General features: G+C 72.7%; 84 protein-coding genes, 1 tRNA gene, 3 rRNA genes and 1 pseudogene (2 of these 89 cut by a window edge). 23 read left to right on the top strand and 66 right to left on the bottom strand.

The window, feature by feature from the left end:
* From LC193_RS24800 to LC193_RS24785, 4 genes are all read right to left on the bottom strand, one after another.
* Positions 1-286, bottom strand: partial view of a DUF3159 domain-containing protein gene (locus LC193_RS24800; RefSeq protein WP_404819560.1) — the start only. The gene continues 422 nt to the left of window position 1, outside the view; the window shows 286 of its 708 coding nt (coding positions 1-286); its start codon is at positions 284-286; the stop codon falls past the left edge of the window.
* A gap of 91 nt (positions 287-377) precedes the next feature.
* Positions 378-788 carry an OB-fold nucleic acid binding domain-containing protein gene (locus LC193_RS24795; RefSeq protein WP_226077552.1) on the bottom strand — a complete coding sequence of 137 codons (411 nt, stop codon included), beginning with the start codon at positions 786-788 and terminating at the stop codon, positions 378-380.
* Between the two features lie 40 nt (positions 789-828).
* On the bottom strand, positions 829-1,509 hold the full coding sequence (locus tag LC193_RS24790) for a response regulator (RefSeq protein ID WP_086157602.1): 681 nt from the start codon (positions 1,507-1,509) through the stop codon (positions 829-831).
* A complete protein-coding gene (locus tag LC193_RS24785) occupies positions 1,484-4,042 on the bottom strand; it encodes a sensor histidine kinase (RefSeq protein ID WP_226077551.1) in 2,559 nt (852 codons plus the stop codon). The genes LC193_RS24790 and LC193_RS24785 overlap by 26 nt, the downstream gene beginning before the upstream one ends.
* Before the next feature lie 200 nt (positions 4,043-4,242).
* Here LC193_RS24785 and LC193_RS24780 point away from each other — a divergent pair, with 200 nt between their 5' ends.
* Complete coding sequence (locus LC193_RS24780) at positions 4,243-6,615, top strand: helicase-associated domain-containing protein (protein ID WP_226077550.1); 2,373 nt, start codon at positions 4,243-4,245, stop codon at positions 6,613-6,615.
* On the opposite strand, the gene kdpC is transcribed toward LC193_RS24780, so the two are convergent.
* From kdpC to dut, 7 genes are all read right to left on the bottom strand, one after another.
* Entirely contained in the window at positions 6,602-7,210 is a 609-nt protein-coding gene (gene kdpC / locus LC193_RS24775; RefSeq protein WP_226077549.1) for a potassium-transporting ATPase subunit KdpC, read from the bottom strand. The two genes, LC193_RS24780 and kdpC, sit on opposite strands and share 14 nt — an antisense overlap.
* A 5-nt stretch (positions 7,211-7,215) precedes the next feature.
* Positions 7,216-9,366, bottom strand: a complete 2,151-nt coding sequence (gene kdpB, locus LC193_RS24770; protein WP_226077548.1) for a potassium-transporting ATPase subunit KdpB — start codon at positions 9,364-9,366, stop codon at positions 7,216-7,218.
* Positions 9,363-11,027, bottom strand: coding sequence for a potassium-transporting ATPase subunit KdpA (gene kdpA, locus LC193_RS24765; RefSeq protein WP_226077547.1), 1,665 nt, complete (start codon positions 11,025-11,027; stop codon positions 9,363-9,365). Before kdpA ends, kdpB begins: the two co-directional genes overlap by 4 nt.
* 8 nt (positions 11,028-11,035) lie before the next feature.
* Positions 11,036-11,125 (bottom strand): K(+)-transporting ATPase subunit F, encoded by a 90-nt coding sequence (kdpF, locus tag LC193_RS24760; protein ID WP_086157608.1) that lies wholly within the window; start codon positions 11,123-11,125, stop codon positions 11,036-11,038.
* 244 nt (positions 11,126-11,369) lie between these two features.
* Positions 11,370-11,648 carry a DUF6343 family protein gene (locus LC193_RS24755; protein WP_226077546.1) on the bottom strand — a complete coding sequence of 93 codons (279 nt, stop codon included), beginning with the start codon at positions 11,646-11,648 and terminating at the stop codon, positions 11,370-11,372.
* 102 nt (positions 11,649-11,750) lie between these two features.
* The gene (locus tag LC193_RS24750) at positions 11,751-12,533 is read right to left on the bottom strand and encodes a DUF3710 domain-containing protein (RefSeq protein ID WP_226077545.1); all 783 of its coding nucleotides are present in this window, start codon (positions 12,531-12,533) and stop codon (positions 11,751-11,753) included.
* Position 12,534: 1 nt separating this feature from the next.
* Positions 12,535-13,050, bottom strand: a complete 516-nt coding sequence (gene dut, locus LC193_RS24745) for a dUTP diphosphatase (protein ID WP_086157611.1) — start codon at positions 13,048-13,050, stop codon at positions 12,535-12,537.
* Positions 13,051-13,119: 69 nt separating this feature from the next.
* On the opposite strand from dut, the gene LC193_RS24740 reads away from it, so the two are divergent.
* Positions 13,120-13,572, top strand: a complete 453-nt coding sequence (locus tag LC193_RS24740; RefSeq protein WP_226077543.1) for a DUF3093 domain-containing protein — start codon at positions 13,120-13,122, stop codon at positions 13,570-13,572.
* Between the two features lie 22 nt (positions 13,573-13,594).
* Here the strand turns inward: LC193_RS24740 and LC193_RS24735 are convergent, their stop codons facing one another.
* The 3 genes from LC193_RS24735 to LC193_RS24725 form a co-directional block, all read right to left on the bottom strand.
* A complete protein-coding gene (locus LC193_RS24735; protein ID WP_077058429.1) occupies positions 13,595-13,894 on the bottom strand; it encodes a DUF4193 domain-containing protein in 300 nt (99 codons plus the stop codon).
* A 273-nt stretch (positions 13,895-14,167) separates the two neighbouring features.
* The gene (locus LC193_RS24730; protein ID WP_226077541.1) at positions 14,168-15,442 is read right to left on the bottom strand and encodes a sensor histidine kinase; all 1,275 of its coding nucleotides are present in this window, start codon (positions 15,440-15,442) and stop codon (positions 14,168-14,170) included.
* A 4-nt stretch (positions 15,443-15,446) separates the two neighbouring features.
* The gene (locus tag LC193_RS24725; protein ID WP_226077539.1) at positions 15,447-16,100 is read right to left on the bottom strand and encodes a response regulator transcription factor; all 654 of its coding nucleotides are present in this window, start codon (positions 16,098-16,100) and stop codon (positions 15,447-15,449) included.
* Between the two features lie 328 nt (positions 16,101-16,428).
* On the opposite strand from LC193_RS24725, the gene LC193_RS24720 reads away from it, so the two are divergent.
* Positions 16,429-16,590, top strand: a complete 162-nt coding sequence (locus tag LC193_RS24720; protein ID WP_226077537.1) for a hypothetical protein — start codon at positions 16,429-16,431, stop codon at positions 16,588-16,590.
* A gap of 73 nt (positions 16,591-16,663) precedes the next feature.
* Here the strand turns inward: LC193_RS24720 and LC193_RS24715 are convergent, their stop codons facing one another.
* Complete coding sequence (locus LC193_RS24715; protein WP_226078871.1) at positions 16,664-17,473, bottom strand: inositol monophosphatase family protein; 810 nt, start codon at positions 17,471-17,473, stop codon at positions 16,664-16,666.
* Positions 17,474-17,575: 102 nt separating this feature from the next.
* Complete coding sequence (locus LC193_RS24710; RefSeq protein ID WP_226077536.1) at positions 17,576-18,703, bottom strand: ferrochelatase; 1,128 nt, start codon at positions 18,701-18,703, stop codon at positions 17,576-17,578.
* Positions 18,704-19,229: 526 nt separating this feature from the next.
* Between LC193_RS24710 and sepH the strand changes: the two genes are divergently transcribed.
* On the top strand, positions 19,230-20,231 hold the full coding sequence (gene sepH, locus LC193_RS24705; RefSeq protein ID WP_086157616.1) for a septation protein SepH: 1,002 nt from the start codon (positions 19,230-19,232) through the stop codon (positions 20,229-20,231).
* Positions 20,232-20,261: 30 nt separating this feature from the next.
* On the opposite strand, the gene LC193_RS24700 is transcribed toward sepH, so the two are convergent.
* On the bottom strand, positions 20,262-21,101 hold the full coding sequence (locus LC193_RS24700) for a sulfurtransferase (protein ID WP_226077534.1): 840 nt from the start codon (positions 21,099-21,101) through the stop codon (positions 20,262-20,264).
* A gap of 138 nt (positions 21,102-21,239) precedes the next feature.
* On the opposite strand from LC193_RS24700, the gene LC193_RS24695 reads away from it, so the two are divergent.
* A complete protein-coding gene (locus LC193_RS24695; protein ID WP_226078870.1) occupies positions 21,240-21,968 on the top strand; it encodes a VOC family protein in 729 nt (242 codons plus the stop codon).
* A gap of 31 nt (positions 21,969-21,999) precedes the next feature.
* On the opposite strand, the gene LC193_RS24690 is transcribed toward LC193_RS24695, so the two are convergent.
* From LC193_RS24690 to LC193_RS24675, 4 genes are read right to left on the bottom strand one after another with little or no spacing between them, the layout of a single operon-like run.
* Positions 22,000-22,680 (bottom strand): thymidine kinase, encoded by a 681-nt coding sequence (locus LC193_RS24690; RefSeq protein ID WP_226077533.1) that lies wholly within the window; start codon positions 22,678-22,680, stop codon positions 22,000-22,002.
* 16 nt (positions 22,681-22,696) lie between these two features.
* Positions 22,697-23,890 (bottom strand): alkaline phosphatase family protein, encoded by a 1,194-nt coding sequence (locus LC193_RS24685; protein ID WP_226077532.1) that lies wholly within the window; start codon positions 23,888-23,890, stop codon positions 22,697-22,699.
* Entirely contained in the window at positions 23,887-24,474 is a 588-nt protein-coding gene (locus tag LC193_RS24680; RefSeq protein WP_086161984.1) for a DUF5998 family protein, read from the bottom strand. The genes LC193_RS24685 and LC193_RS24680 overlap by 4 nt, the downstream gene beginning before the upstream one ends.
* A gap of 58 nt (positions 24,475-24,532) precedes the next feature.
* A complete protein-coding gene (locus tag LC193_RS24675) occupies positions 24,533-27,247 on the bottom strand; it encodes a bifunctional acetate--CoA ligase family protein/GNAT family N-acetyltransferase (protein ID WP_226077531.1) in 2,715 nt (904 codons plus the stop codon).
* A gap of 99 nt (positions 27,248-27,346) precedes the next feature.
* On the opposite strand from LC193_RS24675, the gene LC193_RS24670 reads away from it, so the two are divergent.
* Positions 27,347-27,637, top strand: a complete 291-nt coding sequence (locus tag LC193_RS24670; RefSeq protein WP_226077530.1) for an HPr family phosphocarrier protein — start codon at positions 27,347-27,349, stop codon at positions 27,635-27,637.
* Positions 27,638-27,743: 106 nt separating this feature from the next.
* On the opposite strand, the gene LC193_RS24665 is transcribed toward LC193_RS24670, so the two are convergent.
* From LC193_RS24665 to LC193_RS24655, 3 genes are all read right to left on the bottom strand, one after another.
* On the bottom strand, positions 27,744-28,421 hold the full coding sequence (locus LC193_RS24665) for a GntR family transcriptional regulator (RefSeq protein WP_226077529.1): 678 nt from the start codon (positions 28,419-28,421) through the stop codon (positions 27,744-27,746).
* Positions 28,422-28,649: 228 nt separating this feature from the next.
* Positions 28,650-30,017: a M16 family metallopeptidase gene (locus tag LC193_RS24660; protein ID WP_404819559.1), complete on the bottom strand. Its 1,368-nt coding sequence runs from the start codon at positions 30,015-30,017 to the stop codon at positions 28,650-28,652.
* Between the two features lie 17 nt (positions 30,018-30,034).
* Positions 30,035-31,393 carry a M16 family metallopeptidase gene (locus LC193_RS24655; protein WP_226077525.1) on the bottom strand — a complete coding sequence of 453 codons (1,359 nt, stop codon included), beginning with the start codon at positions 31,391-31,393 and terminating at the stop codon, positions 30,035-30,037.
* Between the two features lie 142 nt (positions 31,394-31,535).
* Between LC193_RS24655 and LC193_RS24650 the strand changes: the two genes are divergently transcribed.
* Positions 31,536-33,989, top strand: a complete 2,454-nt coding sequence (locus LC193_RS24650) for a DNA gyrase/topoisomerase IV subunit A (RefSeq protein WP_226077523.1) — start codon at positions 31,536-31,538, stop codon at positions 33,987-33,989.
* Positions 33,990-34,004: 15 nt separating this feature from the next.
* Here LC193_RS24650 and LC193_RS24645 read toward each other — a convergent pair whose 3' ends face one another.
* Both LC193_RS24645 and LC193_RS24640 read right to left on the bottom strand, forming a co-directional pair.
* A complete protein-coding gene (locus LC193_RS24645; RefSeq protein ID WP_226077522.1) occupies positions 34,005-35,117 on the bottom strand; it encodes a CobW family GTP-binding protein in 1,113 nt (370 codons plus the stop codon).
* A 117-nt stretch (positions 35,118-35,234) separates the two neighbouring features.
* The gene (locus LC193_RS24640; protein WP_226077521.1) at positions 35,235-37,352 is read right to left on the bottom strand and encodes a DNA gyrase/topoisomerase IV subunit B; all 2,118 of its coding nucleotides are present in this window, start codon (positions 37,350-37,352) and stop codon (positions 35,235-35,237) included.
* 423 nt (positions 37,353-37,775) lie between these two features.
* Here LC193_RS24640 and LC193_RS24635 point away from each other — a divergent pair, with 423 nt between their 5' ends.
* A complete protein-coding gene (locus tag LC193_RS24635) occupies positions 37,776-38,006 on the top strand; it encodes a DUF7455 domain-containing protein (protein WP_086157629.1) in 231 nt (76 codons plus the stop codon).
* A 354-nt stretch (positions 38,007-38,360) separates the two neighbouring features.
* On the opposite strand, the gene LC193_RS24630 is transcribed toward LC193_RS24635, so the two are convergent.
* The 5 genes from LC193_RS24630 to LC193_RS24610 form a co-directional block, all read right to left on the bottom strand.
* Complete coding sequence (locus LC193_RS24630; protein WP_226077520.1) at positions 38,361-39,992, bottom strand: RNA polymerase sigma factor; 1,632 nt, start codon at positions 39,990-39,992, stop codon at positions 38,361-38,363.
* Positions 39,993-40,292: 300 nt separating this feature from the next.
* Positions 40,293-41,273, bottom strand: coding sequence for a FadR/GntR family transcriptional regulator (locus LC193_RS24625; protein ID WP_318842183.1), 981 nt, complete (start codon positions 41,271-41,273; stop codon positions 40,293-40,295).
* A gap of 144 nt (positions 41,274-41,417) precedes the next feature.
* Positions 41,418-43,208: an ABC transporter ATP-binding protein gene (locus tag LC193_RS24620; RefSeq protein ID WP_226077518.1), complete on the bottom strand. Its 1,791-nt coding sequence runs from the start codon at positions 43,206-43,208 to the stop codon at positions 41,418-41,420.
* 201 nt (positions 43,209-43,409) lie between these two features.
* Positions 43,410-44,147 carry an NUDIX hydrolase gene (locus LC193_RS24615; RefSeq protein ID WP_226077517.1) on the bottom strand — a complete coding sequence of 246 codons (738 nt, stop codon included), beginning with the start codon at positions 44,145-44,147 and terminating at the stop codon, positions 43,410-43,412.
* A 28-nt stretch (positions 44,148-44,175) separates the two neighbouring features.
* On the bottom strand, positions 44,176-45,327 hold the full coding sequence (locus LC193_RS24610; RefSeq protein WP_226077515.1) for a DUF4192 domain-containing protein: 1,152 nt from the start codon (positions 45,325-45,327) through the stop codon (positions 44,176-44,178).
* A 133-nt stretch (positions 45,328-45,460) separates the two neighbouring features.
* On the opposite strand from LC193_RS24610, the gene LC193_RS24605 reads away from it, so the two are divergent.
* Entirely contained in the window at positions 45,461-47,653 is a 2,193-nt protein-coding gene (locus LC193_RS24605; RefSeq protein ID WP_226077513.1) for a RecQ family ATP-dependent DNA helicase, read from the top strand.
* 49 nt (positions 47,654-47,702) lie between these two features.
* Here LC193_RS24605 and LC193_RS24600 read toward each other — a convergent pair whose 3' ends face one another.
* The 5 genes from LC193_RS24600 to nrdR form a co-directional block, all read right to left on the bottom strand.
* The gene (locus LC193_RS24600; protein WP_226077511.1) at positions 47,703-48,407 is read right to left on the bottom strand and encodes a ribonuclease HII; all 705 of its coding nucleotides are present in this window, start codon (positions 48,405-48,407) and stop codon (positions 47,703-47,705) included.
* Positions 48,408-48,420: 13 nt separating this feature from the next.
* Positions 48,421-49,086 carry a histidine phosphatase family protein gene (locus LC193_RS24595; RefSeq protein WP_086157637.1) on the bottom strand — a complete coding sequence of 222 codons (666 nt, stop codon included), beginning with the start codon at positions 49,084-49,086 and terminating at the stop codon, positions 48,421-48,423.
* Between the two features lie 48 nt (positions 49,087-49,134).
* Complete coding sequence (locus tag LC193_RS24590; RefSeq protein WP_226077509.1) at positions 49,135-49,743, bottom strand: YdbC family protein; 609 nt, start codon at positions 49,741-49,743, stop codon at positions 49,135-49,137.
* A gap of 199 nt (positions 49,744-49,942) precedes the next feature.
* Entirely contained in the window at positions 49,943-52,837 is a 2,895-nt protein-coding gene (locus tag LC193_RS24585) for a vitamin B12-dependent ribonucleotide reductase (protein ID WP_226077507.1), read from the bottom strand.
* A 123-nt stretch (positions 52,838-52,960) separates the two neighbouring features.
* Positions 52,961-53,491, bottom strand: coding sequence for a transcriptional regulator NrdR (gene nrdR, locus LC193_RS24580; RefSeq protein WP_107485735.1), 531 nt, complete (start codon positions 53,489-53,491; stop codon positions 52,961-52,963).
* A gap of 480 nt (positions 53,492-53,971) precedes the next feature.
* Between nrdR and lexA the strand changes: the two genes are divergently transcribed.
* Positions 53,972-54,721 (top strand): transcriptional repressor LexA, encoded by a 750-nt coding sequence (gene lexA, locus LC193_RS24575; protein WP_226077505.1) that lies wholly within the window; start codon positions 53,972-53,974, stop codon positions 54,719-54,721.
* A gap of 22 nt (positions 54,722-54,743) precedes the next feature.
* Here the strand turns inward: lexA and LC193_RS24570 are convergent, their stop codons facing one another.
* From LC193_RS24570 to LC193_RS24550, 4 genes are all read right to left on the bottom strand, one after another.
* Positions 54,744-56,744 (bottom strand): ATP-dependent DNA helicase, encoded by a 2,001-nt coding sequence (locus tag LC193_RS24570; protein ID WP_226077504.1) that lies wholly within the window; start codon positions 56,742-56,744, stop codon positions 54,744-54,746.
* Between the two features lie 84 nt (positions 56,745-56,828).
* Entirely contained in the window at positions 56,829-58,577 is a 1,749-nt protein-coding gene (locus tag LC193_RS24565; protein ID WP_226077501.1) for an IucA/IucC family protein, read from the bottom strand.
* Between the two features lie 32 nt (positions 58,578-58,609).
* Complete coding sequence (locus tag LC193_RS24560; protein ID WP_226077500.1) at positions 58,610-59,281, bottom strand: GNAT family N-acetyltransferase; 672 nt, start codon at positions 59,279-59,281, stop codon at positions 58,610-58,612.
* Between the two features lie 298 nt (positions 59,282-59,579).
* Positions 59,580-61,511 carry an IucA/IucC family protein gene (locus LC193_RS24550; protein WP_226077499.1) on the bottom strand — a complete coding sequence of 644 codons (1,932 nt, stop codon included), beginning with the start codon at positions 61,509-61,511 and terminating at the stop codon, positions 59,580-59,582.
* Positions 61,512-61,793: 282 nt separating this feature from the next.
* Here LC193_RS24550 and LC193_RS24545 point away from each other — a divergent pair, with 282 nt between their 5' ends.
* Positions 61,794-63,014, top strand: coding sequence for a trypsin-like serine peptidase (locus LC193_RS24545; protein WP_226077498.1), 1,221 nt, complete (start codon positions 61,794-61,796; stop codon positions 63,012-63,014).
* Between the two features lie 96 nt (positions 63,015-63,110).
* Here LC193_RS24545 and panD read toward each other — a convergent pair whose 3' ends face one another.
* Both panD and LC193_RS24535 read right to left on the bottom strand, forming a co-directional pair.
* Positions 63,111-63,533: an aspartate 1-decarboxylase gene (panD, locus tag LC193_RS24540; protein WP_226077497.1), complete on the bottom strand. Its 423-nt coding sequence runs from the start codon at positions 63,531-63,533 to the stop codon at positions 63,111-63,113.
* A 624-nt stretch (positions 63,534-64,157) separates the two neighbouring features.
* Positions 64,158-64,763, bottom strand: a complete 606-nt coding sequence (locus tag LC193_RS24535) for a lytic polysaccharide monooxygenase auxiliary activity family 9 protein (RefSeq protein ID WP_226078869.1) — start codon at positions 64,761-64,763, stop codon at positions 64,158-64,160.
* Positions 64,764-65,224: 461 nt separating this feature from the next.
* Between LC193_RS24535 and LC193_RS24530 the strand changes: the two genes are divergently transcribed.
* Complete coding sequence (locus LC193_RS24530; protein WP_226077496.1) at positions 65,225-65,779, top strand: TetR/AcrR family transcriptional regulator; 555 nt, start codon at positions 65,225-65,227, stop codon at positions 65,777-65,779.
* Between the two features lie 88 nt (positions 65,780-65,867).
* Here the strand turns inward: LC193_RS24530 and hflX are convergent, their stop codons facing one another.
* The 5 genes from hflX to miaA form a co-directional block, all read right to left on the bottom strand.
* Positions 65,868-67,352: a GTPase HflX gene (gene hflX, locus LC193_RS24525; RefSeq protein WP_226077495.1), complete on the bottom strand. Its 1,485-nt coding sequence runs from the start codon at positions 67,350-67,352 to the stop codon at positions 65,868-65,870.
* A 204-nt stretch (positions 67,353-67,556) separates the two neighbouring features.
* Positions 67,557-69,680, bottom strand: coding sequence for a RelA/SpoT family protein (locus LC193_RS24520; protein ID WP_226077494.1), 2,124 nt, complete (start codon positions 69,678-69,680; stop codon positions 67,557-67,559).
* 181 nt (positions 69,681-69,861) lie between these two features.
* Positions 69,862-70,773 carry a diaminopimelate epimerase gene (gene dapF, locus LC193_RS24515; RefSeq protein WP_226077493.1) on the bottom strand — a complete coding sequence of 304 codons (912 nt, stop codon included), beginning with the start codon at positions 70,771-70,773 and terminating at the stop codon, positions 69,862-69,864.
* Between the two features lie 29 nt (positions 70,774-70,802).
* The gene (locus LC193_RS24510) at positions 70,803-71,309 is read right to left on the bottom strand and encodes a hypothetical protein (RefSeq protein WP_086157647.1); all 507 of its coding nucleotides are present in this window, start codon (positions 71,307-71,309) and stop codon (positions 70,803-70,805) included.
* A gap of 105 nt (positions 71,310-71,414) precedes the next feature.
* On the bottom strand, positions 71,415-72,362 hold the full coding sequence (gene miaA / locus LC193_RS24505) for a tRNA (adenosine(37)-N6)-dimethylallyltransferase MiaA (protein WP_226077491.1): 948 nt from the start codon (positions 72,360-72,362) through the stop codon (positions 71,415-71,417).
* 139 nt (positions 72,363-72,501) lie between these two features.
* Here miaA and LC193_RS24500 point away from each other — a divergent pair, with 139 nt between their 5' ends.
* A complete protein-coding gene (locus tag LC193_RS24500) occupies positions 72,502-72,819 on the top strand; it encodes a hypothetical protein (RefSeq protein WP_226077489.1) in 318 nt (105 codons plus the stop codon).
* 104 nt (positions 72,820-72,923) lie between these two features.
* A complete protein-coding gene (locus LC193_RS24495) occupies positions 72,924-73,133 on the top strand; it encodes an Rv0909 family putative TA system antitoxin (protein ID WP_226077487.1) in 210 nt (69 codons plus the stop codon).
* Positions 73,134-73,180: 47 nt separating this feature from the next.
* On the opposite strand, the gene LC193_RS24490 is transcribed toward LC193_RS24495, so the two are convergent.
* A complete protein-coding gene (locus tag LC193_RS24490) occupies positions 73,181-73,888 on the bottom strand; it encodes a class III extradiol ring-cleavage dioxygenase family protein (RefSeq protein ID WP_226077485.1) in 708 nt (235 codons plus the stop codon).
* Positions 73,889-73,947: 59 nt separating this feature from the next.
* Positions 73,948-75,438, bottom strand: coding sequence for a tRNA (N6-isopentenyl adenosine(37)-C2)-methylthiotransferase MiaB (gene miaB / locus LC193_RS24485; RefSeq protein WP_226077483.1), 1,491 nt, complete (start codon positions 75,436-75,438; stop codon positions 73,948-73,950).
* An 88-nt stretch (positions 75,439-75,526) separates the two neighbouring features.
* Here miaB and LC193_RS24480 point away from each other — a divergent pair, with 88 nt between their 5' ends.
* Both LC193_RS24480 and LC193_RS24475 read left to right on the top strand, forming a co-directional pair.
* Positions 75,527-76,516: a TAXI family TRAP transporter solute-binding subunit gene (locus tag LC193_RS24480; protein ID WP_404819479.1), complete on the top strand. Its 990-nt coding sequence runs from the start codon at positions 75,527-75,529 to the stop codon at positions 76,514-76,516.
* A 162-nt stretch (positions 76,517-76,678) separates the two neighbouring features.
* Complete coding sequence (locus LC193_RS24475; protein ID WP_226077479.1) at positions 76,679-79,726, top strand: alpha-mannosidase; 3,048 nt, start codon at positions 76,679-76,681, stop codon at positions 79,724-79,726.
* Here the strand turns inward: LC193_RS24475 and LC193_RS24470 are convergent.
* Both LC193_RS24470 and LC193_RS24465 read right to left on the bottom strand, forming a co-directional pair.
* Positions 79,689-81,140: a sensor histidine kinase gene (locus LC193_RS24470; protein WP_226077477.1), complete on the bottom strand. Its 1,452-nt coding sequence runs from the start codon at positions 81,138-81,140 to the stop codon at positions 79,689-79,691. The two genes, LC193_RS24475 and LC193_RS24470, sit on opposite strands and share 38 nt — an antisense overlap.
* A gap of 23 nt (positions 81,141-81,163) precedes the next feature.
* The gene (locus LC193_RS24465) at positions 81,164-81,859 is read right to left on the bottom strand and encodes a response regulator transcription factor (protein WP_226077475.1); all 696 of its coding nucleotides are present in this window, start codon (positions 81,857-81,859) and stop codon (positions 81,164-81,166) included.
* Positions 81,860-82,140: 281 nt separating this feature from the next.
* Here LC193_RS24465 and LC193_RS24460 point away from each other — a divergent pair, with 281 nt between their 5' ends.
* The 5 genes from LC193_RS24460 to LC193_RS24440 all read left to right on the top strand — a co-directional run bounded on the left by LC193_RS24460 (position 82,141) and on the right by LC193_RS24440 (position 87,282).
* The gene (locus LC193_RS24460; protein WP_086157656.1) at positions 82,141-82,926 is read left to right on the top strand and encodes an amino acid ABC transporter ATP-binding protein; all 786 of its coding nucleotides are present in this window, start codon (positions 82,141-82,143) and stop codon (positions 82,924-82,926) included.
* Positions 82,927-83,041: 115 nt separating this feature from the next.
* Positions 83,042-83,887, top strand: coding sequence for a glutamate ABC transporter substrate-binding protein (locus LC193_RS24455; RefSeq protein WP_226077472.1), 846 nt, complete (start codon positions 83,042-83,044; stop codon positions 83,885-83,887).
* A gap of 89 nt (positions 83,888-83,976) precedes the next feature.
* The gene (locus LC193_RS24450) at positions 83,977-84,651 is read left to right on the top strand and encodes an amino acid ABC transporter permease (protein WP_226077471.1); all 675 of its coding nucleotides are present in this window, start codon (positions 83,977-83,979) and stop codon (positions 84,649-84,651) included.
* Positions 84,648-85,634, top strand: a complete 987-nt coding sequence (locus LC193_RS24445; RefSeq protein ID WP_226077470.1) for an amino acid ABC transporter permease — start codon at positions 84,648-84,650, stop codon at positions 85,632-85,634. Before LC193_RS24450 ends, LC193_RS24445 begins: the two co-directional genes overlap by 4 nt.
* Positions 85,635-85,704: 70 nt before the next feature.
* Positions 85,705-87,282, top strand: coding sequence for an FAD-dependent monooxygenase (locus LC193_RS24440; RefSeq protein ID WP_226077469.1), 1,578 nt, complete (start codon positions 85,705-85,707; stop codon positions 87,280-87,282).
* A 244-nt stretch (positions 87,283-87,526) separates the two neighbouring features.
* Here the strand turns inward: LC193_RS24440 and recX are convergent.
* From recX to LC193_RS24425, 3 genes and pseudogenes are all read right to left on the bottom strand, one after another.
* Positions 87,527-88,258: pseudogene (gene recX, locus LC193_RS24435) on the bottom strand (recombination regulator RecX); the annotation flags it as partial.
* Positions 88,144-89,304 (bottom strand): recombinase RecA, encoded by a 1,161-nt coding sequence (gene recA / locus LC193_RS24430; protein ID WP_226077468.1) that lies wholly within the window; start codon positions 89,302-89,304, stop codon positions 88,144-88,146. The gene recA and the pseudogene recX, both read right to left, overlap by 115 nt.
* A gap of 160 nt (positions 89,305-89,464) precedes the next feature.
* Positions 89,465-89,659 (bottom strand): DUF3046 domain-containing protein, encoded by a 195-nt coding sequence (locus LC193_RS24425; RefSeq protein ID WP_086157663.1) that lies wholly within the window; start codon positions 89,657-89,659, stop codon positions 89,465-89,467.
* 123 nt (positions 89,660-89,782) lie between these two features.
* Here LC193_RS24425 and LC193_RS24420 point away from each other — a divergent pair, with 123 nt between their 5' ends.
* Positions 89,783-94,426 carry an ATP-dependent helicase gene (locus LC193_RS24420; protein WP_226077467.1) on the top strand — a complete coding sequence of 1,548 codons (4,644 nt, stop codon included), beginning with the start codon at positions 89,783-89,785 and terminating at the stop codon, positions 94,424-94,426.
* 54 nt (positions 94,427-94,480) lie between these two features.
* Here LC193_RS24420 and LC193_RS24415 read toward each other — a convergent pair whose 3' ends face one another.
* From LC193_RS24415 to LC193_RS24380, 8 genes are all read right to left on the bottom strand, one after another.
* The gene (locus tag LC193_RS24415; RefSeq protein ID WP_226077466.1) at positions 94,481-94,885 is read right to left on the bottom strand and encodes a helix-turn-helix domain-containing protein; all 405 of its coding nucleotides are present in this window, start codon (positions 94,883-94,885) and stop codon (positions 94,481-94,483) included.
* 95 nt (positions 94,886-94,980) lie between these two features.
* The gene (locus LC193_RS24410; RefSeq protein ID WP_226077465.1) at positions 94,981-95,562 is read right to left on the bottom strand and encodes a CinA family protein; all 582 of its coding nucleotides are present in this window, start codon (positions 95,560-95,562) and stop codon (positions 94,981-94,983) included.
* Positions 95,552-96,223 (bottom strand): CDP-diacylglycerol--glycerol-3-phosphate 3-phosphatidyltransferase, encoded by a 672-nt coding sequence (pgsA, locus tag LC193_RS24405; protein WP_226077464.1) that lies wholly within the window; start codon positions 96,221-96,223, stop codon positions 95,552-95,554. Before pgsA ends, LC193_RS24410 begins: the two co-directional genes overlap by 11 nt.
* Positions 96,220-97,770 carry a MiaB/RimO family radical SAM methylthiotransferase gene (locus LC193_RS24400; protein WP_226077462.1) on the bottom strand — a complete coding sequence of 517 codons (1,551 nt, stop codon included), beginning with the start codon at positions 97,768-97,770 and terminating at the stop codon, positions 96,220-96,222. The genes pgsA and LC193_RS24400 overlap by 4 nt, the downstream gene beginning before the upstream one ends.
* 52 nt (positions 97,771-97,822) lie before the next feature.
* A complete protein-coding gene (locus LC193_RS24395) occupies positions 97,823-98,638 on the bottom strand; it encodes a helix-turn-helix domain-containing protein (protein ID WP_226077460.1) in 816 nt (271 codons plus the stop codon).
* Between the two features lie 250 nt (positions 98,639-98,888).
* Positions 98,889-101,576: a DNA translocase FtsK gene (locus LC193_RS24390; protein ID WP_226077458.1), complete on the bottom strand. Its 2,688-nt coding sequence runs from the start codon at positions 101,574-101,576 to the stop codon at positions 98,889-98,891.
* A gap of 58 nt (positions 101,577-101,634) precedes the next feature.
* Positions 101,635-102,312, bottom strand: a complete 678-nt coding sequence (locus tag LC193_RS24385; protein WP_086157671.1) for a response regulator — start codon at positions 102,310-102,312, stop codon at positions 101,635-101,637.
* A gap of 390 nt (positions 102,313-102,702) precedes the next feature.
* Positions 102,703-108,663: a HAMP domain-containing protein gene (locus LC193_RS24380; protein ID WP_450264594.1), complete on the bottom strand. Its 5,961-nt coding sequence runs from the start codon at positions 108,661-108,663 to the stop codon at positions 102,703-102,705.
* A gap of 359 nt (positions 108,664-109,022) precedes the next feature.
* Here LC193_RS24380 and LC193_RS24375 point away from each other — a divergent pair, with 359 nt between their 5' ends.
* Complete coding sequence (locus tag LC193_RS24375; protein ID WP_226077456.1) at positions 109,023-111,629, top strand: SpoIIE family protein phosphatase; 2,607 nt, start codon at positions 109,023-109,025, stop codon at positions 111,627-111,629.
* 82 nt (positions 111,630-111,711) lie between these two features.
* On the opposite strand, the gene LC193_RS24370 is transcribed toward LC193_RS24375, so the two are convergent.
* The 4 genes from LC193_RS24370 to LC193_RS24355 form a co-directional block, all read right to left on the bottom strand.
* Positions 111,712-111,784: transfer RNA gene (locus LC193_RS24370), tRNA-Thr, on the bottom strand.
* Positions 111,785-111,789: 5 nt separating this feature from the next.
* Positions 111,790-111,906: ribosomal RNA gene (gene rrf / locus LC193_RS24365) — 5S ribosomal RNA — on the bottom strand.
* A gap of 54 nt (positions 111,907-111,960) precedes the next feature.
* Positions 111,961-115,073 (bottom strand): 23S ribosomal RNA (locus LC193_RS24360).
* A 258-nt stretch (positions 115,074-115,331) separates the two neighbouring features.
* Positions 115,332-115,343, bottom strand: a 16S ribosomal RNA gene (locus LC193_RS24355) (it continues 1,524 nt past the right edge of the window).
* The 16S, 23S and 5S rRNA genes sit together here with 1 tRNA gene alongside, the layout of an rRNA operon.

The raw sequence follows: 115,343 nt of genomic DNA, 5'->3' as shown, positions 1-115,343 counted from the left end.
GCACCCCGGCCAGCGAGGTGACGACGTACGCGACGCCGAGGCCCAGCGTGTAGAGCATGCCGGGCAGGTAGAAGTTCTTGGCGTCGCCCGACATCATCGCGAACACCGCGCCGAACGCGACGCCGAAGACACCGCCGAAGGCGTGCTTCGCGGTGTCCCTGCGCACCAGGCGGGCGAGGGCGAGGACCGCGGACAGGCTCAGCGCGAGGACGGCCGAGACGTTGATGCTCCGGTTGATCGTGTAGCTGAGCACGAAGATCAGCCCGGGCACCGTGGTCTCGACCATGCCGCGGACACCGCCGAACGCGTCGAAGAACGCCGCGCGCGTGGCCGCCTCGTCCCCCTCGTCAGGTACCGGCTCGGGTGCGTTCACTCGGCTACTCCTTCTCGCGCGTCTCACGCGGTCGGTCCCACGGTTGCAGCTGGTACCGGGGATTGAACAGCACCGGACGGCCGCGTGTCACCGCGATGCGCCCGGCGGCGACCAGCGACCTGCCGGGCTCGACCCCCGCGATGGCGCTCCGTCCCAGCCACACCACGTCGAGCGAGGCCGTTCCGTCGTCGAGCTCGGCCTGGAGGGCCGGCATGCCGGCGACCGTGCGCCGCGTCACCGTCCGCAGGGTACCGCTCACCCGGACGACGCGGCGGCCCTCGGGGCCGTCCGCGCAGTCGCTGATGCGGCGGCACCCGGAGTCCGCAGGCTCGGTCTCCGGGGCCAGGTCGTCCCGGTCCCCGGGGCCCGGCCGCCCGAGCAGCCGCCGCAGCCAGCCGCGGCTGTCCGTACCCATGCCCTCAGGGTAGCGCCGCCCGCTCATCGCACCGCCCCCTTCACCTCTCGAAGCGGTAGCCCATGCCGGGCTCGGTGATCAGGTGGCGCGGCGCCGACGGGTCGGCTTCCAGCTTGCGCCGCAGCTGGGCCATGTAGACGCGCAGGTAGTTGGTCTCGGTGCCGTAGGCCGGCCCCCACACCTCCTGGAGCAGCTGCCGCTGGCTGACCAGGCGGCCGGTGTTGCGGATGAGCACTTCGAGCAGGTGCCACTCGGTCGGGGTGAGCCTGACGTCGCGCCCCTCCCGGTGCACCTTCTTGGCCGCGAGGTCGACGGTGAACCCGCCGGCCTCCACGACCGCCTCGTCCTCCCCCGAACTCGGCTCCGCGCGGCGGACCGCGGCCCGCAGCCTGGCCAGCAGCTCGTCCATGCCGAACGGCTTCGTGACGTAGTCGTCGGCCCCCGCGTCCAGCGCCTCGACCTTCTCGTCCGAGGTGTGCCGGGCCGAGAGCACGATGATCGGCACCCGCGTCCAGCCGCGGATGCCGGTGATGACCCGCACGCCGTCCATGTCGGGCAGGCCGAGGTCGAGGATGACGACGTCGGGGTGCCGTTCGGCGGCCAGCCGGAGCGCGGACGCCCCGTCCGCCGCGGTGTCCACCTCGTACTTGCGCGCCTTGAGGTTGATGACGAGCGCGCGGAGGATCTGCGGCTCGTCATCGACTACGAGCACCCGGTGCATGTGCCGCCTTTCGTTCCGTCTGTCGGGCCCTGGGGAGCGTGATCACCATCGTCAGGCCGCCGCCCGGGGTGTCCTCGGCGTCGAGGGTGCCGTGCATCGCCTCGACGAAGCCGCGCGCCACCGCGAGGCCGAGGCCGACGCCGTTGCCGCGCGGGGTGTCGCCGTGCCGCTGGAAGGGCTCGAAGATGCGGTCCTTCTCGCTGTCGGGCACGCCGGGCCCGCGGTCCACCACGCGCACCTGCACCTGGTCGCCCAGCGCGTCGGCCCGCACCAGCACGGGCGTGCCGGGCGGACTGTACTTGACGGCGTTCTCGACGACGTTCGCGACACTGCGCTCCAGCAGGCCTGGGTCGGCCGCGGCGAACGGCAGCCACTCGGGGATGTCGAGTTCGACGACGTGGGCGTCGGGGAGGCCGCCGAGCGCGTGCGGCACGACCTCGTCGAGGTCGATCTCCCGCAGCAGCGGCTCAACGGTCCCGGTCTGGAGCCTGGACATGTCGAGCAGGTTGCCGACGAGCTGGTCGAGGCGGTCGGCGCCCTGCTCGATGCTCTCCAGCAGGTCGGCCTCGTCCTCGTCCGACCAGGCCACGTCGTCCGAACGCAGGCTGGAGACGCTGGCCTTGATGGCGGCGAGCGGCGTGCGCAGGTCGTGCGAGACGGCGGCGAGCAGCGCCGTTCTGATGCGGTTGCCCTCGGCGAGCTTGTGGGCGCGGCCCGCCTCGTCCTTCAGCCGCTGGCGGTCCAGGATGGCGGCGGCGTGCGCGGCGAACGCGGTCAGCACCCTGCGGTCCTCGGCCGGCAGCACCCGCCCGGACAGCGCGAGCATGGTGTGCTCGCCGATCGGAACGTCGACGTCGGCGTCGTCCGGGGTGTTGACGGGCTTGACGCCGCCGTTGACGGAGACGCTGCCGACGCAGGCCCACTTGCGGCGGTCGAGGTCGCGTTCGAGCAGGGCCGCGGTCTCCATGCCGAACGTCTCCCTGGCCCGTTCGAGCAGCGCGCCCAGGGTGTCGTCGCCGCGCAGCACGCTGCCGGCGAGCAGCGTCAGGGTCTCGGACTCCGCGCGCAGCCGCGCGGCCTGGTGCGTGCGGCGCGCCGAGCGGTCCACGACCGTCGCGACGGCCACCGCGATGGCGAAGAACACGACGATGGCGACGATGTTGTGGCCCTCGGCGACCTTCCACTGGTTGGTGGGGCGGGCGAAGTAGTAGTTGAGCAGCACCGAGCCGACGGTCGCGGAGACGAGTCCTGGCCACAGGCCGCCGACGAGGGCGGCGAACACCGTGAACGACAGGAACAGCAGCACGTCGCTCGCGAACTCCGCGCCCGGCGACGGCTCGGAGAGCGCCCAGGTCAGCAGCAGCGGCCCGGCCAGGCCGATCAGCCAGCCGCTGATCGTGCGGGACCGGCCCAGCCGCGCGCTGCGGGCCACGGGCAGGCCGCGCCCCTTGGCGACCTCGGCGTGGGTGACGATGTGCACGTCTATGGAGCCCGACTCGCGGGCGACGGTGGCGCCCACGCCCGGACCGAAGATGTACTGCCAGGACTTGCGGCGGCTGGAGCCGAGCACGATCTGGTTGGCGTTGACGCCGCGCGCGAAGTCCAGCAGCGCGCCGGGCACGTCGTCGCCGATGACGTGGTGGAACGTGCCGCCCAGCTGCTCGACCAGCGTGCGCTGGGCGGCCAGCTCGCGCGGCGACGCGGAGGTGAGCCCGTCGGCCCTCGATATGTACACCGCGAGGATCTCGCCGCCCGACCCCTTGGCCGCCATCCTGGCGGCCCGGCGGATCAGCGTGCTGCCCTCGGGCCCGCCGGTCAGGCCGACGACGATGCGCTCCCTGGCGTGCCAGGTGGAGCGGATGCCGTGCTCGTTGCGGTACTGCTGGAGGTAGGCGTCGACCCGGTCGGCGGTCCACAGCAGGGCGAGTTCGCGCAGCGCCGTCAGGTTGCCCGGCCTGAAGTAGTGGGCGAGCGCGGCGTCGACCTTGTCCGGGGCGTAGATGTTGCCGTGCGCCATGCGCCGGCGCAGCGCCTCGGGCGCCATGTCCACCAGTTCGATCTGGTCGGCGCGCCGGACCACCTCGTCGGGCACGGTCTCGCGCTGGCGCACGCCGGTGATGGACTCCACCACGTCACCGAGTGATTCCAGGTGCTGGATGTTGACGGTCGACACCACGTCGATGCCGGCGTCCAGCAGTTCGTCGATGTCCTGCCAGCGCTTGGCGTTGCGACCGCCGGGCACGTTCGTGTGGGCCAGCTCGTCCACCAGGGCGACCCGGGGGGCCCGGCGCAGCACGGCGTCGGTGTCCATCTCCGTGAACGTCGCCTCGCGGTGCCGCACCTCGCGGCGCGGCACCTGCTCAAGGCCGTGCAGCAGCGTCCGCGTCCTGGGCCGGTCGTGGTGCTCCACGAGCGCCACGACGATGTCCGTGCCGCGCTCGGCGCGCCGGTGCGCCTCCGAGAGCATGGCGTAGGTCTTGCCCACGCCGGGTGCCGCTCCCAGGTAGATCCGCAGCTTGCCACGTCGTGCCATGACTCCATTCTCGTCCCCCCGCCGGCGTCGTCGCCCCGGCCGCCGCCCCCGGGACCGTCAGGGTCCCGTAAGAAACGCGCCGCTCCGCGGGCTGCGCGGGGCCCGGGCCGGGGGAACCTTCCGTTTCGGCCCCCGGGCACGGACCGGGCGGGTACGGTGACCGAGAGCATCCGGACCGTCGCACACACGAGGTGAGTCCGATGGGCCCAACGCCCCCGCACCCGCTGGCCGCGTGGCTCGGCCGGCTGCCCGCCGACCGGCTCCACGACGTCCTCACCGCCAGGCCGGACGCGCTGCGCCCGACCGAGCCCGGCCGCCTGGCCGAGCTGGCCGAGCGGCTCGCGGACCGCAGATCGGTGGCGCGGGCCGCGAGCCGCCTGACGCTGCGCGCCCTCCAGGCGGCGGAGGCGGTGGCCGCGCTGGCGGGGATGCCCGCGCCGGAGGACCCGCCGGGCGAGGGCGTGCCCGAGGAACGCCTCCTCGCCATGCTCGGCGACGAACGGGGCGTGGCCGCGGCCCTCGCGGAGCTGGCCAGGTACGCGCTGGTCTGGCCGGACGAGGCGGGATCGCTGCTGATCGTCGAGCCGCTGCGGCAGACGTGGGCGGCACCGCTCGGTCTCGGCCGCGGCCTGGTCGGCCTGATGGGCGAGCGGACCGCGGAGGAGCTCGCCGTGATCGTGCGCGCCCTCGGCCTGCCGCCGTCCCCCACCAAGCAGCGGCGGCTGGCCGCCGTGCTGGAGCACCACGGGGACGCCGACCGCGTCGCCGCGCTGGCCGCCGCCGCCCCGCCGGAGACGCGCGACCTGCTGACGCGGGCCGGCAGGACCGTGTCGGACGAGCCGGTCCCCGCGAGCAGGCCCGGCCTGCGCTGGGCCCTGGACCGGGGTCTGCTGGTCCGCCCCAGGCGCGGAACGGGCGCGGTGACGATGCCGGCCGAGGTGGCGCTCGCGCTGCGGGGAACCGGCTGGCGGGCGCCGTTCGCCGCCGCGCCGCCCGAGCCCCCGCTGCGCGCCGCCGCCCCCGCGGCGGTCGCGGCGCAGGCCGCGGCGGCGGCCCAGCTCTTCGCGAGTCAGGCGGCCGCGGTGTTCGCGGCCTGCGCGGCCGGGCCGCCGGCCCGGCTGCGCGGGGGCGGCGTGGGCTCCCGCGAGGTGCTGCGCATCGCGCGGGCCGCGCAGTGCGGCGAGCCCGAGGTGCGCCTCGCGCTGGAGAGCGGGCGCGCGGCCGGGCTGCTGGCCAGGGACGGCGAGCGGTTCGCGGTCACGGCCGCCTGGGACGCCTGGGCCGAGCAGGACCCCGGCCACCGGCTGGCCGTTCTGCTGCGGGCCTGGTGGTCGCTGCCCGACACCCCGACCAGCGACCGGGACGCCGAGGGCCGGGTGCGCCCCGCCCTCGGCGAGGGGCTGCCCCGCAACGACCGGCTGGCGGCGCGCCGCGCGCTGCTCGGCGCGGCGGCCCGGCTGCCCGAGGGCCGGGGCGCGCGGCACGACGAGGCGCTGGCCGCCCTGGTCTCCTGGCACCGGCCGATGGCCAGAAGGCTCGACCAGGACGCGCCGCCGTTCGCCGGGCTGCTGCGCGAGGCCGCGCTGCTCGGCGTGCTGGCCTGCGGTGCGCTGACGCCGCTCGGGGCCGCGCTGCGCTCGGGCAGCGAGGCCGCCCTGGTCTCGGCCGCGCGGGCGCTGCTGCCCGCGCCCGCGGAACGGGCCAGGTTCGGCGGCGATCTGACGGCCGTCGTCACCGGCACGCCGGCCGCCGCCCTGGAACGCCTGCTCGACGAGGTCGCGGAGCGGGAGAGCCGCGGCGTGGCGTCGGTGTGGCGGTTCACGCCCAGCAGCGTCCGCAGGGCGCTGGACGGCGGGCGGTCGGCGGAGTCCGTCGAGGCGGCGCTCGGCGCCGTCACCGACCGGCCGCTCCCCCAGCCGTTGACGTACCTGATCCGCGACGCCGCCAGGCGGCACGGCCGGCTCCAGGTGGTGGCCGCGCCCTGCGTCATCCACGCCGAGGACGCGGCGATGCTCAGCGAGGTGCTGTTCCACCGCGGGCTCGCCGCGCTCGGCCTGCGGCGGCTCGCGCCCACCGTGCTCGTGGGCCGCAGCCCGGTCGCCGAGGCCCTGGCGGCGCTGCGGGCCCACGGGTACGCGCCGGTGGCGGAGGCGGCCGACGGCACCGTGCGGGTCGAACGGCCCGTCCGGCCGCGCGCCGCCGCGCTGCCGGCCCAGCGCGCCGAGCCCCCGGCACCGGCCGACCGCCCGGAGCCCGACACGCACCGGCTGGCGCTGCGGCTGGCGGCGGACAGCTCGGTGAGCCTGCGGGTGCTGGCCGAGAAGGCCACCGAGCTGTCGCTCGACGAGGTCAGGCAGCTGGCCGCGGCGGTGGACGCGGGCCGGCGCATCACCGTCGACTACGTCACGAGCCCGGACCCGGACGCCGGCCGGCGGGTCTCGTACACCGTCAGCCGGTTCGAGCTGGACTCGCCCGACCTGTTCGCGTGGTGCGAGGAGACCGGGGCCGAGGAGGACTTCCTCATCCGCAGGATCGTCGCCGTGCGGCAGCCTGGCCCGCTCAGCCGGCGGTGAGGGCGCGCAACGCCAGGTTCAGCTCCAGCACGTTGACCCGCTCGTTGCCGAGGAACCCGAGGTCGCGGCCCTCGGTGTGCTCCTCGACCAGCCGCGCGACCTCGTCCGGCCGCAGGCCGTTCGCGCCGGCGACGCGGTCGGCCTGGAGCCGCGCGTAGGCGGGCGAGATGTGCGGGTCGACGGCCGAGGCCGAGCCCGTGACGGCGTCCGGCGGCACCGCGTCGAGGGGCACGTCGTTGAACGCGGCGACGTGCTCCCTGGCCTCGCGGACCGTCGCGAGCAGGGTCGGGTCGCTCGCGCCCAGCTGGCCGGAGCCGGTGGCCAGCGGGTCGTGGGCGCTGTGGGACGGGCGCGGCTGGAACCACCGGGGGTCGGGCTCGCCCGCGGCGTCCAGCCAGTTCTGGCCGATCAGCCGGGAGCCGACCTCCCGGCCGTCCGCTTCGGCCATGGAGCCGTTGGCGCGGTCGTGGAACGCCCCCTGCGCGACGCCGGTGACGAGCAGCGGATAGGCCACCCCGGTGATCACGGTGAGGACGAGGAGGGCCCGGAGCGAGGCGAGCAGCGGCCGGGCCGCGGTGCGTGGGTGGAGGGTCATGGGAGTCACCCGAGTCCTGGAAGCAGGGAGATGAGCCGGTCGATGAGGGTGATGCCGAGGAAGGGGGCGATGAGCCCGCCGACGCCGTACCTCGTGAGGTTGCGGGCCAGCATCCGGTCCGCGCCGAGCGGCCGGTAGGCGACTCCGCGCAGGGCGAGGGGCACGAGCGCCACGATGATCAGCGCGTTGAAGATCACCGCGGAGAGGATCGCCGTTTCCGGTGAGGTGAGCCCCATGATGTTGAGGTGGTCGAGGCCGGGGTGGGCCACGGCGAACATGGCCGGGATGATCGCGAAGTACTTCGCGATGTCGTTGGCGAGGGAGAACGTGGTCAGCGCGCCGCGCGTGATCAGCAGCTGCTTGCCGATCCTGACGATGTCGATCAGCTTGGCCGGGTCGGAGTCGAGGTCGACCATGTTGCCCGCCTCCTTGGCGGCGGCCGTGCCGGAGTTCATGGCGACGCCGACATCGGCCTGGGCGAGCGCGGGCGCGTCGTTGGTCCCGTCGCCGGTCATGGCGACCAGCCGGCCGCCGGCCTGCTCCCGCTTGATGAGGGCCAGCTTGTCCTCGGGGGTGGCCTCGGCGAGGTAGTCGTCGACGCCCGCCTCCTCCGCGATGGCCCGGGCGGTCCTGGCGTTGTCGCCGGTGATCATGACGGTTTTGATGCCCATGCGGCGCAGTTCGGCGAAGCGCTCGCGCAGACCGGGCTTCACCACGTCCTTGAGGTGGATGAGCCCGAGCACGCGCGCGGTGCCGTCCCGTTCCTCGGCGACGAGCAACGGGGTGCCGCCCCGGGCGGCCACCGTGTCCGCCGCGGTGCCGACCGCCTCGGGCACGAGGCCGCCGAATCCGGTGACCCAGGAGCCGATCGCGGCGGCGGCGCCCTTGCGCACCTTGAGGTCCCCGCTGTCGACTCCCGACATGCGGGTCCTCGCGGTGAACGGCACCCAGGCCGCGTCGGGGACGTCGTCCAGGTCGCGGGGCTCCTGGCCGTACCGGTCGGCCGCGAGGGCCAGCACGGACCTGCCCTCCGGGGTCTCGTCGGCGAGCGAGGACAGCTGGGCGGCGGCGGCGAGTTCGGCCACGGGGACCCCGGGCGCGGGCAGGAACTCCGCGGCCCGCCGGTCGCCGTAGGTGATGGTGCCGGTCTTGTCGAGCAGCAGCGTCGACACGTCGCCCGCGGCCTCGACGGCCCGGCCGGAGGTCGCCAGCACGTTGTGCCGGACCAGCCGGTCCATGCCGGCGATGCCGATCGCGGACAGCAGCGCCCCGATGGTGGTGGGGATGAGGCAGACGAGCAGGGCGACGAGTACCACCAGTGGCTGCTCCGCGCCCGCGTACGCGGCGAACGGCTGGAGGGTGACCACCGCGAGCAGGAACACCAGGGTGAGCCCGGCGAGCAGGATGTCGAGGGCGATCTCGTTGGGCGTGCGCTGCCGGGACGCGCCCTCGACGAGGGCGATCATCCGGTCCATGAAGGTGTCGCCGGGGCGGGCGGTGACGCGGATGACGATCCGGTCGGACAGCACCCGGGTGCCGCCGGTGACGGCGGAGCGGTCGCCGCCGGACTCCCTGATGACGGGGGCGGACTCGCCGGTGACGGCGGACTCGTCGACGGACGCCACTCCCTCGACGACGTCCCCGTCACCGGGTATGACGTCCCCCGCCTCGCAGACCACGCGGTCCCCGACGGCGAGCGCGGTCGCGGGAACGCGTTCCTCGCCGTCGCCGGTGAGCCGCCGGGCGACCGTGCCGCCGCGGGTCAGGCGCAGCGAGTCGGCCTGGGCCCGGCCCCGGCCCTCGGCGACGGCCTCGGCGAGGTTGCCGAACAGGACGGTGAGCCACAGCCAGGCGGCGATCGTCCAGCCGAACCAGTCGCCCGGGTCGGTGAGCGCGAGCACCGTGGTGAGCAGGGCACCGACCCCGACGACGAACATGACCGGGGTCCTGACCAGCACGCGGGGGTCGAGCTTGCGCACGGCCCCCGGCAGCGCGGCGGCGAGCAGGCGGCGGTCGAGGCCGCCGCGGGCCGCGCGGGCGCGGGGCGCCGGGCGCCCCGAACCCGGGGTCGCGGGCCCGTCCGGATCGCGGGGCCCCGCCGGCGGGGCCGCGGCGGTCGGGCTGGTCGGAGTGGCCGGGGTGGCCGGGGTGCTCATGTCGCGAGTCCTTCCGCGAGCGGGCCGAGGGAGAGCGCGGGGAAGAAGGTCAGCCCGGCGACGAGCACGGTGCTCGCCACGAGCATCCCCGCGAACAGGGGCTTGTGGGTGCGCAGCGTGCCCGCGGTCTCGGGCACGCGCCGCTGCCGCGCCAGCGACCCGGCCAGCGCGAGGACGAAGACGATCGGCAGGAAGCGGCCGAGCAGCATGGCGATGCCGAGCGTGGTGTTGAAGAACGGGGTGTCGGCGCCGAGGCCGGCGAACGCGCTGCCGTTGTTGCCGGCGGCGGACGCGTAGGCGTACAGGACCTCGGAGAAGCCGTGCGGGCCCGCGTTCGTCATGGCCGCCTCGCCGTCCGGCAGGGCCAGGGCCGTGGCGGTGCCGGTCAGGACCAGGGTGGGCGTGACGAGGATCGCGCAGGCGGCGAGCTTGACCTCGCGCGGGCCGAGCTTCTTGCCCAGGTACTCGGGGGTGCGGCCGACCAGCAGGCCGCTGACGAAGACCGCGATGACGGCCATCACGAGCATGCCGTACAGGCCGGCGCCGACGCCGCCGGGCGCCAGCTCGCCCACCACCATGCCGAAGATCAGCACGCCGCCCGACAGGCCCTGGAACGAGTCGTGCGCGGCGTTGACGGCACCGGTGGACGTCATCGTCGTGGAGACCGCGAACAGCGCGGACGCGCTTTCGCCCAGCCGCTGCTCCTTGCCCTCCATCGAGCCGCCGGCCAGCTGGGACGCGCTGCCGGGCGCCTGGTGCTCGACGAGGGTCACGGCGACGACGCCGGCCAGCCAGATGGCGCCCATCGCCGCGACCACGGCGGTGCCCTGCCGCGTGCTGCCGACGAGCCTGCCGAACGTGCGGGGCAGGGAGAACGGGATGGCGAGCATCAGGAAGAGCGCCAGCAGGTTGCTCAGCCCGTCCGGGTTCTCGAAGGGGTGGGCGGAGTTGGCGTTGAAGAACCCGCCGCCGTTGGTGCCCAGCTGCTTGATGGCCTCCTGGGAGGCCACCGGGCCGCCGGGGATGGACTGGGTGGCGCCGGTGAGGGTGCGCACGTCCTGGGGGCCCGCGAAGTTCTGCACGGCGCCAAGCGCCACGAGCAGCACCGCGGCCAGCGCGGCGCCGGGCAGGAGGACGCGGACGGTGCCGCGGACCAGGTCGGTCCAGAAGTTCCCGAGGTCGCCGGTGCGGAACCTGGCGAGGCCGCGCACCAGGGCGATGGCGACGGCGAGGCCGACGGCCGCGGAGAGGAAGTTCTGCACGGCGAGGCCGCCGGCCTGGACCAGGTGGCCCATGGCCGCCTCGCCCGCGTAGGACTGCCAGTTCGTGTTGGTCACGAACGAGACGGCCGTGTTGAACGCCCGGTCGGGCGGCGGCGCGTCGAAGCCGAGCGAGAGCGGCAGGAGGTGCTGGACCCGCTGGAAGGCGTAGAGGAACAGCACGCCGACGAAGGAGAACGCCAGCACCGCGCGCAGGTAGGCGGTCCAGCGCATCCCGGCGTCGGGGTCGGCCCCGATGGCCCGGTAGATCCAGCGTTCGGCCCGCAGGTGGCGGCGTGAGGTGAAGACGGCGGCCATGTAGTCGCCGAGGGGGCGGTGCACGAGGACGAGCGCCACGACGAGGGCGGTCACCTGGAGCACGTCCGCGAGGTTCTGGTTCATCGCCGCGCTCAGAACCTCTCGGGGAACAGCAGGGCGAGGACGAGGTAGCCGAGCAGGGCCGCGGCGACGCACAGCCCCGCGATGTTCTCCGCGCTCACAGCTTCGTCACCCCTCGGGCGACGAGGGCCACCAGCGCGAAGCCCGCGACGGCGACCAGGACGAAGACCACATCGGCCATCGGTGACTCCTGAGCAGAGGTTGGTGCGTACTGACTCCCCCAGAGAACCTCTGTTCGGACGCGGTACGGCCACCCGTTGACGGGCCTCTGACGGCCGTTGACGAGCCCCTGACGGCGCGGGCGGCGCCGTTGACACGCCACTGACGGCGCCGTGGCCGATGAGGTCAGCCGCGCGGGCTTCGGGTGCCGCGCAGGCGTCGCTGGACGACCACCAGATCGACCGCGGCGCTCACCGAGAGCAGCGCGCAGGCCAGTGTGAGCGTGCCGAGGGCGCCGGGCCCCGGGGTGTCGTCACTGTCCGCGTTGGCCCACCAGACGCAGAACACCGCCGTGAGCGCGAGGAAGAAGGGCAGGAAGATGCCCGAGAGCAGGCGGCGCAGCCGCAGCGCGCTGAACGCCGTGACCGGCTCGGTGCCGGTCCTCCGGTGACGCCCGTGGTTCATGGCGGTTCCCTCCTGCGCCCCCCGTCGGCCCGCGCCACCGGGTACCCGCCCCCGGACGCACGACACCCCCGGAGCCGCAAAGCGCCGGGGGTGCGGGAGGGGTCAGCGGACCTCGGAGATCTCCGGGCCGCGGCGCAGCTTGTCGAGTCCGCCGGCGAAACGGGAGACCTGGGTGCCGCCCTCGCCCGCCTTCTCCTGCTTGACCCCGTCGGGAACCATCTGCGCGTCCTGGGGGAGCTTGAGGACGATCGGGTCGCGCGGCGCCATGGGGGACTCGCCCCGGACCACGACGGTGTCCCGGAAGATCTGTTCGAGCAGGCCGGCGGCCTGCGGCTGGACCGCGCCCTGGCCGGAGATCACGCCGCGCAGGAACCAGCGCGGGCCGTCCACGCCCACGAAGCGCACGACCTGCATCCCGCGCTTGCCGTCCGGCAGCTGCACGGGCACCCTGGCCCGCAGCTCCCAGCCGAGCGGGCCCTCGATCTCGTCGATCACGCCGCCCTGCTGCGTGATGCCGGACGCGATCTCCTCACGGACCTCGCCCCAGATGCCCTCGCGCCTGGGCGCGGCGAACGCCTGGAGCTGGATCGCGCTGTCCTTGACCACGACGGTCGCCGCGACGATCGCGTCACCCGCGACCTCGACCCGCAGCTCCATGCCCTGCACGCCGGGCACGAAGAGGCCGCCGAGGTCGACCCGCCCCTCGGACGGGCTTCCCGGCACCTCGCTCAGGTCCCAGGGGCCGTCGGGGCGCGGCGCCGGCTCCAGCTTGACGCGGCGCTCCTCGTCCCCGTCCTGGCCGCCCTCGTCCTTGGTGCCCTCATCGGAGGTGGTCCCGACCGCTTCCTCGGGGGCCTCTTTTCGCTTGCGACGACGTCCGAACACGTCATTGTCCTTTCCGGTCGGCAGTCCCGCCGGGACCGACCGCAGCAGCATAGGTGGTGTGCGCGCCGGCGTGGCCGCCCGTGGAGCCGAACCCGCCCTCGGCACGCGCGGACCCCGGAAGCTCCGCGACCTCGTGGAACAGCACCGTCTCCACCCGCTGGACGACGAGCTGGGCGATCCGGTCGAGCGGCTGGAAGCGGACGGTCTCGCGCGGGTCCAGGTTGATCACGATGACCTTGATCTCTCCACGGTACCCGGCGTCGATCGTGCCGGGCGCGTTCACCATGGACACTCCGCACCGGGCGGCGAGCCCGGAACGCGGGTGCACGAACGCGGCGTACCCGTCGGGGAGGGCGATCGAAACACCGGTCGGCAGCACGGCGCGCTCCCCGGGGGGCAGCTCGGCCGCGGCCGTGGTGACCAGATCGACCCCGGCGTCGCCGGGGTGCGCCCGGGCCGGCACGGGCACCGCCGGATCGATCCGCCGGATCAGGACGTCTACCGGAGCTCTGCTCACAGGGGCACTCACGGTGCAGACCCTACCGCCGCCGCGGGCCGTGGTGGGCGCGCCTGCCATGCTTGGTCCATGAAGCCCTATGACGAGCGACTGACCGTGCCGAAGACCTGGTGGCTCATGGCGCTGTTCGGCGTGCTGCTGCTGGGAGTCGCCCTGGTCCCGCTCGGCGCCGTCGCGTTCCTCTGCGGTCTCGCCGCGGGCGGGGCGCTGGCCGGGGTGGCGCTGAGTTCGTACGGATCGGCGCGGATCCGCGTCGTGGCCGGCTCCTTGATCGCCGGCCAGGCCCGCATCCCGGTCACGGCCCTGGGCGAGGCCCGGGCGCTCGACGCCGAGGAGGCCCGCGCCTGGCGGACCCATCGTGCGGATGCCCGGGCTCATATGCTGCTCCGCGCCTACATTCCGACGGCCGTGCGGGTCGAGGTCACCGATCCCGGCGACCCGACGCCGTACCTGTACCTGTCGACCCGCAGGCCGGACCGGCTGGCGGCGGCGCTGGCTGCCGCCCGCCCGGACGCGGCGTAGCGGCCCCGGTCCGGGCGGGCGTTCACGCCGCGCAGTCGCGGCAGATCAGCTGCCCGTCCTTCTCCGTCGCCAGCTGCGAGCGGTGGTGGACGAGGAAGCAGCTCATGCAGGTGAACTCGTCGGCCTGCCGGGGCAGGACCCGCACCGACAGCTCCTCGTTCGACAGGTCGGCACCGGGCAGTTCGAGCCCTTCCGCCTGCTCGAACTCGTCGACGTCGACCGTGGACGCGGACTTGTCGTTCCGCCTGGCCTTCAGCTCCTCGATGCTGTCCTCGTTGACGTCATCGTCGGTCTTGCGTGGAGTGTCGTAATCGGTTGCCATTTCGTTCTCCCCCTCCGGGTGTCTTTGGTATCTCCAGCGCACGTAACGCGTGGGGGGTCGGACTTTGTGCCCGACCTGAGGCGGAGATTTTGCCTCACATCAAGTGGTGTTACTCAATCGACACCCAACCGAACGCCTGAAGAGGTGATCATTCCGGCTGCCGATCGGGCCGCCGGCGGGCCGAAAGGCCTGCTGCGACCGCCTGGGGCGCGCACACTCAGAGCACGCGTATGTGATTGATCACATCTCCTTCTTTCCCACCTCGACGCCTTCTCAGACCGGGATGACCACGCGCATGACCAGCCCGCCGTTCTCCCTCGGCTCGGCTCGCACGTAGCCGCCGTGGGCGCGCGCGACCGAGCGCACGATGGACAGACCGAGTCCGACGCCTTTGTCACTGCCCGTGCGCTGGGTGCGCAGCCGCCGGAAAGGCTCGAACATATTATCGACCTCGTAGGCGGGCACCACCGGCCCCGTATTCTCCACCACGAGCACCGCCTGCCCCGGCCGGGCCTCGGTCTCGACCCGCACCCAGCCGTCCTCGGGCTCGTTGTAGCGCACGGCATTCTGCACCAGGTTCAGCGCCACCCGCTCAAGCAGCACCCCGTTGCCGTGGACGTACAGCGGCGGCCTGGCGCCCGTCAGGCGCACCCCGCGCTGCCTGGCCTCGCCGCGCGCCTGGTCGACCGCGCGGTCCGCGACCTCCGCCAGGTCGACGGGCTTGCGGTCCACCAGCTCGTTCTCGCTGCGGGCCAGCAGCAGCAGGCCCTCCACCAGCTGCTCGCTGCGCTCGTTCGTCGCGAGCAGCGTGTTGCCCAGCTGCGTCAGCTCGGGGCTCGCGTCCGGGTCGGACAGCTGGACCTCAAGCAGCGTGCGGTTGATCGCCAGCGGCGTGCGCAGCTCGTGCGAGGCGTTGGCCACGAAGCGCTGCTGCGCGGTGAACGCCCGGTCCAGGCGGTCCAGCATCTCGTCGAAGGTGTCGGCCAGCTCCTTCAGCTCGTCGTCTGGGCCGTCCAGCTCGATGCGCCGGTGCAGGTCGGAGCCGGCCACCCGGCGCGCGGTGCGGGTGATGCGGCCCAGCGGGGACAGCACCCGGCCCGCCATGACGTAGCCGAACGCGAAGGCCGCGACGGCGAGGCCGAGCAGCGCTAGCAGCGCGCTGCGCAGCAGCTGGTCGAGCGCGATGGCGCGCTGCTTGTCGGTGCACTCGGCCAGCCACCGCTCGAACTGCTCGCCCTCGACCGGCCCCGCGCTCGCCGGGCACACCGGCGAGGTGATCTGCACCGTGGTGGTGCCGGGCGGGAAGGTGAACGGCAGTTCCGTGCCGCGCTCCAGCGCGCGGGCGGCGAGCAGGTAGATGATCGTCAGCAGCACGACGCCGGCGATCAGGAACATCCCGCCGTACAGCAGGGTCAGCCTGATCCTGATGGTGGGCCGCAGCCAGCTGCGCGGCCGGTCGGTGTCCTGCGGGTCCCAGTGGGGCCGCGGCGGCGCCGCCGGCATCGGCGGGTGCGAGGGGGAGGAAGGGAGCGGGGCGGGGGGAGCCATGGCGTCAGATCCGGTATCCGGCGCCCGGCACGGTGGTGATCACGGGCGGGTCGCCCAGCTTGCGGCGCAGCGTCATCACGGTGACCCGCACCACGTTGGTGAACGGGTCGGTGTTCTCGTCCCACGCCTTCTCCAGCAGCTGCTCGGCCGAGACGACGACTCCCGCGCTGCGCATCAGCACTTCGAGGACCGCGAACTCCTTGGGCGCCAGCTGCACCGGCCGCCCGTCCCTGACCACCTCGCGGCGGTTGGGGTCGAGCGTGATCCCGGAGCGTTCGAGCACGGGCGGCAGGGGCGCGGTGGAACGCCTTCCCAGGGCCCGCACGCGGGCGGTCAGCTCACTGAACGCGAACGGCTTGGGCAGGTAGTCGTCCGCGCCGATCTCCAGCCCCTCCACGCGGTCGCTGACGTCCCCCGACGCGGTCAGCATCAGCACCCGGGTGGCCTTGCCGAGGGCCACGATGTGGCGGCAGACGTCGTCGCCGTGCACCAGCGGCAGGTCCCGGTCGAGCACCACCACGTCGTAGTCGTTGAGATCGACGCGCTCCGTCGCGGCCTCCCCGTCGTAGACCACGTCCACCGCCATGGCCTGCCGACGCAGCCCGGTGGCCACCGCGTCGGCGAGCAGCTGCTCGTCCTCGACGACGAGTACGCGCACGTCCTGGCCCCTCTCTCGGGAGATCTCAGAAACCCAGGCCCCGTCATCGGGTCGCCTGGCGGGCCGCCGGCCGGCCGGTCCCATGCCCATACTCCCCCGCACCCCGGTAAACGACCGGTAAGTGCGCCGGACGGAGGACGGCCGCGGATTTCTTCCCGCGCCCATGTTTCCCGTCCGGGCCCACCGGGGAGGACAGGCACACACCCCGCGACCACGCCCGAGAGGGCGGCAAGCCGTCACCCGCGCTGCCGACCGTTCGAGGGTCCGCTGTGGCCGCACCCACCCCGGCACCCCCCAGTGCCGCCGATCTGAGACGAGGGGGCGCACCTTGGACGCGTTCACCGCTGGCATCCTTCAGCGAATCGAAAGCACCGAGTCCGATCTGCACCGCGCTCGTGAGGCCGGAGACGTGTTCACCATGGACGTGGAGCAGGCCGAGCTGGACGACCTGCGCCGACTGGCGGCGGAGCACGGCGTGTCCGTCGTCTAGAGCCGCACGACCTCGGCGCCCCCGGGACCTTTCCCGGGGGCGCTTTCCGTGCGCGCGTCCCGCGCGCGCCGCCTCACCCGTGCCGGTCGTGCCAGGCGCCCAGCTCGTCGAGCAGCGGCTGGAGTTCGGCGAAGACCCCTTCGGACGCCGCCACGGTCAGGTCGCCGTCCGGCCGGCCTCCCGGCCGGCCGCCGGTCCTGGCCCCCGCCTCACGGACGATGAGGTCCCCGGCCGCGAAGTCCCACGGCGACAGGCCGCGTTCGTAGAAGCCGTCGAGCCGGCCGCCCGCCACGTCGCACAGGTCGACCGCCGCGGAGCCGGAACGGCGGATGTCCCGCACCCGCGGGACGAGCCGGGCGGCGACCGCGGCCTGCCCGGCGCGCATCGCGGCCACGTAGTTGAACCCGGTGCCGATCAGCGCCTGGTCGAGCGGCGGCGACGGCCGGGGCCGCAGCGCCTGCTCACCGGCCGCGGTGCGGCGGAACGCGCCGCCGCCGCGCACCGCCCAGTAGGTCTCGCCGCGCATCGGCACCTCGACGGCGGCGGCCACCGTCTCGCCGTCCGCCTCGGCGGCGATGGAGACCGCCCACTGCGGCAGCCCGTAGAGGTAGTTGACGGTGCCGTCCAGCGGGTCGACGATCCACCGGACGCCGCTGGTGCCGGTGCTCAGGCCGCCCTCCTCGCCCAGCAGCGCGTCATCGGGCCTGCGGCCGGTCAGGAAGCCGGTGATCAGCCGCTCCGCCGCGAGGTCCATCTCGGTGACGACGTCGATGGGGCTCGACTTGGTGGCCTTGACGCCCAGGTCGGCCGGGCGGCCGTCGCGCAGCAGGCGCCCGGCCCGGTGCGCGGCCTCAAGGGCGAGGGCGAGCAGCTCGGCGTTCAGGTCCTGGGCGCCGCCGGACTCCGCCGGCCGCGCGTCCTCCCGCCCGTCGTCCTGGGCGGTCCGCGGTGCGGCTTCCGGTGTGGTCTCGCTCACGGGGCCTCCTCAGGCGTAGGGGCTGTCGGCGCCGGCGGCGGCGGGCAGGGCCCGGCGGCCCGGGCAGCAACCGACGGGGCACAGGTCGTGGCTCGGTCCCAGCGCGCCCAGCGCGCAGCGCGCGGGGGTCTCGCCCCGCTCGGTGGCCGCCCGTTCGAGCACGAGGTCCCGCACCGCGGCGACGAACCGCGGGTCGGCGCCGACGGTCGCCGACCGCACGGCGGGCAGGCCGAGTTCCGCGGCGGTGGCCATGGCCTCCGTGTCGAGGTCGTACAGGACCTCCATGTGGTCCGACACGAACCCGATCGGCACCATCACCACGGCGGGGGCGCCCGAGGCGTGCAGCTCGGCCAGGTGGTCGCCGATGTCGGGCTCAAGCCACGGGATGTGCGGCGCGCCGCTGCGGGACTGGTACACCAGCCGCCAGGGGCGCTCGGTGCCGGTGGCCGCGCGCACCGCGTCCGCGATGTGGCGGGCCGCGTCCAGGTGCTGGGCGACGTAGGCGCCGCCGGGACCGTGCGAGGCGGGCGGGCCCGAGGTGTCGGCCGCCGAGTCCGGGATGGAGTGGGTGGTGAACGCCAGGTGCGCGCCGTCGCGCACGTCCTCGGGCAGCCGGGCCAGGGCGTCGAGGACGCCGTCGGTCATCGTCGTCAGGAACCCGGGGTGGTTGAAGTAGTGCCGCAGCTTGTCGATCCGCGGGGGCTTGAGGCCCTCCGCGGTGAGCGTGGCGAGTGCCCCCGCCAGGTCCTCGCGGTACTGCCGGCAGCCCGAGTAGGACGCGTAGGCGCTCGTCGCGAACACCAGGACGCGGCGGTGGCCCGCACGGACCATCTCCCGCAGGGTGTCGGTGAGGTACGGGCCCCAGTTCCGGTTGCCCCAGTGGACCGGCAGGTCGAGGCCGTGCGCCGCGAAGTCGGCGCGCAGCGCGGCGAGCAGTGTCCGGTTCTGCTCGTTGATGGGGCTGACGCCTCCGAAGAGGTGATAGTGCGCGCCCACTTCGGCCAGACGTTCACGGGGGATGCCGCGGCCCCTGGTGACGTTCTCCAGGAACGGCAGCACGTCGTCGGGGCCTTCCGGGCCGCCGAAGGACAACAGCAGCAGGGCGTCGTACGGATGCGGGTCGATGGCGCGGTCCATGTCCCCGATCCTGCCACCCGCACCGGGCCGGCCCCACGGCACCGCCCCGGAACAGCGCTCACGTTCCGCGCACGGTTTCTTCGCGGGAAGTTCCACCATTTGCCGCTTCGCGCACACCGTGTGCGGTTGTCCCCGAACGGCGCCCGACCGGGGCAGCGGAAGCTCCCGAACCGCCCCCTCTGTGAAACTTGTCACCCTTACGAAGGGAGATCGGCCGGGCGCGGGCCGCGTCAACATCCCTGGCCCGGGGAAAACTTCCATGGCGCGGCGCCCTGTTGGGGTGGCCCCAATGGAGTAGTGTGAAATTCCGGGTCCTGGCCCCGGGCGGCACCCGTGTGCGGACATCGTTCGCGCCGGTCACCACACGTGGCAAAGTGGTGACTGTGCCATAACGGCGGCTCAGGACCCCGGCCCGACACGCCGGGCAAGTCGGCAAGGTTGTGGCACGCTGCGCCCGGGCAGGTCACACTCGTCCAGCGGGAGCAGCGACGTACGTGACGTCGGCAGGCACCACCGGGAGGTCCTCGTGCCCGAACTGCGTGTCGTGGCCGTGAGCAATGACGGCACACGCCTGGTGCTCAAGGCTGCCGACAACACGGAGTACACACTGCCCATCGACGAGCGGCTGCGTGCCGCCGTCAGGAACGACAGGGCCAGACTCGGCCAGATCGAGATCGAGGTCGAGAACCACCTGCGCCCGCGCGACATCCAGGCGCGCATACGGGCCGGCGCCACGGCCGAGGAGGTGGCCCAGTTCGCCGGCATCCCCGTGGAGCGCGTGCGCCGCTTCGAGGGCCCGGTGCTCGCCGAGCGCGCCTTCATGGCCGAGCGGGCCCGCAAGACCCCCGTGCGGCGCCCGGGCGAGAGCGCGGGCCCCCAGCTCGGCGACGCGGTCACCGAGCGGCTGATGCTGCGCGGCGCGGACAAGGACGCGGTGCGCTGGGACTCCTGGCGCCGGGACGACGGCACGTGGGAGGTGCTGCTCGTCTACCGCGTGGCGGGCGAGACGCACTCGGCGAGCTGGACCTACGACCCGCCGCGGCGGCTGGTGCAGGCCGTGGACGACGAGGCGCGCGCCCTGCTGGGCGAGAGCGACGACACGCCCGAGCCCAGCACCCCGTTCGTGCCGCGCATCGCCAGGCTGCCGCGCGACGGCGAGCGCCCGCCCGGGCCCAGGATCGCGGCGGACAACGACACGGACTCGCTGACCAGCCTCCTCGAAGCCGTTCCGAGCTTCCGGGGCGACCTGGTGGTCCCCGAGCAGGCCGCGCCGCCGCCCGGATCGGCCGCGGACGGCGCGGAGCCGGAGGACGAGGAGTCGGCGCGCGGCCGCGAGGCGCCCGCGGCCAGCGCGGGGTCCACGTACGCGGACGTGCTGATGCCGCGTTCGGTCGGCGGGCACAGGGACCGGCTGACCGGCAACACCGATCGGCAGGCGGAGGCCGACGGCGTCCGCCCGGGCCGCCGGGCCGCCGTGCCGAGCTGGGACGAGATCGTCTTCGGCACCCGCCGCAAGAAGAAGGACTGAGGTCCGGGGCCCGGCGCCCCGGACCGGCCCTCAGCCGGGCTCCTGGCCCGTCGCGACGGGCCGCCCGGGGTCCGCGGTCCACTCGCTCCACGAACCGGGGTACAGGGCCGCCTCCACGCCCGCCTCGGCCAGCGCGAGCACCGCGTGCGCCGCGGAGACCCCTGAGCCGCAGTACACGCCGACCGCGACGCCCGGCCCGGCGCCCAGCTCCGCGTAGCGGGCGGCGAGTTCCTCGCGGGGCCGCAGCCTGCCGTCGGCCCCGGCGTTCTCCGTGGTCGGCGCGGACACCGCGCCGGGGATGTGCCCGCCGACCGGATCGATCGGCTCCACCTCGCCCCGGTAGCGCTCGGCCGCGCGCGCGTCGAGCAGCACTCCCTCGCGGGCGAGGCGGGCGGCGCCGTCGGCGTCCAGGACCGGCAGGGCGCCGGGCGCGGGGACGAAGTCGCCCTCCCGCGGCTCGGGCACCCCGGTGTCGAGCGCGCCCTGCCACGCGGCGAGACCGCCGTCCAGAACGCGCACCCGCGGGTGCCCGGCCCAGCGCAGCAGCCACCAGGCGCGGGCCGCCGCCCAGCCCTGCCCGTCGTCGTAGACCACCACGGGGCGTCCGTGCGACACCCCGGCGCGGCGCATCGCGGCGCCGAAGAGCTCGGGGTCAGGCAGCGGGTGCCGCCCGCCGGGCCCCGGCGGAGCGGCCAACTCGGTGTCCAGGTCGACGTACACGGCGCCCGGCAGGTGCCCCGCCGCGTACTGCGGGCGGCCGGGCGGGCCGCCGAGCCGCCAGCGCACGTCGAGCAGAACGGGACGCTCGTGGGGCGGCGTTCCGGGGCCGAGTGCGCGGGCCAGGTCGGCTGCCGAGATCATTGCTGTCATGGGCCCATTCTCCCCGGGCACCAGGGGGAGACTCGTGAGGGCGACAACGGCAGTGGCGCGATGGTCCGACAGGAGAAGAGAAGGATGACCGAGGCAGCGAGTCCGCCCGTTTCCGGAACACATCGCTGGGTGAGTCTCATGGTCCACGACCTGGCCGCGAGCCAGGCTTTCTATCACGAGCTTTTCGGTTGGGAGTTCGAGGAGGGGCCGTCGCAACTCGGCCTGTACGCCCGGGCGATGCGCGACGGGCACCCGGTGGCGGGGCTCGGGGAGATCGCCCCCGGGCTGCGGCGCGTCGTGGCATGGCTGCCGTACATCGCGACGCGGGACGCCGACGGCACGGCCGCGGCGGTCCGCGAGTGCGGCGGGACGGTGGCGGTGGGCCCGCTGGATGTCGAGGGGGTGGGCCGGCTGGCGATCGCCGCCGACCCGAGCGGGGCGGCGTTCGGCTTGTGGCAGGGCGGCCCGCGCCGGCGGAGTTCCGTCCGCCACCCCGCGGGGGCGCCCGAGTGGAACGAGCTGATCACCGCGGAGACCGCGGGCGTCGGCAAGTTCTACTCGATGGTCTTCGGGTACGACGCCGCGCCGGAACCCGCGGTGCCCGCGGGCAGCGACCAGCTGACGCTGAGCCTCGGCACCCGTCCGGTCGCCGGCATCCGCGGCGTCGCGGACGCCCTGCCGCACGACCGGGGGCCGCACTGGCTGACGTACTTCGCGGTGCCCGACGTCGACGAGGCGCTTGAGACGGTCGACCGCCTCGGGGGCCGACGGGCCGGCGAGCCGCAGGTGTCGCCCTTCGGCCGCTGGGCCCGGGTCACCGACCCCGAGGGGGCGCCGTTCGCGGTGATCCGCCCGGCCGGTCGCTGATCCGGCGGGACGCGGGACCGGCCGGCGGGGCTCAGCCCTGCCGGCCGGGTGCCGCCGCCGACTGCGGAACGCCCTCGGCCGGCAGCACGTCGGGCGAGAGGGGTCCCGCGCCGGCCGACGCCGCGGTCAGGCGGCGGCGGTGGTGCCTGCGGCACAGCACCTCGTAGCCGACCTCCTTGCCCGCGCCCACGTCGCCCACGACGACCTGCGCGCCCTCCACGACCATCCGCCCGTCCACCGTCCGCGCGTTGTGCGTCGCGCGGGCGCCGCACCAGCACAGCGCCTCGACCTGAAGCACCTCCACCCGGTCCGCCAGCTCGATCAGGCGCTGCGAACCGGGGAAGAGGCGCGTTCTGAAGTCGGTGGTGATGCCGAACGCGAACACGTCGATGCCCAGGTCGTCCACGATGCGGGCCAGCTGGTCGACCTGCCCGGACGACAGGAACTGGGACTCGTCGGTGATCACGTAGTCCACGCGACCGCCCGCGGTGAGGTACTTGACCAGGTGGGCGTGGAAGTCGAACGACTCGTCCGCCTCGACGGCGTCGGTCACCAGGCCGAGCCGGGAGGACAGCCGCCCGGCGCCGGCCCGGTCGTTCCTGGTGAAGATCAGCCCGTTCAGGCCGCGGGCCGAGCGGTTGTGCTGGATCTGGAGCGCGAGGGTGCTCTTTCCGCAGTCCATCGTGCCCGAGAAGAAGGCGAGTTCGGCCAACGTTGTCGACTCCTGGTCAGGTGCGTACTTCGAGCAGCGGCACCAGCTGCTCGGCGGGCGTCACCGAGCCGTGCATGCCGATGAGGGCGGACTCCTTGGGCTCGGTGACGCCCGCGACGACGGCGGAGTTCCCCGTCATGGCCACGACCACGTCGCCGATCCGCTGCCGCACCCGCGCCGCGAGCGGCGTCCCCGGCGGCCCGAACCAGCCGAGTTCCACGGCCTCGTCGCGGGTGGCCACCCACGCGTGCCCGGCCAGCACCTCGCGCCACACCGCGTACACGTCGGGCGCGGCGCCCGGCACCGCGTACAGGTGGCGGGCCCGCCCCTCGCCGCCGAGCCGTGCCACGCCCGCCCGCAGCTCCCAGTCCTCGTCGAAGTCGAACCGGGCGTCCTCCGTGCTCGGCACGTCGACCATCCCGTGGTCGCCGGTGATGTACAGCACGGAACGCGGCGGCAGTTGCTCGGCCAGCCGCCTGGCCAGGCCGTCCACGTGGGCCAGCTGACCGCGCCAGGCGTCGGAGTCGACGCCGAACCGGTGGCCGGCCCCGTCCAGCTCGGCGTAGTAGGTGTAGACGAGCGCGCGGTCGGCCGCGGCGAGGCGGCACGCCGCCAGGTCCATGCGCTCCCCCGCGTCCAGGCGCCCGAGGAACGTGCCGCCCGAGAGCGCGACGCGTGTCAGCGGCGTGTGCTCGAAGTGCGGCGCGGTGACCTGACTGGTCGCCACCCCGGCCGCGTGCGCCGCCTGGAACAGCGTGGGGTGCGGCTGCCAGGCCGCCGGCTCCGTCCACGGCTCCCAGCGCAGCTGGTTCATCGTCTCGCCGGTGTCCGGGTCGAGCACCTTGTAGCCGGCCAGGCCGTGGGCCGCGGGCGCCAGGCCCGTCCCGACGGACGCGAGCGAGGTCGCGGTGGTGGCGGGGAACCCGCTGGTGATCGGCGCCCCGTCGCCCGCCCGTGAGCCGGGCAGCAGCGAGCTGAGGAACGGGGCCTCGCCGGGGTGGGCGCGCAGCAGCTCCCAGCCGAGGCCGTCGACGAGGAAGAGGCACACCCGGTCCGCCGGTGGCAGGATCAGCCCGGTGCCCGGGGCCATGACCTCGAGTCCTGCGAGCGCCGCGGGCAGCACATCGGCCAGCGACCCGGAGCCGTAGCGCGGCACGGGCGCGTCGCGCGGGTCGAGCGGCAGGGGGTCGTGTGCGGGGGCGTGCGTCACCTGCCGGCCGCCGCCGTCGCCTCGGAGAGTGCCTGCGCGAACTCCAGGGTCTGCCGCACGGTCTCGGGCCCGTCACCGGCCTCACTGATGCGCAGCGACAGGTCGTCGGCCGTCGTGGAGCCCGTGTAGCCGTGGTCCGCCTCGCAGTTGGGATCGCCGCAGCTCGCGGGCTCCATGTCGATGCGCGACACCGCGCCCCAGCCGATGGTGAGCACGACCTCGCGGGGCAGCGTGCCGGGCGTGTACGACTGCGGGTCGGCGACGACGCGGCTGATCACCACGGAGGAGATCCGGGACAGCTTCACGGACTCCGTCGAGGTGGTGGCGTAGGGCGCCGGGGGCGTGCTCTCCGCGGACTGCTCGTCGGTGTGGCTCACGATGAACCGGGTGCCGGTGAGCACCAGCACCGTGGCGTGGCGGCGGACCTCGTTGCTGTCGAACGTCGTCTCCTGGTGCACCAGGAAGGAGACGACGGGCTCCCGGCCCACCGCCGCCTCCACGGCCTCGGCGACGAGCGCCGGGTAGTAGCCGCTGCGTTCGATTGCCTCCCGCAGCCCCTGAGACGTGGTACCGGTCTTCGCCATGGCCCCCATCCTACGGGGCCGCTCCGCGGCGAGAAGGGCCCTTGCGGATCAGCGCGGATCAGTAGGCGGGAAGACGGCGCGGACCGAGATCCGCGCGCGGGGGCGGCGGCGCGACGGTCACGGCGGCGGACAGCACGGTCACTCCGCGTGGCGCCACCACGACCGGGTCGAGCCCGACCGCCGCGACCTCCGGCCGGTCTTCGAGCAACCGGCCGAGCCGCAGCAGCAGTTCCTCAAGCGCGGCCGTGTCGGCCGGGGGCGCCCCGCGCCAGCCGAACAGCATGGGCGCGGCCCGGATGGACCGGACGAGCGCGGCGACGTCCCGGTCGGTGACCGGGAGCAGCCGGTGGCCGACGTCCCCGAGCAGTTCCGACGGCGGCCCGGCCAGGCCGAACGACAGGACCGCGCCGATCGCGGGGTCCGCGGTGGCCCGCACCACCGTGTCGACGCCGCGCGGCGCCATCGCCTGCACGACGGGGCGCGGGTGCCGGGCGCCGGCCCGCTCGCCCGCCGCGGCGGGCGGGGCTCCCGGGCCGGTGAGGTCGGCCCAGGCGCGGCGCAGTTCGCCCTCGGTGGCCAGGCCGAGCCGCACTCCGCCGAGATCGGCCCGGTGCCGCGCGTGCGGCGCCGTGCTCTTGAGGGCCACCGGGTAGCCGAGGCGCGCGGCGGCGGCCGCCGCGGCGGCCGGGTCGCCGGCGGGCAGCGCGGGCGCCACGGCGATGCCGTAGGCGGCCAGCAGCACGTGCGCCGCCTCGTCCGTCAGCCGGGCGGGGCCCGCGCCCGCGGGCGCGGCGCCCGCGAGCAGCCGGGCCGCGCGCGCCTCGTCGATGTCGTCGAACTGGGGAACGCGGCCCGGGGCGGCGGCCCCGGTCCGCCAGGCGGCGTGCCGCACCGCGTGGGCGAGGGCGCGGACCGCGCGCTCCGCGGCGGGGTAGGCCGGCACGCCGTGTCCCGCGAGGCCGGCCGCCGGCCCGTCCAGGGCCAGGTGGGCCACGACGACCGGCTTGTCCGCGCCCGCCGCCGCGTCGGCCAGCGCCGAGGCGAGCCGGTCCGCCCCCGACGGCCGCCCGAGCCCGGCGCCGGGCACCGCGGTGACCACGACGGCGTCGGTCTCCGGGTCCCGCAGGGCCGCGGCGAGCGCCCGCCCGAAGTCCGCGGCGTCCGCGGCGCCGCCGAGGACGACCGGCGGCAGCGGGGCGAGCGCATGGGCCCGGCACGCGTCGTGGGCGACGAGCGCGAGCGCCTCGGCGTTGCCGATGACGGCGACGCGCGGGCCGCGCGGCAGGGGCTGGTGGGCGAGCAGCAGGCCGGTGTCGACGAGTTCGACGGCGGTGTCCGCCTCGATGACCCCGGCCTGCGCGAGCAGCGCGGACACCGTGCTCTCGGGCGCGCCTCCCGCGGGCACGGCGTGGTCGTGCGGCGGCGCGCCGCCGCTGTGCCGCCCGCCGCGCACCACGACGACGGGTGTGCCGGCCGCCGCGGTGCGCCGGGCGAGCCGGGTGAACTTGCGCGGGTTGCCCACGGATTCGAGGTACATGAGCACGACCCCGGTGTGCGGGTCCTCGTCCCAGAACTGGAGCGCGTCGTTGCCCGAGACGTCGGCGCGGCTGCCCGCGGAGAGGAACGTGGACAGGCCGGCCCCGCGCCCGTCCAGTTCGTCGAGCACGGCGATGCCGATGGCCGCGGACTGGGTGAACAGGCCGATGCGGCCCCGGCGCGGCAGGCGCGGGGCGGGGCTGGCGTTGAGGCGGACGTCCGACGCGGTGTTGATGACGCCGAAGGCGCCCGGGCCGATGACGCGCATGCCGTACGAGCGGGCTCGCGCGACGAGCGCCCGCCGCTGGTCGCGGGTGTGCCCGGCGGCCAGGACGAGCAGTCCCTGGACGCCGTGCTCGCCGCAGTCCTCGGTGACGGCGGCCACCCGGTCCGCGGGCACCGCGACGACGGCCAGGTCAACGGGGGCGCCGATGTCGCGGACCGAGCGGAACGCCGGGACGCCGCCGAGTTCCGTGGCGCCGTCGGGCAGCGCCGCGTTCACGGCGTAGACCTCGCCGCGGAACCCGCAGGACCGCAGCCCCGCGAGTACCGTCCGGCCGGCGCCGCCCGGGGCGCGGCCCGCGCCGATGACGGCGACGCTGCGCGGCGCGAGCAGCCGTTCCACCGACCTGGCCTCGGCCCGCTGCTCCCTGGCGCGCATGACGGCGACCGACTCGGCGGTGGGTTCGAGGTCGAGGGAGAGGTGGACCGCGCCGTCCGCGAAACTGCGGCGCTGCACGTAGCCCGCGTCGGTGAAGACCTTGATCATCTTGCCGTTGGCGGGCAGCACCTCGGCCTCGAAGCGGCGGATGCCGCGTTCCCGCGCGACCGCGGCGATGTGTTCGAGCAGCACGGAGGCCAGGCCCCGGCCCTGGTGGGCGTCCTGCACCAGGAACGCCACCTCCGCGCGGTCCGCGGGCGCCGGGGCCGCGCGGCCGTTCCCGTCCACCCGGTCGTAGCGCACGGTGGCGAGGAACTCGCCGCCCACCGTGGCCGCGAGGCCGACCCGGTCCACGTAGTCGTGATGGGTGAACCGGTGCACGTCCCGGTCGGAGAGCCGGGGGTAGGGGGCGAAGAAGCGGTAGTACTTCGACTGGTCGGAGACCCGCTCGTAGAAGCCGACCAGGCGCCGCGCGTCGTCGGGCGTGATGGGCCTGATGTGCGTGGTGCCGCCGTCGCGCAGCACCACGTCGGCTTCCCAGTGCGCCGGGTAGGGAGGCTGGGCGGGCATGCGCATGGCTTCAGCGTACGGTTGACCGTGTCCGGACGGGAGGCTCGGCGTCTCCCGCCGGGGACACCGCGTCCGCATGTCCGTTCAACCCTTAAGGACACCACCATGGCCGAGCGCCGCGTCACCATTGGCTGGGCCGAAGGGCTGCACGCCCGTCCCGCCTCGATCTTCGTCCGTGCCGCGACGGCAGCCGGCGTGCCGGTGAGCGTCGCGCGCGCGGGCGGCGCACCCGTCAACGCCGCCTCGATGCTCGCCGTGCTGAGCCTGGGCGCCGAGGGCGGCGAGGAGATCGTGCTCGCGTCGACCGCGGCCGACGCGGCGGCGGCCGAGGCGGCGCTCGACCGGCTGGCGAAGCTCGTTTCCGAGGGCCTCGAAGAACTCCCGGAAACGGTGTGAAAACAGCCGCCGCCGGATTCGGCGAGTAATTCGGGCAGCGCTATTTGCGCCCAGGATTCCGGCGGCGGAATTACCGGGTCGGTGACCCATATGTATACGGTCGCTGTTAAATCTGGCCACGCGCTGTGTTGACAGCAGGTTTCTGACCTCTCACGCCCACGGGGCGGAACTGTCTGCGGGCCGGATTCGCCCGTTCCAGCTGCGCGGCCGACAGCATCCGCGCGCGCTCCGCGTCACCGCGCGCGATGGCGTCGACCAGGGCGCCCCGCTCCTGCCACAGGCTCACGGCCCGGGACAGGGGCTCGCCCGCGTACAGCCAGGTCACCTTGCGCCGCAGCTGCACGAGCATCGCGGTGAGACCGGGGTTGCCCGTGGCCTGCGCGACCGTCTCGTGGAACCAGTCCCCCAGCGACCTGAGGTCCGCCTCCTGCCCCTGGCCTGCGCGCTGGCGGCCCAGCCGCACCAATCCGCGCAGCACCTTCAGGTGCGCCTCCGTGCGGCGCTGCGCGGCCCTGGCCGCGCCGAGCGGCTCCAGCAGGGCCCTGATGTCCAGCAGGTCGGCCGCCTCCCGGTCGCCCGGCTGCGCCACGCACGCCCCCGCGTGCCGCCGGGAGACCACGAACCCCTCGGACTCCAGTGTCCGCAGTGCCTCGCGCACCGGCACCCGCGAGACGCCGTAACGCTGCGCGAGCTGTTCCTCCGCCAGCCTGGCACCGGGCGGCAGAACGCCGCCGACGATGTCGTCACGGATCGCCGTGCATACCGTGTGCGCGGAGATACGCATGGAACAACCCCCACAGACATTCCGGCGCCAGCCCTGTCGCAATACCACCGGTTCACTGCCCTGAACTGTATGGCACAACACGGGAAATGCCGATACCGCTCCGGGAAAATGCACCGATTTTCGGCCGTAAACACCGGAAGAACGTGCGCCGGGAGCGCACGGGGGCGGCGCGGCGGGCGCCCCGGCGGCCGGCCGCCGGGGGGACGCGCCCGCCGCGCCCGGCCGACGTCAGCCGGCCACCACGGTCACCTCGCCGATGCCCAGCTCCCGTACGGGTTCCGCGATCTGCGAGGCGTCACCGACCAGGACCGTCACCAGGCGGTCGACGGGGAACGCCCGCACCACCGCCGCGGTGGCCTCGACGGCGCCCGTGTCGGCGAGGCGCGCGTACAGCGTGGCCTGGTAGTCGTCCGGCAGCTCCTCCTCGACCTGGTCCGCCAGCGTTCCGGCGACCGCGGCCGCCGTCTCGAAGCTCAGCGGCGCGACCCCCACCAGGTACTGCACGGCGGCGTCCCGCTCCTCCTCGGTGAGCCCGCCCTCGGCGAGCTCGCGCAGCACGCGCCACAGGTCGGCGAGCGCGGGCCCGGTCACGTCCGTGGCCACCGAACCGCGGATGCCGAGCAGCGCCGCGCCCGCGCCGTCGGCGCGCGAGCGCAGCACCTGGCTGAAGGACCTGATGCCGTAGGTGTAGCCCTTCTCCTCGCGCAGCACGCGGTCGAGGCGGGAGGTGATCGTCCCGCCCAGGCAGTAGATCCCCAGGCGCCGCGCCGGGTAGGCCGGGTCGTGCCGGTCCTGGCCGAGCCGCGCGATGAGCAGCTGGGTCTGCACGGCTCCCGGCCGGTCCACGATGACGACGCGGCCGGTGTCGTCGGCGCTGAACGGCGCCCAGACGGGCGGCCCCGCGGCAGGCCCGGTCCACGCGCCCAGGGTGCCGAGCAGCGCCGCGTCGAGGTCGATGCCCGTCAGGTCGCCGACCACGACGACCGTGGCGGCCGACGGCCGCACGTGCGCCTCGTAGAAGGCGCGCACCGACTTGGCGTCGATCCGCGCCACGGACTCCGCGGTGCCCTGCCGGGGCCGCGCCAGCCGGGAGTCCGCGGGGAACAGCGTGTCGTACAGCGCCACCGCCGCGCGGCGCCCGGGGTTGGCCAGCTCGTGCGGGATCTCGTCGAGCCGGTTGGCGACCAGCCGCTCGATCTCGCTCTCCGCGAAGGCCGGGGCGCGCAGCGCGTCGGCGAGCAGCCCCAAAGCCTTGGTGAGGCGCGAGGCCGGGACTTCGAGCGAGACCCGTACGCCCGGGTGGTCGGCGAACGTGTCGAGCGTCGCGCCGTACCGTTCCAGCTCGGCGGCGAACTCCTCGGCGCTGTGCCGGTCGGTGCCCTCGGAGAGGGCCCGCGCCATGATCGTGGCCACGCCCTCCTGCCCGGTGGGCTCGGCCGCCAGCGGCGCGGTCAGGCTGACCTCGACCGCGATCACCCGCTGGCCGGGGCGGTGGCAGCGCAGCACGGTCAGCCCGTTGGGCAGCGCCCCGCGCTCGGGGGCGGGGAACGCCCACGGCCGCGGGGTGCCCGCGGTCGGCCGCGGGTGGAGCTGCATGGTGGAGGTGACGTCGGTCACTGGTCCGCCCCTTCGGTCGCGTCCTGCTCTTCCGTGTCCGTGTCCGCCGGGTCCCCTGTGGGCTCGTAGACGAGCACCGCGCGGTTGTCCGGGCGCAGCCGCGCCGCCGCGACCGCCTTGACCTCCTCGGGGGTGACGTCGAGGATCCGCCGCACCGCGGTGAGCGCGAGCTGCGGATCGCCGAAGAGGACCGCGTACTTGCACAGCTCGTCGGCGCGCCCGCCGACGGTCGCGAGGCGGTCGAGCCACTCGCGCTCCAACTGCGCCTGCGCGCGCTCCATCTCCTCGGGTGTCGGCCCCTCGGCGGCGAACCGGGCCAGTTCCTCGTCCACGGCGGCGTCGATGGCGGCGATCTCCGCGTCGCCCGAGGTCTTGACGTCCAGCCAGCCCATGGAGGGCGCGCCGGACAGCCTGAGCATGCCGAAGCCGACGGCGACGGCGGTGCGGTCGCGCCTGACCAGGCGGTTGTGCAGCCGCGAGGACTCGCCGCCGCCGAGCACGGTGAGCGCCAGGTCGGCCGCGTCGGCCTCGCGCACGCCGTCCCGCGGCAGCCGGTAGGCCGCCATCAGGGCCCGCGCGGGAACGTCCTCGCGCAGCAGCTCGCGCGTCTCGCCGCCGAGCGTGTCGGGCAGCGAGCCGTCGCGCGGCGGGCGCTTGCCGTCGTGGGAGGGGATGGAGCCGAAGTACTTCTCCACCCAGGCCAGGGTGGTCTCGGGGTCGATGTCCCCGACGACGGCGAGCACCGCGTTGTTCGGCGCGTAGTAGGTGCGGAAGAACTCCTGCGCGTCCGCGAGCGACGCCGCGTCCAGGTCGGCCATCGAGCCGATCGGCAGGTGGTGGTACGGGTGGCCCTCGGGGTAGACCATGGCGGTCAGGCGCTCGAACGCGGTGCCGTAGGGCACGTTGTCGTAACGCTGGCGGCGTTCGTTCTTGACGACGTCGCGCTGGTTCTCCAAGGACTCCTCGTCCAGCGCCGTCAGCAGCGTGCCCATCCGGTCCGCTTCAAGCCAGAGGGCGAGTTCGAGCTGGTGGGCGGGCATCGTCTCGAAGTAGTTGGTGCGTTCGAAGCTGGTCGTGCCGTTGAGCGAGCCGCCGGCGCCCTGCACGAGTTCGAAGTGTCCGCTGCCCTTGACCTGCTGCGACCCCTGGAACATGAGGTGCTCGAAAAGGTGCGCCAGGCCCGTGCGGCCCTCGACCTCGTGGCGTGAGCCGACGTCGTACCAGAGGCAGACGGCGGCGACGGGGGTCAGGTGATCCTCGGAGAGCACCACGCGCAGGCCGTTGGCCAGCCGGTGCTCGGTCGCTGAGAGCCCGCCGACGGACTCCTCTGGGGTGGCCGTGTGGCCCATGGGCATGGGGTCCCTTCGCTCGGTCGGTCGAGGTCTACGTCACCTTATGCAAGGTGAGGCGGGGCGTGCGAAGTTCCCGGTTGTCGGAACCGCGGTCCACAATGGTCCGCAGCAACCCCGACCACCCGTACGAAGGAGCCCTGCCGCGATGGCCCGCCGCAGTACGAAGTCCCCGCCTCCCGAGGAGTTCGAGGAGCGCATTCTGGACATCGACGTCGTCGATGAGATGCAGGGCTCTTTCCTTGAGTACGCCTACTCGGTGATCTACTCCCGCGCGCTGCCCGACGCGCGGGACGGGATGAAGCCGGTGCACCGGCGCATCCTCTACCAGATGCACGACATGGGCCTGCGGCCCGACCGCAACTACGTCAAGTGCGCCCGCGTCGTCGGCGAGGTGATGGGCAAGCTGCACCCGCACGGCGACTCGGCCATCTACGACGCGCTCGTCCGCATGGCCCAGCCGTTCTCGATGCGGCTGCCCCTGGTCGACGGCCATGGGAACTTCGGTTCCCTGGGCAACGACGACCCGCCGGCCGCCATGCGGTACACCGAGTGCCGCTCGGCGCCCGCGGCCGGGCTGATGGTGGAGTCCATCGACGAGGACACGGTCGACTTCGCGCCGAACTACGACGGCAGCGAACGCGAGCCGGTCGCGCTCCCGGCCGCCTACCCCAACCTCCTGGTGAACGGCGCCAGCGGCATCGCGGTCGGCATGGCCACCAACATGCCGCCGCACAACCTCGTCGAGGTCATCGCGGCGGCCAGGCACCTGATCCGCCACCCGGCCGCCGACCTGGCCACGCTGATGCGCATGGTGCCGGGCCCCGACCTGCCGACGGGCGGTCAGATCGTCGGCCTCGACGGCATCCGCGACGCGTACGCGACGGGCCGCGGCACGTTCCGCATGCGCGCGACCGTCACCGAGGAGAAGGTCTCGGCGCGCCGCCGCGGCCTCGTCGTCACCGAACTGCCGTTCGCCGTCGGCCCCGAGAAGGTCATCGGGAAGATCAAGGACCTGGTGAACGCCAAGAAGCTCCAGGGCATCGCCGACGTCAAGGACCTGACGGACCGCGAGCACGGCCTCCGGCTGGTCATCGAGGTGAAGAACGGGTTCAACCCCGAGGCCGTGCTCGCCCAGCTCTACAAGCTGACGCCGATGGAGGAGACCTTCGGCATCAACAACGTGGCGCTCGTGGACGGCCAGCCGCTGACGATGGGCCTGCGCGACCTGCTGCGGGTCTACGTCGACCACCGCTTCGACGTGGTCAGGCGGCGCAGCGAGTTCAGGCGCGGAAAGCGGCGGGACCGGCTGCACCTCGTCGAGGGCCTGCTGATCGCCCTGCTCGACATCGACGAGGTCATCCGCCTGATCCGCTCCAGCGAGAACGCGGCGGCGGCCAAGGAGGCCCTGATCGAGCGGTTCGGTCTCTCGGAGGTGCAGACCCAGTACATCCTGGACACGCCGTTGCGGCGGCTGACCAAGTTCGACCGGATCGAGCTGGAGAGTGAGCGCGACCGGCTGAACACGGAGATCGACGAGCTGACCCGCATCCTGGAGTCGGACGCCGAGCTGCGCAAGCTGGTCTCCGCGGAGCTGGCCGAGGTCGCCAAGAAGTACGGGACGCCGCGCCGCACGCGGCTGCTGGAGTCCGAGGCCGCGGCCGTCGACGTGGTGCCGCTCGAAGTGTCCGACGACCCGTGCCGGGTGCTGCTGTCCTCCACCGGGCTGCTGGCCCGCACCGAGGACGGCGACGGCGCGTTCGGCGAGGGCCGCGGCGGGCGGCGCGGCAAGCACGACGTGGTCGTCTCGGCCGCGCCCGCCACCATCAGGGGCGAGGTCGGCGCGGTGACCTCCGAGGGCCGGCTGCTGCGGCTGTCCGTGGTCGACCTCCCGCAGCTGCCGCAGGGCGCCGCGACGCCGAGCCTGGCGGGCGGCGCGCAGGTCGCCGAGTTCCTCTCCCTGCGCCCCGACGAGCGGGTGGTGTGCCTGACCACGCTCGACGAGTCCTCGCCCGGCCTGGCCATCGGCACGGAGCATGGGGTGGTCAAGCGGGTCGTCCCCGACTACCCGGGCCACAAGGAGGAGCTTGAGGTCATCTCCCTCAGGGAGGGCGACCGGATCGTCGGCGCCGTGGAGCTGCGCACCGGCGAGGAGGACCTGGTCTTCATCACCAGTGACGCGCAGCTGCTGCGCTACCCGGCCTCCCAGGTCCGGCCGCAGGGGCGGCCGGCGGGCGGCATGGCGGGCGTCAAGCTGGCCGAGGGGGCCCGGGTCCTGTCGTTCGCGGCGGTGGACCCGGCCGCGGACGCGGCGGTGTTCACCGTGGCGGGCGGCAGCGGCACGCTCGACGACGCGTTCGGCACGGCGAAGCTGACGCCGTTCGACCAGTACCCGCGCAAGGGGCGCGCCACCGGCGGGGTGCGCTGCCAGCGGTTCCTCAAGGGCGAGGAGCGGCTGACGTTCGCCTGGGCCGGGCCGATGCCCGCGCGGGCCGCGGCGGCCTCGGGAGCGCCCCTGGACCTGCCCGAGCCCGATCCGCGCCGCGACGGCTCGGGAACGCCGCTGGACAAGCCCGTCGCGGTGGTCGGCGCGCCGCTGTGACCCGGGCCCGGGCGGTCAGCCCGGGGAGACGGCGCCGGTGAGGCCACCGGCGCCGTCCGGCGCGCCGGAGCGCGCGCGGTCGCGTGCGCCCTCCCGCGCCCCGTCCGCCTCTGCCTCTGCCTCCGCCTCCGCCTCCGCGGTGACGTCGTCCGGGTCGTCCACGTAGCGCAGGACCTCCCACAGGTCCTCCTCGGCCGCGGGCCCGGTGGCGACGCAGGCGGCCAGCTCGCGGTGCAGGGCGGCGGTGTCGAGACCCGAGCCGATCAGCACCAGTTCCGCGCCCTGCCCGGCCTCGGCGGGGTAGAAGCGCAGGAAGCGCCCGACGGCGTGCACGCCGAAGCGCTCCGTCCCGAAGGAGACGAAGCCCTTGATCCGGTAGAGCCCTTCCGGCCTGGAGTCGAGGAACGCCATCAGCCGCCGCGGCGCCAGCGGCGCCTCCGTGCGGAACGAGACGCTCTCGTACCCGGTGTGCGGGTGCCGCCCGTGCGTCTCCTCCTCGGCGGCGGCCAGGTCGGCGAAGGACAGCTGCCTGGGTCCCGGGCGCCCGCCCGGGCCCGCGTCCCCGTCGAACAGCAGGCGCGGGTCGATCCGCCCGTGCGCCGCCGGGACGACGGGCGCGCCCGCGGCCCGGGCCCGCAGCTCCTCCGTCAGCGCGTCGAGCGCCCCCGGCGGCACGCGGTCGGCCTTGTTCAGCACGACGAGGTCGGCGACACCGAGGTGGCGGGCGTGCTGCGGCTCTGCCGCGTCGACGACCTGCACCAGGCCGCCGTAGACGACGCGGCGGTTGTCACTGGCGAGGATCATCCGGACCAGCGACGGCGGCTCGGCCAGGCCGCTCGCCTCCACGACGATGAGGTCGATGCCGGCGCCCGGCCGGGCCAGGGCGTCGAGTGCCGCGTCCAGGTCCTCGGTGTCGACGGCGCAGCACAGGCAGCCGTTGCCGAAGGAGGCCATGGCGTCGACCTGGCCCGCCACCGTCATCGCGTCCACGGGGATGCTGCCGAAGTCGTTGACGACGGCGCCGATCCGCACGCCCTCGCGGTTCCTCAGGAGGTGGTTGAGCAACGTGGTCTTCCCCGCCCCGAGGAAGCCGGCGAGGACGAGGACCGGGATCCTGCTGTTCGGCATGCGGCTCACGATAGTCGCAGCCGGTGACACGGCGGCGCGGGGCCGGTGGCCGACCCGCGCGGCGAACTCCGGCCGGGCAGCGGTCCGTCCGGGCCGCGGGCCCGGCCCGCCGCCGTGTCAGGTGTCGATGCGCGAACGGTCGAGCGTCGCGGCCGAGCTGGTGATGAACTCGCGGCGCGGCGCGACCTCGTTGCCCATCAGCAGGCTGAACGCCTCCTCCGCGGCCTCCAGATCACTGATGTTGATGCGCCGCAGCGTGCGCCGGCGCGGGTCCATGGTGGTCTCGGCCAGCTGGTCCGCGTCCATCTCGCCGAGCCCCTTGTACCGCTGGATCGACTCCTTGTACCGCACCCCTCTGCGGTTGAGGTCGAGCAGGGTCTCGCGCAGCTCGTTGTCCGAGTAGGTGTACAGGTACTTCTCCTGCCCCCGCTTCGGGTTGCTCAGCTCGATGCGGTGCAGCGGCGGGACCGCGGAGAAGACGCGTCCCTGCTCGACCATGGGCCGCATGTAGCGCTGGAAGAGGGTCAGCAGCAGGCAGCGGATGTGCGCCCCGTCCACGTCCGCGTCGGCCAGGAAGATCACGCGCCCGTAGCGCGCCTGGTCGATGTCGAACGTCCGCCCCGACCCGGCTCCTATCACCTGGATGATCGCGCCGCACTCGGCGTTCTTGAGCATGTCGGAGACCGACGACTTCTGAACGTTGAGAATCTTCCCTCGGATCGGCAGCAGCGCCTGGAACTCCGAGTTCCGCGCGAGCTTGGCCGTTCCGAGCGCGCTGTCGCCCTCGACGATGAACAGTTCGCTGCGGTCCACGTCGTCGCTGCGGCAGTCCGCCAGCTTGGCGGGGAGCGCGGAGGACTCAAGCGCCGTCTTCCTGCGCTGCGCCTCCTTGTGCTGGCGGGCCGCGATCCTGGTCCTCGCCGCCGCCACGACCTTGTCGAGAACGGCGCGAGCCTGCTGCTTCGCGTCGCGCTTCGTCGAGGTCAGGAAGGCCTTCAGCTCCTTGGCGACCACGGCGGCCACGATCCGGGTGGCCGCCGATGTGCCGAGCACCTCCTTGGTCTGCCCCTCGAACTGCGGCTCGGCCAGGCGCACCGTCACCACGGCCGTCAGCCCTTCGAGGACGTCGTCCTTCATGACGTCCTCCTCCGCGACGCGCAGCAGCTTCGACGCGCGCAGGACGTCGTTCAGCGTGGCCCGGACCGCCCGCTCGAAACCGGTCACGTGGGTGCCGCCCTTGGGGGTGGCGATGATGTTGACGAACGACTTGAGCGTCGTGTCGTAGCCCGTGCCCCAGCGCAGGGCGACGTCGACCTCAAGCTCCCGGCGCACCTCGGTGGGGATCATGTGCCCGCGGTCGTCCAGGACCGGCACGGTCTCCTTGAACGTCCCGCCGCCGGTCAGGCGCAGCACGTCGCACACCGGCTTGTCGGGCGCGAGGTACTCGCAGAATTCGCTGATGCCGCCGTCGTAGTGGAACACCTCTTCCGAGTGCTCCGCCCCGTCCAGCTCCCGTTCGTCACGCACGGTGATGGTGAGTCCTGGCACGAGGAACGCCGTCTGCCGCGCGCGGGCGTGCAGGTTCTCCAGCGAGAGCTTGGCGTCCTTCAGGAAGATCTGCCGGTCCGCCCAGTACCGCACGCGCGTGCCCGTGCGGTTCTTGGGGATCTTCTTGCCCTTCAGCAGGCCGCTGCCCGGGTCGAACGGCGCCTCGGGACCCGATTCGGTGAAGATGCCGGGTGTCCCGCGCCGGAAGCTGATCGCGTTCGTGTGGCCGCCGCGGTCGACCTCGACATCCAGGCGCGCGGAGAGCGCGTTCACCACCGAGGCGCCCACGCCGTGCAGGCCGCCGGACGCCGCGTAGGAACCGCCGCCGAACTTCCCCCCCGCGTGGAGCTTGGTCATGACGACCTCGACGCCGGACAGGCCGGTCTTCGGCTCGATGTCCACGGGGATGCCGCGTCCGTTGTCCCGGACCTCCACAGAACCGTCCGTGTGCAGGAAGACCTCGATGCGGTCGCAGTGGCCGCCCAGGGCCTCGTCGACCGAGTTGTCGATGATCTCCCACAGGCAGTGCATCAGTCCGCGACTGTCCGTGGAGCCGATGTACATGCCGGGGCGCTTGCGCACCGCCTCAAGCCCCTCAAGGACCAGCAGGTGCCGCGCGGTGTAGTTGCCGCCGGGGTCGGCTCCGGTCAGCAGTGCGGTGGATGGCACGGACGTGTCGGCGGTCACGCAGTTCGCTCCTCGCTGAATCCTGTTCGGTGGCGTAGTGCCGCTCAGAGGGTACCGGGGCCTTGTAGAGCGGTTGTGCAGCTCCCCAGGCCGTATCAGGGTAGCTCAGGGTCGCTCACACGTTCGATAATGTGAGGGGGTGACGTGTACATCACGTTCCCTTCGAGGCATGAACCATTTAGGGTTCGGGCACGTCCTCCTGAACGAAGGGCCGACCCCGGATACGCCGAGGTAGCCGGAATAAGACCACCAGACAACGGATACACCAAACAACGACCGCAATACGGCTCATTCGCCGCCAACCGGCAGCGTTCGGCCATCCCGGAAGATTTTTTTCATCGGGAAGCCGCGAGCGGGAACGTTCTCGGCCTGGTTGGATGTTGTCCCTGGTACGACAGCTCGTCGAGCTAGAGAAGAGGCGACGTGACTACTGTTCTGACCCCCGCGAGCCCGCTGACGGCTGGGGACCGCTGCGACCGCTGTGGTGCCCAGGCGTATCTCCGCGTGGTCCTCATCAGCGGCGGAGAGCTGCTGTTCTGCGCCCACCACGGCCGTAAGTTCGAGCCGGAGCTCAAGAAGATCGCTGCGGAGATACAGGACGAGACGGAGAAGCTGACCGCGACTCCCTCGACCGCACACGACGGCGAACGCTGACCTGACGTCTCGCGTCCGGCCACCGGCCGACGGGCTGGGTCCGGCAACCGCGCCGGACAGCGGGCGGGCGCCCCGGGCATACCCGGGGTGCCCGCCCTTCGCCGTGTGCGGGGGCCTTGGCCGCCGCTACGGCCCTCGCCCCCGACCCTTCCTTGCGGCCCGCCGCCCCCGTGGCGCTCGCGGCTCCGGCCCCCACCGCGTTCCGCCGGCCGGCCGCGTCACCCGTGCGGCCCCGCCGCGGCGGGTGACGGCCACGGGCGGGGGCGACCCGGGCCACAACGCGCGAACGGCCGCGGCGCGCGTCCGGGGTCTCCGGGTGCGCGCCGCGGCCGTCGTCCGGCCGGCGGCCGGGCCTCAGTCCAGGTAGTCCCGCAGGACCTGCGAGCGGGACGGGTGGCGGAGCTTCGACATCGTCTTGGACTCGATCTGCCGGATGCGCTCTCGCGTCACGCCGTAGACCTTGCCGATCTCGTCCAAGGTCTTGGGCTGGCCGTCGGTGAGACCGAAGCGCATCGAGACCACACCGGCCTCACGCTCACTGAGCGTGTCGAGCACGGAGTGCAACTGCTCCTGGAGCAGGGTGAAGCTCACGGCGTCCGCGGGAACCACGGCCTCCGAGTCCTCGATCAGGTCGCCGAACTCGCTGTCGCCGTCCTCGCCGAGCGGCGTGTGCAGGGAGATCGGCTCGCGGCCGTACTTCTGGACCTCGACCACCTTCTCCGGGGTCATGTCCAGCTCCTTGGCCAGCTCCTCCGGGGTGGGCTCGCGCCCGAGGTCCTGGAGCATCTGGCGCTGCACCCGGGCGAGCTTGTTGATGACCTCGACCATGTGCACGGGGATGCGGATGGTACGCGCCTGGTCGGCCATCGCCCGCGTGATCGCCTGCCGGATCCACCAGGTGGCGTACGTCGAGAACTTGTACCCCTTGGTGTAGTCGAACTTCTCGACCGCCCGGATCAGACCGAGGTTGCCCTCCTGGATCAGGTCGAGGAACAGCATCCCGCGGCCCGTGTAGCGCTTGGCCAGGGAGACGACCAGCCGGAGGTTGGCCTCCAGCAGGTGGTTCTTGGCGCGCCGGCCGTCCTCGGAGATGATCTCCAGCTCGCGCCGCAGCTTGGGGGCGGTCTTGTCCGAGCTGGCCAGCTTGTCCTCGGCGAAGAGGCCGGCCTCGATGCGCTTGGCCAGCTCGACCTCCTGCTCCGCGTTGAGCAGCGGAACCTTGCCGATCTGCTTGAGGTAGTCCTTGACCGGGTCGGCCGTGGCACCTGCGGCGGCCACCTGCTGCGCCGGCGCGTCGTCCTCGTCCTCGTCGGAGAGGACGAAGCCCTCGTTCTCGGGCTTGCCGTCCGGGCCCTCGCCGGGCGCGGCGCCGCGAACGGCGCGCTCCGCCGGCTCCTCAAGGACCTCTTCCTCGCCCTCAAGGAACTCGTCGACGATCTCCTTCTTGGGCTCCGTCCCCTTGGCCGCGTCCGTCTTCTTGGCGACGGCGGCCTTCTTCGCGGGGGCCTTCTTGGCCACGGCCTTCTTCGCGGGAGCCTTCTTGGCGACCGGCTTCTTGGCCGCGGCCTTCTTGGCGACCGCCCCGGAGCCGCCCGCACCGCCGGCCGACCCGACGGACCCGGACTCGGCGGGCTCCTCGGGGCGGGCCATGGCTGTCGCCTTCTTGGCAGGCGTGGTCTTCGCCGCGACCGTCTTGGTCGCGGTCCGCTTGGCCGTGGTCTTCGCGGCGACACTCTTCCGGGTGCGCTTGGGCGCCTCGGCGGCACTCACCATCAGCGTCACGCCCTCCTCGTCGAGGATCTGGTTGAGGCTGCGCAGAACGTTCTTCCACTGGGTTGACGGGATCTGGTCAGCCTCGAAGGCCCGGCGCACATCGTCGCCGGCGATCTGCCCCTCGGCCTTTCCCCGTTCGATGAGCGCCATCACAGAATTTGACTCGGCGATCTCTGCGGGGAGAGTACGGGAAGTGCTGGCCGACACGAACAACCTCTCGGAAACTCTGGGAACGGCATCAGGACCGCCCGCGACGGACGGAACCGGTGACCGACGGCAGGGGTGAGCCGACGGCGGTGGCGGAGCGGCGGCGGACCGACGGTCCCTCCGCTGCTGCCACCTCTTGATTCATCGCGCTGCTCCCCGAAGCGTTACGCAGCTTTCGCGTGTCCCGAGTCACACCGCACGCCCGAGGGTAGCGGGCCCGAGCGGACGCGTCGCCGGACCCCTGCCCGGATCAGGGCCGACGACACCTCGACGCGTACCGATTCAGTCCTCGCTTCCGCGTTCGCGTCAGTGTTCGCGTGGCGCGGGGACCACGTGGTCGGCCCCACCGGCACCGGGACCCCCGGCGGGCGCGGCGGCCTCGGGTGCCGCCGAGAGCAGCTGCCGCGTCGCGTTCTCCGCCGCGCAGGGCTCACCGGCCGCGACCGCGTCGAGGATGCGCTGGTGCAGCGTTACGGACGCCTCGGTGGGGTGCTCGCAGCCGGAGGCCGCCCCTCCGGACACCTGGAGGGCCGCGGCGACGATTCCGGACAGATGTTCGAGCATGCGGTTGCCCGCGGCCTGGAGCATCAGGTTGTGGAACTCGGCGTCCGCGCGGGAGAAGGTCAGGGTGTCGCCCTGGCCGAGGGCGTGGCCCATGATGTCCACCATGTCGCCGAGGCGCTGGCGCACCTCCTCGGACACGTCCCCGGCCGCCAGCCGGGCGGCGAGCGGCTCGATCGTGAGCCGCAGCTCGCTCAGCTCCCGGCGCTGGTCCTCGCGCTGCGGCCCGAAGGCCCGCCACTCGATGATGTCGGGGTCGAGCAGATTCCAGTCGCCTACCGGCCGCACGCGCGTCCCGACGTTGGGACGGGCGCTCACCAGCCCTTTGGCCTCCAGCACACGCAGCGACTCGCGCACCACGGTGCGCGACACCTCGAAGCGCTGGCCGATCTCCTCGGGCACGAGCGGCCGGTCCGCGCCGAGGTCGCCGGAGACGATCATCTGTCCGAGCTGCTGGACGAGTTGGCCGTGCAGCCCGCGCCCGCGGCTGCCCGCCGCTCGGCGCCCGACCCGGCCCATGTCCGTGTCGGCGCCCTCCCAGGCGGGGGCGTTGGTGGTGCGGGCGGCGCCGGTGGATTCCGCGTAGGAGTAGCGGTCGAGACCTCCGGGACCGGGGGTGCCGGAGTCGGTGGGGCGGGTGGCGGTCATCATCGAGTGCGCAAGGGTAGTCACGCCTCCTTTGTCGGCGGGGCGCGTTGACACCTTGAGGTCTTTGGTGAAAAGCACACGAAAGGGTGATCGGCGCCCCCCACATAATTGACGCCTAATCGGAAGCAAACGAACGGTCAGTGGCCAAGTGCGAACCGTCCTGAGGCAGTTGGGACGGAGGAGCAGGTGCGGCGCACCCCGGGCGCCGCGGGCGCCGACGCCTCAGCGAAGCGCGCTGCGCAGGCTGACGAGGGCATATCCGCACAGCAGCAACAGCAGGGAGAGAGCGAGCGCCCAGCCGATCGGCTGGGACGTGAGATGCCCTGTAGCGGACAGCCAGCGGTCGACTCCGGACGGGAACGGAAGCGTGGTCAACGCGTGCAGTCGTCCCGGCAGCCCGTCGAGCGATTGACCCGCCGGCCCTTCGAGTACCGCGCGGACGGCCGGTGTCAGCGCGAGCGGCACCGCGGCCACGGCCGCGAACCCGACGAGCGTGGCCCGGAAGATACCCGCCGCGAGCAGCCCCGCCCAGGCGCAGCCCACCGCGAGTCCGGCGGTCGCGACGAGAGCCGCCTGCCAGTCCCCTTCGACCGGGATGTCCTCGCCGAACACCAGCGTGTGGGCCGTGGCGTTGACCACGACCGTGCCGCAGGCCAGAGCCGCGGCGGCGATCGCCGTCACGGTCAGCTTGCCCACCAGCAGGGAGAGCCGCCGCGGCACGACGACCTGCGCCGGGGTCAGCGCCGGATAGCGGAACTCGTGCCCGAAGGCCAGGGCCCCGAGCACGCCGGCGGTCAGCGCGGCGGGCGGCAGCGGCAACGGCTCCGCCCACCCCGCCAGCACGCGCTCGGCGGGGTGCGTCCCGCCGGAGACGAGGGCCAGGGCCGTCACCAGACCGGCGACCAGGGTCAGGCCCATCAGCCACCACAGCGCGGGCAGCCCCGCCCAGCGCCGCAGTTCGTACCGCACGGGCCAGCTCGGGCCCGGCGGCGGCAGCGCGGGAAGGCGCGGCGGCAGGGCCGACGCGGCGGCGAGCGGGCTCCTGGCCGGTTCCGCGCGCGCGACGACGACACGGGCGCCGCCCCGCCCGTCGGCGCGATGCAGCGGCCCGGCCGCCGCCGCGTCACCGGCGGGGCCGACCTCATCCGCGAGGTGGTGGACGGGGACCCTGTTCTGGTAGGCGACCTCGCCGACCAGCGCACAGGTGGCGCCGAACACCGAGAGGCGGCTGCCCGATTCCCGCAGCACCTCGGGCACCTCGCCGCCGGGCCCGGCCCCGACGTCCCGCAGGCGGCGGGTCAGCGCCTCCGCGAGCCGCTCGGCGTGCGGGGTGCGCACGGCGACGCGGGGACGCAGCCGGGCCCGCGCGAAGTCGGCGGCGGTCTGGTCGGCCACCAGCCGTCCGGCCTCAAGGCTGACCACACGGTCGGCGAACCGCGCGACGCCTTCCGGATCCCGCCCGGTGACCAGGACGGCGCCTCCCTGCTCCGCGTAGCCGCGCAGCAACGTGTGCAGCCACGCGGTCTCCCGGGGCGAGAGCCCCCGCGACGGGTCGTCGAGGACGAGCGTGTGCGGATCGCCGAGCAGCGCCGCCGCCAGTCCGAGCCGACGGTCCATCCCCCGCGAGAACAGCCCGAGTCGCTGGTCCGCCAGGCCGCTGAGGCCGACCACGTCGAGCACGTCCTCGGCCCGCCCGGGGGGCACACCGCACGCGGCGGCCAGCATCCTGAGGTGTCCCACCGCGGTGCGGCGCGGATGCCCGGGGACATCGCCGAGGAGCACGCCGATCTCGCGGGCGGGATGGGGGATCCGGGCGAGCGGCCTGCCGCGGAACAGCGCCACGCCGCGACCGGGAATCAGCTGGAGCATCAGCCTGAGCGCCGTCGACTTCCCCGCGCCGGACGGCCCCGACAACGCGGTCACACTGCCCGCTCGTGCCTCGAAGGTGAGATCGTCGACGGTCGGTGACCGTTCACGCCGTGTCGCGCTGGTGAGTCCGATGGCCTGGATCATCGATTCTCCCGTTGAGCATGCACCCTGGCACGATAACGGGACATATCGGATTTTCCGGGAGACGCGCGGACTCCCCAGATGCCGCGTCAACCGGGGTGCGCCGCCGAGCAGCGGCGTCGCGGTGCGGTGCCCGGCGAGGCGCCGCACCGCCCCCGGCGACGCCGCTCGATCCACGAGGATCCGAACGGCACGGCACCAGTTCTAGCCCTCGGGGCGCAGCATCGGCGGGTTCAGGGCGCTGGCGCCTCCGGCCCGGAACAACTGCGCCGGCCGGCCGCCCTGGCGGGTCGTCGTCCCCCCGACAGGCACCAGGAACCCGGGCGTTCCCGTCACTTTCCGGTGGAAGTTGCGTGGATCCAGCGACACCCCCCATACCGCCTCGTACACCCGGCGCAGCTCGCCGACCGTGAACTCCGCCGGACAGAAGGCAGCCGCGAGCGAGGAGTACTCGATCTTCGATCGGGCCCGCTCGACTCCGTCGGCCAGGATGGTCGCGTGGTCGAAGGCAAGGCGCTCGTCCGCCGGCCCGCCCGTGCCGAGCAACCGCCCGACCGGCGCCCACTGGGCGCCTCCGGCGTCGCCGCCCGCCGTGGGCGCGGGCAGGTCGGGAGCGAGGACGAGGTACGCCACACTGACCACCCGCATTCTGGGATCGCGGGAGGGATCGCCGTACGTGGCCAGCTGTTCGAGGTGCGCGCCGGCGTGCCGGCTGCCGGAGTCATGGGCCAGCAGTCCGGTCTCCTCGGCCAGCTCCCTGGCCGCGGCGGTGGCCAAGTCCTCGTCGGCCCGCACGAAGCCGCCGGGAAGTGCCCACTGCCCCCGGAACGGCTCCTCGCCCCGCCGCACCGTGAGAGCGCACAACGCATGCTGCCTGACGGTGAGCACCACCAGGTCGACGGTGACGGCGAACGGCGGGTACTCCGACGGGTCGTAGGGCATGCCGTGATCATAGGGCTCCCCCACACCGTCATTCGCGCTCGCGGGCCGCACGCTGCTCGCGCATGCACCGGCGCAACCCCTCGGGGTCGACGCCCTCCAGATACGCCTGCCGCAGGAGCCGGGCGAACACGTATTCCGGATCCCGCTCCAGTGCTCTGGCCAGCGCCACCTGCGCGCCCGACAGGTCCCCGGTGGACCAGGCCACCCAGCCCGCGAGGGTGAGCGGCGCCGCCGCGTGCTCGGCGAACGGCCCGACGCAGCGCCGGACGAGAGTGCGCCACAGCCGCAACGCGGCTCCCGCTTCCGGGCCCTCCATCCACTCGGCGGCGATGTCCCGCGTGGTGCGGTCCTGGAGCCCGATGATCAGACGGGCAGCCTCCTCCGAGGTGATCAGGGCGTCGTCCCGTTCGTCGGGCGAGACACCGTCGATCGCGGCCGGCGCCCGGCGGAACCGCCCCACCATCGACTCCGCGAGTTCCAGCGTCGCGGCCCGCACGGTGACCGCCTCCCGCGATGCCCCCAGCATGGGCCGCACCAGCTCCGGAGCCACCGCGTCGAAGGCCCGCAGCTGCCGCGCGGCGGCCTCGCCGGCCAGCGGGAGGAGCCTGCGCTCCTGCCGGCCGGCGGGCTCCGGCACCCGCAGCCCGGCGTACGCGGCTGCGGCCGCCATCGGCGAAGTCCCCGCCTCGGGCAGCTTGTTGCCATCGGGAGGACAGCAGTCGTCCGTGGCACAGCAGTAGGACCAGTAGCGGTCCCCGGTGAGATACAGGGCTTCGACCACCGGGACGTCGAGCGCGCCGCACGATACGCGCAGCAGCCGCGCCAGCGGAGCGAGCCGTTCCTTGACGTCGAGGGCACGGCCACCCGGCTCCGGGGACCGGCACAGGCAGACGAGGGCGGCGTCGGGTGGGGCGCCGTTGCGCTTGCGGCTCTCCCCCACGAGGCAGGCGGCCATCGCCTCGGCCGCCTCGCGCCAACCGTCCTCCCGGACCGGAATACCGGAGTGGACTCGGCCGAGGAGCCTCCCGTGCGCGCCGTGCAGCCCGATGAGAACGACGGACCCTTCGGGGTCGCGCCCCAGGAGATAGGGAAGGGCGTCGGCCAGGTCCGCGGGACCGCGGAGCCTGACCAGCCGGAACGGATCGGTGAGTGACGAAGTGGATTCACTGAGTGAGGACATGCCCCGCAGCATGCCCCCATCGGAGGCGTCCGTGCCGAGCGTTGTCCACAGGAATGACCGTTGATATGAAGAATGATGGGGTTTTCCACAAGCTGATTGGCGGGCACGGGCCCCCATCGGTTTGCATGGAGGCATGCAGCAGCAGTCCGCGGGCTCGGCCCCGCACCCCGCCCCGGAGCCGACGGATCTTCGCTCGGCGGCCGACGCCGTGCTCGCGCGCCTCGTCGGGGCTCCGGACGGCGCGGCCCGACTTCGCGAGGACCAGTGGCGCGCCATCGAGGCACTGGTCGCCGGCCGGCGGCGGGCACTCGTCGTCCAGCGCACGGGCTGGGGCAAGTCCGCCGTGTACTTCGTGGCCACGGCGTTGCTCAGGGAGCGCGGAAGCGGCCCGACGGTGATCGTCTCCCCGCTGCTCGCGCTCATGCGGAACCAGATCGGTGCCGCCGCCGCGGCCGGCATCCGGGCCCGCTCCATCAACTCGGCGAACACCGAGGAGTGGGAGACCGTACAGGAGGAGATCGCGGCGGGGCAGGTCGACGTCCTGCTCGTCAGCCCCGAGCGCCTGAACAATCCGGACTTCCGCGACCGCGTCCTGCCCCGGCTCGCGGCGGCCACCGGCCTGCTCGTCGTCGACGAGGCCCACTGCATCTCCGACTGGGGCCACGACTTCCGCCCGGACTACCGCCGGCTGCGCACCCTGCTCGCCGAGCTGCCGGCCGGGGTGCCCGTGCTGGCCACGACGGCCACGGCCAACGCCCGCGTGACGGCCGACGTCGCCGATCAGCTGGGCACCGGCGAAGGGATGGCCGAGGCCTTGGTGCTGCGCGGCCCACTGGACCGCGAGAGCCTGCGCCTCTCGGTGCTGCGATTGCCCGACGCGGCCCACCGGCTGGCCTGGCTCGACGAGAACCTCGGGCGGCTGCCGGGCTCTGGCATCATCTACACCCTCACCGTCGCAGCGGCGGAGGAGGTCTCCGCCCACCTCACCGCGCGCGGACACCATGTGGTCGCCTACACCGGACGCATGGAGAACGCCGACCGGCAGGCCGCGGAGGACGACCTCCTGGCGAACCGGGTGAAGGCACTGGTCGCGACCTCCGCACTCGGCATGGGATTCGACAAACCCGATCTGGGTTTCGTCGTGCACCTCGGCTCGCCCTCCTCACCCATCTCCTACTACCAGCAGGTGGGCCGCGCCGGGCGCGGCGTCGAGCACGCCGAGGTGCTGCTCCTGCCAGGCCCGGAGGACGAGGCGATCTGGCGCTACTTCGCCTCGCTCGCCTTCCCGCCCGAGGAGCAGGTCCGACGCACCCTGGACGTGCTCGCCGCCGCCGACCGGCCGATGTCGCTGCCCGCCCTCGAACCGCGCGTGGACCTGCGGCGTTCTCGTCTGGAGATGATGCTGAAGGTCCTCGACGTGGACGGTGCGGTCCGCCGGGAGCGCGGCGGATGGACCGCCACGGGAAGCCCCTGGCACTACGACGCGGAGCGGTACGCCCAGGTCGCCCGGCAGCGGCAGGCCGAGCAGCAGGCCATGCGCGACTACGTCTCCGGCGAGGGCTGCCGCATGGAGTTCCTGCGCCGTGCGCTGGACGACGAGGACGCCGGGCCCTGCGGACGCTGCGACAACTGCACCGGGGACGGGTACGCGGCCGACGTCATGCCGGCCACCGTCGAGGCCGCCAGGGGCGAGCTGGCCAGGCCCGGCCTCCCGGTCGAGCCCCGCCGCATGTGGCCGACAGGGCTGCCCGCGACGGGTGTCGACCTGAAGGGCCGTATCCCCGCGGGCGAACAGGCTGCCCCGGGGCGGGCCCTGGGCCGGTTGTCGGACATCGGCTGGGGCAACCGGCTGCGCCCGCTGCTCTCCCCCGGCTCCGGAGACGGCCCCGTCCCCGACGACGTCCTGAACGCGGTGATCACCGTGCTCACCGACTGGGCCAAAGGGCCGGGGGGCTGGGCGCCCGGAGCGCCCGACCGGCGGGCGCGCCCCGTCGGCGTCGTCTCCGTCGGCTCGCACACCCGCCCCCGGCTGGTCGGCTCGCTGGCCGAGGGCGTCGCCTCGGTCGGCCGCATGCCGTTCCTCGGCACGATCGACACCGGCACCGCCACGCCCGCCCGCAGCAACAGCGCCCGCCGCGTGCACGCGCTCAGCGGCTCCCTCGGCCTGGGGCCCGGGCTCGCCGAGGCCGTGAAGAACGCCGACGGGCCCCTGCTGCTGGTGGACGACTACACCGAATCGGGGTGGACGCTGGCACTCGCGGCCCGGCTGCTGCGCGCCGCGGGAAGCGGGGAGGTGCTGCCCCTGGTCCTGGCCGTCCAGGGCTGAACGCCGGCGCCGGGAGCCGGCCGCGGACCGGCCGCCGCCGCGAAAGCCCTCAGAAGATGCCGAGCTGGCCGGCGTCCTCCAGGGAATCGGCGGCCTTCGCCTCGCGCGGGGAGGGGAGTCTGAGATGACGCCAGCGAGGGAGCGCGTCCAGGTAGGCCCACGACCGACGGTGGTGCCGAGTGGGCCCGTGCTCCTCCAGCGCGGACTTGTGCACCGGGGAGGGATACCCGGCGTTGCTGGCGAAGTCGTACTCGGGGCACTCGGGGGCCAGCGCGGCCAGCATGGCGTCCCTGCTCACCTTGGCGATGACGGACGCCGCGGCCACCGCGACGCACGACTGGTCCCCCTTGACGACCGTGCGCACGTTCCACGGCTCTCCCAGGTAGTCGTGCTTGCCGTCCAGGATCACCGCGTCGGGCCGTTCCGGGAGCGCCTCAAGGGCCCGGACCGCGGCGAGGCGGAGCGCCGCCGTCATGCCGAGCGCGTCGATCTCCTCGGCGGAGGCGTGCCCCAGCGCGTGCTGGGTCACCCATCCGGTCAGCACCTCGGCCAGCGCCGTTCTCCGCAGCGGCGTCAGCAGTTTGGAATCGGTCAGGCCCTCCGGGGGCCTGCGCAGACCCGTCACCGCGGCGCACACGGTCACGGGGCCCGCCCAGGCACCACGGCCGACTTCGTCGACCCCGGCGACGACGCGGGCGCCCGTGGTGGCACGAATCGACCGCTCGACGCGGTGGGTGGGAGGCTCGTACGGCATGACGCGGGCCAGCCTACGCGCACCAGCCCTCGAAGGGCCGCTCGGGCGTGTGCCAGCGCTCGAAGGGCCGGTCGAGGTGGTACCGGCGATCGGAGCCGAGCAGCAGTTCGCGCGTCTCGCCGTTGCCCGGGTTGGACAACGACTCGAACTCGGCGACGGTCCAGTGCAGCCAGCGCATGCAGAACAGCCGCATGGTCAGGCCGTGCGTCACCAGCAGGACGTTCGGCGGATGGTCGGGTTTCTCGAAACTGCGCCACAGACTTTCGAGGAACGCCCCGACGCGGTCGTACACATCCGCCCCCGACTCCCCCTGGGCGAACCGGTAGAAGAAGTGCCCGTAGGCGTCCCGCGCCCGCTTCTGCCGCAGCACATCGGCCCGGTCCTGCCAGTTGCCCCAGTCCTGTTCCCGCAGCCTCGGCTCCTCGCGGACCCGGACCCGGGTGGGATCGAGGGCCAGCGCCCGGAAGGTCTGATGGGTGCGCCGGTACGGCGACACGTACGCCGACACCCTCTCCTCACCGAAGAGTTCCCGCAGGTGCGCCCCCGCCGCCTCGGCCTGCCGCCTGCCCTTCTCCGTCAGTTCCAACGCGTGGTCGGGAACACGCTCGTACACCGAGTCGTCCCAGTTCCCCTGGGACTCTCCGTGCCGGAGCAGGACGATACGCCGAGGCTGTGCCATGGTCTCAGGGTAGTTCGGCACGAGCCCTGCCGCCGCGCACCCCGGGCCTCAGACGGTCCAGCCGGGTTCCATGTCGATGACATCACCGGTGATGGCCGCCACGTCGGCCCCGGTCTGGGCGCGCAGCGCCAGCCGTTCGACGCGTTCGGCACGGTACTTGGCCCGCTCGGCGGCCGAGTCCCACATGGACAGCACGAGGAACTCGCTCTCCGGTTCCGCCTCGGCGAACACTCCGCGCAGCATGCCTGGCGACCCGGCCATCGCCGGGTTCCACACCTTCTCCTGCATCAGGGCGAAATGCTCGGCGCGGTCGTCGTGCACGGTGCAGTGCGCGACGCGCAGCAGGTCCGCGTCCGTGAACTTCGGTTCGAAGCCCATCTTCACGTCGAAGCGGTACTGGAACAGGCGCACCCGCATGTCCTGATACGTACCGTTCTGCGCGGCGGCCAGCCGGTCGTGCGAGCGTGCCATGAACGAGTCGTAGAACGCCCGGCTCTCCCAGAAGCCGAAAAGGTGCACCACACCCGGCCGCGTCCGGCTCCACCCACCGCCCTGGGCCCGGAACCCGGGCTCGCCCGGCAGCCCCGCCCACTTCCGCTGCCCGCGCTCGAAGCCGACTCGGTCGACCACCGTGCACCGCATCCACTTGACCAGCACGCGCGCCATCGTACGGCCATCTCCACCGCCGGGCGTAGGAGAACGTCGATCATCCGCGCGACGAAGGACCGCCGGAGCCTCAACGGCCGCCGGCGACACCGGAGGGGGAGGCGCCCGCGCGCCTCCCCCTCCCGCATCCCTACCGGATCAGTCGCGACCGGTCACGGTCGGCGGTTCATCGGGTACGAACCCGCCCGGATCAGCTGCAACCGCTCGTCGAGCCGCAGCCCTCGCACAGGTAGCAGCTGCCCGCACGGCGCATCTTGGTGCCGCAGGACAGGCACAGCGGGGCGTCGGCGTTCAACCCGAGTTGCATCTCCAGCAGCTCGGTCGAGCTGTGCGCCTCGCGCGGGGCCGGGCGGCTGTCCGCCGCATCGGCGGCCCGCTGCTCCTCGCGGGCGGACTCCGGCGCGTCCCCGGTGTCCTGCACGGGCGCCGACTGGGAAAGGCCCTCCACGTCCAGGGTGCCCAGTTCCTCGTCGGCCGGCTCGTACGAGCCCGTCTCCACGTGCCGCTTGCGCTCGGTCGCGGTGTGGATGCCCAGGGCCGAGCGGGTCTCGAAGGGCAGGAAGTCGAGGGCGAGCCTGCGGAAGATGTAGTCCACGATGGACTGCGCCATCCGCACGTCCTGGTCGTCCGTCATCCCGGCCGGCTCGAAGCGCATGTTGGTGAACTTGGAGACGTACGTCTCCAGCGGCACCCCGTACTGGAGGCCGACCGACACGGCGATCGAGAAGGCGTCCATCATGCCCGCCAGGGTGGATCCCTGCTTCGACATCTTCAAAAAGACCTCGCCCAGACCGTCGTCCGGGTAGGAGTTGGCCGTCATGTAGCCCTCGGCACCACCCACCGTGAAGGAGGTGGTGATTCCCGGGCGGCCCTTGGGGAGGCGCCTGCGGACCGGCCGGTACTCCACGACCTTCTCCGGCTCCCGCGCCTGCTCGGGCTGCTTGGCCTCGTCCTTCTTCTTCGCGGACAGCGGCTGGCCGACCTTGCTGTTCTCGACGTAGACCGCGAGCGCCTTGACGCCCAGCTTCCAGCCCTGGAGGTAGATCTCCGCGACGTCGTCGACCGTGCTGGTGCTCGGCATGTTGACCGTCTTGGAGATCGCGCCGCTGAGGAACGGCTGGGCCGCGGCCATCATGCGCACGTGCCCCATCGGAGCGATCGACCGCTCGCCCATCGCGCAGTCGAAGACCTCGTAGTGCTCGGTCCTGAGGCCGGGCGCGTCGATCACATTGCCGTGCTCGGCGATGTGCGCGACGATCGCCTCGATCTGCTCCGGCTGGTAACCGAGGCGCTTGAGGGCCTTGGGCACCGTGTTGTTGACGATCTGCATCGAGCCGCCGCCGACCAGCTTCTTGAACTTGACCAGCGCCAGGTCGGGCTCGACCCCGGTGGTGTCGCAGTCCATCATCAGCCCGATGGTCCCGGTCGGCGCCAGGACGGACGCCTGCGCGTTGCGGAAACCGTTCTTCTTGCCGAGGCGCAGCACTTCCTGCCACGCGTCGGTGGCCGCGGCCCACACCGGCGTGTCCAGGTCGTCCATCCGCTTGGCCGCGGCGTTCGCGTCCGCGTGCTGCCGCATCACGCGGTTGTGCGCGTCGGCGTTGCGCGCGTAGCCCTCGTAGGGGCCGACCACGGCGGCGAGTTCGGCGGAGCGGCGGTAGGACGTCCCCGTCATGAGGGAGGTGATGGCTCCCGCGAGGGCCCGGCCGCCGTCGGAGTCGTAGGCGTGGCCGGTGGCCATCAGCAGCGCGCCGAGGTTGGCGTACCCGATGCCGAGCTGCCGGAACGCCCGCGTGGTCTCGCCGATCTTCCGGGTCGGGAAGTCGGCGAAGCAGATGGAGATGTCCATCGCGGTGATGACCAGCTCCACGACCTTGGCGAAACGCGCCGCGTCGAAGGACTGGTCCCCGTCGTCGTCGTTGAGGAACTTCATGAGGTTCAGCGAGGCGAGGTTGCACGAGGAGTTGTCCAGGTGCATGTACTCGCTGCACGGGTTGGACGCGGAGATGCGGCCCGACTCCGGCGAGGTGTGCCAGTGGTTGATCACGTCGTCGTACTGGATGCCCGGGTCCGCGCAGGCGTGCGCGGCCTCGGCCATCCGCCGGAACAGCGCGGCGGCGTCGACCTCCTCGATCACCTCACCGCTGATCCGCGCGCGCAGGCCGAATTTGGAACCCGACTCCACCGCGCGCATGAACTCGTCGGTGACGCGCACCGAGTTGTTCGCGTTCTGGTACTGGACGGACGTGATGTCGTCGCCGCCCAGGTCCATGTCGAAGCCCGCGTCGCGCAGGGCGCGGATCTTCTCCTCTTCCTTGACCTTGGTGTCGATGAACGCCTCGATGTCCGGGTGGTCGACGTCCAGGACGACCATCTTCGCCGCACGCCGCGTGGCGCCGCCCGACTTGATGGTCCCCGCCGAGGCATCGGCGCCGCGCATGAACGAGACGGGCCCCGAGGCGTTCCCCCCGGAGGACAGGAGCTCCTTGGACGAGCGGATGCGCGAGAGGTTCAGCCCGGCGCCGGAACCGCCCTTGAAGATCATCCCCTCTTCCTTGTACCAGTCGAGGATCGACTCCATCGAGTCGTCGACGGAGAGGATGAAACAGGCGCTGACCTGCTGCGGCTGCTTGGTGCCGACGTTGAACCACACCGGCGAGTTGAAGCTGAAGATCTGGTGGAGCAGCGCGTACGCCAGTTCGTGCTCGAAGATGTCGGCGTCCGCCGGGGACGCGAAGTAGCCGAACTCCTCGCCCGCGCCGCGGTAGGTCTTCACCACGCGGTCGATGAGCTGCTTCAGACCGGTCTCCCGCTGCGGGGTGCCGACCGCGCCGCGGAAGTACTTGCTGGTGACGATGTTGACCGCGTTGACCGACCAGAAGGCGGGGAACTCCACACCGCGCTGCTCGAAGTTGACCGAGCCGTCGCGCCAGTTGGTCATGACGACGTCACGGCGCTCCCAGACCACCTCGTCATACGGGTGCACGCCGGGAGTGGTGTGGATGCGCTCGATGCGCAGGCCCTTGCCACCCTTGCCGCCCTTGGCCCGTGAACCACGTGCCGGGCCGCTCGTCGTCTCAGTCATTCCGCCTCCCTGTCAGGGCAAACGCCCTCATGTGACCCAGAACGTCCTGGCTCACGGCTTTCGTTCTGATGGCCGGAGCGCACCGATGCGCACCGGTCGGCTTGTGTGGGGCCGGGCCGCGGCTCAGCCGGCGGCGCCCGCGGGCCGGCCCGCGGGTCCGGTGCCCCCGCCCGCCTCCGCGGCCGGTCGCGCCCCGCGGGGCGCGTCCGGAGCGCCTTCGCGTAGCTCGGCGATGGCGGCCTCGAAGTCCTCAAGCGAGTCGAACGCCCGGTAGACGGACGCGAAACGCAGGTACGCCACCAGGTCCAGCTCCCGCAGCGGGCCGAGTATCGCCAGCCCGACGTCATGGGTGGACAGCTCGGCGCTGCCGGTGGCCCGCACGGCCTCCTCCACCCGCTGCCCGAGCTGCGCGAGCGCGTCCGCGGTGACCGGCCGCCCCTGGCACGCCTTGCGGACGCCGGCGATGACCTTGTCCCGGCTGAACGGCTCGGTCACCCCGCTGCGCTTGATGACCAGCAGTGACGCCGTCTCGACCGTCGTGAAGCGGCGGGAGCAGTTCTGGCACTGCCGCCGGCGGCGGATCATCGTGCCGTCGTCCGCGGTGCGGCTGTCGACGACACGGCTGTCGGGATGGCGGCAGAAGGGGCAGTGCACTGGTTCTCCATCCCTTCCGCGTTCGACTACGCAACGTGACGGCGCGAGGCGTCACAGCAGGACGCCCGCGCCCCGGCCGGGCCGTTCGCACGCCCCGGGGCAACGAGGTCCAGCATAAGGGATCCCGTCGAGCGATGCCGACCCGCGACCACAATCTATGGGGAGCCCCCCGAGAGGGCACCACTAGATCTAGGGATTGGGTCGGCACCACGCGAGGACGCCCTGTCAACATCATCGGTCGCGCGTGTCGCGGCGCGGCAACCGGGGGGTGCCCGGCCGGCGGCTCGGGCCGCATGGGAGGCTGTCGCCGGAACGATTACCCTTCGCGGCCGGCGCCCACCGCGGAGGCATCGCCCATACACCCGGATTCTTGATCAAGTCAGCTGATCTGCGAATTTTCACTCGAACGTGTGTTTGGCGCAACCTTTCGATAGCAACTACCGTTGTCTGACTAGGGAGTACCACTCAGAAGGGGCCGACATGACCACCGCAGCAGACGACGCCATCACCGCCGCTGAGCGCCGCCAGGACCGGCTCGGGGCCCCCACGGCGCCCCCGAGCCGTTCGCTGCCCGGCCGACCTCCCGGCATCCGAGCGGACAGCTCCGGCCTCACCGACCGTCAGCGCCGGGTCATCGAGGTCATCCGCGACTCCGTGCAGCGCCGCGGCTACCCGCCGTCGATGCGGGAGATCGGCCAGGCGGTCGGCCTCTCCAGCACCTCGTCCGTGGCGCATCAGCTGATGGCCCTGGAGCGCAAGGGCTTCCTGCGCAGGGACCCGCACCGCCCCCGGGCCTACGAGGTGCGGGGCGCCGAGACACCGGCCCCCCAGGCGACGGACACGGCCGGCAAGCCGGCCGCCTCGTACGTCCCTCTCCTCGGCCGTATCGCCGCGGGTGGTCCGATCCTGGCCGAGGAGTCCGTCGAGGACGTCTTCCCCCTGCCCCGGCAGCTCGTCGGTGACGGTGAGCTGTTCGTGCTCAAGGTCGTGGGGGACTCGATGATCGAGGCGGCCATCTGCGACGGCGACTGGGTCACCGTGCGTCGCCAGCCCGTCGCGGAGAACGGGGACATCGTGGCCGCCATGCTCGACGGCGAGGCCACGGTCAAGCGCTTCAAGCGGGAGGAAGGCCAGATCTGGCTGCTCCCGCACAACGCGGCCTACCAGCCCATCGCGGGCGACGAGGCGACGATCCTCGGCAAGGTCGTCGCCGTCATGCGCAGGATCTGAACCCGCGCACGACGGCCGTACCTCACGACGCGGCGGCGGCTCGCGCTGCCGCGTCGATCGCTGCGAGGGAACGGCGCACCTGGTTCCGGTCCGTGGTGTACCAGAAGTCGGGCATGGACGCCCGCAGGAAACTCCCGTACCTCGCCTTGGCCAACCGCGGGTCGAGTACGGCGACCACTCCCCGGTCGTCCGTGGCCCGCACCAGACGCCCGGCCCCCTGCGCCATCAACAGCGCCGCGTGGCTCGCGGCCACCGCCATGAAGCCGTTTCCTCCGGCCTCCTCCACGGCCTTCTGCCTGGCACTGATCAACGGGTCGTCCGGCCGCGGGAACGGAATGCGGTCCATGACCACCAGCTGGCAGTTCACCCCCGGTACGTCGACGCCCTGCCACAGGGAGAGCGTGCCGAACAGACACGTCTCCGCGTCCGCGGCGAACGCCCTGATCAGCTCGCCCAGCGTTTCCTCGCCCTGAAGAAGAATGGGCAGGTCGAGCCGCCCGCGCAGCTCCTCGGCCGCGGCCTGGGCACCACGCATCGAGGAGAACAGACCGAGGGTGCGTCCGCCGGCCGCCTCGATCAACTCCGCCAGCTCGTCGAGCATGTCCCCGCGGCTGCCCTCGCGTCCCGGTGCCGAAAGGTGCTGCGCGACGTACAGGATGCCCTGCTTCCGGTAGTCGAACGGCGAGCCCACGTCCAGCCCTTTCCACTCGGGCAGCTCCTCGCCGTGCTCCCCCTCCGGGGCCAGCCCGAGCGACGCCCCGACCCCGTTGAAGTCGCCGCCGAGTTTGAGCGTCGCGGAGGTGAGCACCACCGACCTGTCCTCGAACAGCTTCTCCCGCAGCAGCCCTGACACCGACAGCGGGGCCACCCGCAGAGAAGCCCCGTAGCGGTCGTGCCGCTCGTACCACACCACGTCGAACTCCGAGCCCTGCACGATGCGCTCGGAGACCTGCTGCACGGACTCGATGGAGGCCAGCGCCTGCTTGCGCACGGCGTCCTCGTCCGACAACGAGGAGTCCCGGGTGCCTCCGATGGCCGTGATCGCGGCCCGCGAGGCATCGCGGAGCGCGGCCAGCGCGTAGCCGAGATCGTCCGGGATCTTCTCCAGGCGGCCGGGGAGGGCCAGCTCCATCAGGCGCTCGAACGTCTCGGCGGCTGCCAGCAACTGATCGGCGACCTTCTCGTCGATGAGCTTGGCGCAGCGCCGCACCGCGCGCTGGACACCGCCGGGCGTCAGCTCCCCCGTGGCCACTCCCGTGACCCGCGACACCAGCTCGTGCGCCTCATCGATGATCAGCACGTCGTGCTGGGGCAGCACGGGAGCGCCCTCGATCGCGTCGATGGCCAGCAACGCGTGGTTGGTGACGATCACCTCGGCGAGCTTGGCCCGCTCCCTCGCGGCCTCGGCGAAGCACTCCGCGCCGTAGGCGCACTTGCTCGCCCCCAGGCACTCGCGGGACGAGACGGAGACCTGCGCCCAGGCCCGGTCGGACACCCCGGGGGTGAGGGCGTCGCGATCCCCCGACTCCGTCTCGTCGGCCCACTCGCGCAGCCGCAGCAGGTCCTTGCCCAGCTTGCTTGTCGGCCCGCCAGGGAACGACTGCGCCGCCTCGAACTGGTCGAACAGGCCGTCCTCGTCGTCCTGCGGCACGCCCTCGTGCAGGCGGTGCAGGCACAGGTAGTTGGACCGGCCCTTCAGCGTCGCGAACTCGGGGCGGCGGCGCAGCACCGGGTGCAGCGCCTCCACGGTGCGCGGCAGGTCGCGTTCGATCAGCTGGCGCTGGAGTGCGAGCGTGGCCGTCGCCACGATCACGCGGTCGCCCCGCGCGATCGCGGGCACCAGATATCCGAGGGACTTGCCGGTGCCGGTGCCCGCCTGCACCAGCAGGTGGGTGTTGCCCTCGATCGCCTCGGCAACGGCCTCCGCCATGGCGACCTGGCCGGGGCGCTCGGTGCCCTTGACGGCGAGAACGGCGGCGTGCAGCAGGTCGTGGAGGCCGGGCCCCCCGGATGTCGCAGTCATAGGGCAGTCACCTTACGCGGCGCCACTGACAGCGGCGAGCCGGCCGCTCACGCAGGGACGCGGTCCGGCCGTTCAGGGCGCCGTTCACGGCGTGTGGAGCGGGTTCGGGACGGTGCCGTGCACGGCCGCGTGCGGACGCCGCGCGCGGTCGCGGTAGCCGTCGAGGTGCAGCCGGTTCCGGTTGAGGCACAGCCGCTCGATGCGCGGCGTCAGCAGGTCGAAGGTCTCGTACCGGTGCTTGAGATCGGGGAAGCGCTGCTGGTAAGCCAGGATCTCCGCCCGAACGAGTGACCAGAACTCGCTCTCGGGAACATCCAGTTGCTCCTCGGCGAGCGGCGCGAGGTAGCGGAAGACGCCGACGAAAAGACCGGCGTGGATGAACTGGGTGAGGAACGCCGGCGGTTCGGTCAGCAGGGTGTCACGGACCTGCGCGGGCATCCCGTCGAACTCGGGCAGTGGCTCGGCGCTGAGGTTGACGTCGTCCACGAAGTCCTTGACGGCCAGGCGCACGGGGACGTCGTCCGCGTCGAAGACGACCAGCGCGTTCTCGCCGTGGGGCGAGAACACCGTTCCGTAGCGGTACAGGAAGTGCAGCAGCGGGGGCAGCAGCGCGGCGAACAGGTGCCGCAGCCAGTCGCGCGCGGCCCGCCCGGAGCGCCGGACCAGCTCGGCGACGAGGGACCTGCCGTCGGGATCGGTCGAGAGCAGGGCCGCGAGGGTCCGCGCCCGCTCCTGCGGGCCGAGGCTCGGCCCGATCGGCTCGCGCCAGATGCATCCCAGCAGCTCACGGTACTGATAGGGAACGCCGGGCAGCCGGTCGTACAGCGGGTGCTCCACCGTGACGGACGCGGTCTCGCCGAGCAGGATGACGCGCGTCTCCTCCGCGAGGAACGGGTCCTCCGCCCGTATCCGGTGCATCCAGGCGGTGACGGCGGGGGCGGCGAGCGTGCGTTCGGTCGGCAGGCCGCGCCAGACGAGGGTGTTGAGAATGGACAGCGGCAGTTTGACGCTGCGGGCCGCGGGCCGCGAGACGTTGAGGAACGTGCGGATCGACTGCTGGGGCAGCCGCAGGTCGCCATCGGTCGGCAGGGGTATCAGCGCGCGGGCCGCGATCTGCGGCGCGTAGAGCGGGACTATCGTCTCGTCCCACTGCCAGGGGTGGACCGGGAGCCACAGGTAGTCGGCCGGATCGCGGCCCTCATCGGCGACGACGCGGGCGAACAGCGCACGGGTCGCCGGACTCAGCTCCTCCGCGTAGAGCCGTTCTGGACCGGTCAGGCCCGGAACGCCCCGGTATCGCGCCAGGTCCCGGTGCGCGGCCAGCCACGGTAACGACACCGCCCGGCGGGCCTCCGGTGCCCAGCGGGCGGTGTCGGCGGCGGAGAAGCCGAGGCGCCCCTTGTTGGCGACGAGCCACGGGTGCCCGGTCTGCCGCCCTTCGAGGGCGGCGTGGTCGAGATCGGCGAGCTGCGCGGCGCTGAGCGCGTCGCCGGCGAGCGCGACGTCGGCGCTGAGGGTGGCGGTCAGCTCCTTGATGAGGTGGCCCGTGGTGTCGCCGGACAGGCCGAGGAGCCGGTCGTGGGCACGGGCGACGAACTCCAGCGGGTCGGCGGCCGGGGTGATCGACGCGGGGTCGACGCGCCAGTGGCCGTAGGCGCCGCGCCGGGCACGGAACCGGTAGGTCAGGCCGCGCCCCACCGGCAGCCGGTAGGCGCCCGCCGAGGAGCCGTCGGCCCGCGGCGTGATGACGTCCTCGTAGGCGAACTCGCCGAGCATCTTGGCGAGCAGCCTGCGGCCCGCCTCGTGCCAGGCCGACTCGGGTGTGCTGTGCATCGGACCTCCTGGGGAACGGGTGGAAGGACCGGTCAGCGGTCCTTGATCATGAGCGCGGCGCGCTTGTCCGGCAGTTCCGCCTCGCCCGCCTTGCGGAAGCCGGCGGCCCTGAAGGCGGCGATGGAGGCGGCGTTGCGCACGTCGGGCTCGGCCACCACGCGCGAGCAGCGCGGCCGGTGCCGCAGCACCAGCTCCGCGGTGGCACGCAGCAGCGCGGCGCCGACGCCGCGACCGCGGTCCTCGGCACTGCCGATCAGGACGTGCACGCCGGTGTCGTGCAGCCGGGAGGGGTAGTAGCGGGCGATGGGGTCGAGGTCGGCGCGGTAGACCTCCCAGTAGCTCATGGGGAGGCCGTCGAGCACGCCGAGGCACGGCACGCTGCGGCCGTCGCCGTCGAGCTGCGCCGCGAGGTGCGCGGCGGTGCGCTCGGCCGGCCCCGCCAGCAGCCAGAAGGCATCGACCACCGGGTCGTTCATCCACGTGGTGATCAGCGAGAGGTCCCGCTCCGGCCGCACGGGGACGAGGTGCAGCACACCCGCAGGGGTGGGCACCGGGCCCCAGTCGGCGACCCGGTCGAGCAGGTCGGGGCCGTCGCGGTGGCCGTGCTCCTCTTCGTAGGGGGCCGGGGCCCCGGTGAGGTCGGGCGGCAGGTCGAGGTCGGCGGTGTCCTCGCCGCCGTCGGTGCCGGTGTCGTAGGCGGGCACGCGGGCTCCTTCGCAGGTGACGGGGCCGGGAGGCCGGGCGGTTCCGGGGCGGGGCGCTCGGGCGGAGGGGGCGGGGACGGGCCGAAAGCGCGCGAAATGGAGCAGGGAATTATCGGGAGCCGGTCGAAAGACCGGCGATGGCGAGTCGGTCCGGTGTCGGATATCGGTCAGGGGCGAAGGCGGTCGGACGCCGGATGAGCGTCCGGGCACGGGGACGTGGCAGCGGACCGGTGGGCGCACGGGGTGAGTGCGCGAGCGGTCCCGGTGGCGTCGGCGGTGCTCCCGGCGCGGTGCGGGATCAGGGCGCGGCGAGTGGATTGCCGATCGTGACGTAGACGGACTGGCCGTCGACGGGCCCGACGAGCTCGTCGAGGCCGTGCAGGCGCGTCAGGAGGTTGGCCTTGCAGCGCAGCGTCGGCTGTTCGAGGAGGTGTCCGACCAGGGGCGACACCGGCCCGTCGGCACGGGCCTCGGCGGCCAGGAAACGGCGGCAGACGGCGAGCAGGTCCTTCTCGTCGGCGAGCCGCTGGGCCCCGAACGCGCCGACGAGACCCAGCACGTTGTTGATGCCGAGGTAGTAGGCGAACCGTTCGTCGGCGACCTCGTCCGCCACGAACGTGTCCGAGTCCGCGCCGATCCCCGGCAGCCGGCCGCGGAGCGCGTCGCGGTGGGAGGCCCGGAAGTAGTACCCCTGGTTGTCGCGGAACCTGCCGCCCACGGGCCAGCCGTGCGCGTCGAGGAGCACCAGCGTGTTCTGCTGGTGGGCCTCAAGCGCGATGCCCGCGTGCGCGTCGAGCCACAGCAGCGGGCGCACCACGGCACGCAGGTAACGCTCCAGCCACTCGGCACAGACCGAGGCCACCGCGCGCCCGGTACGTCGGGCGACGGTGTGCACCACGTCGGCCAGCCGGGACCGCAGCGCGGCGCCGGGGCTCCCCGGCCAGGGCCGCGGTCCGGTCAGCGCGGCCACGCACAGCACGTCGTCCCGCGGACCGAACGGGCTCTCCCGCAGCAGCACGTCGAGCCCCCGCACCGGCACACCGCCCGCGTCGTCCACGGCCAGCCACGCGGGATCGCGCACGATGTCGAACCCGGGGCACACCGCGTGCCACTGGTCCGCGAGCCCGGTGCCGAGCAGCCGGTGCACCTCGACGCCCCGGTGCAGTTCCTTCCTGAGGTTCTCACGGCGGGAGTTGGTGATGCGCAGGGCGAGGGAGAGCTTCAGCATGGCGGGGGCGCCGGGCCGGTGGACGGTGCGCACCGAGGAGGTGGAGTGCCAGGGCGGCCCGTACTCGCCCAGGTCGTGCAGCAGCCCGGCGTCCAGCAGCGCGGCGACGGCCGGACGCCGCGCGAGGTCGGCGGCCTGCCAGGGGTGCAGGGGCAGCGCCGCGGTGCCGGGCGGCAGGGGAAGTCCAGGACCGGCGAGCCGCGCGGTGAGTTCCTCGGCCGGCACCGTGCGGCCGTCCTCGTGCCAGGCCGAATCGGTCGCCAGGACGCCGCGGTCCACGGCGAACCAGCGCAGCCGGAAGGCACCGCGCAGCTCCGGGGAGCACTGCCGCGCCTCCGCGCCGGTGAGGCCCTCGCGGCTCTTGGGCGTGGGGTGCAGCGGATGCCCGAAGACCATGGACTGCTCGCTGTCGAGGAACGCGTGCCCGTGCGCCGCCGGGCCCGGCTGCGCGCGGCGGGCCGCGAGGAACTCGGCGGTGCGCCGGACCGAATCGGCGACGCGCCCGACGAGGTCGGTGGCCTCCGCCGTGCGCGGTTCCCTCTCGGCGGGCCGGTGGCCCGCGGGCCCCGGCTCGCGCGCGAGCAGCGCGGCGAGCGTCACGGCGTCGAGGGGCGGCGCCCCGGCGGCCACCCCTTCGAGGGAGGGCGGGCCGAAACGGTGCGCGCCGGTCGCCGACCAGTGGAGCACCGGCACGCGCAGGACCAGTCCTGACGCGGGGAGCGGCAGTCGCAGCGGCCCGCCGCCCGGCGGCTCCGCGCCTGTCTCGCGCACCCAGCAGCGCAGCAGGCACTCGGCGGTCGCCGCGTCGGCCGCGAGCGGGGCCGACGCCTGCTCGACCGGGTCGGCCGCGCCCGCGCCGCCGTCCGCGGCGGGCGCCGGCGGGGACGGCGCGGCCGCGCCGGACCGTCGCGGTCCCGGCAGCTCCATGAACCGCGCGAGCCGCCTGCGGACCGGCCGGCGCTCGGCGGACGGGCTCCGTTCGGGATGGGGGCGTGCGTTCATCCGTGTGCGGCGCGCGGACCGGGCCCCGGACCCGCGGGCGCCTCCTCCTCTGTGGTCACCTGGCCGTCAACGCCGTGGCGTTCCTCCACCCGTATTAACGACACGGCGTGCGCCGGATAACGGCCTTGCGCAAGATCCTTTGCGGCGGCCGGCCGCCCCGGGGGAACCGGGGACCCGACTGCGGCCGTCTCCAGGGGCACCGGCATAGTGGGGGAACGCCGCCCCCGGCGAGGCGACCGCGGGCAGGCACACCTTCAGGACTTTCTCAGGGGGAGTACACCCATGTCATCGATACCCCGGCGACGAGCGCGTCGCCGCGCCGGCCTGGCCGCCACGGCCCTGGCCGCGGCGCTGGCCCTCACCGCCACCGCCTGCACCGGGGACGACGATTCCGGTGGCGACGCCTCGGATCAGTCCGGCACGGACGCGTCGGGTGAGGACCAGCTCCAGCAGCTGATCGACAATCTGCCGTTCGAGGTCGACATCGACGCCTGGATGCAAGGCGGCTGGGCCGACTGGGACCGCGACACGTGGATGCGCGAGATCGGTGACTTCTTCAACCCGATCATCGACGACCTGTGGGACCAGGACCGCATGGGCGAGGCCGAGGAGCCCGACCCGTCGATCGACGAGGGGCAGATCGAGGAGGACCCGAACGCACCCGCCGCCGACGACCCGGAGGCCGACCGCGGGTTCACCGACCCCGAGCCGGCCCCGGTCGAGGCGCTGCCGGTCCAGACGCCCTACACGGAGCACGGGGCGCCGATCGGCAAGGTGTTCTTCGACAGCCCCGAGGGCCCGATGGTCTGCTCCGGCACCGTGATCGCGGACCCGAACGCCCCCGGCCGCTCCAACCTCGTCGCCACCGCGGGGCACTGCGTGCACGCCGGCGCGGGCGGCGGGTGGTACCGCAACCTGAGCTTCGTCCCCGCGTACAACAACAACGGCCTCAGCGCGGAGGAGATGGCCGCCGCCCCCTACGAGGAAGTCGCACCGTACGGCGCGTACTGGGCGGACTACGTCTCCACGACCCAGTACTGGATCGACAACGGCACGATGGCCGGCGGCGAAGGAGCGCACGGCGACTTCGCCGTCATGTCGGTCGTGCCCGAGGACGACACGGGCCTGTCGCTCGAAGAACAGGTCGGCGCGGCGATCGACATCAACTTCGACGCGCCCGCCGTCTCCGGCCTCGGCGACGTCACCCTGTACGGGTTCCCGGCCGGCGCGCCGTACGACGGCGCCGTCATGTACAGCTGCGTGGACACGCCGGGCCGTCTCTCCATGGACGCCTCGATGCCGGTGATGTACTGGGCCGGCTGCACGATGACCGGCGGCTCGTCCGGCGGCCCGTGGCTGCGGACGAACGACGCGGGCGAGGCCGAGCTGGTCTCGGTCAACTCCATCGGCCCGCTGGAGAGCACGTGGCTGGCGGGGCCGCGGCTCGACACCGAGGCGCGTGAGGTCTTCGAGCACGTGAGCGCCGAGACGAACGGGAGCTGACCCGGCCCGCGGGCACCGGGCCCGCAGGCATCAAGCCCGCAGAGACCAAGGGGCCCGGCGTCCGCGGACGCCGGGCCCCGGTGCGTTCCTTCCGCGTCAGCCGGCGTTCGCGGCCAGCGGGCTGCGCCGGGTGTCGCCGCCGGGCACGGGTTCCGCGGGGTCGCTGCCCAGCGCGACGACGCGGTTCGCGCCGTCGACGTGCACCACGGCCGGGCGCAACCGGCGGGCCTCCGTGTCGTCCACCTGCGCGTAACTGATCAGGATGACCAGGTGCCCTGGCTGCACGAGGTGCGCGGCGGCGCCGTTGATGCCGATGACGCCGGAGCCGCGCTCGCCCTCGATGACGTACGTCTCCAGGCGGTTGCCGTTGTCGATGTCGACGATGTGCACCTGCTCGCCCGGCAGCAGGTCCGCCGCGTCCATCAGGTCCGCGTCGATGGTCACGGAGCCGACGTAGTGGAGGTCGGACTGGGTCACCGTGGCGCGGTGGATCTTCGACTTGAACATGGTACGCATCATGGCGGTACTCCTGGATCTTAGCTCCCTGCCTGCGTCTATGCAGGTCAAGGGCGGTTTCCCTACCCTACAACGACTCGCAAGTGCGGGCAGCGTTCGCCGGGTTCTTCAGGTCTCATGCTGACTACTTGCTGACTTCCCTGACTGGCTGCCAGGCACCAGAGGTGTCCCCGCCGCCGATGGCCACTCCCCCGCAACGCTGCCCTGACCAGCCTACGCAACCACCTCCAGACACCGACGGCGGCTGCCGCTGCGCCCTCGGCGAGACGGCCCGCCGCGGGCCTCACGATCGGTTACTGGTGACATCCATCACGTTCGAGGCCAGGCCGGCGTCCTGCACGACGCTTCGCGCGGCGCGGGATGCCGACGGCAGATCCCTGCACCGCCGAATCATCGTCCGCGGCGACGACAACGGTCACCCGCGCAATGAAAGACGGACGGTAGTCATCACCCATCGCCCGACCCAGCCGTCCCGGCACCGGCACCAGTCACAGCACCTGGGAGCGCATGAAGCCCCGTCGGGGCAGGGTGACCGAATGGGTCCCCTGCCCCGACGGAGCTCGGTCGGACGGGCGGCGGGTTACCGGCGCCTGGTAGAGGCCGGTGCCGTGTACGGTGCTCCCCGGCTCAGCCGAAGTTCACGTCGCTGCACCACATGTAGGCCTGGTCGAGGTGCGAGGCCTGCCAGATCACGAACAGGACGTGGTGTCCGGTGTAGCCGGAGGTCTGGACGGGGAACGAGATGTTCTGCGCCGGGGCGAAGCGGCCGGTCTGCGTGATGAAATCGAGGTTGCCCCAGCCCAGGGTCTGGGTCGCGGGGTTGAAGCCCTGCTTGCTCACGTAGACCCTGAAGTAGTCGGCACCGTGGGACGCCTGGTCGTGCAGCTGGACCGTGAAGTTGTCGCTGATGTTGGTCGTCTTCCACGCCCCGGGCCTGTTCAGGCTGGCGTTCCTTGAGAGGTTGTTGCTGCAGAGCGTCCCGTCGGGGGTCCTCGCCTGGAACTGGCCACCGAGGCCGTCGCGGAGCGCGCTCATCCAGTTCCACATGGTGTCGGGGTTGGCCTGGAAGGCCTGGTAACACATGGGGTCCTGGGTCTGCATGGCCGGGTCCATGTGGTTGCTGCCCCACGTCTTCCAGCACTGGTACGCGCGGGAGGCGGGGTTGACGATGGTGCCGTGAGCCTGGGCGGGGGTCGACCAGGCCAGTGCGCCGGCAACCAAGGCGAACAGCATGACGAGCACCTGGAGAGGCTGGCGGAGGGGCGACCGCGAACGCCCGATCAACGGACTCTGTGTGCGCATGTGGGGGAACTCCTTCCAGTCGCAAGGCTGCTATGGAGCGCTCCCAGCTCTCAAGATAGGTCTTTTGAGTGAAGTGTCAATGAAACAAGCAGAGTTGATTACAGGGGTGGGTGGCGAGCAGGGAATCTGCCGTAAGCCGGGAGTCAGAAGCGTCCCCGGGACCGGAAAGCGGGGATGCGGCCTGGACCGGCGTGCGGGGCTGTCGGCGGCGGGTGCATCGTGGTTCTGTCGCCGCGGTCGCTGAGCTCTTCGAACAGTCGGCGGGCGGCCGACACTCCCGTGCTAGCTGCGCGCGCCGCGGTGCCTCGGCCGGGTCCGGCTCCCGCCCTCGGCACGGCACGGTCCCGGTATCGTTTTCCCGCAGGTGGGGAGCAGTGGAAGGGGGTGGGGCCGTGACCGTTCCGCACCGGCCGCGTGCCGACGCGGCCAGGAACCGGGCCGGCATCCTGCGGGCGGCACGGGAGCTGCTCGCGGTGCGCGGCGAGACCGTGGGGGTCGACGAGGTCGCCCGCCACGCCGGGGTCGCGGTCGGCACCCTGTACCGGCACTTCCCGACGAAGGCCCACCTCGTGGGCACGGTCGTCGACGAGCTGGCTGAACGGGTCTCCGCCGCGCTGGACGAGGCGGTCGCGCGGGCCGAGTCCGGCGGCGGCGCCTTCGTGGAGGTGGCCGTGCTCGCGGAACGGATCGCCGAGGCGGCCGGCACCAACCGCGCGATCGGGGCCGCAGTGCGCGCGCTGGCCGTGCGCGGAACGCACCGTGCGGCACGGCTGGTCGCGGCCGGCCACGCGGAGGGCACGGTGCACCGGGACGTCACGGCCGCGGACCTGATGCTGCTGCTGACCACCCTGCCGGGCGACGAACTGCCCGAGCCGGCGCGGCGCCGCTGGGTCCAGCTGACGCTGCGCGCGCTGGCCGCCGGCCCCTCGCCCGCCGAGGCCGGCTGAGGCGGCCGGCGCGCCGCCCGGCCAGGACATGCCGCGGCCCCGCCCCCGGGGAACTGGGAACCGGGAGGCGGGGCCGCGGGGTTCGGGGTCAGCCGCGGGCGGCCGGGACGTAGGGTTCGAGCAGGGCGGCCAACTCCTCGTGGACCTGGGCCCTGAGCAGGGTGCCCTCCCCCGTGTGCTCCTCGGACAGCACCTCGCCCTCGGCGTGCACGCGGGAGACCAGCGCGCCCTGTGTGTAGGGCACGAGGACTTCGAGCTCCACCGCGGGACGCGGCAGCTCGCTGTCGATCCACGCCAGCAGCTCGGGAATGCCGAGCCCGGTGCGCGCGGACACGGCGATGGCCCGCTTCTCCGCGCGCAGCAGCCGCTGGAGCGTCAACTCGTCCGCCGCGTCCGCCTTGTTGACGACGACGATCTCGGGCACGTCGTGCGCGCCGACGTCCCGGATCACCTCGCGGACCGCGGCAAGCTGCTCCTCGGGCACCGGGTGGGCGCCGTCGACCACGTGCAGGATCAGATCGGCGTCGCCGACCTCCTCCATCGTGGAGCGGAACGCCTCCACCAGGTGGTGCGGCAGGTGGCGCACGAACCCGACCGTGTCGGCCAGCGTGTAGACCCGCCCCGAGGGCGTGGTCGCGCGCCGCACCGTCGGGTCGAGGGTGGCGAACAGCGCGTTCTCCACCAGGACACCGGCCCCCGTCAGCTGGTTGAGCAGGGAGGACTTGCCCGCGTTCGTGTACCCGGCGATGGCGACGGACGGCACCTGGTTGCGGTGGCGCTCCTGGCGCTTCAGCTCGCGGCCGTGCTTCATGTCCGCGATCTCCCGGCGCATCTTCGCCATCTTCTCGCGGATGCGGCGGCGGTCCGTCTCGATCTTCGTCTCACCGGGGCCGCGCGTGGCCATGCCGCCGCCACCGCTGCTCGATCCGCCGCCGCCCATCTGCCGGGACAGCGACTGGCCCCAGCCGCGCAGCCGGGGCAGCATGTACTGCATCTGCGCGAGCGAGACCTGCGCCTTGCCCTCGCGGGACTTGGCGTGCTGGGCGAAGATGTCGAGGATCAGGGCGGTGCGGTCGACCACCTTCACCTTGACGACATCCTCCAGGTGGATCAGCTGGCCGGGGCTCAGCTCACCGTCGCAGACGACGGTGTCGGCGCCGGACTCCAGCACCAGGTCGCGCAGCTCCTTCGCCTTGCCCGAGCCGATGTAGGTGGCCGGGTCCGGCTTGTCGCGGCGCTGGATCACGCCGTCGAGCACCAGGGCGCCCGCGGTCTCCGCGAGGGCGGCGAGCTCCGCGAGGGAGTTCTCCGCGTCCCGCACCGTGCCGGAGGTCCACACGCCGACCAGCACGACGCGTTCGAGGCGCAGCTGTCGGTATTCGACCTCGGTGATGTCCTGGAGTTCCGTGGAGAGGCCGGCGACCCTCCGCAGCGCTGCGCGCTCCTCGCGGTCGAACTGCTCGCCGTCTCCGGTCGTGGACTCGCTCCGGGCAACGTCCTCATCCATCAGGGCGTCGGCCCGGCGGCCCGCGGAGCGGCGCTGGTGGTCCTGAGGAAGGGAAGAGAAGGTCAATGCGTTCCTTAAGGTCGAGTGAACCGGCCACCGGCGGTGGCCGCGGCAATCCGGGTCGGCCGTGGCGCGCACGGCCCGCCGCGATGCGCCTGCCGTGGTGACAACGCTCCGGCGATCCGGAACATTCCCGGCGTGTGTGCGCCCATAGTGGCACGAGCACACCTCGGCGTCACCCGGATTTGCGGCCCTGCCGTGGCGACGGTGTCAGGGCTGGAGCCGCGCGGCGCGCGTCACGTCGTACACGCCGGGTACCCGGCGCATGGCGCGCATCAACCTCGGCAGCCCGGCCGAGTCGGGCAGACGCAGGGTGTAGGTGTGCCGGACGCGCTGCTCACGAGGCGGCTCGACCTCCGCGGACAGGACGGCGGCGCCGTGCGCGGCCAGCGCCTCGGTGAGGTCGGCGAGCAGTTCCGGCCTGCCGAGCGCTTCGGCGTGCAGGGTGACGCGGCAGCCGACCGAGCCGGAACGCCAGCTGACGGCGAGCGGATGCCGCCCCGCCCCGCGCATGCGCACGGCGGAGGGACAGTCCTCGCGGTGGACGGTGACACCGCCCCTGACCGTGAACCCCTGGACGCCGTCCGGCGGCACGGGGGTGCAGCACCCGGCCAGCCGGACCGGGGCGTCCGGCGCCCCGGCCACGACGGCGGCCTGCTCGTCCGCGCGCTCCTGGCGCCCCCGGCGGGCCGCCGGGGGCGCCGCGCCTGAGGCGGGGAGGGCGGGGGCGCCGGGTCCCGGGCCCGGCTCGCCCTCGGCGGGACGCGTGTCCTCCAGCCAGCGGCGGATCGCGATGCGGGCCCCCGCGGTGGTGGCGTGCTCAAGCCACTCGGGCGAGGGCCCTGAGCCGCCGTCCGGCGCGAGCAGCAGGTGAACGGTGTCCCCGTCGCGCAGCACGGTGCGCAGAGCGGCGAGCCGCCCGTTGACGCGGGCGCCGATGCCGGCGTGCGCCCGCTGGCCGTGCCGGGCGTAGGCGGCGTCGACACACGTGGCTCCGGCCGGCAGCTGGAGGGGCCGGTCGCCCGACTCCTCGCCGTAGACGGTGATCTCGCCGTCCCTGGCCAGCTCGTCGCGCAGCGCCGTCCAGAAGGTGTCGGTGTCGGGGGCCTGGCGCTGCCAGTCGAGGAGCCGGGAGAGCCATCCGGGGCGCGTGGGGTCGGCGCGCACCCCGTCCTCGCCGCCCGGCTCCCCCTCGCAGGCGCGGTGCGGGTCGCCGAGGGCGACGACGCCGGCCTCGGCGACCCGGTGCATGGCATGGGTGCGCACCAGTACCTCGGCGACCTGGCCCGCGCCCGCGGTGAACGCGGTGTGGAGCGACTGGTAGAGGTTGAACTTGGGTACCGCGATGAAGTCCTTGAACTCCGAGACGACCGGGGTGAAGCAGGTGTGGAGTTCACCGAGCACGGCGTAGCAGTCGGCGTCCTCCGTGACGAGGATGAGCAGCCGGCCGTAGTCGTAGGGGCCGAGCTCGCCGCGTTTGAGCCGGGTGCGGTGCACGGAGAGGACATGGCGCGGCCTGATCAGGACCTCGGCGGGGATCTGCGCGTCGCGCAGCACCTCGCGGACCGCCTCCGCCACTTCCGCGAGCGGGTCGGGCCGCAGCACGTGCCGCCGCATCAGCTCCTGGGCCCCGGCGTGCTCCTCGGGGTGCAGCACCGCGAACACCAGGTCTTCGAGCTCTGTCTTGAGCGTCTGCACGCCGAGCCGCTCGGCGAGGGGAATGAGCACGTCGCGGGTGACGCGTGCGATCCGGGCCTGCTTCTCCGGGCGCATGACGCCCAGGGTGCGCATGTTGTGCAGCCGGTCGGCGAGTTTGATCGACATGACCCGGACGTCGCTCCCGGTGGCGACGAGCATCTTCCGGAACGTCTCGGGCTCGGCCGCGGCGCCGTAGTCGACCTTCTCCAGCTTGGTGACGCCGTCGACGAGGTGGCCGACCTCGTCCCCGAAGTCCGCCCTGACCTGTTCGAGGGTCACCTCGGTGTCCTCGACCGTGTCGTGCAGCAGCGAGGCCGTCAGCGTGGTGGTCTCCGCGCCGAGTTCGGCGAGGATCAGCGTGACGGCCAGCGGGTGCGTGATGTAGGGCTCACCGCTCTTGCGGAACTGGCCGCGGTGCGCGGCCTCCGCGAGCACGTAGGCGCGGCGGAGCGTGTCGAGGTCGGCTCGCGGGTGGTGGCGGCGGTGCACCTGGGCGACGTGCTCGATGGCGTCCGGGAGCCGGCCGCGGAGCGCGGAGCGCAGGACGGCCGCCCTGCCGAGCTGCCGCAGCACGTCCCGTCCGGCGCCCCGCCGTCCACGGGCGGTACCGCTCGGTGTGGTCGCCTCTGCGCTCATGGGGTGGCACCTCCCGCGGTCTCCTGACCGGACCGCGGCCGGGTATCGGTCGGACCCGTGATCCCCGTGGTCGCCGCGGTGATCCTGGTGGTCTCCGCGGTGATCCTGCGGCGGCGCCGGTGCTTGATGCTACCGAGCCCACCACGTGCTCCTCGCCGGGGGCCGCCCCGAACGTGGGGGATCACCCATTCGAGTGACTTATGTTCTCCGAAACGTGGCTGAAACGCATGGGGTCTCCGTCCGGCTCCAGCCAGCCGAGGTCGACGGTGCCCTCGGCGATGACGACCGCGGGGCCGGTCATGGCGACCGTCCCGTCGGCGGCCTCGGTCACGAGCAGCCGGCCGCCCGGGACATCGACGGTGTAGGTGGCGGCCCTGCCGTCGGCGGCCGGGTCGAGCCCGTCCCTGCGGGCCGCGGCGACCATGACGGCGCACGCCCCCGTTCCGCAGGAGCGGGTCTCCCCCGAGCCGCGCTCGTGCACCCGCAGGGCGACGTGCCGCGGGCCGCGGTCCACGACGAACTCCACGTTGGTGCCGCGCGGGTACGTCTCGGCGGGACGCACCTCGGGCGCCTCGCGCAGCGGACCGGCGTCGGAGAGCCGGTCGACGAACGCCACCGCGTGCGGGTTCCCCATGTCCACGTGGCGCGCCGGCCAGGTGCGCTCGCCCACGGTCACGGTGACCGACGGCTCGGCGCCGCCGGGCAGCCCGGCCCTGCCCATGTCCACGGTGATCGAGCCGTCCGCCTCGTACCGCACCCGGCGCACGCCCGCGCGGGTGCCCACGGGAACCTCGTCCGCGGTGACGAGCCCCGCGCGCCGCAGGTAGCGCGCGAAGACGCGCACGCCGTTGCCGCACATCTCGGCGACACTGCCGTCCGCGTTCCGGTAGTCCATGAACCATTCGGCCCCACCGACGGCGCGCCGCACGACCCGGAGCACGCCGTCCCCGCCGATGCCGGCCCTGCGGTCGCACAGCCGCGCGACGGCGGCGGGCGACAGGGGCAGCCGGTCGTCCGGGTCCGGGATGATCACGAAGTCGTTCTCCGTGCCGTGCCCCTTGAGGAACGGAACGGCGTGCGGTGCGCTGCTCATCAGGCGATCGTAACGGATCGTGACGACACTCAGCGCAGCGCGGCCACCCGGAGCACGGCGAGCACGGCGAGCACGAGGAAGCCGATCACGTAGAGGGCCAGCAGCCGCCAGTCGGGCCGCCGGCCCGAGCCGCGTGGCGGGAACCCCGGCCACGTGTAGCCGACGCGCCGGGCGGCCATCATGCCCCAGCCCGCCGCGCTGCATCCGATGAGCAGGCCGAGCATGGCCACCACGGCGCCGGTCTCGTCGAACGCGAAGGCGAGCGGGAAGGCGAACATGAGCGAGCCGAGCAGACTGAGCAGGACGATGGGCGCGAAGAGCGCCAGCCGCAGGCGCCTGGGCGGGCGCAGGTCGGCGTAGGACTCGTCCCGGTTGAACTCGTCGATGATCTCGACGGCCTCGTCGCGCGCCGCGTCGTGTCCCAGGGCGAGCACCGGGCTCTCCTCCGCGGGGCCCGCGAGCGGAACGCCGCCGGGGACCGCGGGGGACGGGACGTCTTCCGCGGTGCCGTTGCTTTCCCGAGGGCCGGCCTCCATCGCCACACGCCCTCCTTGCTCAACGGCTTCACGGCATTCGGCTCGATGATGGCACGCCGGCGCCCCGGTCCCGCCCCCCTGGAGCGTCCCGATGCCATCACGTGATCAGGATGTGACCGTCCGTTCGAGCAAGTCCCAGGCGCCCCTCTCAAGCCCCTCGGCGGCCTCGCGCGCCCCGCTCAGCCAGCGCACGCGCGGGTCGCGCCGGAACCAGCTCTCCTGCCGGCGCGCGAAGCGACGGGTGGCGCGGATCGTCTCCTCGCGCGCCTCTTCCTCGGTGGCCTCCCCCGCGAGGGCGGCCAGCACCTGCTGGTAGCCGAGGGCCCGGGACGCGGTGCGCCCCTCGCGCAGGCCGACGCGCTCCAGCGCGCGCACCTCGTCGACGAGCCCGGCCCGCCACATGCGGTCGACCCGGGCGGCGATCCGCTCGTCCAGCTCCGACCGCTCGACGCCGACGCCGATCCTGAGGGTGCGGTAGACCTCGCGCTGCCCCTCGGCCCCCGGCAGCCTCGCCGTGAACGGCCGGCCGGTGATCTCGACGACCTCAAGCGCGCGGACGACGCGCCGGCCGTTGCTCGGCAGGATGGCCGCGGCGGCGGGCGGGTCGACCGCGGCGAGCCGGGTGTGCAGCGCCGCGCTGCCGCGTTCCGCCAGCTCCGCCTCCAGGCGGGCCCGGACCGCCGGGTCGGTGCCGGGGAACTCCAGGGCGTCGAGGGCGGCGCTGACGTAGAGCCCGGAGCCGCCCACGAGCACGGGGGTGCGGCCGGCGGCGAGCAGCCGGTCGACGCGGTCCCTGGCGAGCGTCTGGTACTCGGCGACGCTGGCCGGCCTGGTCACCTCCCAGACGTCCAGCAGGTGGTGCGGCACCCCCCGCCGTTCGGCGGGCGTGAGTTTCGCGGTGCCGATGTCCATGCCGCGGTACAGCTGCATGGAATCGGCGTTGACGACCTCGCCGCCCAGCCCCGCGGCCAGGGCGACACCGAGGTCGGACTTGCCCGCCGCGGTGGGCCCCACCACGGCCAGGACCAGGGGATTGCCGGCTCCGTCGTGCACGGGTGCAGTCTTCCAGATCCGCCGGTGCCCCTCGAACGAGCGACGTGACGGACGGGGGGCCGGGTCGTTTGGCGTTGCGAGGTTCCGTTCGTCGTTTCTGGGCGGAATGTCACCCACACGAGTAAGGTCAGGAGTGGTTATGGGAGTGCTTGCCTGGTTCCGCCGCCGTCGCCCGGACGGGGAGGGGCAGCAGCCGGAAGGGGCGGCGCGGGCCGCCGCGTCGGCGACGGAGCCGACCGCGCCGACGGAGTCGCGGTGCCCGGCCGCGGCGTCCGCGGCGGCGGAGCCGGAGACCGGCGACGCCGGGGCGGCGGGGCCCGCCGGCGGCGGGCCCGAGGGCGCCGAGAAGGCCGAGGCGGCCGACGCCCCGGAAGGGGACGGCGTCGGCATCCCGAAGCAGACCGCGGCGACACAGGCCGCGGACAGCGAGACGGGCGAGGGGGCCGCACGGCCCTAGGAGCCGCGGGAGGCACGGCGCGCGGGGCGGCGGCCGACCGCCGTCGACGGCGGAACCGAGGGGCGGAAACCGATGGCGGAACCGACGGCAGAAAGGTGACCGGAATGAGCTTCATGGACCGGCTCAAGGACAAGCTCGTGCAGAACCGCGACAAGGTCGAAACGGGCATGGACAAGGCCGCATCGGCCGCCGACTCGGCGACGAAGGGGAGACACCGCGGCAGGATCGAGACCGGCACCCGGAAGGCCAAGGAGGCCATCGGCCGGTTCACGAACGGGCACCGGCGCGACGGGGACGGCGGCACCCCCCGCTGACGCGCGCCGGCCGGGGCCGCTCGCCGGCCCCGGCACGTGTCACCCGCTCACGACCAGGAGGCGACGAAGTAGCCCACCCCGTAGGGCGCCGAGTCGTAGAGCAGCCGGCCGCCGAGGCCCGCTTCCTCGGCGGCTCCGGCCAGCAGCTGCCAGGCGGAGCGGCCGGCGACGTGCAGGGCCTCGGCCAGCGGTGCGTCGAGCGCGGCGAGCGCGGCGGTGTTGGCGTCCCCGAGGGCCCGGGCCGCCGCGGCGTCGAACGCCGCCGCGCGCTCGTCGTAGGCCCCCGGCGCCCGCGGCGAACGGCAGGCGCTGCCGTCGCCGAGGACCAGCAGGGCCAGCCGTTCCGTGCCGGCGGCGAGGTCGCGGCCGAGCGTGGCCGCCTGCCCGGCGTCGAGCGACTCGGCGACGCCGAGCCCTTCCACCGGTGCGGCTCGCCATCCGGTCCGTTCGAGCAGCCAGGCCCCCACGGTCAACGACGGCGGGAGCGCGCGATCCGCCGGCTCTCCCGCGCCCAGGGTCGCCCTGACATCCACGCCGAACCCCGCGAGCGAGCCCCGCGCGCCGCCGGGGAAGGCGCCCCGGCCCGGCGGACTCGCGGGCCCCACCACCACCAGCCGGTCGGGGCGGGCGGCCGCCAGCACCCCGATGGCGTCGTAGCAGGCGGCCCGCGCGTCGTCGAGCTCGGCCGCGGCACCCGCCGCCACCTCGGGAACCAGCAGGGGCGGGCAGGGGCAGACCGCGGCGGCGACAAGCATGGGCGCAGCCTAACCCCGCCGGAGGCGGGCCGCCCGCGACCGCGAGGCCACGAGACCGGTCAGCGCACGTCGCAGCCGCCCGCCGGGACGGCGGTGGGCGGGGGGGCGCCCACGCCCGGCAGGCCGAGCAGCACGCCCCGCGGCCGGTCGGCCGGCGCGGCGGTGCGCCGTTCCCACGCGTCGCCCGCGCGCGAACGCCGCACGGCCAGGACCTCGCCCTCCGCGAGCAGGTGGTGCGGGGCCGCGTAGGTGATCTCGACCGTCGCGACGTCACCCGGCCTGACCGGCTCGTCGGGGCGGGTGAAGTGGACCAGCCGGTTGTCGGGGGCGCGGCCCGACAGCCGCCGGGTCGCGTCGTCCTTGCGCCCCTCGCCCTCGGCCACCAGCACCTCGACCCTACGGCCGACCTGCTTCTTGTTCTCCGCCCACGAGATGTCGTCCTGGAGCGCCACCAGGCGCTCGTACCGCTCCTGCACGGTGGCCTTGGGCAGTTGCCCGGGCATCTCGGCGGCGGGTGTCCCGGGCCGCTTGGAGTACTGGAAGGTGAACGCCTGCGCGAACCTGGCCTCGCGGACCACGTGCAGCGTCTCCTGGAAGTCCTCCTCGGTCTCGCCGGGGAAGCCCACGATGATGTCGGTCGTGATCGCGGCGTCCGGGATGGCCGCGCGCACCTTCGCGATGATCCCGAGGTAGCGGTCCTGCCGGTAGGAGCGGCGCATCGCGCGCAGCACCCGGGAGGAGCCGGACTGCAACGGCATGTGCAGCTGCGGCATCACGTTGGGGGTCTCCGCCATCGCCTCGATGACGTCGTCCGTGAAGTCGCGCGGGTGCGGAGAGGTGAACCGGACGCGCTCCAGGCCGTCGACGCGCCCGCAGGCGCGCAGCAGCTTGGAGAACGCCTGCCGGTCGCCGATGTCGGAGCCGTAGGCGTTCACGTTCTGCCCGAGCAGCGTGATCTCGGTGACGCCCTCGGCGACCAGGGCCTCGACCTCGGCCAGGATGTCGCCCGGCCTGCGGTCCTTCTCCTTGCCCCGCAGCGCGGGCACGATGCAGAAGGTGCAGGTGTTGTTGCAGCCGACCGAGATGGCCACCCAGGCCGCGTACGCGCTCTCGCGGCGGGTGGGGAGCGTGGAGGGGAACGTCTGGAGCGACTCGGCGATCTCCACCTGCGCCTCGCGCTCGACGCGGGCGCGTTCGAGCAGTACGGGCAGGCTGCCCACGTTGTGGGTGCCGAAGACGACGTCGACCCAGGGGGCGCGGCTGACGATCGCGTCGCGGTCCTTCTGCGCGAGGCAGCCGCCTACGGCGATCTGCATGCCGGGGCGTGCGGCCTTCTTCGGGGCGAGCTGCCCGAGGTTGCCGTAGAGGCGGTTGTCCGCGTTCTCCCGCACGGCGCACGTGTTGAACACCACGACGTCCGCCTGCTCGGCGCCCGGGGCCGCGGGCACGTACCCGGCCGCTTCGAGCAGGCCCGACATGCGTTCGGAGTCGTGCACGTTCATCTGGCAGCCGAACGTCCGGACTTCGTAGGTGCGCGCGACATCGGGCATGCGTGAGCTCAATCCCATTTCGTTCCGAGACCAGTCGGGGCCAGTGCCCAAGTCTACGTTCCGCTGATAACTTGCTCGGGTGCTCTCCGTGCGTTCTCCGCGGCGGCGCCCGGTACAGATCCTGGTGGGCGTCCTGACGGTGCTCGCGGTGGCCGCCGCGCTGCTGTGGCAGCCGGTGTTCACGCGCGAGGACCGGCCGTCCGGATCCGTGACGCTGAGCACGGGGGTGACCACCGGAGTCTACGCCCGCTACGGGCAGCTGCTGCGCGGGCAGCTCGCGCGCGACGCCCCCGGCCTTGAGATGACCCTCGCCCCCAGCGTCGGCTCGGTCGAGAACATCCGGCGCCTGGTCGCCGGCGAGGCCGACTTCGCCATCGCCACCGCGGACGCGCTGGCCACCTACCAGGCCACCGGCGGCGAGGGCGCGGAACGGCTGCGCGCCTGCGCCCGCCTCTACGACGACTACCTGCAACTGGTCGTGCCCGCGGGGTCCGCGGTGCGCGAGACGGCCGACCTCGCCGGACTGCGGGTCGGCGTCGGCCAGGACGGGTCGGGGGTGCAGCTGGTGACGCGCGAGCTGCTCGCAGCCGCGGGGCTCGACATGGAGGCGGACGTGCGGGCCGTCAGGGAAGGCATCAACGACATGCCGCGGATGCTGGAGGCCGGCCGGATCGACGCGTTCTTCTGGTCGGGCGGGCTGCCGACGAACGCGGTGACCCGCCTCGCCGCCCGGCTCGACATCCGCCTGGTGCCGCTGGGCGACCTGCTGCCCGCGCTCAGCGGGCGCGGGCCGCACAGCGGCTTCTACCGCGCGGCCGTCATGCCGCCCGACGCCTATCCCGACATCGCGGGTTCCGACGTGATCGACACCATCGCGGTGGCGAACCTGCTGGTGACGACCGAGGAATCCGACGACGCCCTGACCGAGCAGATCACCCGGTCCGTGATCAACGGCCGCGACCGGATCGGGCAGGAGGTACACGCGGCGCAGCGCGTCGATCTGCGCACGGCCATCTACACCAGGCCGCTCGAACTGCACCCGGGCGCCCGCGCCTACTACCGGTCGGCCAAGGTCTGACCGCGCGCTCCCGCGCCGATCCCCCGATCCCCGATCCCCGATCCCCGATCCCCCACCGTTCCCCCACTCCTGACCGCCCGCGGCCCGCCACCGGGCGCCCCGAGCCGCCCTCGCGACGACGCCTCCCCTCACCACTCACCGCGACCGCATGGGAGCTTTGACATGCACGACGACCGCAGCCTCGTCGAGGACCGCCTGCACCGGGTGCTGAACGAGCGGCTACGCCCGGCCGTCCACCGGGAATCCGTGCCCCTGACCGTAGAACGCTGGGACGCGCCGGGCGAGCCGGTCCCGGTGGCCGAGGGGCTCGCCGCGGCCTACCGGCCGGCCGCGGCCGGCGAGCCCTGGGGGCCGCCGTGGGGCACCACGTGGTTCCGGGTCACGGGACGGGTCCCGGCCGGGTGGGCGGGCCGGACCGTGGAGGCCGTGCTCGACCTCGGTTTCGACCGCGGGATGCCCGGCTTCCAGTGCGAAGGGCTGGTGTACCGGCCGGACGGCGAGGCGGTCAAGGGCCTCAACCCGTACAACGACTGGGTGCGCGTCGCCGAGCGGGCCGCGGGCGGCGAGGAGGTGGAGCTGTACGTCGAGGCCGCCGCCAATCCCCTCGTCGAACCCGGCGGCGACGGCGCCCTGAGCGACCGGCTCACCGCGGGGGACGAGCCGCTGTACCGCGTGGCGCGCATGGATCTGGCCGTCTTCGAGACGCAGGTCTGGGAGCTGGTGCAGGACCTGGACGTGGTCGGCGGCCTCATGAAGCAGCTCCCGCTGGACGACGCGCGCCGCTGGTCGCTGCTGCGCGCCGTGGAGGGCGCGCTGGACGCCATCGACCCCGGGGACGTCGCGGGGACCGCGCCGGCGGCCAGGGAGCGCCTCGCCCCGGCGCTCGCGTCCCCGGCGCACGCCTCCGCGCACCGGCTGAGCGCGGTCGGGCACGCGCACATCGACTCGGCGTGGCTGTGGCCGCTGCGCGAGACGGTGCGGAAGGTGGCGCGGACGGCGGCGAACGTGACGGCGCTGATGGCGGACCACCCGGAGTTCGTGTTCGCGATGTCCCAGGCCCAGCAGTTCGCGTGGCTGAAGGAGCACAGGCCCGAGGTGTTCGCGAAGGTGCGCCAGAAGGTGGCGGACGGCACGTTCGTCCCCGTCGGGGGCATGTGGGTGGAGTCGGACACCAACATGGTGGGCGGCGAGGCGATGGCGCGGCAGTTCGTGCACGGCAAGCGGTTCTTCCTCGACGAGTTCGGCATCGAGACGCGCGAGGTGTGGCTGCCGGACTCGTTCGGGTACACCGGCGCGCTGCCGCAGCTGGTGAAGCTGTCCGGCGCGACCTGGTTCCTGACCCAGAAGATCTCCTGGAGCGCGACGAACGCGTTCCCGCACCACACGTTCTGGTGGGAGGGCATCGACGGCACGCGGGTCTTCACCCACTTCCCCCCGGTCGACACCTACACCTCCGATCTCAGCGGCGGCGAACTCGCGCACGCCGCGCGGAACTTCCGGGAGAAGGGGCGGGCGACGCGTTCGCTGGTGCCGTTCGGGTTCGGTGACGGCGGCGGCGGCCCCACCCGCGAGATGCTGGCGCGCGCCCAGCGCGTACGCGACCTGGAGGGCTCCCCGCGCGTGGAGATCGAGCCCCCTGAGGACTTCTTCACGCAGGCGCACGCGGAGTACCCGGACGCGCCGGTCTGGGTCGGTGAGCTGTACCTGGAGCTGCACCGGGGCACGTACACGTCCCAGGCGCAGACCAAGCAGGGCAACCGGCACAGCGAGGCGCTGCTGCACGAGGCCGAGCTGTGGGCGGCGACCGCGGCGCTCCGGGCACCGGGGTACGCCTACCCTTACGAGCGGCTCGACGCGCTCTGGAAGACGGTGCTGCTGCACCAGTTCCACGACATCCTGCCCGGGTCGTCCATCGCCTGGGTGCACCGCGAGGCCAGGGACACCTACGCGCGGGTGCGCGAGGAGCTGACCGGCCTGATCGACCAGGCGCAGCGGGCACTGGCCGGGGACGGTCCCGGCACCACGGTGTTCAACGCCGCGCCGCACGCCCGCGGCGGCATCCCCGCCGGCGGCGCCGCGCCGCGCGAGGGCGGCCCGGAGGCGGCGCCCGCGGTGTCCGCCGACCGGCCCGGGGGCGGCTTCGTGCTGGAGAACGGGCTGGTGCGCGTCGCGGTGGACGGCCGCGGCCTGGTGGTGTCGGTTCTCGACCTGGCGACCGGCAGGGAAGCGGTCGCGCCGGGCGCGGCGGCGAACCTGCTCCAGCTGCACACCGACCTGCCGAACAAGTGGGACGCGTGGGACGTGGACGCGTTCTACCGCAACCGGGTCACCGACCTGACCGGCCTCGACGCCCTGACCCTTGAGGAGGCGGGCGGGGCCGCCGCGAGCGTGCGGGTGACCCGTTCGTTCGGTGCCTCGCGCGTCGTCCAGCGGCTGACGCTGCGGGCCGGCTCGCGCGCGCTCGACGTGGACACCGAGGTCGACTGGCACGAGCGCGAGAAGATCCTGAAGGCGGCCTTCCCGCTGGACGTGAAGGCGGACAGCTCGGCGGCCGAGACGCAGTTCGGGCACGTCTTCCGCCCCACGCACACCAACACCTCGTGGGACGCGGCGAAGTTCGAGATCTGCGCGCACCGCTGGCTGCACGTGGCGGAGCCGGGCTGGGGCGCCGCGCTCGTCAACGACTCGACCTACGGGCACGACGTGACCCGCGACGTGCGGCCCGACGGCGGGCAGACCACCACCGTGCGGCTCTCGCTGCTGCGGGCTCCCCGCTACCCCGACCCGGAGACCGACCAGGGCGTGCACCGGATGCGCTACGCGCTCGTGCCCGGGGCGACGATCGCCGACGCGGTCCGCGAGGGGCACTGGTTCGGCCTGCCGGAACGTTCGGTGCCCGGCGGCGCGGCGGTCGAGCCGCTGGTGGCGGTGGAGGACGAGAGCGGTCCCGTGGTGATCGAGACGGTGAAGCTCGCCGACGACCGCGAGGGCGATGTCGTCGTGCGGCTGTACGAGTCGTCGGGCGGGCAGGCGCGGGCCCGCCTGGTGACGGGCTTCCCCCTCGCCGAGGCCACGGTGACCGACCTGCTGGAACGGCCGCTGGCCGACGCTCGCGCGCCGCGCGCCGTCGACGGCCGAGGCGTGGAGCTGGCACTGCGGCCGTTCGAGATCGTCACGCTGCGCCTGCGTCCGGCCACGCCTGCCGGCTGACCGCCGGCTGCTCGCCGCCCTCGGGCGCGTGCCGCGGGACCGTGACGGTCACCCGCAGGCCGCTGGGCTCGTTGGGCTCATACGCGATGGCCGCCCCGGCGGCGGCGAGCAGCGCGCCGACGATGGAGAGCCCGAGGCCCGAGCCCGACACGTTCTGGTGGCGTCCGCTCCGCCAGAAGCGGTCGCCGATGCGCTCCAGCTCCTCGGCGGCGAGGCCGGGACCGTCGTCGGCGGTGACGACGGTGACCTCGTCCCGGCCCGCGATGACGGCGACGTGGACCTCGCCGCCTGCCGGGGTGAACTTCAGCGCGTTGTCGACAACGGCGTCCAGCGCGCTGGAGAGCCCCACCGGGTCGGCCCACGCGGTGACCGCGGCCGGGCCGGTCAGCGCCACGGTCACCCCCGCGCGCTCGGCGACCGGGCGCCAGGCGGCGACGCGTTCGGCGACCAGGGCCGCCACATCGGTGACGCGCAGGTCGGCGGGGGTGCCCTCGGCCAGCGCCAGGTCGAGCAGGCCGTCGAGCACGCGGGCCAGCCGTTTGCCCTCCTCGCGGACGGAGGCGACCTCCGCGTTGCCCTCGGGCAGTTCGAGCGCGAGCAGGTCGATGCGCAGCAGCAGCGCCGAGAGCGGGTTGCGCAGCTGGTGGGAGGCGTCGGCGACGAAAGCGCGCTGCCGTTCGAGCACCTCCTCCACGTTGTCGGCCATCTCGTTGAACGAATGGGCCAGCCGCCTCAGCTCGGGCGGCCCGCCGGACGGGGCGACGCGGGCGGTGAGGCGCCCGGTGGCGATGTCGTGCGCGGCCTTGTCCAGGACCCGCACCGGGCGCAGCACCCAGCCGGTGAGCCGGAACGCGGCGGCGAAGGCCAGCAGCATGGCCGCCGCCTCCCCCGCGGCGATGCCGGCCCAGCCGCGCAGGATGCGCTCGCGCAGCGCGCCGGTCGGCGAGTCGATGACCACCACCGCGATGACGTCGCCGTCCCTTATCACCGGAGAGGCCACCACGAGCCGCCGGTCGCGCTGCCAGGGCCAGACCTGGCTCGGGCCCTGGCTGCGACGGCCGGCCAGGGCCTCGGTGAACTCGGGGCCGCGCGCGCCCCCCGGCGCGCGCCAGCCCGTGGGCGCGGCGGCCAGCGCGCTGCCGTCGCGGCTGAAGACGCCGGCCCTGATGCCGTACACATCGTGGTAGGCGGCCAGTTCCGCGCGCAGCGTGGACAGGCGCGCGTCGCCGACGCCGCCGACCTCGCCGTCGGTGACGAACTGGGTGAGCGACGCGAAGCGCGTGGTGTCGTCGATGCGGTCGACGACCACCCGCTGCTGCTCGCTGCGGGCCTGGCTGGTGGCCAGCGGTACGCCGAGCGCGAGCAGGACACCGGCGAGCAGCACGATCAGCAGGGGAAGAAGGCGGGAGCGCATGACGGTTCCGGCGTCCTGCCCGGTCAGGCGGCCGGCAGCGAGAGCCGGTAGCCCACGCCGCGCACCGTCTCGACCAGTTCCGGCCTGCGGAGCTTGGCGCGCAGCGAGGCCACGTGCACCTCAAGGGTGCGCCCGGTGCCCTCCCAGCTGGTCCGCCAGACGTCGCTGATGATCTGCTCGCGGCGGAAGACGACGCCGGGACGCTGCGCGAGCAGGGCGAGCAGGTCGAACTCCTTGCGGGTCAGCGCCACGGGCCGGCCGTCGACCACGACCTGGCGTGTGGCGAGTTCGACCGTGACCGGGCCGATGACCAGGACACCGGGCCGGTCCTCCGTCTCGCCGGCGGGCGGGGCGGCCTCGGGGCCGGTGCGGCGGCTGACGGCGTGGATGCGGGCCAGGAGTTCTCCCGTGTCGTAGGGCTTGACGACGTAGTCGTCGGCGCCGAGGTTGAGGCCATGGATGCGCGAACGCACGTCGGCGCGCGCGGTGACCATGATGACCGGGACGGACGACAGGCGGCGGATGCGTCCGCAGACCTCGAATCCGTCCACGTCCGGCAGACCGAGGTCGAGGAGCACGACACCGAAGGTGCCGTCGCGGAGCAGCCCGACCGCCTCCTCGCCACCACGGGCCCTGACCACGTCGAAGCCGTGCCTGCCGAGGACCGCGACGAGGGCGCCGGCGACGTGTTCGTCGTCCTCGACGAGAAGCAGTCTCACGTGCTCCCTCCCTGCCGCTGCGCACACCCTGGTCTCCGCGCCCTGGCCTCCGGTGCGACCGGGCATCCACGCATCCACCCCGATAAGACGGGTCCGCGTCAAGCTCTGCGGGGACAGCTGCACTGTTCCGTTATGCGGCCCGCACCCAGGGCAACGATTCGTGACGCTACGCGAGGTGAGGGCAATCGGATCGTTATCCTCAATTTCCCCTCAGATCTGCTGACCATGTGTTGCGGGGTGGCTAGGGTCCGTGCAACCGATGAGGACGGAGCAACACCACGATGAGCGATGCGTCGCTGACCAAGGACTTCGCGGAGACCGCGCCCTCCGCGGGCGACCTCGTCGTCCTGGACAGCGTGAACAAGCACTTCGGCGCGCTGCACGTACTTCAGGACATCAACCTCACCATCAAGCGGGGCGAGGTCGTCGTCGTGATCGGGCCTTCCGGCTCCGGCAAGTCGACGCTGTGCCGGGCGATCAACCGGCTGGAGACGATCGACGACGGGTCCATCACCATCGACGGGGAGCCGCTGCCGGCCGAGGGCAGGGAACTGGCCCGGCTGCGGGCCGACGTGGGCATGGTCTTCCAGTCCTTCAACCTGTTCGCGCACAAGACGGTGCTGGAGAACGTCACCCTCGGCCCGATCAAGGTGCGGCGCAAGCCCAAGGCCGAGGCGGAGGAACGGGGCCGGGCCCTGCTCGACCGGGTCGGCGTGGGCAACCAGGCCGACAAGTACCCGGCGCAGCTCTCCGGTGGTCAGCAGCAGCGCGTCGCGATCGCGCGGGCGCTGGCCATGGAGCCGAAGGTGATGCTGTTCGACGAGCCGACCTCGGCGCTGGACCCGGAGATGATCAACGAGGTCCTGGAAGTCATGCAGCAACTGGCCCGCGAAGGCATGACCATGATCGTCGTCACGCACGAGATGGGCTTCGCCCGCTCGGCGGCGAACCGCGTCGTGTTCATGGCGGACGGGCGCGTCGTCGAGGAAGCGGCCCCGCACCAGTTCTTCGACAACCCGCGCAGCGACCGGGCCAAGGACTTCCTCTCGAAGATCCTCCAGCACTGACCACGCTTCCCGTGTCACCGGCCGGGCGCCGGTGGCCGGGCGTTCGTACGCCGCCCGGGGACGCGGACGCGGCACCCGCACACTCACCGCAACAAGAGAACAAGGGGAATCACTCATGAGACTTCGCAGGACGACCACGCTGGCCGCGTCCCTCCTCGCCATCACCCTGACCGCGACGGCCTGCGGCGGCGGGGACGACGACGACAGCGGCAACGGCGGTGGTGGCGGTGGCGACGAGATCGTCATCGGCATCAAGTTCGACCAGCCGGGCCTCGGCCTGCTGACCCCGGACGGCGACCACGTCGGCTTCGACGTCGACGTCGCCACCTATATCGCCGGGGAACTGGGCTACGAGCCGGACCAGATCGTGTTCCAGGAGGCGCCGAGCCCCGAGCGCGAGAACCTGCTCTCGCGCGGCGACGTCGACATGATCGTGGCCACCTACTCCATCAGCGAGGAGCGCGAGGAGTCGGTCGACTTCGCCGGCCCGTACCTGCTGGCCCACCAGGACCTGCTGGTCCGGGCGGACTACGAGGTGCCGAACGAGGAGGCGATCAACGACATGACGCTGTGCTCGGTCTCCGGCTCCACCTCGGCCGCCAACGTGCAGCGCGACATCGCGCCGGATGCCAGGCTCCAGCAGAACAACACCTACTCCCAGTGCCTGACCGGTCTGGAGAACGGCACGATCGACGCGCTCACCACCGACGACTCGATCCTCGCCGGATACGCGGCGCAGCCCGAGCACCAGGGCAAGTTCCGCCTCGCCGGTCTCGAACTGAGCGACGAGTACTACGGCGTCGGCCTGCCGAAGGACTCCGAGAACCTGGACGCCGTCAACGAGGCGATCACGGCCATGGTCGAGGAGGGCGCCTGGGACGAGGCCGTGGCGGAGCACTTCGGCCCGGCCGGGTACGAGCCCGAGGCCGCCCCGGAGATCGGCACCAGGCCCGAGGCGTGACCCGCTCGTCCGGGCTTCCTGTGGCGCGCCGTCCCCCCGGCGGCGCGCCACGTTCCTTCCGCATCCTCTAGGCGAGACTGCGAGATTCCGTGTTCGACTTCCTTGACCTCGACAGGTACGACCTGTTCGGAGCGTTCTGGACGACGGTGCAGCTGACCGTCTTCTCCGCGATCGGCTCGTTGATCCTGGGCACCGTGCTGGCCGCGATGCGCGTCAGCCCCGTCCCGATCATGCGGGCCTTCGGCACCGTGTACGTGCACATATTCCGTAACACGCCGCTGACCCTGATCATCGTCGCCTGCTCGCAGCTGCTGGCGTACACGCTGGGCATGAGCATGGGGGCCGAGTTCGCCACCGACACCATGTCGTTCCGGCTCGCGGTCCTCGGGTTCGTCCTCTACACCGCCACCTTCGTGTGCGAGGCGCTGCGGTCCGGCATCAACACGGTCCCGGTGGGCCAGGCCGAGGCGGCCCGGGCACTCGGCCTCGGCTTCACCCAGGTGCTGACGCTGATCGTGCTGCCGCAGGCGTTCCGGGCCGTGGTGGCGCCGCTGGCCAACGTCCTGATCGCCCTGACCAAGAACACGACGGTGGCCGCCGCCATCGGCGTGCCGGAAGCCGCGCTGCTGATGAGCGACATGGTCGAGCAGGAGGCGCAACTGCTGCCGATCGCCATGCTGTTCGGCTTCGGCTTCATCGTCCTGACCCTGCCGACCGGGCTGCTGCTCGGCCGGCTCAGCAAGCGCGTGGCGGTGAAGCGATGAGCAACCTGTCCGTCCTCTACGACGCGCCGGGGCCCAGGGCCCGTCGGCGGAACGTCTCCTACGCCGTCGCCTTCCTGGCCGTCCTGGCCCTCGGTTCCTGGTGGCTGATCTCCCAGCTCCAGGACAAGGGAGAACTGGACTGGGCCAAGTGGGAGCCGTTCTTCACCGACAGCCGGGTGTGGACGACCTACCTGCTGCCCGGCCTCCAGGACACGCTGGTCGCCGCCGGCCTCTCGATGCTCATCGCCCTGCCGCTCGGCGCGCTGCTCGGCATCGGCCGCCTGTCGGACCACTGGTGGGTGCGGGCGCCGGCCGGGGCGATCGTCGAGTTCTTCCGGGCCATCCCGGTGCTGCTGCTCATGCTGTTCGCCAACGAGGCGTACGCGCTGTGGACGGACGTCGACCGCAGCGTGCGCCCGCTCTACGCGGTGGTGACCGGCCTCGTGCTGTACAACGCCTCGGTGCTCGCCGAGGTGGTGCGCGCGGGCGTGCTGTCACTGCCCAAGGGGCAGGCGGACGCGGCGCGCGCGATCGGCATGCGCAAGGGCCAGACGATGACGTTCGTGCTGCTGCCGCAGGCCGTGACCGCGATGCTGCCCGCGCTCGTGAGCCAGCTCGTCGTGATCGTCAAGGACACCGCGCTCGGCGGCGCGCTGCTCGGCTACAGCGAACTGCTGCGCAACGCGAACCTCGTCATCAGCAACTACGGCAACGTGCTGGCCTCCTTCGCGGTGGCCGCGGCCATGTTCATCGCGCTCAACTTCCTGCTCACCAGCCTCGCGAGCTGGTTGGAAGGCCGCATCAGGCGCGGCAAACGCAGCACGGGCGCGGCCCTGTCGACCACCATGCCGGGCGGGATGGCCGTCGCCGGGGACGTTGCCGGGGACGCCGCGGGGCCGGCCGTTGGCGGCATGGGACCGTCCGGTGGCGGCGCGGGGCCGTCAGGAGACGGCCCGGGCGGAACGGGCCTGAACATCCCCTAGCCACCCGGACCAAGGCGAGTTCGTCAAGGCCGACTTGACGCCCGGACATCGCTGCCGTTCCATACGTGCTGTGCTGCCCGTGATCATTGTCGGCGCGGGCCCCGTGGGGCTCGCGCTGGCACTCGCCCTGGCCGGGCACCGCGTCCCGACCGTCGTGCTCGACGGCGCCGAAGGGCCGCCCGCCACGCGCCTGGCCCGCACCTGTGTGCTGCCGCGGGACGTGGCGCACTGGGCGGAGCTGCCCGGCATCGGGGACGAGGCGCAGCCGTGGGGCGCCTGGCGGACGACCCATCGCGGACGTGCGGCGCTGCACCACGTGTTCGCCCCGGAGACCGCGCCGCGCCACCTGCCGCAGCACGTCCTGGAACGCGCCCTGCGGGACGCCGCCGCCCGGCAGGAGCTGATCCGGCTGGCCCGGGGGCACCGGCTCACCGATCTCGAACAACGCGCGGACCACGTGATCGCGCACTCCGCGCGCCGGACCGGGGGCGGTGGCGCGGACCGGGCGGAACGGTGGCGCGGCAGCCATCTCGTCGGCTGCGACGGCCCGCGTTCCACCGTGCGCAAGCTGATCGGAGCGCCGTTCCCCGGGCGGACCGGCGTCGAACGGTTCGCGGTGGCGGCGCTGCGCGCCGAACTGCCGTGGCCCGGGGAGGCCGGACTGCACGGCGGGCTGCCGGCCGGCGACGTCACCGTCCGGTCCCTGGCCGGCGACCGGTGGCGCCTCGACTGGCCGCTGCCGCCCGACGGCGGCCTGGTCACCCCCGAGTCGCTGGTGGCCCGGGTGGACTCGACCCTCGCCGCATGGCACGACGGCGAGGTGCCCGCCTACGACCTGCTCGACACCGGAGTGCACGTCTGCCACCAGCGGCTGGCGCGCGGCTGGCGGGCCGGCCGGGTCTTCCTCGCCGGGGACGCGGCCCATCTGCTGGGCGCGCTCGGCACGCAGCAGGTCGCCGAGGGGCTTCGGGATGTGGAGAACCTCGCCTGGAAACTCGCCGTGGATCACCGGGAGGGCGACGCGGAGCTCCTGCTCGACAGCTACCAGGCGGAACGACGCGCCGCCGTCGGTGCCCGGCTGCGGGCGGTGGACCAGGCGCTTCCGCTGGTGCGCGGCCGGGGGCGGCTCGCGGCGCGGCTGAGCGCGCGCAAGCGCGGGCGGCTCGCCCTGCTCGCCGACAGCCATCTCGGGCGCGGCGCCATGGGCCGCCCCGACTGCTTCGACGCCTCCCCGCTGGCGTGCTCGCCACGGCATTCCACCCGGACGGACACCCCGGTGGGCGCGCCGGCCGCGGACGTGCCCGTGATCACCCTGGGCGGGGAGGAGATCAGGCTGCGGCAGCGGCTCGGCGGGCCGCTGCTCCTGGTGCTGACCGCGCCGGGAGCCCGGGTGTGGGACGTCAAGCACTGGATGTCGGCCGGTCTCATGCCGGAACTCGCCGCCGCCGCCCGGACCTTGCCGCTGCCCGCGGAGCTGCTGGTCACCGAGGACTATCCGGGGGCGGGCGCCCACACGCTGCTGCTCGTGCGGCCGGACGGGCACCTGGCCGCGGCGTTCCCCGGGGCCGACCAGGAGTCGCTGCGCTCGTGCGCGGCGACGCTGCGCGGTGCGGTCGACCCGGCCGCCGAGCCGGTGCCGGAAGGCTGACCGGCCCGCACGTCGCGACAGCGCCCGAACGGGCGCGGACACGCGCGGGCCGACGCGTCATGGCGTGCCCGTCCGGACGCCGGGGACCGCACGCACCGCCGGCACCCCGTTCACAACGCACCGCCGGCACCCCCGCCACGGCCGGCAGCGGACGCCACCACCACGCTCGCCCTCCGGCCGGCCGAGCGCCCCGAGAACGTTCCCCGCTCACGGTGCGCCCCGGGAGCCGTTCCCCGTTCATCGTTCACAGGTCGCCGGACGGCTCCGCCTCCCCGGGCCACGGCGCGTCGGGCCCGGCCTCCGCCTCGTCGGCCAGGGCCTGTCTGATCACCCGCAGGGAGACCTCCTCCGCGTACCCGCGCCGGGCCAGCATGGCGGCGAGCCGCCTCATCCGCCGGTCCCTCGGCACGCCGCGCGTGGCGCGCAGCCGGCGCTCCACCAGGGCCCGCGCGGTGGCCTCCTCGCGCTCCGGGTCCAGCCGCCCGACCGCTTCCTCGATGAGGTCGGCGGCCACCCCCTTGGCGCGCAGCTCCCGGGCCAGCGCACGGCCGGCGAGGCCGCGCCCGTGGTGCCTGGACTCCACCCAGGCATCGGCGAACGCGCCGTCGTCGATCAGCCCGACCTCCTCGAACCTGGCGAGGACCTCGGTGATCGCGCTCTCGGGCACCTCACGGGCCCGCAGCGCCGTCGCCAGCTCACCGCGGGTGCGCGGAGTCCCGGTGAGCAGGCGCAGGCAGATGGCCCGGGCCCGCTCCACCGGGTCCCTGGGGATGCGCGGTGGCCCCTCACCGGCCCTCGACGAAGGGGGGCCACCGCTGTCTCGTGCCGCGGGTTCCGGCCAATCGCTGCGCCGGGTCACCGTCAGCTCTTGGCCGCCACGGGCTTGGCGGCCACCGGCTTGGCCGCCCGGGGAGCCTTGGCCTGAGCCGGTGCCGTGGTGCCGCCCCCGGCGGCGGGCACCGCGGCGGCCCCGGCGGGCGCGCCGTCCGCGGCGTCCTTGCCCGGATCGGCCTCGGGAGCCTCGGTTTTCGGGCCGATCCCCAGCTTGTCCTTGATCTTCTTCTCGATCTCGTTGGCGAGGTCCGGGTTGTCCCGCAGGAAGTTCCGCGAGTTCTCCTTGCCCTGGCCGAGCTGGTCGCCCCCGTAGGTGTACCAGGCACCGGACTTCCGGATGAAGCCGTGCTCCACCCCCATGTCGATCAGTCCGCCCTCGCGGCTGATGCCGGCCCCGTAGAGGATGTCGAACTCGGCCTGCTTGAAGGGCGGCGCCACCTTGTTCTTGACCACCTTGACGCGGGTGCGGTTGCCCACGGCCTCGGTGCCGTCCTTGAGGGTCTCGATGCGCCGGATGTCCAGCCGCACCGACGCGTAGAACTTCAGCGCCCGCCCGCCCGTGGTGGTCTCGGGCGACCCGAACATCACGCCGACCTTCTCCCGGAGCTGGTTGATGAAGATGGCCGTGGTCTTCGACTGGTTGAGCGCGCCGGTGATCTTCCGCAGGGCCTGGCTCATGAGCCGTGCCTGGAGGCCGACGTGCGAGTCCCCCATCTCGCCCTCGATCTCCGCGCGCGGCACCAGGGCCGCGACGGAGTCGATGACGATCAGGTCGAGCGCTCCCGAACGGATGAGCATGTCCGTGATTTCGAGCGCCTGTTCACCGTTGTCGGGCTGGGAGAGGATCAGCTGGTCCACGTCCACCCCGAGCTTCTTCGCGTACTCGGGGTCGAGCGCGTGCTCCGCGTCCACGAAGGCGACCGTGCCGCCCGCCCGTTGGGCGTTCGCCACCGCGTGCAGCGTCAGGGTCGTCTTGCCTGAGGACTCGGGGCCGAAGACCTCCACCACGCGCCCGCGCGGCAGCCCTCCCACGCCGAGCGCGACATCGAGCGCCGTCGATCCGGTGGGGATGATCTCGATCGGCTCGTCCGGACGCTCGCCCAGGCGCATCACCGCCCCTTTGCCGAACTGCCTCTCGATCTGCGCGAGAGCGGCGTCGAGCGCCTTCTCGCGGTCCGTGCCTGCCATGGGTGCCACCCGGTCCGTCTGATTCGATCGCTTCACATCACGGACGCTAACGCCCGCCACTGACAATCGCCGTCCGCCCTCCCATAAGAATGCCTGTTCGATTTCTGTGTCAAGCGCCGCACCCGTCCAGGTGGCCCGGTAAAACCGCAGGTCAACGGCGTCAGTGCAGGTGCGAGGGCACGTCGAACGCGGAACACACCGCCCGCCAGACCTCCTTGGCGTCCCACCCCGCGTCCAGTGCCTCGCACACGGTCCGTCCGCCCAGTTCCGACATCACGTGGTCCCGTGCGAAGGAGTCCGCGTACGAGGCACCGAAGTGCGCCCTCATCCGCTCCCAGAAATCCGTCAGCCGCATGCCCCCAGTATCGGTGCGCCACCGGAGGACCGGCCCGCCGGCCGCTCCGGGCCGCCCGGGACCCGGCCCGGCGCGGGAGACGGCGCCGGACGCGTTGTCGGTGGTCGGGTGCAGGATGGGGACATGAGCGCTTCCTCCGCACTCGACCGGTTCTCCGAGGCCACCCGGGCGTGGTTCACGCGTGCCTTCCACGCGCCCACGGCCGCGCAGGAAGGCGCCTGGCGGGCCATCGCCGAGGAGTCGGACGCCCTGGTCGTGGCGCCCACCGGCTCGGGGAAGACGCTCGCCGCCTTCCTCGCCTCCCTCGACCGGCTCGCGGCGTCGCCCCCGCCGGCCGAGCCGCTGCGGCGGTGCCGGGTGCTGTACGTCTCACCGCTGAAGGCACTGGCCGTGGACGTCGAGCGCAACCTGCGCAGTCCGCTCACCGGCATCAGGCAGGAATGCGTACGCCTGGGCCTGCCGGAGCCGGACATCCGCGTCGGGACCCGTACCGGGGACACCCCGCCCGCCGACCGCCGCTCCCTCGCGCGGCGCCCGCCCGACATCCTGATCACGACCCCCGAGTCGCTCTTCCTCATGCTGACCTCGGCCGCCCGCGAGGCCCTGTCCGGGGTCGAGACCGTGATCCTCGACGAGGTGCACGCCGTCGCGGGCACCAAGCGGGGCGCCCACCTGGCGCTCACGCTGGAACGGCTGGACGCGCTGCTGCCCCGCCCGGCACGCCGCATCGGCCTCTCGGCGACCGTGCGCCCGGTCGACGAGGTCGCCCGCTTCCTCTCCCCCCGGCGCAGCGCCCAGGTCGTGCAGCCGCCCGCGGGGAAGGAGTTCCGGCTCTCGGTCGTCGTACCGGTGGCCGACATGGGCGAGCTCGGCGGCTCGCCCGTGCCCGACGCACCGGGCGGCGGCGAGGCCCCGTCGATCTGGCCCTCGGTGGAGGAGCGCATCGTCGACCTCGTCCAGGAGCACCGCTCCACCATCGTCTTCGCCAACTCCAGGCGCCTGGCCGAGCGCCTGTGCAACCGGCTGAACGAGATCGCGCACGAGCGGGCCACCGGCGAGCCCCTGCCCCAGGAGCACGGCCCGGCCGCCCTGATGGGCCCCGCGGGGGCCGCCCGCGGCGCCGCCCCTGTCCTCGCGCGGGCCCATCACGGTTCCGTCTCCAAGGAGCAGCGGGCGGCCATCGAGGAGGACCTGAAGGCCGGCCGGCTGCCCGCCGTCGTCGCCACCTCAAGCCTCGAACTCGGCATCGACATGGGCTCGGTCGACCTCGTCATCCAGGTCGAGTCGCCCCCTTCCGTGGCCTCGGGCCTGCAACGGGTGGGGCGCGCGGGGCACCAGGTCGGCGCCGTCTCCGCCGGCGTGGTCTTCCCCAAGTACCGCGGTGACCTGGTGCAGTCGGCCGTCGTCACAGAACGCATGCGCGCCGGGGCGATCGAGTCGCTGCGGGTGCCGGCCAACCCGCTGGACGTCCTCGCCCAGCAGATCGTCGCCATGACCGCGATGGACACCTGGGACGTCGACGAACTGCTCGCGCTGGTGCGGCGGGCCGCGCCGTTCGCCTCCCTGCCCGAGTCCGCCTACCACTCGGTGCTCGACATGCTGGCCGGGCGCTACCCCTCGGACGCCTTCGCCGAACTGCGGCCCCGGCTCGTCTGGGACCGCGTCGCGCAGACGCTGACCGGTCGCCCCGGCGCCCAGCGCCTCGCCGTGACCTCGGGGGGCACGATCCCCGACCGCGGCCTGTTCGGGGTCTTCCTGGCCGGGTCCGACCCGCGCAAGGGCGGGGGCCGGGTCGGCGAGCTGGACGAGGAGATGGTCTACGAGTCCCGGGTGGGGGACGTGTTCACGCTGGGCACCACCTCGTGGCGGATCGAGGACATCACCCGCGACCGCGTCCTGGTCACCCCTGCCCCCGGCGTTCCCGGCCGGCTGCCCTTCTGGAAGGGCGACCAGCTCGGCCGCCCGCTGGAGCTGGGCCGGGCCCTCGGCGCCTTCCTCCGCGAGATCGGCGGCCTGGCCCCGGAGGCCGCGCGGGAGCGGCTGGCCGCGGCGGGTCTTGACGCCTGGGCCGTGGACAACGTGCTGGCCTACCTCGCGGAGCAGCGCGAGGCCGCCGGGCACCTGCCGGACGACCGCACCATCGTGGTCGAGCGGTTCCGCGACGAGCTGGGCGACTGGCGGGTGGTGGTGCACTCCCCCTTCGGGGCGCAGGTGCACGCCCCCTGGGCGCTGGCGATCGGCGCGCGCCTGACCGAGCGCTTCGGCCTCGACGCCCAGGTGCTGCACGCGGACGACGGCATCGTGCTGCGCCTCCCCGACGCCGACCTGCTGGCCGGGCCGGACGAGGACCTCACCGGTCCTGGCCACGACGCGGAACGGGCCCCGGTCGCCGCATCCGACGTGCTGTTCGACAGCCAGGAGATCGACCAGATCGTCACCGACCAGGTCGGCGGCTCCGCCCTGTTCGCGGCGCGCTTCCGCGAGTGCGCCGCGCGCGCCCTCCTGCTGCCGCGGCGCGACCCCGGCCGGCGGACCCCGCTCTGGCAGCAGCGCCAGCGCGCACACCAACTGCTGTCGGTGGCGGCCGATTTCGGCTCGTTCCCCATCGTGCTCGAAGCGGTGCGGGAGTGCCTCCAGGACGTGTTCGACGTGCCGGGGCTCGCCGAGCTGATGGGCGACATCGAGGCCCGGCGCGTCCGGCTGGTCGAGGTCACCACCCGCGAGCCCTCGCCGTTCGCCCGCTCCCTCCTGTTCGGCTACGTCGCGCAGTACCTGTACGAGGGCGACTCGCCGCTCGCCGAGCGGCGCGCCGCCGCCCTCTCCCTCGACTCCCGGCTGCTCGCCGAGCTGCTGGGCCGCGCGGAGCTGCGCGAGCTGCTCGACCCCGACGTGCTCACCGGCCTCGAACAGGAACTCCAGTGGCTCACCGAGGAACGGCGGGTCGGGGACGCCGAGGGCGTCGCCGACCTGCTGCGGGTCCTCGGTCCCCTGACCGGCTCCGCGCTGGCCGCACGCGGCGGCCGGCCGGAGTGGGCGGACGCCCTGGTGGCCGCGAGACGCGCCCTGCGCGTCCGGCTGGCGGGCGAGGAGCACTGGGCCGCCATCGAGGACGCCGGCCGCCTGCGGGACGCGCTGGGCACCGCGCTGCCCGTCGGGGTGCCCGAGGCGTTCACCGAGCCGGTCGGCGACCCGCTGGGCGACCTGCTCGCCCGCCACGCCCGCACCCACGGGCCGTTCACGTCCGCGCAGGCGGCGGCGCGGTTCGGCCTCGGCACGGCCGTCGCCGACGGCGTCCTGCACCGCATGGCCGCCGACGGGCGGCTGGTGCAGGGCGAGTTCAGGCCGGACGGCAGCGGGCAGGAGTGGTGCGACCCCGGCGTCCTGCGGCGGTTGCGCCGCCGCTCGCTGGCCGCGCTGCGCCACGAGCTCGAACCGGTGGCTCCCCAGGCGCTCGCCGCCTTCCTGCCGCGCTGGCAGCACGTCGGGCGCCCCGGGCGCGGGGGCCTGCGGGGTGTGGACGGCCTGTTGCGGACCGTCGAGCAGCTCCAGGGGACGCCGGTGCCCGCCTCCGCGCTCGAACGGCTGGTGCTCCCCTCCCGGGTCGCCGGATACGCCCCGCCGATGCTGGACGAGCTGACGGCCTCGGGCGAGGTGCTGTGGGCCGGGGCGGGAGCGCTGCCGGGCAAGGACGGCTGGGTCGCGCTGCACCTCGCGGACTCCGCGCCGCTCCTGCTCCCGCCGCCCCACCCCCTGGAGCTCTCGCCGCTCCACCGGGCCGTGCTCGCGGCCCTCGACGGCGGCTACGGCCTGTTCTTCCGGCAGCTGGCCGATCAGGTGCGGGCGGCGGGCGAGGAGCCCCAGGAGGCGGCGCTCACCACGGCCCTCTGGGAGCTGGCGTGGGCCGGTCTCCTGACCAACGACACCCTGGCGCCCCTGCGCGCGCTGCTCGGCTCCGGCAGGACCGCCGGTTCCGTCGCGCACCGCGGTCGCCGAAGCGCCCCGCGCGGGCGCTGGGGCACGCTCCCGGCCGGCCCCGGCCGGGCCGCGGCACCGCGCAACGGTCCGCCGACCGTCGCGGGCCGCTGGTCCCTGCTGCCCGCCCGGGAGGCCGATCCGACCCTGCGGGCGCACGCGCTGGCCCGCACGCTGCTCGACCGGCACGGCGTGGTCACCCGCGGGGCCGTCGCGGCCGAGGGCGTGGAGGGCGGGTTCTCCGCGGCCTACCGCGTGCTGTCGGTCTTCGAGGAGAGCGGCAGGGCCAGGCGGGGCTACGTGGTCGAGGGACTGGGCGCGGCCCAGTTCGCGATGGACGGCGCGGTCGACCGGCTGCGGGCCATCGGCACGGCGGCCGAGCGGGGCGGCCGCGCCGGGGACGGCCTCCCCGAGGGGCTGCTGCTCGCCGCCGCCGACCCCGCCAATGCCTACGGCGCGGCCCTGCCCTGGCCGGAGCCGCCGCAGGGCGCCGCGCACAAGCCGGGCCGCAAGGCGGGGGCTCTGGTGGTGCTCGTGGACGGGGAGCTGACGCTGTACCTGGAACGCGGCGGCCGTACGCTGCTCGCCTGGCCCGACCGCGCGACCGAGGGGGCTGCGGAACGGCTGCGGACCGGCGCGGAAACCCTGGCCGCAGCCGCACGGGACGGATCACTCGGCGCGCTGACGATCGAGCGCGTCAATGGCGAGCCGGTGCTCGCCGACCCGTTCTGGGCGGGACTGCTGGAGGCCGCGGGCTTCCACGCGACACCGCGCGGGCTGCGCCTGCGGCCCTGACGAAGGAACGCGGGGGCGGCTTTCGTGCCGCCTCGGGCCTGGCAGGCCGGGAGATCAGGCCGCGACGACGTCGACGGCCTTGCTCGGGGCCTTGATCGTGACGTGCTCCTCGGGACGGTGGGTGACGGTCGTCACACGCACCGGGTTCAGCAGGGGGCGTTCCAGGCCGCGGCCGGGAGGCACCCCGAGGGACGGGACGGTGTCGCTCGCGGCGGACTGGGCGAGCTCTGCCAGGGCCAGCTCGTCGCTGACTTCCCTGAGCAGCTCGGACATCCGCAGATCGAGCGCGTCGCAAATGGCGGACAGCAGCTCGGAGGAAGCTTCCTTCTGCCCCCGCTCGACCTCGGAGAGGTACCCGAGGGAGACCCGTGCGGAGGAAGACACTTCACGCAGAGTGCGGCCCTGACGCTGGCGCTGCCGACGCAGCACGTCACCCAGCAGGCGACGGAGCAAAATCATCGGTGGCTCCCTCCTCGGACCGTTGGCCTCGCTTGCTTCATGCCCCACCGTACCGCCTCGGACTCCAACCGGGCGGGGAGCGATGTCTTGTTCACTCAGGGCTGCAAACATCCATCCCCTCCGTTCTGTTCCGCATCCTGCCCCCGTCCTGGGCCCTGCCGGGCCTCACTCTTCCGGGGGACGATCAGCTCGTTCCGCAGGAGGGCCAGCACGGCGTCGACGCTGCCGGCCCGGATCGCGGCCCGGTCCCCTCGGAGATTGAGCCGCTGAGCCACGACTCCCCCGGTTCCTGGCCCCGAAACCGCCACGTGCACGGTCCCCACCGGCTTTCCGTCCTGCGGTCGCGGCCCCGCCACCCCCGTTGTGGCCACGCCCCAGTCCGCCCCCAGCAGCTTCCGCACGCCGCTGGCCAGCTGCCTCGCCACCTCGGCGTCGACGGCGCCGCGCTCGTCGAGCACCGCGCCGTCGACGCCCAGCACCTCGCGTTTCACATCCGTGGCATAGGCGGTCACGGACCCGAGGAAGGCGCGGGAGGCTCCGGGGATGCCGGTCAGGGCCGCCGCGACGAGGCCGCCGGTCAGCGATTCGGCGACCGCGACCGTTTCGCCCCGCCCCACGAGGAGCCCGAGCACCTGGGCGGCGAGCGGCGGCTCGGCCGACCGCTGCTCAGCGGCCACGGGCCACCCCTCCCGCGGCCGCGTCGCGCCTGGCCAGACCCGCCCGGCGCAGCACGACGGCCTGCCGCACGTAGTCGAGGGCCGTGACGACGGTGAGCACCACGGCGACCGCCATCACCCACCAGCGCAGCGAGGCCAACGGGCCGGTGAGCGCGAGGATGTACATGCCGACGGCGATGCCCTGCGTCAGCGTCTTCGCCTTGCCGCCGCGGCTGGCCGGGATCACTCCGTGCCGGATCACCCAGAAGCGCATCAGGGTGATGCCCAGTTCCCGGGCCAGGATGACGACGGTGACCCACCAGGGCAGGTCGGACAGGGCGGAGAGGCAGATGAGGGCCGCCCCCATGATCGCCTTGTCCGCGATCGGATCGGCGATCTTGCCGAAGTCGGTGACCAGATTGCGCCGACGGGCCAGTTCCCCGTCGAACAGGTCGGTGATCATGGCGACGGTGAACGCCGCCCATGCCAGCGACCGCCACGCCGGATCGTGTCCGCCCTGCGCGAACATGAGCAGGACGAAGCCCGGCACCAGCAGGAGCCGCACCATGGTCAGCACGTTCGCGATGTTCCACAGGGCGGGAGCCGCGGGGTGCCGGACCGCGCCCGTGGAACGGCCGGCCGCCGGTCCGTCCCCGGTGGCCCGGGCCGGCGTGTCCGTCATCTGGCGGCCCCCGAGGGTTCGCCCCCGGCCGCCTGCCGCGGTACCGCGACCAGATCGACTCCCCTCGCGGCGACGATGTCCGCCGCCACGATCTGCCCGACACGCGGCGCGCCGTCCCGCGGCGCCGCGCCCGCCGGCACGGCGAGCACGACCTGCCCGTCCGTTTCCGGCGCCTGGTGCGCGCCGCGGCCGACGGCCAGCACCTCGTGGCCCTCGATCGGGGGCTCGTCGTCCTCCGCGCCCTCTCCGGCGCCCAGGGACTCCACCAGGACGTGCGCGCGCTCCCCGACGCGCTCCTCGGCCCGCTGCCCGATCAGCTCCTCCGCGAGCCGGGAGATCCGCTCCAGCCGGTCGGCGATCTCCTCGGGCCCGTGCTTCCCCGAGTGGCGCGCCGCCTCGGTGCCCTCCTCGTCCGAGTAGCCGAACACCCCGATCGCGTCGAGCCGGGCGGCGGTGAGGAAACGTTCGAGTTCCTCGACGTCGGCCTCCGACTCACCGGGGAACCCGACGATGAAGTTCGAACGCACCCCGGCCAGCGGCGCCTTGGCCCTGATCGTGGCGAGCAGGTCGAGGAACCGGTCGGTGTCCCCGAAGCGGCGCATCGCCCGCAGCACCCCGGGTGCCGAGTGCTGGAAGGACAGGTCGAAGTACGGGGCGACCTTGTCTGTGCCGGTGAGGACATCGATGAGCCCGGGCCGCATCTCCGCCGGCTGGAGGTAGCTGACCCGGATGCGTTCGAGGCCGTCGATGGCGGCCAGTTCCGGGAGCAGCGTCTCCAGCAGCCTGATGTCCCCGAGGTCCTTGCCGTAGGAGGTGTTGTTCTCCGAGACGAGCATGATCTCGGTGACGCCCTCCCCCGCGAGCCAGCGCGCCTCGCCCAGCACGTCGGCCGGCCGCCTGGAGATGAACGAGCCGCGGAAGGACGGGATGGCGCAGAACGTGCACCTGCGGTCGCAGCCGGAGGCCAGCTTGACCGAGGCCACGGGGCCGCCGCCCAGGCGCCGCCGCAGCGGCGCGCGCGGGCCCGAGGCCGGGGCCACGCCGGCGGGCAGGTCGGTGATGCCGCCGTGCCCCGGCAGGGCGACCCCGCTCCCCTGCCGGTCCGCGGGGGTCAGCGGCAGCAGCTTGCGCCGGTCGCGGGGCACGTGCGGGGCGTGGCCGCCGCCGGACAGGATCGTCGTCAGGCGTGCCGAGATGTCGGCGTAGTCGTCGAAGCCCAGTACGGCGTCCGCCTCGGGCAGCGCGTCGGCCAGCTCCTTGCCGTAGCGCTCGGCCATGCAGCCGACGGCCACGACGGCCCGGGTGGCGCCCCCTCCGCCCTCGGCGGCGGCCGTCTGCAGCTCCCCGGCCTCCAGGAGGGCGTCCACGGAGTCCTTCTTGGCGGCGTCGACGAACCCGCAGGTGTTCACGACGGCGATCTCGGCGTCCGCCGCGTTCTCCACCAAGTCCCAGCCGTCGGCGGCCAGCCGCCCCGCGAGTTCCTCCGAATCCACCTCGTTACGGGCGCAACCAAGCGTGACCAGGGCGACTGTACGGCGTTCGGACATGCCCTCAGCCTACTTCGTCCACCGGCGCCCGCCCGCCCGGGCCGAGCGGGCCTCAGCCCTCGCTCGGGTCCCCGGGCGTGTAGCTCAGGCGCTCGACCTGCCCGGACTCGAACTCGTCCTCGATCGCCCGGCCGTTGACGTGGAGCTGAACGACCCCCGCGTTGCCGAGCACCAGGTCGATCTGCTCGTCGTCGGTGAACGTCTGCGAGTCGCCTTCCTCGATCACACCTTCGAAGAGGAGGCGCCCGTTGCTGTTCTTGGCGGACACCCAGCTCGACCCGCCGTCGGCCGTCGCCCGGACGGTGACCTTGTCCGAGGGAACGGCCGCCACCGCGCTCTCGGAGGGGTCGGGGGCGTCGGCGCCGCCCTCCTCCTCCGGCGGGGCCTCGGTCCGCTCGCCTGGGGTGGGCGTCTCGGTGCTCGCCCCCTCCGCGACCGTGCCCGGGTCCTCGTCCTCCTCGCTGCCGGTGAAGAACGTGAAGCCGACGAACGCCACGACCACGACGATCGCGGCCACCATGGCGGCGGTCCAGTTCGGCCGGCGCGGCTCGGGCCGGATGCGCTCGGCCTCGAACAGCGGCCCCGACGACAGCGGCTGCGGTTCCGGATGCTGTTGACCGTTGTACAACTCAATCAGCTCGTCCGGGTCGGCACCCACCGCACGCGCGAGGGCGCGGATGTGCCCCCGGGCATACACGTCCCCGCCGCAGCGGGAGAAATCGTCCTGTTCGATGGCGTGCACGATCGGAATGCGCACACGGGTGGACGAACTGACCTCGTCCACGGTCAGCTTTGCATCGATGCGCGCCTGCTGGAGGATTCGACCGACGGAAGGCCGGTCCTTGGCCGAAGAGTTGCCGTTGGACACGGGGGCGCCTTTCGAGCGTGAAGCCACGTGCTGTGTTTATCAGTCTAGGGGGGGTCCGAAAGGAACGGGCAACCGGGCGGTCGGCTTTTGTGCGCCAACCGGATGGCCGCCGCACGGCGCCCGGGACACGGGGTCCCGCCCCGCGCATCCCGGCGGGGCCGCACCGCCGGCCACGGCTTTCCCGGGCCCCCGACGGCCCGGGAAAGCGGCCGGATCCACCCGGCTCCGCCAAGATCCGCGACGACGTGGCCTACGGAGTCTCCCCCCGGATCAGCGCCAGCACACCGTCGAGTTCGTCGGGCTTGACCAGCACGTCCCTGGCCTTCGACCCCTCGCTCGGCCCCACCACGCCACGCGACTCCATCAGATCCATCAGCCGGCCCGCCTTGGCGAAGCCCACCCGCAGCTTGCGCTGGAGCATCGACGTCGAACCGAACTGCGTGGACACCACCAGTTCCGCCGCCTGGCACAGCAGATCCAGGTCGTCCCCGATCTCCTCGTCGATCTCCTTCTTCCGGCCCGACGAAACGGTGACGTCGTCACGGAACACCGGCGCCATCTGTTTCTTGCAGTGCCCGACAACGGCCGCCACCTCCTCCTCGGTGACGAAGGCACCCTGCATACGGACCGGCTTGCTCGCTCCCATCGGCAGGAATAGCCCGTCGCCCTTGCCGATCAGCTTCTCCGCGCCCTGCTGATCGAGAATCACGCGGCTGTCGGCAAGCGACGACGTCGCGAATGCGAGCCGCGAGGGCACGTTCGCCTTGATGAGCCCCGTCACGACGTCCACGCTCGGCCGCTGGGTGGCCAGCACCAGGTGGATGCCGGCCGCGCGCGCCAGCTGCGTGATCCGCACGATCGCGTCCTCGACGTCCCGCGGCGCGACCATCATCAGGTCCGCCAGCTCGTCCACGATCACCAGCAGGTAGGGGTAGGGGGCCACCTCGCGTTCGCTGCCCGGCGGTGGCGTCACCTTGCCCGCGCGGACGGCGGCGTTGAAGTCGTCGATGTGCCGGAACCCGTAGGCCGCGAGGTCGTCGTAGCGCAGGTCCATCTCGCGCACCACCCACTGGAGCGCCTCGGCGGCGCGCTTGGGGTTGGTGATGATGGGGGTGACCAGGTGCGGAATCCCCTCGTAGGCCGTCAGCTCGACCCGCTTGGGGTCGATCAGGACCAGCCGCACCTCCTCGGGGGTCGAGCGCATCATCACCGAGGTGATCAGGCAGTTGATGCAGGACGACTTGCCGGAGCCCGTGGCGCCGGCGACGAGGATGTGGGGCATCCGGGCCAGGTTCGCCGTGACATAGCCGCCCTCGACGTCCTTGCCGAGGCCCACGAGGAGCGGATGGCCCTCCCCGACCGCGTCGGCCATGCGCAGCACGTCACCCAGATTGACCATCTCGCGGTCGCTGTTGGGGATCTCGATGCCGACCGCCGACTTGCCGGGAATCGGACTGATGATCCGGATGTCGGGGCTCGCCACCGCGTAGGCGATGTTCTTCGCCAGAGCGGTGATCTTCTCAACCTTGACGGCGGGCCCCAGTTCGACCTCGTAGCGCGTCACCGTCGGCCCGCGCGTGAACCCGGTGACCCGCGCGTCCACCTTGAACTCGGTGAAGACGTTCGTCAACGAGTCCACCACCGCGTCGTTCGCCGCGCTCCGCGCACGGCCCGGGCCGCCGCGCACCAGCGAGTCGAGCGAGGGCAGCGCGTAGGTGATGTCCCCGGCCAGCTGGAGCTGTTCGGCCCGGGCCGGCAGAACCTGCGCCGGCTCCGGGGCCTTCTTGGTCAGGTCGGGAACGCTCCCGCCGCCGGTCCGCTGCTCCCCGCCGCCGCGCTCCTCGCCCTGCCCGGCGCCGTCAGCGGCGTCCTCGCCGCGCCTGGCGCTCTCGCGCCCCGCGGCGACGCGGCTGCTCAGATCGGCCACCACGGGCGAGGGGTCGACGCCGTGCCGCACGGCGCCGTCCAGCGCCGCGGCGGCGGCCGACGCCACATCCACCGGGTCCTCGCCCCGCCCGCCCGCCGGCCGGCCGCCGCCCGACCGCGGCGCCCTGCGGCGGCGCTCGGGCGCGGACCGCTCCGCGAGGCCGGGAGACGGGCGGACGGGCTCCGGGTCGTCCCGCTCGTACTCCACGAACACGGTCTCGCGGTCCGCGTCGCCGCCGGTGAGCAGGCCGAGCCGGACGGCCCCCTGCCGCAGCCGGCGCGGGATCGCGTTCACCGGCGTGGCCGTGACCACGAGCAGCCCGAAGACCGTGAGCAGCGTCAGCAGCGCGACGGCCAGCGGCTCCCCGACGGCCACGATCAACGGCCGGGAGGCGGCCCACCCCAGGTGGCCGCCGGTGTCGCGCAGCGCCTGCGCACCCTCGCTGCGGCCCGGGGCACCCGTGGCGATGTGCACCAGCCCGTGGACGCCCGCGAGGAGCGCACTGAGGCCGATGACGATGCGGCCGTTGGCCTCCTGCTTCTCCGGGTGGCGGATCAGCCGGACCGCCACGAAGCCGAGCACCAGCGGGAAGATCAGGTCGAGCCGCCCGAAGGCGCCGGTCACCAGCATGGTGACCAGTTCACCGACGGGTCCCTGGAGGTTGGACCAGGTCCCCGCCGCCACCACGAGGGCGAGGCCGAGCAGCGCCAGCGCCTCGCCGTCCTTGCGGTGGGCCGGGTCAAGACCCTTGGCGCCGCGCCCTATGCCCCGCAGCAGCGCGCCCACCGGGTGGGCGATGCCCAGCCATACCCGGCGGGCGACGCGGAACGCGAGGTTGGGTCGCGGAGCGGGCTTCTTCACGGGGGCGGCGGCCCGCTTCTTGGCCGCGGCCTTCTTCGCGGGCGCCTTCTTCGCGGGCGCCTTCTTGGCGGGCGCCGCCTTCTTCGCTCCGCCCCCACCGCGCCCGGCGCGAGCGCCCTGGGAACCCTTGCCGGACGTACCTGAGGCCATGGAGGTGAGGTTACCGGGGCGGCACGCCTTGAGCACGGACCACGTGCCGCACGACGGCTCAGCCGGTCTGCGTCTCCACCGACTTCTCCTCGGCGGCCCCCGGCTGCAACGCGTCGAGCGCCCGCCGCAACCCCGCGAGCTTGCGTTCGAGGTGGGCGGCCGTGGACACGGCGAGCCCGCCACCCGACTCGGACAGCTCCTTGGTCAGCACCTCGGCCTGCTCCTCGACGGCGGCGAGCCGCGCCGACAGCTCGGGCAGGAGTCCTCCGGCGGGACGCTCCGGGTCGGCGCCCGTGTGGCCGCCGTCCAGCTCGCGGCGCAACAGCACGGCCTGTTCGCGCAGTTGCATGTTCTTCATGTGCAACTCGACGAACACGGACACCTTGGCCCGCAGCACCCACGGGTCGAAGGGCTTGGAGATGTAGTCGACCGCCCCGGCGGCGTACCCGCGGAAGGTGTGGTGGGGGCCGTGGTTGATCGCGGTGAGGAAAATGATCGGAATGTCGCGCGTGCGCTCGCGCCGCTTGATGTGCGCGGCGGTCTCGAAGCCGTCCATGCCCGGCATCTGCACGTCGAGCAGGATGACTGCGAAGTCCTCCGTGAGCAGCGCTTTGAGCGCTTCCTCCCCGGACGATGCCCGGACCAGCGTCTGATCGAGCGCTGAGAGAATCGCCTCAAGCGCCAGCAGATTCTCGGGCCGGTCATCGACCAGGAGGATCTTGGCCTTCTGCACCATGGCCCGTCCTCCTCGCCCCTGCGGCACGGTCGTGCGCCGCCGTTGTGGACGGCACCCTCACGCCGCCCGGTCCTGTGCCGGACATGTTGACATCCTCCCCGGCGCCATCGCCAGCGAGTGCGGTACCCGCCGCGAGCACGTGCGGTGACTGTCCACGCGCCCTCACCCGCCACGAGTCACCGGCAACACTCCGGCCTGATCCCCGCCGTACCGGAAAAGGCGTCCCGCCCGCTCGTTCAGCGACCAGCGGCGCAAGGCACCCGGTGATCAGTACATTGCGCTGCGTCACGATACCACGCGCTCCACACCTGAGCGAACCGCATGGTACGCACCGGGGGAACGAGCACACGTCCGCCCAAGTTCCCCCACGCGGCGGGACCATGCGGAAGATCACCCGGCGCCGCCCTCCATCCAGTGCGCCATCACGGTCAGCAGCTGGTCGGTGTCCACCGGCTTCGTCACGTAGTCGGACGCACCGGACTCCAGGCTCTTCTCCCGGTCGCCCTGCATGGCCTTCGCGGTGAGCGCGATGATCGGCAGGGCCGCGAACTGCGGCATGCGCCGGATCGCCGACGTCGTCGCGTACCCGTCCATCTCCGGCATCATGATGTCCATCAGCACCAGCGTCACGTCCTCGTTGGACTCCAGCACCTCGATGCCCTCGCGCCCGTTCTCCGCGTAGAGCACCCGGAGCCCGTGCTGTTCGAGCACGCTCGTCAGCGCGAACACGTTGCGGACATCGTCGTCGACGATCAGCACCTTGCGCCCGCGGAACGCCCGCAACGACGCGCTCTCCCGCGCCGGCTCCGCACTCTCCTCGGATTCCGGCTCCGGCTCCACCTGCGTCTCGGCGCCGTCGGCCACGGCCTTCTCCGCGAACCGCTCGCGGCGCCGCCGCGTCAGCGACTCGGCCGCGCGCTCGGCCGCGATGGACGCCTCCCTGTGCTTGCGCTGCTGCCGCTCCTGGCGCTCGGCCGCCAGCGCCTCGTCCTCCGCTTCCTCCCCGATCGCGGAGGGACCCGCCTCAAGCGCCGCCGGCTCCGCCGCGCCGCGTTCCAGCGCCGGCACCCCGGCCGCCGCCTGCGTGTAGCCGGGCGGCGGCAGTTCGGCCGGCTGGAGCGGCAGGTAGAGGCTGAACGTCGAGCCCCGCCCCGGCTCGCTCTCCGCGTGGATCTCCCCGCCGAGCAGCCGCGCGATCTCCCTGCTGATGGACAGCCCCAGGCCGGTGCCGCCGTACTTGCGGCTCGTCGTGCCGTCCGCCTGCTTGAACGCCTCGAAGATCACCCGCATCTTGCTCGCCGCGATGCCGATACCGGTGTCCGACACCGAGAACGCCACCAGCGGCGCGTCCGCCGTGAGCACGGCCCCGCCCTCCAGCATCTGCTCACGGATCTCGTTCGGCACGTCGTCGCCCGCCGGCTCGATCACCAGCTCGACGGAGCCCACATCGGTGAACTTGACCGCGTTCGACAGGAGGTTGCGCAGCACCTGGAGCAGCCGCTGCTCGTCGGTGTGCAGCGTCGCCGGCAGATCGGGCGAGACCCGGACCGAGAACTCCAGGTTCTTCTCCGCCGTCAGCGGCCTGAACGACGCCTCGACGTAGTCCACCAGCTGCACCAGCGCGATCCGCGCCGGGCTAACGTCCATCTTCCCGGCCTCCACCTTCGACAGGTCGAGGATGTCGTTGATCAGCTGGAGCAGGTCGGAGCCCGCGCCGTGGATCGTCTCGGCGAACTCCACCTGCTTCGGCGACAGGTTGCCCTCGGCGTTGTCGGCCAGCAGCTTCGCGAGGATCAGCAGCGAGTTCAGCGGCGTGCGCAGCTCGTGCGACATGTTCGCCAGGAACTCCGACTTGTAGCGCATCGAGACGGCCAGCTGCTCCGCGCGCTCCTGGAGCCCGCGCCTGGCCTCCTCGATCTCCGAGTTCTTCACCTCGATGTTGCGGTTGGTCTCCGCGAGCAGGTCCGCCTTGTCCTTCAGCTCGGCGTTGGACTCCTCAAGCGCCCGCCGCTGCTCCTCCAGCTCGTCCGTCTGCTCCCTGAGCTTCGTCGTCAGCTCCTGCGACTGCTTCAGCAGCATCTCGGTACGGGTGTTGACGCTGATCGTGTTGACGCTCGTGGCGATCATCTCGGCCATCTGCGCCAGGAAGTCCCGTTCGATCGGCGTGAACGGCTTGAACGAGGCCAGCTCCAGAACGCCGAGCACCCGCTCCTCGAACACCACCGGCAGGATGATCACCGTCACCGGCGGGGCCTCCCCGAGCCCCGAGGAGATGCGCAGGTAGCCCTCGGGCGTCGGGCCGAACAGCAGCGTCTCGGCCTCGGCCGCCGCCGTCCCGACCAGCCCTTCGCCCGGCCGGAACGACAGGGCCTGCGCGTCGGGCGCGTAACCGTAGGCGGCGATCAGGCGCAGCTCGTACGCGTCCTCCTCGCCGACCCCGGCCACCATGTCCTCGTCGCCGTCGACCGGCACCGCCAGGTAGAACCCGCCGTGCTGCGCGGCGACGGCCGGGCACAGCTCGCTCATGAGCAGGTTGGCCACGGCCGTCAGGTCGCGCCGACCCTGCATCGAGGCGGAGATGCGCGCCAGGTTGGTCTTGAGCCAGTCCTGCTCCTTGTTGGCCTGCGTCGCCTCCCGCAGGTTGCGGATCATGTCGTTGACCCGCTCCTGAACGGTCAGGATCTCGCCGGCCGCGTCGGTGTCGATCCGCACGTTGTGATCGCCCCTGGTCACGAACGCGGCCACCCGCGCGATGCCGCGCACCTGCCCGGTCAGGTTGCCCGCCATCTCGTTCACCGAGTCGGTCAGGTCCTGCCACGTGCCGGCCACGCCCGGCACCCGCGCCTGCCCGCCGAGCTGCCCCTGGGTGCCGACCTCACGCGCCACCTTGGTCACCTGATCGGCGAACAGGGAGAGCTGGTCGACCATCGTGTTGAGGGTCTCCTTCAGCTCCTGGATCTCGCCGCGCGCCTCGATGTCCATCTTCCGGGTCAGGTCGCCCTTGGCGATGGCGGTGGTGACCGTGGTGATGCTGCGGACCTGCGCGGTGAGGTTGGAGGCCATGGAGTTCACGGACTCGGTCAGATCGCGCCACGTGCCCGAGACCCCCGGCACGTTCGCCTGACCGCCCAGGCGCCCCTCGGAACCCACCTCACGCGCCACGCGGGTCACTTCGGCGGCGAACGACGACAGCGTGGTCACCATGCGGTTGACCGTGTCGGCCAGCGTCGCGACCTCCCCCTGCGCCTCCACCGTGACCTTCCGCGACAGGTCGCCGTTCGCGACGGCCGTGGCCACCTCGGAGATGTTCCGCACCTGCAACGTCAGGTTCCTGGCCATCACGTTGACGTTGTCCGTCAGGTCCTTCCAGGTGCCCGAGACGCCCCTGACCCTCGCCTGGCCGCCCAGCTGCCCCTCGGTGCCCACCTCGCGCGCCACCCGCGTCACCTCGTCGGCGAAGGAGGACAGCTGGTCCACCATCGTGTTCACGGTGGTCACCAGCACCAGCACCTCACCGCGCGCGTCCACGGTGATCTTCTTCGTCAGGTCGCCCTTGGCCACCGCGGTGGTCACGTCCGAAATGTTCCGCACCTGCGAGGTCAGGTTGTTGGCCATCCCGTTCACGGACTGCGTGAGGTCCTTCCAGGTGCCCGCGACCCCCGCCACCTCGGCCTGGCCGCCGAGCCTGCCCTCGGTCCCGACCTCGCGCGCCACCCGGGTCACCTGCTCCGCGAACGACGACAGCTGGTCCACCATCGTGTTCAGCGTGTCCTTCAGCGCCGCGACCTCGCCCCGGGCGTCCACGGTGATCTTCTGCGACAGATCACCGCGCGCCACGGCCATCGCGACATCGGAGATGTTGCGCACCTGGTGGGTGAGATTCGAGGCCATCCCGTTGACGGAGTCCGTCAGGTCGCGCCAGACCCCCGCCACGTCCGAGACCTGCGCCTGGCCGCCGAGCCTGCCCTCGGTGCCCACCTCGCGCGCCACCCGCGTCACCTCGTCGGCGAAGGAGGACAGCTGGTCCACCATCGTGTTCACGGTGGTCACCAGCACCAGCACCTCACCGCGCGCGTCCACGGTGATCTTCTTCGTCAGGTCGCCCTTGGCCACCGCGGTGGTCACGTCCGAAATGTTCCGCACCTGCGAGGTCAGGTTGTTGGCCATCCCGTTCACGGACTGCGTGAGGTCCTTCCAGGTGCCCGCGACCCCCGCCACCTCGGCCTGGCCGCCGAGCCTGCCCTCGGTCCCGACCTCGCGCGCCACCCGGGTCACCTGCTCCGCGAACGACGACAGCTGGTCCACCATCGTGTTCAGCGTGTCCTTCAGCGCCGCGACCTCGCCCCGGGCGTCCACGGTGATCTTCTGCGACAGATCACCGCGCGCCACGGCCATCGCGACATCGGAGATGTTGCGCACCTGGTGGGTGAGATTCGAGGCCATCCCGTTGACGGAGTCCGTCAGGTCGCGCCAGACCCCCGCCACGTCCGAGACCTGCGCCTGGCCGCCGAGCCTGCCCTCGGTGCCCACCTCGCGCGCCACCCGCGTGACCTGCTCCGCGAACGACGACAGCTGATCCACCATCGTGTTCACGGTGTCCTTGAGTTCGAGGATCTCGCCCCGGGCGTCGACCTCGATCTTCTGCGACAGGTCGCCACGCGCCACCGCGGTCGTCACGGAGGCGATGTTCCGCACCTGGTCGGTCAGGTTGATCGCCATCTGGTTGACGGAGTCGGTCAGCGCCTTCCACGTCCCGCTCACGCCGTCCACCCGCGCCTGGCCGCCGAGCCTGCCGTCGATGCCCACCTCGGTGGCCACCCGGGTCACCTGCTCGGCGAAGGACGACAACTGGTCGACCATGCGGTTGACGGTCTTCTTCAGGTCCAGCATCTCGCCGGAGACGTCCACCGTCACCTTCTGCGACAGATCGCCGTTCGCCACCGCGGTCGTCACGGAGGCGATGTTCCTGACCTGGTTCGTCAAGTTGCGGAAGGCCGTGTTCACCGAATCGGTGAGGTCCTTCCAGGCCCCCGCGACCCCGAGCACCGACGCCTGCCCGCCGAGCTTGCCCTCATCCCCGATCTCCCGCGCGACGCGGGTGACCTCCGACTGGAACGAGGACAGCTGATCCACCGTCCTGTTGACGGTGTCCTTCAGCTCCAGCATCTCGCCGGAGACATCCACCGTCACCTTCTGCGACAGATCACCGTTCGCCACCGCCGTGGTGACCTGCGCGATGGCACGCACCTGATCCGACAGGTTCTTGAAGGCGGTGTTGACCGAGTCGGTCAGCTCCTTCCACACACCGGCCACACCCTGCACGCGCGCCTGGCCGCCCAGGGTGCCGTGGGTCCCGATCTCCGTGGCGGTGCGCGTCACCTCGTCCGCGAACGACGACAGCGTCCCCGTCATCGCGTTGATGGTGTCCGCGAGCCGCGCCACCTCGCCGCTCGCGCTCACGGTGATCTTCTGCGACAGGTCGCCGTTGGCGACGGCGGAAGTGACCTGCGAGATCTCCCGCACCTGCTTCGTGAGGTTCCCCGCCATCAGGTTGACGGAATCGGTCAGGTCCTTCCACACCCCGCCGACACCGCCCACCCGCGCCTGGCCGCCCAGCACCCCGTCGGTGCCCACCTCGCGGGCCACGCGCGTCACCTCGGACTGGAACGACGAGAGCTGGTCCACCATGGTGTTCACGGTGTTCTTCAGCTCCTGCATCTCCCCCGCCACGTGCACCGTGACCTTGCGGGACAGGTCGCCGTCCGCGACCGCCTTCGTCACCCCCGCGATGTCGCGGACCTGCGCGGTCAGCCGGGCCGCCATCGTGTTGACCGAATCCGTGAGGTCCTTCCACGAACCCGTCATGCCGCGCACGCGCGCCTGGCCGCCCAGCTTCCCCTCGGTCCCCACCTCGCTCGCCACGCGGGTCACCTCGTCGGCGAACTCGGACAGCTGGTCCATCAGCCCGTTCACGGTCCTGCCCATCCGCAGGAACTCACCGCGCAACGGGCGCCCGGCGCCCTTCCCCCCCAGCGCCCGCAGCTCCATCCGCTGCCGCAGGTCGCCCTCGGCCACGGAGGTCAGCACCCTGCCCACCTCGGCGACGGGCCGCGCCAGATCGTCGACCAGGTCGTTCGCGTCGTCGATGGCCTTCGCCCAGGCCCCCTCGCACAGCCCCGTCTCCAGCCGCTCGCTGAGCTTGCCCTCCCGGCCCACCACGCGCCGCACCTGCGCCAGCTGACCCGTGACGTGCAGGTTTCGCTCGGCGACCTCGTTGTACACCGCGGCGATCTCCGCCATCGGCCCCTCGCTCGCGACGGTCAGCCGCTTGCGGAAATTGCCGTCCCGCATCGCCTCCAACCCGGAGAGCAGCCGGTTCAGCGCGGCGGCGTCCACCTCCACGGTGCCGCCGCTCCGCGACCTCTTCGCTCGTGCGGCCGTCCCGGCACGCGCAGCTGCTCCGTCAGACACCACTGTGTCCCTCCCGCAAGGTCGACCATCCGGTCAGGGCTTTCACATCACGCGTTCCCAGTGTTTCACTCCCGACGGACCGGGCGATAACAGTTCGGCAGCATCGCATACCACGGCTTTGCCGGTCAGGGGGAAATCCGCGGATGCGCTGTCCGTCGGGGCGGTCGACGTCAGTAACCTGGCTTCCGGCTGTCCATGGGCCACCGGGTAGCGACGAGACAAACTTCTGGGGGAGTGACGTGATCACCGCGCGAGCTGCGGCCACCTTCGAGCCGGTTGGACGCTCGGTCGCGACCGCGCGGGGATTCGTCCGGGACACGCTCCAGGGCTGGGGCCTCACCGACCTCATCGAGGACGCCGTCGTCCTGACCAGCGAGCTGGTCACCAACGCCGTGGTGCACGCGGGAACGGCCGCGGACGTCCGCTGCCTCCGCGACCCCGACGGCGTCCGCATCGAGGTCGTCGACCGGCACCCGGAACGCGAACTGCCGCTCGCCGAGGTGTCCCGCGGCCGGCCCGACCTGAACAGCGAGGGCGGTCGCGGCCTCCTGCTGTGCGCCGCCCTGGCGTCGCGCTGGGGCGTGGACTACACGGCGACCGACAAATGCGTCTGGTTCCGTCTCGACCAGCAGACCCTGCCCGTCGGCACACGCTCCGCCGGGCCCGTCCTGCCCGACGAGTCCCTGCCCGTCAGCGAGACGCGGGTCCGGGTGGCCGTGGTCCAGGTCGACCGCGCCGACAGCATCACCGCGTGGAACGACGACGCCGCCGAGCTGTTCGGCTACGCCCCCGAGCAGGTCGTCGGCAAGCCGCTGGCCGACCTCGCCGCCTGGCCCCAGACACCCGGCACGGGCACCGGCATCGCCGAGGCCCTGGCGCTCTCCCGCTGGGAGGGCAGCTACGGGCTGCGCGACTCCGCCGGCCGCACCGTTCCCGTCTACGCCTGCCACCTGCGGGTCCGCGACGCCCACGGCGAGCCGTCCACGGTCTGCCTCATCGTGCGCGACCAGGAGCGTGCCATCCTCCAGAGCCCGTCCCGGGTCCCCGCCCACGGCGCCGACCCCTTGGACCGCTCGGCCGGCGACCCGTTGGACGCGCTCATCGGGTCGCCGCCCCCTGACGACCTCGACGGCCTGCTCCAGCGCACCGTCGAACGGGCCCGCGACATGCTCGACGGCGACGCCGCGTTCCTCCTCCTCGCGACCGACGACGAGACCGAACTCGAAGTCAGGGCGACCACGGGGCTCCCCTCCGCGCGCCAGCGCTTCGCCCGCGTTCCCGTGGAGACGGGGAGCGGACGGTACGGCTCGGCCCGCATGCCGTCCGTCCACGAGGACCTGGCGACGGCCCCCGGCGCCGTGCCGCTGCTCTCCGGCACGGGGATGCACGCCGTCGTGATCGTGCCCCTGAAGGTCGAGGGCCGCCTCACCGGCTCGCTCGGCGTCGCGTCGGAGACACCCGGCCGGTACTCCAACGAGGAGGCGCTGCGCCTCCAGTTCGCCGCCGACCGCATCGCCCTCGCCGTCGAGTCGGCCCGCCTGACCGAGTTGGAACGACTCCGCCGCGGGTCCCTGGCCTTCCTCGTCGAGGCGTCGGAACTCCTCGCCGGAACGCTCGACCGCAACCAGACCCTCGCCCTCATGGCGCAGATGACCGTGCCGACGCTCGCCACCTGGTGCGCCGTCTACACGATCCCCGACGCCGGTTCCGAGCCGGTCCTGTCCTACGTCCTCCACGAGGACGAGGAGCGGATCGACGGCATCAAGGCGCTCCTCGACCGCGTCGACCCGCCGGACCCGGACATCACCCTGGGCGTGCGCGCCTGGACCGCCCCCGCGGACGCCGCGCACAACACCGCGCTGCGGACATCGCTGCGCAGCCTCGCCCTCGGCGAGCTGCCGTCGACCGCCGGGGTCCCGGGCACCGGCCTCGGCACCGCGTCCGCCGTCGGCGGAGAAACGGTCGTCCTGCCGCTGATCGCGCGCAACCGCGTCATCGGCCTGCTGGCCCTCGGCAAGCCGACGGACGAGCGGTTCCGCCAGGACATCCTTGAGCTGGCCGAGGACCTGTCCCGCCGGGCGGCGCTCGCCCTGGACAACGCCCGCCTGTACAGCGAACGCACCGCGATCAGCCAGTCCCTGCAACGCAGCCTGCTGCCGCCGGAGTTGCCGCACATCGACGGCGTCGATGTCGAGGTCATCTACCGCGCGGCCGGCGAGGGCAACGAGGTCGGTGGCGACTTCTACGACGTCTTCCCCATCCGCGAGGGCGCCTACGGCTTCGCCATCGGCGACGTCTGCGGAACGGGACCGCTGGCAGCCGCCGTCACCGGCCTGGCCCGGCACGCCCTGCGCCTGCTGGCCAGGGAAGGACTGGACGGCGCGGCGGTCCTCGAACGGCTCAACGCGGCCATCCTTGAGGAAGGTCCGCGCGCCCGCTTCATCACGTTGCTGTACGGCGAGTTGTGGCCGCAGCCGGAAGGCGGCGCGCTGCTGAAGATGGTGTGCGCGGGGCACCCGCTGCCGCTCCGTCTCACGCCCGACGGCACCGTCACGCCGGCCGCGAGCCCGCAGCCTCTGCTCGGAGTCATGGACGACCTCGAACTGTACGAGCAGACCGCCACCTTGAACCCGGGCGATGTTCTGCTGTGCGTCACCGACGGTGTCACCGAGCGCAGGGAGGGCACGCGCATGCTCGGCGACGACGGCCTGGCGGACGTCCTCAGTTCGTGCACCGGTCTCACGGCGGGCGCCGTCGCGGCACGCGTGCTGCGCGCGGTGGAACGTTTCGCGTCCGACGCCCCGTCGGACGACATGGCGATCCTGACCCTGCGCATCCCGCAGTGATCCGGGGCCGGGGGCGACGGGGGTGGGAACACGAAAAAGGCCCCCGCCACACGGCGGGAGCCTGAATATTATTCGTTTGTTGAGCCCCAAAACGGAATCGAACCGTTGACCTTCTCCTTACCATGGAGACGCTCTGCCGACTGAGCTATTGGGGCAGATATTCCGGCGGCGTCCTACTCTCCCACACGGTCCCCCATGCAGTACCATCGGCGCTGGAGGGCTTAGCTTCCGGGTTCGGAATGTAACCGGGCGTTTCCCCTCCGCCATGACCACCGGAACCCTGAAAGGGCACCAGCCGCCGGCCGAGAATTCACAGTGGACGCGAGCATCTGAGGACAAGCCCTCGGCCTATTAGTACCGGTCAACTCCACCTGTCACCAGGCTTCCATCTCCGGCCTATCAACCCTGTCGTCTCCAGGGAGCCTTACCCCATCAAGTGGGTGGGAGTCCTCATCTCGAAGCAGGCTTCCCGCTTAGATGCTTTCAGCGGTTATCCCTCCCGAACGTAGCCAACCAGCCATGCCCTTGGCAGAACAACTGGCACACCAGAGGTTCGTCCGTCCCGGTCCTCTCGTACTAGGGACAGCCCTTCTCAAGACTCCAACGCGCACAGCGGATAGGGACCGAACTGTCTCACGACGTTCTAAACCCAGCTCGCGTACCGCTTTAATGGGCGAACAGCCCAACCCTTGGGACCAACTCCAGCCCCAGGATGCGACGAGCCGACATCGAGGTGCCAAACCATCCCGTCGATACGGACTCTTGGGGAAGATCAGCCTGTTATCCCCGGGGTACCTTTTATCCGATGAGCGACGGCGCTCCCACAAGCCACCGCCGGATCACTAGTCCCTGCTTTCGCACCTGCTCGACCCGCCAGTCTCACAGTCAAGCTCCCTTGTGCACTTACACTCACCACCTGATAACCAACCAGGCTGAGGGAACCTTTGGGCGCCTCCGTTACTCTTTAGGAGGCAACCGCCCCAGTTAAACTACCCACCAGACACTGTCCCCGATCCGGATCACGGACCCAGGTTAGACATCCAGCACGATCAGAGTGGTATTTCAACAACGACTCCACCCAGGCTGGCGCCCGAGCTTCACAGTCTCCCACCTATCCTACACAAACCGAACCGAACACCAATATCAAGCTATAGTAAAGGTCCCGGGGTCTTTCCGTCCTGCTGCGCGAAACGAGCATCTTTACTCGTACTGCAATTTCACCGGGCCTATGGTTGAGACAGCCGAGAAGTCGTTACGCCATTCGTGCAGGTCGGAACTTACCCGACAAGGAATTTCGCTACCTTAGGATGGTTATAGTTACCACCGCCGTTTACTGGCGCTTAAGTTCCCAGCTTCGCCATCCCGAAAGACAGCTAACCAGTCCCCTTAACGTTCCAGCACCGGGCAGGCGTCAGTCCGTATACATCGCCTTACAGCTTCGCACGGACCTGTGTTTTTAGTAAACAGTCGCTTCTCGCTGGTCTCTGCGGCCACCCCCAGCTCCAGGCGTAAAGCCCATCACCAGAAGCGGCCCCCCTTCTCCCGAAGTTACGGGGGCAATTTGCCGAGTTCCTTAACCATAGTTCACCCGAACGCCTCGGTATACTCTACCTGACTACCTGAGTCGGTTTCGGGTACGGGCCACCATGAAACATCGCTAGAGGCTTTTCTCGACAGCATAGGATCGTCCACTTCACCACAATCGGCTCGGCATCAGGTCTCACCCTCATGTCGCACGGATTTACCTGCACGACGGGCCACACCCTTACCCCGGGACAACCACCGCCCGGGCTGGACTACCTTCCTGCGTCACCCCATCACTCACCTACTACCCCCTCGGGTCACCGGCTCCACCACTCCCAGAAGTGTCAAAGACACCACCAGGCGGCTTCACGGGCTTAGCATCAGAAGATTCAGCGCTTGCGCTCCACGGCGGGTACCGGAATATCAACCGGTTGTCCATCGACTACGCCTGTCGGCCTCGCCTTAGGTCCCGACTTACCCTGGGCAGATCAGCTTGACCCAGGAACCCTTAGTCAATCGGCGCACACGTTTCCCACGTGTGAATCGCTACTCATGCCTGCATTCTCACTCGTGAACCGTCCACAACACGCTTCCGCGGCTGCTTCACCCAGCACACGACGCTCCCCTACCCACCACACACAAGGTGCGGCGACACGACTTCGGCGGTGTACTTGAGCCCCGCTACATTATCGGCGCAGAATCACTCGACCAGTGAGCTATTACGCACTCTTTCAAGGGTGGCTGCTTCTAAGCCAACCTCCTGGCTGTCTCTGCGACTCCACATCCTTTCCCACTTAGCACACGCTTAGGGGCCTTAGTCGATGCTCTGGGCTGTTTCCCTCTCGACCATGGAGCTTATCCCCCACAGTCTCACTGCCGCGCTCAACTTACCGGCATTCGGAGTTTGGCTAAGGTCAGTAACCCGGTAAGGCCCATCACCTATCCAGTGCTCTACCTCCGGCAAGCAACACACGACGCTGCACCTAAATGCATTTCGGGGAGAACCAGCTATCACGGAGTTTGATTGGCCTTTCACCCCTAACCACAGGTCATCCCCCAGATTTTCAACTCTGGTGGGTTCGGGCCTCCACGCGGTCTTACCCACGCTTCACCCTGCCCATGGCTAGATCACTCCGCTTCGGGTCTAGGGCATGCTACTACGATCGCCCTCTTCGGACTCGCTTTCGCTACGGCTCCCCACCACAGGTTAACCTCGCAACACACCGCAAACTCGCAGGCTCATTCTTCAAAAGGCACGCAGTCACGACACACCGGGCAAGCCCGGTATGCGACGCTCCCACGGCTTGTAGGCACACGGTTTCAGGTACTCTTTCACTCCGCTCCCGCGGTACTTTTCACCATTCCCTCACGGTACTATCCACTATCGGTCACCAGGGAATATTTAGGCTTAACGGGTGGTCCCGCCAGATTCACACAGGATTTCTCGGGCCCTGTGCTACTTGGGTGGCCCTCCAACGAGTCGCAGACATTTCAGCTACGGGGGTCTTACCCTCTACGCCAGGCCTTTCGCATGCCCTTCGCCTACATCCACGATTTCTTACTCGCCGACCGTCCGGCAGAACGATCACAGAGAACTCCCACAACCCCGCCTGCGCAACCCCTGCCGGGTATCACACACAAACGGTTTAGCCTCCTCCGGTTTCGCTCACCACTACTCCCGGAATCACGGTTGTTTTCTCTTCCTACGGGTACTGAGATGTTTCACTTCCCCGCGTTCCCTCCACACCGCCTATACATTCAGCGGCAGGTGACAGCCCATAACGACTGCCGGGTTCCCCCATTCGGAAACCCCCGGATCAAAGCTCGGTTGACAACTCCCCGGGGACTATCGCGGCCTCCCACGTCCTTCATCGGTTCCTGGTACCAAGGCATCCACCGTGCGCCCTTAAAAACTTGGCCACAGATGCTCGCGTCCACTGTGCAATTCTCAACCAACAACCGAAGACCAAGCCGCTCACACGACCGTGCCCTCAGACACCCAACAGCGCACCCCATCGACCACCAGCCATCCCAACCAACTTTCCACACCCCACGATCCCGAAGAACCGCCAGGTAGTACTCGCCACGAGAACGACCAGCAACCAACCGAATAGTCAACGTTCCACCCATGAGCAACCACCCCGGGACACTCGCCCGGAGCTGGCCAATGCTCCTTAGAAAGGAGGTGAT

The sequence above is a fragment of the Streptomyces marincola genome, assembly GCF_020410765.1.
Taxonomy (GTDB): Bacteria; Actinomycetota; Actinomycetes; order Streptomycetales; family Streptomycetaceae; genus Streptomyces; species Streptomyces marincola.
Note: the sequence above shows the minus strand (reverse complement) of the source record. Positions and strands in the feature narration are given on the sequence as shown.

Bases quoted from the DNA above. Each gene is read 5' to 3' on its own strand.
- LC193_RS24795 (WP_226077552.1), bottom strand. From the start codon at position 788: ATGGGTACGGACAGCCGCGGCTGGCTGCGGCGGCTGCTCGGGCGGCCG.
- LC193_RS24790 (WP_086157602.1), bottom strand. From the start codon at position 1,509: ATGCACCGGGTGCTCGTAGTCGATGACGAGCCGCAGATCCTCCGCGCG.
- LC193_RS24785 (WP_226077551.1), bottom strand. From the start codon at position 4,042: ATGGCACGACGTGGCAAGCTGCGGATCTACCTGGGAGCGGCACCCGGC.
- LC193_RS24780 (WP_226077550.1), top strand. From the start codon at position 4,243: ATGGGCCCAACGCCCCCGCACCCGCTGGCCGCGTGGCTCGGCCGGCTG.
- kdpC (WP_226077549.1), bottom strand. From the start codon at position 7,210: ATGACCCTCCACCCACGCACCGCGGCCCGGCCGCTGCTCGCCTCGCTC.
- kdpB (WP_226077548.1), bottom strand. From the start codon at position 9,366: ATGAGCACCCCGGCCACCCCGGCCACTCCGACCAGCCCGACCGCCGCG.
- kdpA (WP_226077547.1), bottom strand. From the start codon at position 11,027: ATGAACCAGAACCTCGCGGACGTGCTCCAGGTGACCGCCCTCGTCGTG.
- LC193_RS24755 (WP_226077546.1), bottom strand. From the start codon at position 11,648: ATGAACCACGGGCGTCACCGGAGGACCGGCACCGAGCCGGTCACGGCG.
- LC193_RS24740 (WP_226077543.1), top strand. From the start codon at position 13,120: ATGAAGCCCTATGACGAGCGACTGACCGTGCCGAAGACCTGGTGGCTC.
- LC193_RS24735 (WP_077058429.1), bottom strand. From the start codon at position 13,894: ATGGCAACCGATTACGACACTCCACGCAAGACCGACGATGACGTCAAC.
- LC193_RS24730 (WP_226077541.1), bottom strand. From the start codon at position 15,442: ATGGCTCCCCCCGCCCCGCTCCCTTCCTCCCCCTCGCACCCGCCGATG.
- LC193_RS24710 (WP_226077536.1), bottom strand. From the start codon at position 18,703: ATGGACCGCGCCATCGACCCGCATCCGTACGACGCCCTGCTGCTGTTG.
- LC193_RS24700 (WP_226077534.1), bottom strand. From the start codon at position 21,101: ATGACAGCAATGATCTCGGCAGCCGACCTGGCCCGCGCACTCGGCCCC.
- LC193_RS24695 (WP_226078870.1), top strand. From the start codon at position 21,240: ATGGTCCACGACCTGGCCGCGAGCCAGGCTTTCTATCACGAGCTTTTC.
- LC193_RS24680 (WP_086161984.1), bottom strand. From the start codon at position 24,474: ATGGCGAAGACCGGTACCACGTCTCAGGGGCTGCGGGAGGCAATCGAA.
- LC193_RS24675 (WP_226077531.1), bottom strand. From the start codon at position 27,247: ATGCGCATGCCCGCCCAGCCTCCCTACCCGGCGCACTGGGAAGCCGAC.
- LC193_RS24670 (WP_226077530.1), top strand. From the start codon at position 27,347: ATGGCCGAGCGCCGCGTCACCATTGGCTGGGCCGAAGGGCTGCACGCC.
- LC193_RS24665 (WP_226077529.1), bottom strand. From the start codon at position 28,421: ATGCGTATCTCCGCGCACACGGTATGCACGGCGATCCGTGACGACATC.
- LC193_RS24660 (WP_404819559.1), bottom strand. From the start codon at position 30,017: ATGCAGCTCCACCCGCGGCCGACCGCGGGCACCCCGCGGCCGTGGGCG.
- LC193_RS24655 (WP_226077525.1), bottom strand. From the start codon at position 31,393: ATGCCCATGGGCCACACGGCCACCCCAGAGGAGTCCGTCGGCGGGCTC.
- LC193_RS24650 (WP_226077523.1), top strand. From the start codon at position 31,536: ATGGCCCGCCGCAGTACGAAGTCCCCGCCTCCCGAGGAGTTCGAGGAG.
- LC193_RS24645 (WP_226077522.1), bottom strand. From the start codon at position 35,117: ATGCCGAACAGCAGGATCCCGGTCCTCGTCCTCGCCGGCTTCCTCGGG.
- LC193_RS24620 (WP_226077518.1), bottom strand. From the start codon at position 43,208: ATGATCCAGGCCATCGGACTCACCAGCGCGACACGGCGTGAACGGTCA.
- LC193_RS24615 (WP_226077517.1), bottom strand. From the start codon at position 44,147: ATGCCCTACGACCCGTCGGAGTACCCGCCGTTCGCCGTCACCGTCGAC.
- LC193_RS24610 (WP_226077515.1), bottom strand. From the start codon at position 45,327: ATGTCCTCACTCAGTGAATCCACTTCGTCACTCACCGATCCGTTCCGG.
- LC193_RS24605 (WP_226077513.1), top strand. From the start codon at position 45,461: ATGCAGCAGCAGTCCGCGGGCTCGGCCCCGCACCCCGCCCCGGAGCCG.
- LC193_RS24600 (WP_226077511.1), bottom strand. From the start codon at position 48,407: ATGCCGTACGAGCCTCCCACCCACCGCGTCGAGCGGTCGATTCGTGCC.
- LC193_RS24595 (WP_086157637.1), bottom strand. From the start codon at position 49,086: ATGGCACAGCCTCGGCGTATCGTCCTGCTCCGGCACGGAGAGTCCCAG.
- LC193_RS24585 (WP_226077507.1), bottom strand. From the start codon at position 52,837: ATGACTGAGACGACGAGCGGCCCGGCACGTGGTTCACGGGCCAAGGGC.
- lexA (WP_226077505.1), top strand. From the start codon at position 53,972: ATGACCACCGCAGCAGACGACGCCATCACCGCCGCTGAGCGCCGCCAG.
- LC193_RS24570 (WP_226077504.1), bottom strand. From the start codon at position 56,744: ATGACTGCGACATCCGGGGGGCCCGGCCTCCACGACCTGCTGCACGCC.
- LC193_RS24565 (WP_226077501.1), bottom strand. From the start codon at position 58,577: ATGCACAGCACACCCGAGTCGGCCTGGCACGAGGCGGGCCGCAGGCTG.
- LC193_RS24550 (WP_226077499.1), bottom strand. From the start codon at position 61,511: ATGAACGCACGCCCCCATCCCGAACGGAGCCCGTCCGCCGAGCGCCGG.
- LC193_RS24545 (WP_226077498.1), top strand. From the start codon at position 61,794: ATGTCATCGATACCCCGGCGACGAGCGCGTCGCCGCGCCGGCCTGGCC.
- panD (WP_226077497.1), bottom strand. From the start codon at position 63,533: ATGATGCGTACCATGTTCAAGTCGAAGATCCACCGCGCCACGGTGACC.
- LC193_RS24535 (WP_226078869.1), bottom strand. From the start codon at position 64,763: ATGCTGTTCGCCTTGGTTGCCGGCGCACTGGCCTGGTCGACCCCCGCC.
- LC193_RS24520 (WP_226077494.1), bottom strand. From the start codon at position 69,680: ATGAGCGCAGAGGCGACCACACCGAGCGGTACCGCCCGTGGACGGCGG.
- dapF (WP_226077493.1), bottom strand. From the start codon at position 70,773: ATGAGCAGCGCACCGCACGCCGTTCCGTTCCTCAAGGGGCACGGCACG.
- LC193_RS24510 (WP_086157647.1), bottom strand. From the start codon at position 71,309: ATGGAGGCCGGCCCTCGGGAAAGCAACGGCACCGCGGAAGACGTCCCG.
- LC193_RS24500 (WP_226077489.1), top strand. From the start codon at position 72,502: ATGGGAGTGCTTGCCTGGTTCCGCCGCCGTCGCCCGGACGGGGAGGGG.
- LC193_RS24495 (WP_226077487.1), top strand. From the start codon at position 72,924: ATGAGCTTCATGGACCGGCTCAAGGACAAGCTCGTGCAGAACCGCGAC.
- LC193_RS24490 (WP_226077485.1), bottom strand. From the start codon at position 73,888: ATGCTTGTCGCCGCCGCGGTCTGCCCCTGCCCGCCCCTGCTGGTTCCC.
- miaB (WP_226077483.1), bottom strand. From the start codon at position 75,438: ATGCCCGATGTCGCGCGCACCTACGAAGTCCGGACGTTCGGCTGCCAG.
- LC193_RS24475 (WP_226077479.1), top strand. From the start codon at position 76,679: ATGCACGACGACCGCAGCCTCGTCGAGGACCGCCTGCACCGGGTGCTG.
- LC193_RS24470 (WP_226077477.1), bottom strand. From the start codon at position 81,140: ATGCGCTCCCGCCTTCTTCCCCTGCTGATCGTGCTGCTCGCCGGTGTC.
- LC193_RS24460 (WP_086157656.1), top strand. From the start codon at position 82,141: ATGAGCGATGCGTCGCTGACCAAGGACTTCGCGGAGACCGCGCCCTCC.
- LC193_RS24455 (WP_226077472.1), top strand. From the start codon at position 83,042: ATGAGACTTCGCAGGACGACCACGCTGGCCGCGTCCCTCCTCGCCATC.
- LC193_RS24445 (WP_226077470.1), top strand. From the start codon at position 84,648: ATGAGCAACCTGTCCGTCCTCTACGACGCGCCGGGGCCCAGGGCCCGT.
- recA (WP_226077468.1), bottom strand. From the start codon at position 89,304: ATGGCAGGCACGGACCGCGAGAAGGCGCTCGACGCCGCTCTCGCGCAG.
- LC193_RS24425 (WP_086157663.1), bottom strand. From the start codon at position 89,659: ATGCGGCTGACGGATTTCTGGGAGCGGATGAGGGCGCACTTCGGTGCC.
- LC193_RS24420 (WP_226077467.1), top strand. From the start codon at position 89,783: ATGAGCGCTTCCTCCGCACTCGACCGGTTCTCCGAGGCCACCCGGGCG.
- LC193_RS24415 (WP_226077466.1), bottom strand. From the start codon at position 94,885: ATGATTTTGCTCCGTCGCCTGCTGGGTGACGTGCTGCGTCGGCAGCGC.
- pgsA (WP_226077464.1), bottom strand. From the start codon at position 96,223: ATGACGGACACGCCGGCCCGGGCCACCGGGGACGGACCGGCGGCCGGC.
- LC193_RS24400 (WP_226077462.1), bottom strand. From the start codon at position 97,770: ATGTCCGAACGCCGTACAGTCGCCCTGGTCACGCTTGGTTGCGCCCGT.
- LC193_RS24390 (WP_226077458.1), bottom strand. From the start codon at position 101,576: ATGGCCTCAGGTACGTCCGGCAAGGGTTCCCAGGGCGCTCGCGCCGGG.
- LC193_RS24385 (WP_086157671.1), bottom strand. From the start codon at position 102,312: ATGGTGCAGAAGGCCAAGATCCTCCTGGTCGATGACCGGCCCGAGAAT.
- LC193_RS24380 (WP_450264594.1), bottom strand. From the start codon at position 108,663: ATGCGGGACGGCAATTTCCGCAAGCGGCTGACCGTCGCGAGCGAGGGG.